Below are 112,826 nucleotides of genomic sequence, written 5' to 3'. Positions count from 1 at the left end.
GCAGGCCGTCGAAATCACCCTGGCGGCCGGCCACGGTGGCGGAGGTCAGCCAGCTGTCGTCAGCCGAGCTGTAGCCGGTCTTCAGGCGCGCACCCACGTCCTTGCCTGGCTTGATGATGTCTTCCGGGTCGAGGGTGAAGTAGCTCACCGCGCCGCCGATGGCGTTGCTGCCGTACAGCACCGAGGCCGGGCCGCGGAGGATTTCCACGCGCTTGACGATCTCGGGGTCGACGTAGTTGCGCTGGGTTTGGGCGTAGGGGCCATAGAAGAAGCTGTCGGGAATCGACACGCCATCGATCTGGGTAAGAATACGCTCGCCGTCGATGCCGCGGATGTTGTAGCCGTTCAGGCCGCTGCGCTGGCCAGTGCCGGCTACCGACACGCCGGGTTCGTAGCGTACCAGTTCCTGGATGTTGTTGACGTTCTGCCGGTCCAGTTGCTCGCGGGTCTGTACCGTCACGGTGCTTGGCACCTGGCTGACGTCCTGGGCGCTGCGGGTGGCACTGACGGTCATCTGTTGCAGGGCGATGACGTTGCTCGACGACTGGCGTTCGAGCACCACGTTGCCGTTACCGATCTTGCGGTAACCCAGGCCGGTGCCTTGCAGCAGGCGCTGCAGCGCGGCTTCCGGTGGCAGCGAGCCCTGCACGCCCGGCGAGGCTATGCCATTGGCCAGCTCGGCGCTGAAGCCGACCTGCCAGCCGGTGACCTTGCTGAAGGCGTTGATCGCCTCCACCAGTGGCTGCTGGGCGATGCTGAAGCGGTAGTCGCCCATGCGCGGGCTGCTCGCCTGGGCAGGCTCTGCGGCCAGTGCCGGAAGGCTGCAGGCGCCGCTGGCGAGCAGGGCCAAGGTCAACAGGGACAGTTGCCCTGTACGGCGGGGAAGGGTGGACGGGCGAGATGGACCAGTTGACATCGATAGCGCTCCCTGACGCGCGAACTGTTATAGGTGATGACCGTTCTTGTTTTCAAACAAGAATCAGTTGCATTGGCTATAACGAGACGGGCGGGGTAGCGCGATCGCGTAAAAATAGTTTCAGGTCAGTTGAGAATCACCACCGCCGGGAACTCATGCAGCTGCGCCGAGGTGATGTGGGCCAGGGCGCGCAAGGTTTCCAATGGTTGGTCGAGGCGGTAGTTGCCGGTGACGGCCATGTCGCCAAGCGCGCTGTTGCGGTTGATGATCCAGCCTGGGTAATAGCGCCGCACTTCGGCCAGCACCTGGCTCAGCGGGCAGTTTTCGAACACCAGGCGGCCATCGACCCAGGCCAGGTCCTTGCGCAGGTCGGCGCGCTGGCGCTGGCCGAAACCCTGGGGGCCGACGCTGATGCTGTCACCGGCGCTGAGGCGGATGCGCTGGTCACTGGCGGCCTGCAGGTCGACGTCGCCGCGTTGCACGCGCACCTGGGCCTGGCCATCGAGGTAGCGCACGGCGAAGTCGGTGTCGCGCACCTGGGCACGCAAGGGCCCAGCCTGCACTTCAAGCGGTGGTTGGGCGCCGCCGGGCACCTGGAAGTACGCCTCGCCCTGCAGCAGGCGCGCCACCTGGCGGCCGCCCTGCAGGTCGCTGGCAAAGGCCGAGTTGGTGTTGAGCAGTACCTTGGCGCCGTCGTCCAGTTGCAGGCGCTGGCGCTCGCCGACCACGGTCAGGTGATCGGCCTGCAGGCGCACCGGCAGGTTGCCGAAGGTCACTAGGCCGACCAGCAGCATGGCGGCGGTGGCCAGGGGTTTCCAATGGCTGCGCAGGCGCCCGCGCAGTGAACGCCGACGGCCCTGGTGCATGTGCGTGGCGGCCTGGCGCAGCGGCGTGCCGTTCCACAGGGCTTCGGCCTCGACATAGGCCTCGGCGTTTTCCGGCGCGGCGCTGAGCCACTGCTCGAAGGCCTGGGTGTCCGCGTCGCTGGCGCATTGCAGGCGCACCAGCCAGTCCAGCGCCTCGTCCAGCGCGCGGGCGCGGGCGTCGGCCCCGGCAGCGGACGGGCGGTGGGCAGGGCGGTCGGTCACGGTGGGTCCTTGAAATGGTTTTTCCGAATGATCATGGCTAAGGCGCCGCCTGGCAAGGCCCAGGCCGCAATCAGGCCGCCAACGGTCGGCTCACTTGAGGCGATCGGCCACGCCCATGCAGATTGCCATGATCAGTTTCAGTTCCTTCTGAACCGTGCTGGCCGAGACGTTCAACTGCTCGGCGATTTCCAGGTAGCTGGCGCCGTGCAGGCGGCTGAGGATGAAGATGCGCTGCTGGCGCTCGGTGAGCTGGTTGAGGCTGACGCTCAGGTGCTTGAGCAGTTGTTCGGCATGGGCGGCGTCTTCGCTGCTGCCGGCGGGCGCGGCGATGTTGTGCAGCACTTCGTCGGGCACATCGTCGACCAGCATGCGCGCCTGTACCCGGCGCGTGCGCAGGTGGTCCAGGGCGAGGTTGCGTGCGGTTTGGAAGACGAACGGCTCAAGGTGTTCGATGGGCCGCTCGCCCAGCGCACGGGACACCCGCAGGTAGGTTTCCTGCAACAGGTCTTCGGCCGTGCTGGGGTTGCCCACCATGCGCTGCAGGGTACGCAGCAGGGAAAGGCGCTGAACGAGGAAGACGGAGTTGAACCGGGACTGACTCACGGGGAAACCTGGCCGATGAAGGGTGAATGATAATGCTTATCATCTGTTTGCCAGGTCAAGCTTGGATTTGTTAAGAAAAGGTAAAGTTTGGGGGATGCGGTGTGTATGCCTTGGCATTTGCGGTGCCAATGAGATCGCGTGCCGCCCGTGCGGTCCTTTGTAGGAGCAGGCTTGCCTGCGATGCGCCGCGCAGGCGGCGCTCGATCTCACAGGCGCTGAAAATCCCCCGTCAAACGCCAACAACCCTCAACGCGCACTGGCCAACGCCAGGCAATTGTCCAACATCCGGTTGGAGAACCCCCATTCGTTGTCATACCACGCCATCACCTTGAGCATGCGCCCATTGGCGCGGGTATGGTTGGCGTCGAAGATCGACGACAGCGGGTTATGGTTGAAGTCGCACGACACCAGCGGCAACGCGTTGTAACCCAACACCCTGGAGTGCTGGCTGGCTTCGAGGAACAACTGGTTGACCTGCTCCGCCGTAGCCTCGCGGCGCAGGTTGACGGTGAGGTCGACCAGCGACACGTTGATCACCGGTACCCGCACCGCCATGCCCGTCAGCTTGCCAGCCAGCTCCGGCAGCACCAGGCCCACGGCCTCGGCGGCGCCGGTTTTGCTTGGGATCATCGACTGGGTGGCCGAGCGGGCGCGGTAGGGGTCGCTGTGGTAGACGTCGGTCAGCACCTGGTCGTTGGTGTAGGCATGGATGGTGGTCATCAGCCCCTGCTCGATGCCGAACTCGCGGTGCAGCACCTGGGCCACCGGGGCCAGGCAGTTGGTGGTGCACGAGGCATTGGAAATAACCTGGTGCGAGGCCCGCAGGCTGTCGTGGTTGACCCCGTACACCACCGTGGCATCAACCCCCTTGCCCGGCGCCGAGACAATCACCTTGCCCGCCCCGGCAGCCAGGTGCGCGGCGGCCTTGGCGCGGTCGGTGAACAGCCCGGTGCATTCGAACACCACGTCGATCGCCTCGGCCTTCCAGGGCAGCTCGGCCGGGTTGCGAATGGCGCTTACCGCGATGCGGTCACCGTTGACCGTGAGGCTTTCATGGTCGGCCTCCACCACGGCATCGAAGGTGCCGTGCACGCTGTCGTACTTGAGCAGGTGGGCGTTCATCGCGCTGTCGCCCAGGTCGTTGATGGCGACGACCTGCAGGTCCTGGCGGTAGCCTTGGGTATACAGTGCGCGCAGGACGTTGCGCCCGATGCGGCCGAATCCGTTGATGGCGATGCGAAGGGTCATGGCAGTACCTCTGGCAGTCCGAGTGAAAGCTGTGGCACAAAGAAGCTTCACTGAAACGGTTTTGTTGTTGGAATTACAAGATTATTCACTGGCAGATAGAAAACAAGCCTTTTTAGTGGCAGAATTTTGTTTAAACATACAACGAGTGGTTGGGCGCAGTGCCTCCCGGTTGCCGCCGGCTCCCTTTCCTTGAGCCTAGGCCGCAATCGTTTGGAGGGGAAATGCCCGGCAAACCGCCCTTACAATTAGCCTGGAGTCCAGTTCATGCACCCGCGCATCCTTGAGGTCACCCAACGGCTGGTCGAACGCAGCCGTGCCACCCGCGAACGCTACTTGCAGTTGATTCGCGGCGCGGCCAGTGAAGGGCCCATGCGCGCCAGCCTGCAGTGCGCCAACTTCGCCCACGGCGTGGCCGGTTGCGCCAGCGAAGACAAGCAGACCCTGCGCCTGATGAACGCGGCCAACGTTGCCATCGTCTCGGCCTACAACGACATGCTCTCGGCGCACCAGCCGTACCTGCACTTCCCCGAGCAGATCAAACAGGCCCTGCGCGAGGTCGGCTCGGTCGGCCAGTTCGCCGGCGGCGTGCCGGCCATGTGCGATGGCGTTACCCAGGGCGAGCCAGGCATGGAGCTGGCCATCGCCAGCCGCGAGGTGATCGCCATGTCCACGGCGGTGGCGCTGTCGCACAACATGTTCGATGCCGCGCTGATGTTGGGCATCTGCGACAAGATCGTCCCCGGCTTGATGATGGGTGCGCTGCGGTTCGGCCACCTGCCCACCGTGTTCGTCCCCGGCGGGCCAATGGTTTCGGGTATTTCCAACAAGCAGAAGGCCGACGTGCGCCAGCGCTTTGCCGAAGGCAAGGCCAGCCGCGAGGAACTGCTGGAGTCGGAGATGAAGTCCTACCACAGCCCCGGCACCTGCACCTTCTACGGCACCGCCAACACCAACCAGCTGGTGATGGAAGTGATGGGCCTGCACCTGCCGGGGGCCTCGTTCGTCAACCCCTACACCCCGCTGCGCGAGGCGCTGACGGCCGAAGCTGCGCAGCAGGTGACGCGCATGACCAAGGCCAGCGGCAACTTCATGCCGCTGGGTGAAATCGTCGACGAAAAGGCGCTGGTCAACTCGATCGTGGCCTTGCACGCCACCGGCGGCTCGACCAACCACACCCTGCACATCCCGGCGATCGCCCAGGCTGCCGGCATCCAGCTCACCTGGCAGGACATGGCCGACCTCTCCGAGGTGGTGCCGACCCTGTCCCACGTCTACCCCAACGGCAAGGCCGACATCAACCACTTCCAGGCCGCTGGCGGCATGGCCTTCCTGATTCGCGAACTGCTCGACGCCGGGCTCCTGCACGAAGACGTCAACACCGTGGCCGGCCACGGCCTGCGCCGCTACACCCAGGAGCCGTTCCTCGATGACGGCAAGCTGGTGTGGCGCGACGGCCCGCTGCAGAGCCTGGACGAAAGCATCCTGCGCCCGGTGGCGCGGCCGTTCTCCGCCGAAGGTGGCCTGCGGGTGATGGAAGGCAACCTCGGCCGTGGCGTGATGAAAGTCTCTGCGGTGGCTGTCGAGCACCAGGTGGTGGAGGCCCCGGCGCGGGTGTTCCACGACCAGCAGTCGTTGGCCGATGCCTTCAAGGCCGGTGAGCTGGAGCGCGATTTCGTTGCCGTGGTGCGCTTCCAGGGCCCGCGCTGCAACGGCATGCCCGAGCTGCACAAGCTGACGCCGTTCCTCGGCGTGCTGCAGGACCGCGGCTTCAAGGTGGCGCTGGTGACCGACGGGCGCATGTCGGGTGCATCAGGCAAGATCCCGGCAGCGATCCATGTGTGCCCCGAGGCTTATGACGGTGGCCCGCTGGCAAGGGTGCGCGATGGTGATATGGTGCGGGTCGATGGTGTCGAAGGCACGCTGCGGGTGATGGTGTCGGCCGAAGAACTGGCCAGCCGCCCACTGCCTGCTGCGCCCCTGGGCAACGACCTGGGTTGCGGGCGCGAGCTGTTCGGCTTCATGCGCATGGCGTTCAGCCCCGCCGAACAGGGCGCGAGCGCCTTCACTTCGGCCCTGGAGAACATCAAATGAAGGACCTGCTGGTTGGCGACATCGGTGGCACCAATGCCCGTTTTGCGTTGTGGCGTGACAACCAGCTGTACCAGGTGAAGGTTTTCGCCACGGCGGACTACACCAGCCCGGAGCAGGCCATCGAGGCCTACCTGCATGGCCACGGCATTGCCCGTGGCGGCCTGGCGGCCGTGTGCCTGGCCGTGGCCGGGCCGGTCGATGGCGATGAGTTTCGCTTCACCAACAACCATTGGCGGCTCAGCCACAAGGCCTTCTGCCAGACCTTGCAGGTCGAGCGGCTGCTGCTGATCAACGACTTTTCCGCCCAGGCCCTGGGCATGACCCGCCTGCAACCGGGTGAGTACCGCGAGGTGTGCCCCGGCCAGGCCGACCCGTCGCGGCCGGCGCTGGTGATTGGCCCGGGCACCGGCCTTGGCGTCGGCAGCCTGCTGCGCCTGGGCGAGCAGCACTGGCAGGCGCTGCCGGGTGAGGGCGGGCATGTCGACCTGCCGGTGGGCAATGCCCGCGAGGCGGCGATTCAACAGCAGATCCATGCACAGATCGGCCATGTCAGCGCCGAAACCGTGCTCAGTGGCGGTGGCCTGGTGCGGTTGTACCAGGCTATCTGCGCGCTCGATGGCGACACGCCGCGACACACGTCCCCGGCACAGATCACCGATGCAGCGCTGGGCGGCGAGCCGCGGGCGCTGGCGGTGGTCGAGCAGTTCTGCCGGTTCCTCGGCCGGGTGGCCGGTAACAATGTCCTGACCCTGGGTGCACGGGGTGGGGTTTATATTGTCGGCGGCGTGATCCCGCGCTTTGCCGAACTGTTCCTGCGCAGCGGCTTTGCCCACAGCTTTGCCGACAAGGGCTGCATGAGTGGCTACTTCGCCGGTGTGCCGGTGTGGCTGGTGACCGCGGAATTCTCTGGACTGTTGGGCGCAGGGGTGGCATTACAGCAAACGCTGGATCACTGATGGGGTTGCTGCGCGGCCCCCATGGAAAACAGGCAGAAAAGACCTGTGACACACAAGAGGGCGGGACACCTTGAGCACTGCCGGCAAATCGATCCTGATGGTCGACGACGACCAGGAAATCCGTGAACTGCTACAAACCTACCTCAGCCGCTGCGGCCTGCAGGTGCATGCCGAAGCCGACGGCCAAGGCTTTCGCCAGGCGCTGGAAACCACCCCCTGCGACCTGGTGATTCTCGACGTCATGCTGCCTGACGAAGACGGCTTCAGCCTGTGCCGCTGGGTACGCCAGCACCCGCGCCAGTCGCGGGTGCCGATCATCATGTTGACTGCCAGCTCCGACGAGGCCGACCGGGTCATTGGCCTGGAACTGGGCGCCGACGACTACCTGGGCAAGCCGTTCAGCCCCCGCGAGCTGCAGGCGCGCATCAAGGCGCTGCTGCGCCGCGCCGAGTTCGGCCAGGCCGCGCCTGCCACCGCCGTGCTGGCCTTCGACGACTGGCGGCTGGACACCGTCAGCCACCGCCTGTTCCACCGCGATGGCGAGGAAGTGATGCTTTCCGGCGCCGACTTCGCCCTGCTCAAGCTGTTTCTCGACCACCCGCAGCAGATTCTTGACCGCGACACCATCGGCAATGCCACCCGTGGCCGAGAACCGATGCCCCTGGACCGCATCGTCGACATGGCCGTCAGCCGCCTGCGCCAGCGCCTGCGCGACACTGGCAAGCCGCCGCGGCTGATCCGCACCGTGCGTGGCAGTGGTTACCTGCTGGCGGCCCATGTCAGCTGCGCTTGACCAGCGGCGTTGGCGCCTGCTGCCGCGCTCGCTGCTGGGGCGCATGCTGCTGCTGACCTTGCTGGTGGTGCTGTTGGCCCAGGGCCTGTCGAGCGTCATCTGGGTGGCGCAATTGCGCGCCAGCCAGCTGCAGGGCCTGCGCGCCAGTGCCAGCAGCCTGGCCCACTCGATGAGCGCCAGCGTCAGCTACTTCCGCTCGTTGCCGGTGGCCTACCGGCCGATGGTGCTCGACCAGTTGCGCAGCATGGGCGGCACGCGCTTTTTCGTGTCGCTCAACGTCAAGCCGCTGGACATGCCGGTGTTGCCGGTCACCCCGCGCAAGCAGGCGGTGATCGACGTGTTCCAGCAGGTGCTGCACGAGCGCCTGGGCGAGCAGATGGAAATTTCTGTCGAGTTCGTCAGCCCCGATGACCTGCGCATCTTCAACAGCGGCCTGAAACTCGACGAACTGCCGCGCTCGTGGGCGCATTACTCGCTGACCCTGGAACCCCTCAATCCGCCGGTGCTGGTCACGCAGATCCGCCTGGGCGAGGGCGAATGGCTGTACATCGCCTCGTTGCTGCCTGAGCCCTACACCAGCCTTGAAGCCGAGCGCCTGCCACGCCAGCAGATCGGTTTCATCGTGCTGACCACCGCCTTGCTGTTGTTGTTCATCGGCTTGCTGGTGCATTGGCAGAGCTGGCCGCTCAAGCGCCTGGCCCGCGCTGCGCGGGAGCTGTCGCTGGGCGCTGACGTGGCGCCGGTGGCCGAGGGCGGTGGCAGTGAAGTGGTTGAGGTTGGGCGGGCGTTCAACAGCATGCGTGAGCGCATCAGCCGTTACCTGACCGAGCGCTCGCAGCTGTTCAGCGCCATTTCCCATGACCTGCGCACACCGATCACCCGTTTGCGCCTGCGGGTGGAGCTGTTGGAGGACGAGCGCCTGCAGGCCAAGTTCAGCCAGGACCTGGACGAGCTGGAATTGCTGGTCAAGGGCGCGCTGCAGTGCGTGAAGGACACCGACATTCACGAGAACATCGAGCCGGTCGACCTCAACCAGGTGCTGGAGATCCTGGCCGAGCCGTATCTGGGCGATGGCCGCATCACCCTCCAGGGGCAGGCCATGGCGCCATACCCTGGCAAGCCGTTGGCGTTGCGCCGCTGCATTGGCAACCTGATCGACAACGCCATCAAGTATGGCGAGCGGGCGCGCCTGCGCATCATCGACAACGCCGAGGCGTTCGTGCTGCAGGTGGATGACCAAGGGCCGGGAGTGCCGCAGCAGCAATTGGAGCAGGTGTTCGAGCCGCATTTTCGCCTGGCCGGCAAACAGCAGGGGTATGGGCTGGGGCTGGGGATTGCACGCAACATTGCCCATAGCCATGGGGGCGAGGTGAGTTTGCTCAATTTGCGCGAAGGAGGGTTGCGGGTGACATTGTGCCTGCCTCGGGGCTTGGATTGAGTTCATGGGTGCCAGGGCTGGCCTTTTCGCGGGGCAAGCCCGCCCTCATGAAACAAATCGCAAATAGCTGATTTAACAGAAAATCCTGTAGGAGCGGGCTTGTCCCGCGAAGCAAGCACCGCTGTGTATGGCACCGGCTGCGCCGGTGTTCGCGGGGCAAGCCCGCTCCTACAGGCTCAGATGAGGCCTCTATTGGCCACCGAAATGTCACAAACCAGTGACACAACAGCAAGCGTTCGTGACACCCCAGCCTGGACGGCTGGCTACTATTCGCATACGACTGGCAAGGAACGAGCTGGCCCATGGATAACCTAGAACTCCCCCCCGGCAGCTGGCTAAACGCCCCGGTACATGCCGCCTGGCTCCAGGCCGAGGGGCTGCGCCTGCTGGCCTTCGCCAAGGCCTCGCCGCTGCCAGACGGCTTCACCGCCCTGGATGCCCAGGGCCAACTGCCCCCTGGGGCCGTTGCCCAAACCCTGCACACTACCCGCATGACCCACAGCTTCGCCCTGGCCCACCTGCAAGGTGTGCCCGGTTGCCTGCCGCTGGTCGAGCACGGCGTCAATGCCTTGCGCGGGCCGCTGCAAGACGCCCGTGACGGCGGCTGGTTCGCCCAGCCCCGCGGCTTGGGTGACAACAGCAAGGCCGCCTACCTGCATGCGTTCGTCGCCCTGGCCGCAAGCTCTGCCCTGGTGGCCGGCGCCGTGGGCGCGCAAGGCTTGCTGGTGGACGCCATCCGCCTCCTCGAAGCGCGTTTCTGGAGCGAAGAACAGGGCGCCCTGCGCGAGTCGTTTTCCCGCGACTGGCAGCAGAGCGAAGCCTATCGCGGTGCCAACAGCAACATGCACGCCACCGAGGCCTTCCTGGCCCTGGCCGATGTCACCGGCGACACGGTGTGGCTGGAGCGTGCCCTGCGCATCGCCCAGCGCATCATCCACACCCACGCGGCGGCCAACGACTACCGTGTGGTCGAGCATTTCGACGTGCACTGGCAAGCGCAACCCCAGTACAACCACGACAAACCGGCCGACCAGTTCCGGCCCTACGGCACCACGCCCGGCCACGCCTTCGAGTGGGCACGGCTGCTGCTGCACCTGGAAGCCGCGCGCAAGCTGGCCGGGCTGGAGGCCCCGGGGTGGCTGCTGGGCTGTGCCCGTGGCCTGTTCGACAGTGCCTGCCGCGACGCCTGGCAGGCCGATGGCAACCGGGGCTTGGTCTACACCTTGGACTGGGACAACCAGCCGGTGGTGCGCCAACGCCTGCACTGGGTGCATGCCGAAGCCTGCGCAGCTGCCGCAGCGCTGTTGCGGCGCACCGGCGAGGCCCAGTACGAGCGTTGGTACCGCTGCTTCTGGGACTTCATCGACGGCCACTTCATCGACCTGCAGGCGGGCAGTTGGCACCACGAACTCGGCCCTGACAACCGGCCCGCGGCCACCCTCTGGCCCGGCAAGCCGGACCTCTACCACGCCTACCAGGCCGTGCTGCTGCCCAAGGCGCCGCTGGCGCCGAGCCTGGCGACAGCGTTGGGCGGCGAATGTAACCAAACGCTGACATTCGCGCATCGCTTCGTTACCTGACGCGGCGGGCGGCCTGTTTAGACTCCATGTCATGCAAACGGTCGGCGCGCCCGGCCCGTTTTGCCCGGCATAAAAACAAGAACCGAAAAGGGTATACCCATGAACTCCACGCTCCGTCTCGCTGCCGCGATCTCCCTCGCTTCGTTCCTGCCGCTCAGTGCCTCTGCCGCCGACTCCAAAGGCAGCGTCGAGGTGGTGCACTGGTGGACCTCTGGCGGTGAAAAAGCCGCAGTCGACGTGCTCAAGGCCCAGGTCGAGAAAGACGGTTTCACCTGGAAGGACGGTGCGGTTGCCGGGGGTGGCGGTGCCACTGCCATGACCGTGCTCAAAAGCCGCGCCGTGGCTGGCAACCCACCGGGCGTCGCCCAGATCAAGGGCCCGGACATCCAGGACTGGGCCGCGACCGGCCTGCTCGACACCGAGGTGCTCAAGGACGTCGCCAAGGAAGAAAAGTGGGACAGCCTGCTCGACAAGAAGGTCGCCGACACCGTGAAGTACGAGGGTGACTACGTGGCCGTGCCGGTGAACATCCACCGCATCAACTGGCTGTGGATCAACCCGGAGGTGTTCAAGAAAGCCGGCATCGACAAGGCGCCGACCACCCTCGACGAATTCTACGCCGCCGCCGACAAGCTCAAGGCAGCCGGCTTCATCCCGCTCGCCCATGGCGGCCAGCCGTGGCAGGACAGCACCGTGTTCGAAAGCGTGGTGATGGCGGTAATGGGGCCTGAAGGCTACAAGAAGGCCATGGTGGAGCTGGACGAGTCGGCACTGACCGGCCCCGAGATGGTCAAGGCGCTCACCGAGCTGAAGAAGGTCGCCACCTACATGGACCCTGACGGCAAGGGCCAGGACTGGAACCTGGAAGCGGCCAAGGTCATCAACGGCAAGGCCGGCATGCAGATCATGGGCGACTGGGCCAAGAGCGAGTGGACCCTGGCCAAGAAAACCGCCGGCAAGGACTACCAGTGCGTGCCGTTCCCGGGCACCGAAAAAGCCTTCCTGTACAACATCGACTCGCTGGTGGTGTTCAAGCAGAAGGACAAGGGCACCGCTGCCGGCCAGCAGGATATCGCCCGGAAGGTGCTGGGTGAGGACTTCCAGAAGGTCTTCAGCATCAACAAAGGGTCGATCCCGGTGCGTAACGACATGCTCGCCGACATGGGCAAGTTCGGTTTCGATGCCTGCGCGCAAACCTCGGCCAAGGACTTCCTGGCCGACGCCAAGACCGGCGGCCTGCAGCCGAGCATGGCGCACAACATGGCCACCACGCTGGCCGTGCAGGGCGCGTTCTTCGATGTGGTGACCAACTACATCAACGACCCCAAGGCGGACCCTGCCGATGCGGCGAAGAAGCTGGCGGCGGCGATCAAGGCGGCCAAGTAACCCCCTTCGCGGGCAATCCCGCTCCCACAGGTTCGGTGTGATGCCCGCGATCTGTGGTGAGCAGGGCTTTTGTGGGAGCGGGCTTGCCCGCGAAGCGGTGCGCAGCACCGCCCGTACCTTGAGATCCACAACATGACAACCACAACCGCCCAACTGCGGGCCTCACCCCTGGACGCGCTTCAGCGCTGGCTGCCGAAACTGGTGCTGGCGCCGAGCATGTTCATTGTCCTGGTGGGCTTCTACGGCTACATCCTGTGGACCTTCGTCCTCTCGTTCACCACCTCGACCTTCCTGCCGACCTACAAGTGGGCAGGGCTTGCCCAATACGCGCGGTTGTTCGACAACGACCGCTGGTGGGTGGCGAGCAAGAACCTGCTGGTGTTCGGCGGCCTGTTCATCGCCATCAGCCTGGCCATCGGCGTGCTGCTGGCGGTGCTGCTGGATCAGCGCATCCGCCGCGAAGGCTTCATCCGCACCATCTATCTCTACCCCATGGCGCTGTCGATGATCGTCACCGGCACCGCCTGGAAGTGGCTGCTCAACCCCGGCATGGGCCTGGACAAACTGCTGCGCGACTGGGGTTGGGAAGGCTTTCGCCTCGACTGGCTGATCGACCCCGACCGCGTGGTCTACTGCCTGGTGATCGCCGCCGTGTGGCAGGCCTCGGGCTTCATCATGGCGATGTTCCTCGCCGGCTTGCGCGGGGTTGACCAGTCGATCATCCGCGCGGCTCAGATCGACGGCGCCAGCCTGCCGCGCATCTACTGGACCGTGGTGCTGCCCAGCCTGCGTCCGGTGTTCTTCAGCGCGCTGATGATTCTTTCGCACATCGCCATCAAGAGCTTCGACCTGGTGGCGGCGATGACCGCTGGCGGCCCTGGCTATTCCTCCGACTTGCCGGCGATGTTCATGTACTCGTTCACCTTCAGCCGCGGCCAGATGGGCATGGGCTCGGCCAGCGCCATTCTGATGCTGGGGGCGATCCTGGCGATTCTGGTGCCTTACCTGTACTCGGAACTGCGGAGCAAACGCCATGCATAGCCCTACTGGCAAGCCGGCGCTGAGCCTGAGCCGCATCGTCATTCACGCCGTGCTGCTGGCGGCGGTACTGCTGTACCTGGTGCCGCTGGTGGTGATGCTGCTGACCAGTTTCAAGAGCCCCGAAGACATCAGCACCGGCAACCTGCTCAGCTGGCCGGCAGTGGTCACCGGGATTGGCTGGGCCAAGGCCTGGGCGACGGTCAGTGGCTACTTCTGGAACTCGATCCTGATCACCGTGCCGGCGGTGTTGATCTCTACCGCCATCGGTGCGCTGAACGGCTACGTGCTGTCGATGTGGCGCTTTCGGGGTTCGCAGCTGTTCTTCGGCCTGTTGCTGTTCGGGTGCTTCCTGCCGTTCCAGACCGTGCTGCTGCCGGCCTCGTTCACCCTCGGCAAGCTCGGGTTGGCCAGCACCACCACGGGCCTGGTGCTGGTGCACGTGGTGTATGGCCTGGCCTTCACCACGCTGTTCTTTCGCAACTTCTACGTGAGCATCCCCGATGCCCTGGTCAAGGCCGCGCGCCTGGACGGTGCCGGGTTCTTCACCATTTTCCGCCGCATCATCCTGCCGATGTCGACGCCGATCATCATGGTTTGCCTGATTTGGCAGTTCACCCAGATCTGGAACGATTTTCTGTTCGGCGTGGTGTTTTCCAGTGGCGATTCGCAACCGATCACCGTGGCCCTGAACAACCTGGTCAACACCAGCACCGGGGCCAAGGAATACAACGTCGACATGGCGGCGGCGATGATTGCCGGGCTGCCAACCCTGCTGGTCTATGTGGTGGCAGGCAAGTATTTCGTCCGCGGGCTGACGGCCGGCGCGGTTAAGGGGTAAGTCATGGCAACGCTTGAACTTCGCAATGTGAACAAGACCTACGGCAGCGGCCTGCCGGACACCCTCAAGGACATCCAGCTGTCGATTCGCGACGGTGAGTTCCTGATCCTGGTCGGGCCCTCGGGGTGTGGCAAGTCGACCTTGATGAACTGCATCGCCGGGCTTGAAAGCATCACCGGCGGCGCGATTCTCATCGACGAGCAGGACGTCAGCGGCATGAGCCCCAAGGACCGTGACATCGCCATGGTGTTCCAGTCCTACGCGCTGTACCCGACCATGAGCGTGCGGCAGAACATCGAGTTCGGCCTGAAGATCCGCAAGATGCCCCAGGCCGCCATCGACGAAGAGGTGGCGCGGGTGGCCAAGCTGCTGCAGATCGAGCACTTGCTGGCACGCAAGCCGGCGCAGCTTTCCGGTGGCCAGCAGCAGCGCGTGGCCATGGGCCGGGCGCTGGCGCGGCGGCCGAAGATCTACCTGTTCGACGAGCCGCTGTCCAACCTCGACGCCAAGTTGCGGGTGGAGATGCGCACCGAAATGAAGCTGATGCACCAGCGCCTGAAAACCACCACGGTGTACGTCACCCACGACCAGATCGAGGCCATGACCCTGGGTGACAAGGTGGCGGTGATGAAGGACGGCATCATCCAGCAGTTCGGCACCCCGCAGCAGATCTACAACGACCCGGCCAACCAGTTCGTCGCCAGCTTCATCGGCTCGCCACCGATGAATTTCGTGCCGGTGCGCCTGGCCCGGCAGGACGGCCAGCTGCTGGCCGTGCTCGACAGCGGGCAGGCCCGTTGCGAGCTGCCGCTGGGCCCGGCCAGCGAGGGCCTGGAGGGGCGCGAGATCATCCTTGGCATCCGCCCCGAGCAGATCGCCCTGGCCACGGGGGAGGGCAGTGGCCTGCCGGGCATTCGTGCCGAGGTGCAGGTGACCGAACCCACCGGGCCAGACCTGCTGGTGTTCGTCACCCTCAACCAGACCAAGGTCTGCTGCCGCCTGGCCCCGGATGTGGCCTGCCGGGTCGGCGACAGCCTGAACCTGCAACTGGACCCGGCGCGGGTCCTGCTGTTCGACGCGCACAGCGGCGAACGCCTGCACCTGAACAGTAGCAATGCCGTAAAGGACAACGTGGCTCACTTCAAGGGCCGCTGATTCGTCTACAACCCCAATAAGAAAAAAGAGGACGCAAAGGGATGGAACAGCGCAATCGCATCAAGACGTTGGGCTCATTGGCCCTGCTTGCCGCCGTTGGCAGCAGTGGCGCACAAGCTGCCGAGGCCTTTTCCAGCGAGTCGAAATGGATGACCGGTGACTGGGGAGGCACCCGCACCGAGCTGCTGGAAAAAGGCTACGACTTCACCCTCGACTACGTCGGCGAGGTGGCCGGCAACCTGCACGGCGGCTACAACGACGACAAGACCGCACGCTACAGCGACCAGTTCGCTCTCGGCGCACACCTGGACCTGCAGAAGATCCTGGGCTGGCACGATGCCGAGTTCAAGTTGGCGATCACCGAGCGCAGCGGCCGCAACCTGTCCAACGACCGCATCAGCGACCCACGCGCCGGGCAGTTCAGCTCGGTGCAGGAAGTGTGGGGCCGTGGCCAGACCTGGCGGCTGACGCAGATGTGGGTCAAGCAGAAGTACTTCGACGGCGCCCTGGACATCAAGGTTGGCCGCTTCGGCGAAGGCGAAGACTTCAACAGCTTCCCCTGTGACTTCCAGAACCTGGCGTTCTGTGGCTCCCAGGTGGGCAACTGGGTGGGGGGCATCTGGTACAACTGGCCGGTGAGCCAGTGGGCATTGCGGGTCAAGTACAACATCACCCCCGAGTTCTTCGTGCAGGTTGGCGCCTACGAGCAAAACCCGTCGAACCTGGAAACCGGCAACGGCTTCAAGCTCAGCGGCAGCGGCACCAAGGGCGCGATCCTGCCGGTGGAAATGGTCTGGTCGCCCAAGGTCAATGGCCTGCCGGGCGAGTACCGCCTGGGTTACTACTACAGCACCGCCAAGGCCGACGACGTGTTCGAGGACGTCAACGGCAACCCGCAGGCGATCACCGGTGCCGACTTCAAGTCCCATTCCAGCAAGCATGGCTGGTGGGTGGTGGCGCAGCAGCAGGTGACGGCCCATGCCGGGGACGTCAACCGTGGCCTGAGCCTGTTCGCCAACTTCACCGTGCACGACAAGGCCACCAACGTGGTCGACAACTACCAGCAGGTGGGCCTGGTCTACAAGGGCGCCTTCGATTCGCGGCCCAAGGACGACATCGGCTTTGGCGTGGCACGCATTCATGTGAATGACGACGTGAAGAAACGCGCCGAACTGCTCAATGCCCAGAGCGGCATCGACGATTACGACAACCCAGGCTTCGTGCCGCTGCAGCGTACCGAGTACAACGCCGAGCTCTACTACGGCTTCCACGTCACCAACTGGCTGACCGTGCGGCCCAACCTTCAGTACATCAAGAGCCCTGGCGCGGTCGACGAAGTGGACAATGCGCTGGTCGCGGGCATCAAGATTCAGTCGTCTTTCTAAGCACAATTGTTGTAAATTTACGCCAATCCAAATCGGCTCCCGGCACCCACTGGCTTGCAGTGGTTGTCGGGAACAGGCCGAGACAGCGCTACCTCAAACAACAAGAGCTTGGAACCATGCCCGAACATCCGCTACATCGCTTCTTTTCCTCGCAGCGGCCCCGGCCGACATTCGAGTGGGAGCGTTACCAGCAGCGCGATGTGCTGATTATCGATCATCCCCGTTGCCAGGCAGTGTTCAGCCGCCAGGGCGCCCAGTTGCTGCACTTTCAACCGGCCGGCGAGCGGCCGTGGCTGTGGTGCGCCGAGCAATGGCCACAGGTGGGCGCGATCCGCGGTGGTGTGCCGGTGTGCTGGCCCTGGTATGGCCGCCACCCCAGCGAGGACCTGTGGCCCGCCCATGGCTGGGCGCGGTTGCTGGACTGGAAGCTGGTGGACAGCCGCGAGGACGCGCAGGGCGTGGCCCTGAAGTGGCGCCTGGACCTGTGCGACTGGCAGGTCGACCTGCACGCCCGCCTGGGCAACCGCATGGAATTGAGCCTGAGCACCGAGCACCAGGACAGCGAACCTTGCCAACTGAGCCATGCGCTGCTGGCCTACTGGCGTATCAGTGACGTGTCCGAGATAGCGCTGTCTGGGCTTGAAGATATCGAAGGCTACGACCGCCTCAACCGCCAGGCCTGCCGCGAAGAGGGCGCGCTGAAGCTCAAGGGCGGCTGCCAGAAGGTCTACCCGGGTACGCCCCGGGTGCAACTGCAGGACCCGGCCTGGCAACGCGAGCTGTGCATCGACACCGGCGACAGCGACGACACCGTGGTCTGGCACCCCGGTAACCGGCCATTGATGGGCGTGAGCGGGCGCGAATGCCAGGGTTTCGTCTGCGTCGAGGCGGCCAGTGGCAGTGGCGAAAGCCTGAGCCTGGCGCCAGGCCAGCGTGCCCACCTGCGCCTGCAGGCACACCGGCTCAGTTGAGTTCGTCGTCCTCGATCGGGTAGCGGCTGGCGTTGAGGCTTTCCTTGATCTTGCGCAGGTGTGGCTGGAAGTCGACGCCGCGGCGCAGGGTCATGCCGGTGGCCAGCACATCGAGCACGGTGAGCTGGATGATGCGCGAGGTCATCGGCATGTAGATGTCGGTATCCTCTGGCAGCGGAATGTGCAGGCTCAGGCTGCAGGCCTGGGCCAAGGGCGAGCCGGCGGCGGTCAGGCCGAGCACCGAAGCCCCGTTTTCCCGGGCCAGGCGCGCTACTTCGACCAGTTCGCGGGTACGCCCGGTGTAGGAAATGATCACGAACAGGTCGCCGGTGTGGGCCACCGAGGCCAGCATGCGTTGCATCAGCACGTCGGCATGGGCCGACACCGCCAGGTTGAAGCGGAAGAACTTGTGCTGGGCGTCGAGGGCCACCGGGGCCGAGGCGCCCAGGCCGAAAAAGTGGATTTGCCGGGCCTGGATCATCATGTCCACGGCGCGGCTGACCTGCTGTGGGTCCAGCTGCTGGCAGGCGCTGTCGAGCGATGCGATGGCGCTGCCGAAAATCTTCTGGGTGTAGGCGGCAGGGTCGTCGTCGGCTTCCACCGCGCGGCTCACGTAGGCCGCGCCGCTGGCCAGGCTCTGCGCCAGCTGCAGCTTGAGCTCGGGGTAGCCGCTGACACCGAACGAGCGGCAGAAGCGGTTGACGGTGGGTTCGCTGACCTTGGCCGCCTGGGCCAGTGCAGCGATGCTGAAACGGGTGGCTTGTTGCGGGTTGAGCAGGATGACTTCGGCGACTTTGCGTTCGGCCTTGTTCAGCTCGTCGAGGCGTCCCTGGATCTGTTCCAGGAGGTTTCGCACGCGGTCCATGGGTGTGTCCTTGGGTCGGGAAGACAGCCGGCTGTGGGAGCAGCAGGCTTTTTGCACGGTGGTCTATCGTACTGTCGGTGCGGTTGACGCACCACTTGTCTGTAACGCTTATCTGTAATGTTGTGGTTTTTACTACATTATCCCTTGAAAACCGTGTGTGAAAGCGGTATTCCTAGGCCAACTTTAGGAAAGAACCAACATCATGGCTGCAATCAGTGTCGAACCTTGCACCTTTGCCCTGTTTGGCGCCCTTGGCGACCTGGCCTTGCGCAAGCTGTTTCCTGCGCTCTACCAGCTCGACCGTGCCAACCTCCTGCACCCGGACACGCGCCTGCTGGCGCTGGCCCGCGAGCCCGGCAGCGCCCAGGATCACCTGAACACCATTGAGGCCCACCTGCGCCGGCACGTGCCGGACGCCGATATCGAGCCGGCGGCACTGGGCCGGTTCCTGGCTCGGTTGGGCTATCAGCACCTGGATTTCCTGCAGCCCGAGGGTTACCTGGCGCTGGCCGAGCAACTGCCGGGCGAGGAGCCGTTGATCGCCTATTTCGCCACCGCCGCAGCGGTGTACGGCGCGATCTGCGAAAACCTCGACAAGGCCGGCCTGGCCCCACGCACCCGGGTGGTGCTGGAAAAGCCCATCGGCCACGACCTGGAGTCGTCACGCCGGGTCAACGATGCCGTGGCGCGGTTCTTCCCGGAAAACCGGGTGTACCGCATCGACCACTACCTGGGCAAGGAAACGGTACAGAACCTGATTGCCCTGCGCTTTGCCAACAGCCTGTTCGAAACCCAGTGGAACCAGAACTCCATCTCCCACGTGGAAATCACCGTGGCCGAGAAGGTCGGTATCGAAGGCCGCTGGGGCTACTTCGACAAGGCCGGGCAGCTGCGTGACATGATCCAGAACCACCTGCTGCAGCTGCTGTGCCTGATCGCCATGGACCCGCCCAGTGAGCTCTCCGCCGACAGCATCCGCGACGAGAAGGTGAAGGTGCTCAAGGCCCTGGCACCGATCACCGGCGAGGGCCTGAGCACCCATGTGGTGCGTGGCCAGTACATTGCCGGCTACAGCGACGGCAAGCCGGTGCCGGGCTACCTGGAAGAAGACAACGCCAACGCCCAGAGCGACACTGAAACCTTCGTTGCCCTGCGCGCCGACATTCGCAACTGGCGCTGGTCGGGCGTGCCGTTCTACCTGCGCACTGGCAAGCGCATGCCGCAGAAGCTGTCGCAGATCGTTATCCACTTCAAGGAAACACCGCACTACATCTTCGCCCCGGAACAGCGCTTGCAGATCGGCAACAAGCTGATCATTCGCCTGCAGCCGGATGAAGGTATCTCGTTGCGGGTGATGACCAAGGAGCAGGGCCTGGACAAGGGCATGCAACTGCGCAGCGGCCCGCTGCAACTGAATTTTTCCGACACCTGGCGCAGCGCAAGGATTCCGGATGCCTACGAGCGGCTGTTGCTCGAAGTGATGCGGGGCAACCAGAACCTGTTCGTGCGCAAGGACGAAATCGAGTACGCCTGGAAGTGGTGCGACCAACTGATCGCCGGCTGGCGTAATGCGGGCGATGCGCCCAAGCCTTATGCCGCCGGTTCCTGGGGGCCGATGAGCTCGATAGCATTGATCACACGTGATGGGAGGGCCTGGTATGGCGATATCTGAACTGCAACTGCCAGCCGCCGTGAAGGCGCATTCGCTGGCTGACGGCAAGGCACTGGCTGCAACCCTGGCCGCTGATGTGGCCGCGCGCCTGCGTGCGGCCATCGCCGCCAAGGGCCGGGCCTGCGTGGTGTTGTCCGGCGGGCGCAGCCCGGTGCCGTTTCTGGAGAAGCTGGCAGGCGAGGCGCTGGACTGGCCAAAGGTCACCGTCAGCCTGGCCGATGAGCGCTGGGTGCCGGTGGAGCATGCCGACAGCAACGCCGGCTTGCTGGCCCGCCACCTGTTCAAGGGGCCGGCGGCCAAGGCCCGCTTCATTGGCCTGTACCAGCAGGCGGAAAACCTGGAGGCCGCCGCCGCCCAGGCCGACCAGGTGCTGGCCGACCTGCCGCCGATCGATGTGCTGGTGCTGGGCATGGGTGACGATGGCCATACCGCCTCGCTGTTCCCCAACAGCCCGAACCTGGACGAAGGGCTGGCCCTGGGCAACCCGCGCCGCTGCCTGGCGATGCTGGCCCCGACGGTGCCGCACCAGCGCCTGTCGCTGACCCGTGCGCTGCTGGCCAGTGCCGCCTCCATCGCCTTGGCCGTGCAAGGCCCGGGCAAACTCGCTACCCTGCGCGCCGCGCTGGCGGGCAACGACCTTTCGGAAATGCCGATTCGCGCCTTTCTTCACGACCCCCTGGACATCTACTGGTGCCCATGAGCCAAGGATCCACTGTCATGACCACCCTTGAACGCCCACAGCCAAAGCTCTCGATGGCCGAGAAAGCCGCCCGGATCGATGCCATCTGCGACAAGGCGCGCATTCTGCCGGTAATCACCATCGCCCGTGAGCAAGACATCCTGCCCTTGGCTGATGCCCTGGCGGCCGGCGGCATTCGCACGCTGGAAGTGACCCTGCGCTCGCAACATGGGCTGAAGGCCATTCAGGTGCTGCGCGAGCAGCGCCCGGAATTGTGCGTGGGTGCCGGCACCGTGCTCGACCGCAGCATGTTCGCGGCGGTCGAAGCCGCTGGCGCGCAGTTCGTGGTGACGCCGGGCATCACCCAGGCCATTCTCGAAGCCGGCGTGGACAGCGAAATCCCGCTGTTGCCTGGGATCAGCACACCGTCGGAAATCATGATGGGTTATGCCCTGGGATACCGCCGCTTCAAGCTGTTTCCTGCGGAGATCAGTGGTGGCGTGGCGGCGATCAAGGCGTTCGCCGGCCCGTTCGGGGATATCCGTTTCTGCCCGACCGGTGGCGTGAACCCAGCCAACGTGCGCAACTACATGGCGCTGCCTAACGTGATGTGCGTGGGTGGCACCTGGATGCTCGACAGCAGCTGGATCAAGAACGGTGACTGGGCGCGGATCGAGGCGTGCAGCGCCGAGGCCATGGCATTGCTCGACGCCAACTGACATTTGTTGTGTGCTTTACGGCTTATGGGGCGCTTGGTCGGCGCCCCTTTTTTTTGGGGTGTGAAAAGGCGCCGCTGGCGCGGCGCATCGCGAGCTTTGCTCGCTCCTACCGGAGATTGAACTGCGCCCCAGATGTTGGACACCCGTCCATCACCTGGGGCGCAGTTCAGATTTGCATTGGCCTGGTAGGAGCGAGCGCAGCTCGCGATGCGCCGCGCCAGCGGCGCCCATCGCATCAGGCTGCTTTGGCCTGTTCCTGGCTCAGCGAGCGGTTCAGCGCGCTGAACAGTGCCTTGAAGCTGGCAGTGGTGATGTTTTCATCGATACCCACACCGTGTACCGGGCGGCCGCCGGCCACGCGCAGTTCGATGTAGGCCGCTGCCTTGGCATTGGTGCCGGCGCCGATGGCGTGCTCGTTGTAGTCCATGATCTCCACGGCAACCGGCAGGCCGGCGACCAGGGCTTCCAGGGCGCCGTTGCCCTTGCCGCGCCAGTGCAGGGTGGTTTCGCCTTCGCCGGCCACTTCCACTTCCACGGCGCTGTGGCCGTTTTCTTCCTGCAGGCGGTGGCTGACCAGCGCGTACGGGGCATTGGCCTGGAGGTATTCCTTGTGCAGCAGGGTGTAGATCTGCTGGGCGGTCATTTCCAGGCCCAGGCGGTCGGTTTCACCCTGCACCACCTGGCTGAACTCGATCTGCATGCGGCGTGGCAGGCTGATGCCATATTCCTGTTCGAGCAGGTAGGTGATGCCACCTTTGCCCGACTGGCTGTTGACGCGGATCACCGCCTCGTAGCTGCGGCCGATGTCGGCCGGGTCGATCGGCAGGTACGGCACTTCCCACAGCTCGCCTTCCTGCTGCTTGGCAAAGCCCTTGCGGATGGCGTCCTGGTGCGAGCCGGAGAACGCGGTGTGAACCAGGTCGCCGACGTAGGGGTGACGTGGGTGCACCGGCAGCTGGTTGCACTCTTCAACCACCTTGCGCACGCCATCGATGTCGGAGAAGTCCAGCAGCGGGTCGATGCCCTGGGTGTAGAGGTTCAGCGCCAGGGTCACCAGGTCGACGTTGCCGGTGCGCTCGCCGTTGCCGAACAGGCAGCCTTCGGCGCGGTCGGCGCCGGCCATCAGGCCCAGCTCGGTGGCGGCGATGCCGGTGCCACGGTCGTTGTGGCAGTGCAGGCTGATGATCACGCTGTCGCGGCGGCTGACGTTACGGCAGAACCACTCGATCTGATCGGCGTAGATGTTCGGCGTGGACACTTCCACGGTGGCCGGCAGGTTGAGGATGACCTTGTGCTCAGGCGTCGGGTTCCACACCTCGATCACCGCATCGCAGACTTCCTTGGCGAACTCAAGCTCGGTGGCGCTGAAGGTTTCCGGCGAGTACTGGAAGGTCCACTGGGTTTCCGGCTGCTGGGCGGCGTACTTGACGAACAGCTTGGCCGCGTTCACCGCGATGTCCTTCACGCCCTGCTTGTCCTGGTTGAAGACGATGCGGCGGAACGACGGGCTGGTGGCGTTGTACAGGTGGACAATGGCCTTCTTGGCGCCGCGCAGGGATTCGAAGGTGCGGGCGATCAGGTCTTCACGGGCCTGGGTGAGCACCTGGATGGTGGTGTCGTCCGGGATGTGGCCGTCTTCGATCAGCGTGCGCACGAAGTCGAAATCGGTCTGCGAGGCCGATGGGAACGAGGCTTCGATTTCTTTCACGCCAACCTGCACCAGGGTCTTCCAGAAGCGCAGCTTCTTCTCCGAGTCCATCGGCTCGATCAGCGACTGGTTGCCATCACGCAGGTCGGAGCTGCACCAGATCGGCGCTTGGGTGATGGTCTTCGACGGCCAGGTACGGTCAGGCAGATCGATGGTCGGGAAGGCGCGGTACTTCTTCGAAGGGTCTTTGAGCATGGACATGAAAGCAATCCTTTTGTGTGCGGCCGAGATCGGGCCTGCCGAGCGATAACGAGATGAAGAGGCGAGGCGACGCGAATCAGCCTGGTAGTCGGGCGCTGACCAGGCAGAGGCTGCGATGTTGTCGGAGCAGGATGAGGGTGCTGAAGGTTTTCATGCCTTCAACCCTAACCAGTGGGGTGGGGGATGGCAAGCGCTTGGAAAAAATTGATAGGAATGCTTAAAAAAAGCGAAATGGCGAGATTTTATGGCTGATATCTGTTTAAGGGTTCTTGAATGTTGCGCAGTATTTTTCGATGGCGCAACACAGGGGAAGTGATGTCGAGGGTGCCGGCCTCTTCGCGGGGCAAGCCCGCTCCTACAGCCGCGAAGCAGGCGCCGCCGATGTCAGGGTTGGAACGCGCCAATGAAGATCGCCGGGTCCACCCGCGCATCGTTCAGGCTGACGTTCCAGTGCATGTGCGGCCCGGTGGCGCGGCCAGTGGAGCCCACGCGCCCCACCACATCGCCGCGGCGCAGCTGCTGGCCCACCTGCACGTCGATCTTGGACATGTGGCAGAACATGCTGATGAAGCCCTGCCCATGGTCGACGAACACCGTGCGGCCATTGAAGAAGTAGTCGCCCACCAGAATCACCTGGCCGTTGGCCGGGGTTTTGATCGGGGTGCCGGCCGGTACTGCGAAATCCAGGCCAGCATGGGGGTTGCGCTCCTCGCCGTTGAAGAAGCGGCGCACGCCGAACTTGCTCGACAGTGGCCCGTTGACCGGTTTGTCCAGCACCAGGTTGCTGGGCAGGCCGGGGCTGAAGCTGCGGTAGGCCTTGATCTGCTCGGCCAGTTCACGGTCGATGCGCTTGAGGTCGGCCGGGTTCGGGTTGACCTGGCGGGTGTTCTTCAGGGTGATGTGCTGCTCGGGGTATTTTTTGCTGCCCACGGTAAAAGCCAGGCTCCGCCCGCCCTGGGTCAGTACTGCCGCGCCGGGCTTCTGGGTCAGCGGGATGCCGACGATGGCCAGCCAGTTGTCCTGCTCGCGCACCACCAGCACCGGCTTGCCCTCGAAGCGCGCACTCGGCGCCGTGGCCGCCGGGCCCAGGTCGACAACGGCCACGCCACCGGGCACCGGCTTGTTCAGGGTGCGGGTGATGTAGCTGGCCTGGGCGCCTGCGGCCAGCAGCAGGAGGGAAAGGGCAAGCAGGGGCGCGAGGAGGCGGGGCATGTGTCAGTCCAGTAGCGAGAGGGTGACCGGAGTCAGGTGATTGTCTTCCACGCGCACCTGCAGCTCGCCTTCGTTCAGGCGGGCGGTCAGGCGCTGGCCGTTGCGGGTCTGCCCGGCGCTGCGGATGGCCTGGCCCTGTTCGTCGAGCAGGATGCTGTAGCCGCGCGCCAGGGTTGCCAGCGGGCTCACCACCTGCAGCGTTTGCAACTGGGCCTGGAAGCGCTGGCGGCGGTCCTTGAGCACTTCGCGCATGGCCCGCGGCAGGCGCTCGGCCAGGCTGTCCAGGCGCTGGCCGAGCAGCTTCAGGGTGCGCCCCGGGTGCTGGGCGGCCAGCCGGGTGTCCAGGCGTGCCAGGCGCTCGCGGCGCTGGTTGAGGTTGAGCATGAACGCACGGCGCAGGCGCATGTCCAGGTCGTCCAGGCGCTGGGCCTGCTGGCGCAGGCGCTCACCGGGGTGGCGCAGGCGCCGGGTCAGCGAGTCCAGGCGCAGGCGGTCGTGGCTCAGGCGGTTTTGCATGCGCAGCAGCAGGCGCCGGTGCAGGCCGTCCAGCCGTTGCTGCAGGCCGCTGTTGTCGGGGGCGAGCAGTTCGGCGGCGGCCGAGGGCGTGGGGGCGCGCACGTCGGCGACGAAATCGCTGATCGACACGTCGGTTTCGTGGCCCACGGCGCTGACGATTGGTGTGACGCAGGCGGCCACGGCGCGCGCCACGGCTTCTTCGTTGAAGCACCAGAGGTCTTCCAGCGAGCCGCCACCGCGCGCCAGGATCAGCGCATCGAAGCCGAGCCGGTCGGCCTGCTGCAGCGCCCGCACGATCTGGCCGATAGCCTCGCGGCCCTGCACTGCGGTAGGGATCAGGTTCAGCTCGACCTGCGGTGCGCGGCGGCCGAACACGCTGATGATGTCGCGAATCACGGCGCCGGTGGGCGAGGTGATGATGCCGATGCGCCGGGGGTGAGCCGGCAGTGGCTTCTTGCGTTCGGCGCTGAACAGGCCCTCGCTGCCGAGCTTTTCCTTCAGCGCCTCGAAGGCCAGGCGCAGCGCGCCATCGCCGGCAGGCTCCACGGTATCGAGGATCAGCTGGTAGTCGCCACGCCCCTCGAACAGCGACACCTTGCCGCGCACCCGCACGGCCAGGCCATCGCGCAGGGCCTGGCGCACGCGCGTGGCGTTCTGGCGGAACAAGGCGCAGCGCACCTGGGCACCGCTGTCCTTGAGGGTGAAGTACATGTGGCCGGAGGCCGGGCGGGCGAGGTTGGATATCTCGCCTTCCACCCAGACGCTGCGGAACACATCTTCCAGCAACACCCGGGCGCGGCCGTTGAGCTGGCTGACGGTGAGGACCTCGCGGTCCAGGCCGAGTCGTTCGAAAGGGTCTTTGATCATGGGGGCATGATAAGGGGGCGGGCGAGTGCCTGTCTTGGGTTTTGTAGCGCCGGTGAAGTCGAGCGCCGCCCGCGCGGCGCTTCGCGAGCTTTGCTCGCTCCTACGTTTGTTTCGGGCCAATATAGCCTGTGTCAGGCGTGCGCGACCGCCTTGTTGGCATGACGCGGCAACGTGCCAAGCGCCAAGGCGTTCGCGCGCAAATCCCGCAGGAAACATTGGCCCGAAACAAACGTAGGAGCGAGCAAAGCTCGCGAAGCGCCGCGCGGGCGGCGCTCGATCTCAAAGGCGCCACAAATCCCAAGGCATGCACCTGCCAGCCACACCTCCAACGAACACCCCAAGGACAACCAGGACCCCAGCACGATGCTCACCCAACTCTCCCTCACACCCTACGAATGGCTCCCCATCCTCCTGGCCATCGCCGCCGCCTACATCGTCTTCGGCATCGCCGGCTTCGGCACGGCGCTGGTGGCCGGCCCGGTGCTGATCCATTTCATGCCCCTGTCACGCATCATCCCGCTGCTGGTGCTGCTGGATTTCGTTGCCGCCTTCGGCAACCTGCTGCCGTCGCGCCGCGACGTGGTGCGCGGCGAGCTGTTGCGGCTGCTGCCATGCATGGCCGTGGGCTGCACCCTGGGCGTGGTGTTCCTGCTGCATTTGAAGTCCGACCTGCTGTTGCTGCTGATGGGCCTGTTCGTCACGGCCTACGCCATCTACGGCTTGGCGGTAAAGGTTCGGCCGGCAAAGCTTTCCGGCCTCTGGGCGGTCCCGATGGGCACGGTGGGCGGGCTGTTCGGTGCACTGTTCGGCAGTGGTGGCTTCCTCTATGCGATCTACCTCAGCGCACGCCTGGAAGTGAAAGAGCAGGTGCGCGCCACCCAGAGCGCCTTGATCAGTTGCAGCACCATCGTGCGCCTGTCGCTGTTCCTGATCGCCGGTGTCTATGCCGATACCAGCCTGCTGCTGCTGGCCGCCTGCCTGCTGCCGGTGATGTTCGTCGGCCTCTGGCTCGGCCGCCGGCTGACCCTGAGGCTTTCCCGCGAGGCTTTCGTGCGCCTGGTTACCTGGCTGGTGCTGGCCAGCGGCCTGGCACTGATCGGTCGCTACCTGAGCGCCTGAGCAGGCGGTAGAATTGCCCCATTACCGCAGTTTTCAGGCTTGCCCCGTTCATGAACACCCAGAGCATCATCGTTCCCAAACTGTCTACCGTGCCGGTGCACGAAGCCCGCGCACGGGCCATCCTGCGCTGGCTGGTGCGCGAGAAAATCGTCGAGGAGGCGCTGAGCACCTGCGGGCGTACCGGCAACCGCATGGGCCATGCGTTGGCCGAGGGTGCGCGCAAGGTCGCCCTGCACCCCGAGAAGCTGCCCTTGGGCGAACAGGTCAATGGCCTGGAGGTCATGCTCAAGCGCTGCATCTATACCCCGACCGAAGGCTTTCTCGAAGAAGCCGGTTGCCCGGAGTGCCGCCGCGAGGTCGGTGAGCCGCTGTTCGAGAGCCTGGAAGAATGGATGCCGGCGGTGAGCGACAACTTCACCTGCCCGCTGTGCGGCCATGAAGACGACATCAACGGCTTCATTTTCCTGCAGCCATGTGCCTTTTCCAACCTCGGGTTCATCTTCAACAACTGGGGCGAGGCCGGGTTCACCCAGGCCTTTCTCGACAGCTTCGCCGACTGGCTCGACCAGCCCGTGGCGGTGGTGCAGGTAAAACTGCCATCACGCTGACCGAAGGCCCTTATTTTGCATTGAGCGGCGCGCCGTGGATGAGTATAATGGCGCGCTTCCATTTTTCCCGCCCGGGAGCCCCCGCGATGCTGCGTATCAGCCAAGAAGCCCTGACCTTCGACGATATCCTCCTTGTACCTGGCTACTCCGAGGTACTGCCCAATGAAGTCAGTCTCAAGACCCGTTTGACCCGTGGCATCGAGCTGAACATTCCGCTGGTTTCAGCCGCCATGGATACCGTGACCGAAGCGCGCCTGGCCATTGCCATGGCCCAGGAAGGCGGTATCGGCATCATCCACAAGAACATGACCATCGAACAGCAGGCCGGCGAAGTGCGCAAGGTCAAGAAGTTCGAGGCTGGCGTGGTCAAGGACCCGATCACCATCGAGGCCGACGCCACCGTGCGCGACCTGTTCGAACTGACCCGCCTGAACAACATCTCGGGTGTTCCGGTTCTGGCCAACGGTGACCTGGTCGGTATCGTCACTTCCCGTGACGTGCGCTTCGAAACCCGCCTGGACGCCAAGGTCCGCGACGTGATGACGCCCAAAGAGCGCCTGGTCACGGTCCGCGAAGGCGCCGACAAGAACGAAGTCCGCGAGCTGCTGCACAAGCACCGCCTGGAAAAAGTCCTGATCGTCGACGGCAACTTCGCCCTCAAGGGCATGATGACCGTCAAGGACATCGAGAAGGCCAAGGCCTACCCGCTGGCCAGCAAGGACGACCAGGGTCGCCTGCGCGTTGGCGCAGCGGTCGGCACCGGCAAGGACACCGGCGAGCGCGTTGCCGCCCTGGTTGCCGCCGGCGTTGACGTGGTGGTGGTCGACACCGCCCACGGCCACTCCAAAGGCGTGATCGACCGCGTTCGCTGGGTCAAGGAAAACTACCCGCAGGTGCAGGTGATCGGCGGCAACATCGCCACCGGCGCCGCCGCCAAGGCCCTGGCTGAAGCCGGCGCCGACGCGGTCAAGGTCGGTATCGGCCCAGGCTCGATCTGCACCACCCGCATCGTCGCCGGTGTCGGCGTGCCGCAAATCAGCGCCATCGCCAACGTTGCCGCTGCCCTGGAAGGCACGGGCGTGCCACTGATCGCCGACGGCGGCATCCGTTTCTCGGGTGACCTGTCCAAGGCCATCGTCGCCGGTGCTTCCTGCGTGATGATGGGTTCGATGTTCGCCGGTACCGAAGAAGCGCCGGGCGAAGTCGAGCTGTTCCAGGGCCGTTCCTACAAGGCCTACCGTGGCATGGGTTCGCTGGGTGCCATGGCTCAGGCGCAAGGCTCCTCCGACCGTTACTTCCAGGACTCCTCGGCCGGTGCCGAGAAACTGGTGCCGGAAGGTATCGAAGGCCGCGTTCCCTACAAGGGCGCCCTGGCCGCGATCATCCACCAGCTGATGGGCGGCCTGCGTTCGTCCATGGGCTACACCGGCAGCGCCACCATCGAAGAAATGCGCACCAAGCCTGAGTTCGTACGCATCACCGGTGCCGGCATGGCCGAGTCCCACGTGCATGACGTGCAGATCACCAAAGAAGCCCCTAACTACCGCGTAGGCTAAGGCTTCCAGCTACAACACAAAGCGGGGCTGTCACGACAGCCCCGCGTCGTTTCCGATTTCCACTGACGAGATTGAGTCATGGCCCTCGACATTCACGCTCACCGCATCCTGATCCTCGATTTCGGTTCCCAGTACACCCAGCTGATCGCCCGCCGCGTGCGCGAAATCGGCGTGTACTGCGAGCTGCACCCATTCGACATGGACGATGAAGCGATCCGCGAATTCAACCCGCGCGGCATCATCCTCGCCGGCGGCCCCGAGTCGGTCCACGAAGCCAACAGCCCGCGTGCCCCACAGGCCGTATTCGACCTGAACGTGCCGGTACTGGGCATTTGCTACGGCATGCAGACCATGGCCGAGCAGATGGGCGGCAAGGTCGAAGGTTCCGAGCTGCGTGAGTTCGGCTACGCCCGTGTCGACGTGGTTGGCAAGAGCCGCCTGCTCGACGGCATCGAAGACCACGTCGACGATGACGGCGTACTGGGCCTGGACGTGTGGATGAGCCACGGCGACAAGGTCACCCAGATGCCAGGCAACTTCCACGTGCTGGCCAGCACTCCCAGCTGCCCGATCGCCGGCATGTTCGACGACAGCCGCGGCTACTACGGCGTGCAGTTCCACCCGGAAGTGACCCACACCAAGCAGGGCGGTCGCATCCTGTCGCGCTTCGTGCAGGACATCTGCGGCTGCGAAGCCCTGTGGACCCCGTCCAACATCGTCGAAGACGCCATCGCCCAGGTGCGTGAGCAAGTCGGTTCGGCCAACGTCCTGCTGGGCCTGTCCGGCGGCGTCGACAGCTCGGTGGTTGCTGCGCTGCTGCACCGCGCCATTGGCGACCAGCTGACCTGCGTATTCGTCGACAACGGCCTGCTGCGCCTGCACGAGGGTGACCAGGTGATGGCCATGTTCAAGGAGAACATGGGCGTCAAGGTAATCCGCGCCGACGCTGAAAAGCAGTTCCTCGACAACCTGGAAGGCGAAGCGGACCCGGAGAAGAAGCGCAAGATCATCGGCCGCACCTTCATCGACATCTTCGATGCCGAAGCCAGCAAGCTGGAGAACATCCAGTTCCTCGCCCAGGGCACCATCTACCCGGACGTGATCGAGTCCGCTGGTGCCAAGAGCGGCAAGGCCCACGTGATCAAGTCGCACCACAACGTCGGTGGCCTGCCTGAGGAAATGAACCTCAAGCTGGTCGAGCCGCTGCGCGAGCTGTTCAAGGACGAAGTCCGCAAGATCGGCCTGGAGCTGGGCCTGCCGTACGACATGGTCTACCGCCACCCGTTCCCAGGCCCGGGCCTGGGCGTGCGTATCCTGGGTGAAGTGAAGAAGGAATACGCCGACATCCTGCGCCGCGCCGACCATATCTTCATCGAAGAACTGCGCAAGGCCGACTGGTACCACAAGACCAGCCAGGCCTTCGTGGTGTTCCAGCCGGTGAAATCGGTGGGTGTGGTAGGCGATGGCCGCCGCTACGCCTGGGTCGTGGCCCTGCGTGCCGTCGAAACCGTGGACTTCATGACCGCGCGCTGGGCGCACCTGCCGTACGAGCTGCTGGAAACCGTCAGCGGCCGTATCATCAACGAAATCGAAGGCATCTCGCGCGTTACCTACGACGTGTCGAGCAAGCCGCCGGCCACTATCGAGTGGGAATGAGTTGAGCCACAAGGGCGCCGCAAGGCGCCCTTGTTGTATCTGCCCTCAGCACAGGAGAAACAATACTTCACTTAATATTTCCCATTTGCAGGTGTATCGTATTCGCCCTTCACCGCCAGCCCTGCTGGCAGCTTGATTGCACCGCTCACGAGGTACCCGCACCGATGTCCTTCACCCGTCGACAAATGCTCAAGGGCCTCACCGGCCTGGTTGTGGTTGGCCTGGGCGCCGGTGGCGCGGCGCGTTACTGGCTCGGCAAGGTCGAGGACGACAACGCCGGGCATGACTACGAGCTGATCGCCGCCCCCCTGGACGTCGAGCTGGTGCCGGGCTTCAAGACCGAGGCCTGGGCCTTCGGCCCGTCGGCGCCAGGCACTGAGTTGCGGGTGCGCCAGGGCACCTGGCTGCGGGTGCGCTTCATCAACCACCTGCCGGTGGAAACCACCATCCACTGGCACGGCATTCGCCTGCCGCTGGAAATGGACGGCGTGCCCTACGTCTCGCAGTTGCCGGTCAAGCCGGGTGAGTACTTCGACTACAAGTTCCGCGTGCCGGACGCCGGCAGCTACTGGTACCACCCCCACGTCGACAGTTCCGAGGAGCTGGGGCGCGGCCTGGTCGGCCCGTTGATCGTCGAGGAGCGCGAGCCGACCGGCTTCCAACATGAGCGCACGCTGAGCCTGAAGAACTGGCACGTGGACGAGCAGGGCGCCTGGCTGCCCTTCAGCATCCCGCGCGAGGCAGCGCGCAACGGCACCGCGGGACGGTTGATTACCATCAATGGCCAGGCTGACTCGGTCACGGAACTGCCAGCTGGCCAGGTGGTGCGGGTGCGCCTGCTGAACTTGGACAACACCTGGACCTACCGCCTCAACCTCAAGGGCAACTGCGAGGCGAAGATCTATGCCCTGGACGGCAACCCGGTGACCCCTCGGGCACTGGACGACGAATACTGGCTCGGCCCCGGCATGCGCATCTGCCTGGCCATCCGCATTCCCGAGGTGGGCGAGGAAGTTTCCCTGCGCGACGGTTTTGTGCGCCTGGGCACCCTGCGTTCAGTGGCCAGCAACGCGGCGCCGGGCGATTGGCCCAAGGCCTTGCCGGCGAACCCGATTGCCGAGCCGGACCTGGAGAATGCCGAAAAGCTCAACTTCAATTTCGAATGGGCGGCCAGCGTTTCGGTCGACGCCAACCCAGACAAGCCGTCGAGCATGTGGCAGATCAACGGCCAGGCCTGGGACATCACCGACAAGACCTGCGCCGACCGGCCAATCGCCACGCTGAAGAAGGGCAAGAGCTACATCTTCGAGCTGAAGAACATGACCCAGTATCAGCACCCGATTCACCTGCATGGCATGAGTTTCAAGGTGATCGGTTCCAATCGCCGCCAGATCCCCGAGCCTTACTTCACCGACACCTACCTGCTGGGCAAGAACGAACGTGCCCAGGTGGCCCTGGTGGCCGATAACCCCGGCACCTGGATGTTCCATTGCCACGTGATCGACCACATGGAAACCGGCCTGATGGCCGCGATCGCGGTGGTGTGATGCGCCCGCAGATCATCGATCGCAGCCGCGATCAGGAATTCATGCGCCTGGCCCTGGCCCTGGCCGCCGAGGGTGCGGCCATGGGCGAGGTGCCGGTGGGGGCGGTGCTGGTGCAGCATGGCCAGGTGCTCGGCCAGGGCTTCAACCGGCCGATCATCGACAGCGACCCCAGCGCCCATGCCGAGATGGTGGCCATTCGTGCGGCGGCCCAGGCGGCCAGCAACTACCGGCTGCCAGGCAGCACCCTGTACGTGACCTTGGAGCCCTGCAGCATGTGTGCGGGGCTGATCGTGCATTCGCGGGTGGCGCGGGTGGTGTTCGGCGCGCTGGAGCCCAAGGCAGGCATCGTGCAGAGCCAGGGGCAGTTCTTCGCGCAGGGCTTTCTCAACCATCGGGTGATGGTGGAGGGCGGGGTGCTGGCCGAGGAGTGTGGGCAGATCCTGAGTGAGTTCTTCAAGGCCCGCCGCGCCAAGGCATGACCTGCCCTGAAAGCCTGCGCTGACCGGGTAGGAGCGAGCGTAGCTCGCGATGGGGCGCGCAGCGGCCCCGGTTTTGCAGCTCCGCGGCACGAATGCCGGGGCTGCTTTGCAGCCCATCGCGAGCTGCGCTCGCTCCTACCAGGGCCACCGTCAACGGGTGAGATCGGTTTTACATCGGCGGCGACTGGTCCGCAGGTTTGTCCTTGTTCACCCCTGGCACATGCAGCGCACCCTCGGCCACCTGGCCTTCGAGCTGTGGCTGGGTCACCCAGGTGAGAATGTCGTAGTAGCGCCGGATGTTGGCCACGAAGTGCACCGGTTCACCGCCACGGGCATAGCCGTACTTGGTCTGCCGGTACCACTGCTTCTGCGAAAGGCGCGGCAGCATTTTCTTCACGTCCAGCCACTTGTTCGGGTTCAGCTTCTCGCGCTTGGCCAGGGTGCGGGCGTCGTCCAGGTGGCCGGTGCCGACGTTGTAGGCGGCCAGGGCGAACCAGGTGCGGTCCGGCTCCTTGATGCTGTCGTCGAGCTCTTCCTTGATCTTCATGAAGTACTTGGCGCCGCCCTGGATACTCTGCTTGGGGTCCAGGCGGTTGGACACGCCCATGGCCTGTGCGGTGCGTTGGGTCAGCATCATCAGGCCGCGCACGCCGGTCTTGGAGGTGACCTCAGGCTGCCACATCGACTCCTGGTAGCCGATCGCTGCCAGCAGGCGCCAATCGACCTGCTCGACCTTGGCGTAGCTCTTGAAGTGCTTCTCGTACTTGGGCAGGCGCTGCTGCAGGTGCTGGGCGAAGGTGTAGGCACCCACATAGCCGAGCACGTCGACATGGCCGTAGTAGCGGTCTTTCAGGCGCTGCAGGGTGCCGTTCTTCTGGGCCTTGTCGAGGTATTCGTTGATTTCGTTGAGCAGGCTGTTGTCTTCGCCGGCGGCCACCGCCCAGCGCTGGTCGCGGGTGTCGCCCAGGTCGAAGGCCACCCGCACGTTGGGGAAGTACACTTGGTTCATCGCCAGTTCGTTGGAGTCGACCAGGGTCAGGTCGATCTGCCCTTCGTCGACCATGCGCAGCAGGTCGACCACTTCGACGGCGTCGGACTCTTCGTACTGCAGGCCTGGGTACTGCTTCTTCAGCTCGGCCAATTGGTCGGCGTGGCTGCTGCCCTTGAGCACCATGATCTTCTTGCCGACCAAACCCTTGGCGTCGGTGGGGCGAGGGCGGCCGTTGCGGTAGATGACCTGCGGCGTCACTTCCAGGTAGGGGTGCGAGTACTTGACCTGGGCCTGGCGCCGTTCGCTGCTGACCAGGCCGGCTGCCGCCAGCACAGGGCCTGAGGGCTTGCCCAGGGCGCCATAGAGTTCATCGAGGTTGTCGGCGGTTTCAATCTGCAGCTTGACGCCCAGGTCATCGGCAAAGTGCTTGACCAGCTCGTACTCGAAGCCGGTTTCGCCGTTGCGGTCCTGGAAGTAGGTGGCCGGGCTGTTGCGGGTTATCACGCGCAGCACGCCGTCCTCCTTCACGCGCTCGAGGGTGCTGGGTTTTTCAACGCAGGCACCGAGCAGTAGAAAGAGTCCGGTTGCAATCAGCCATTTGGCGCAACGCTGGCGCAAAGCAGTGTGGGCGAACATAGGTTGCAGTATACGCAAAGGACCGGCCCAACCATATCTCGACAACGGTTAGCTTGTCTGGTAGCGCGTTGTGTGGTTGGGCCTGCCATTGGAGGAGCGGCGCTCGATCTCCCCGGCGCAGAATCACCCAAGGCAAACCCCCTCTGAAATTTGACCCCAAAGTCCGGTTCCACCGCCCGGCAGCCACGGCGTAGAGCGGGTGCCGCAAGCCATCGAATTAGGCTAGAATGCACGGCCTCTAAGCACACCCCTTCCTGAGGCTGTCCCGACGATGTTGATCCTGCGCGGCGCTCCTGCCCTTTCTGCCTTTCGCCACGGTAAATTACTCGAGCAACTGAGCCAGAAAGTCCCCGCTGTTACTGGTTTGTATGCCGAATTCGCCCACTTCGCCGACGTTGACGGCGAGCTGACCGCCGACCAGCAGCAGGTGCTGGGCCGTCTGCTCAAATACGGCCCGAGCGTGCCGGTACAGGAGCCGACCGGCCGCCTGTTCCTGGTCGTGCCGCGCCTGGGCACCATCTCGCCATGGGCCAGCAAGGCCAGCGACATCGCCCACAACTGCGGCCTGCAGTCGATCCAGCGCCTGGAGCGCGGCATCGCCTACTACGTTGCCGGCAACCTCAGCGACGCCGATGCACAACTCATCGCCGCCGAACTGCACGACCGCATGACCCAGCGCGTGCTGGCCCAGCTGGAGCAGGCGTCGGACCTGTTCAGCCACGCCCAGCCCAAGCCGATGACCTCGGTGGATATCCTCTCCGGTGGCCGCGCCGCCCTGGCCCAGGCCAACCTCGACCTGGGCCTGGCCCTGGCCGAAGACGAGATCGACTACCTGGTCAACGCCTTCCAGGGCCTCAAGCGCAACCCGAACGACATCGAACTGATGATGTTCGCCCAGGCCAACTCCGAGCACTGCCGCCACAAGATCTTCAACGCCAGTTGGGACATCGACGGCCAGGCTCAGGAAAAGAGCCTGTTCGGCATGATCAAGAACACCTACCAGATGCACAACGAAGGCGTGCTGTCGGCCTACAAGGACAACGCCTCGGTCATCGTCGGCAACGTTGCCGGGCGCTTCTTCCCGAACCCTGAAACCCGCCAGTACGGCGCGGTGCAGGAGCCGGTGCACATCCTGATGAAGGTCGAGACGCACAACCACCCGACCGCCATCGCCCCGTTCTCCGGCGCCTCCACCGGCTCCGGCGGCGAAATCCGCGACGAAGGCGCGACCGGCCGTGGCGCCAAGCCCAAGGCCGGCCTGACCGGCTTTACCGTGTCCAACCTGCGCATTCCGGGCTTCGAGCAGCCGTGGGAGCAGGCCTACGGCAAGCCTGAGCGCATCGTCGATGCCCTCGACATCATGATCGAAGGCCCACTGGGCGGCGCTGCGTTCAACAACGAATTCGGCCGCCCAGCCCTGACCGGCTACTTCCGTACCTTCGAGCAAGCCATCGACACCCCGCACGGTGAAGAAGTGCGCGGCTACCACAAGCCGATCATGCTCGCTGGCGGCATGGGCAACATCCGTGAAGACCACGTGCAGAAGGGCGAGATCACCGTTGGCGCCAAGCTGATCGTGCTCGGCGGCCCGGCCATGCTCATTGGCCTGGGCGGCGGCGCCGCGTCGTCGGTGGCCACCGGTGCCAGCTCGGCCGACCTGGACTTCGCCTCGGTACAGCGCGAAAACCCTGAAATGGAACGCCGTTGCCAGGAAGTCATCGACCGCTGCTGGCAGCTGGGCGACGCCAACCCGATCGCCTTCATCCACGACGTCGGTGCCGGCGGCATTTCCAACGCCTTCCCGGAACTGGTCAACGACGGCGGCCGTGGTGGCCGCTTCGAGCTGCGCAACGTGCCCAACGACGAGCCGGGCATGGCCCCGCACGAAATCTGGAGCAACGAATCGCAGGAACGCTACGTGCTGGCCGTCAGCGCCGAGGACTTCGAGCGCTTCCAGGCGATTTGCGAACGCGAGCGTTGCCCGTTCGCAGTGGTCGGTGAGGCCACCGAAGAGCAGCACCTGACCGTTACCGACAGCCACTTCGACAACACCCCGGTCGACATGCCGCTCGACGTGCTGCTGGGCAAGCCGCCGCGCATGCACCGTTCGGTTACCCGCGAAGCCGAGCTGGGCGATGATTTCGACCCAAGCCAGCTGGACCTGGACGCCGCCGTGCAGCGCGTGCTGAGCCACCCGGCCGTGGCCAGCAAGAGCTTCCTGATCACCATCGGTGACCGCACCATCACCGGCCTGGTCGCCCGCGACCAGATGGTCGGCCCGTGGCAGGTTCCGGTGGCCGACTGCGCCGTCACCGCCACCAGCTTCGACGTCTACACCGGTGAAGCCATGGCCATGGGCGAGCGTACCCCGCTGGCTCTGCTCGATGCCCCGGCGTCCGGGCGCATGGCGATTGGCGAAACCATCACCAACCTGGCCGCCTCGCGCATCGAAAAACTGTCCGACATCAAACTGTCGGCCAACTGGATGTCCGCCGCCGGCCACCCGGGTGAAGACGCGCGCCTGTACGATACCGTCAAGGCCGTGGGCATGGAGCTGTGCCCGGAGCTGGGCATCACCATCCCGGTCGGCAAAGACTCCATGTCGATGAAGACCAAGTGGAGCGAAGAGGGCGTCGAGAAGAGCGTCACCTCGCCGATGTCGCTGATCATCACCGGCTTCGCCCCGGTCACCGACATCCGCCAGACCCTCACCCCGCAACTGCGCATGGACAAGGGCGAGACTGACCTGATCCTGATCGACCTGGGCCGCGGCAAGAACCGCATGGGCGCCTCGATCCTGGCCCAGACCTACGGCAAGATCGCGGCCCAGGCACCGGACGTCGACGACGCCGAAGACCTCAAGGCCTTCTTCGCCGTGATCCAGGGCCTGAACGCCGACGGCCACCTGCTGGCCTACCACGACCGTTCCGACGGCGGCCTGCTGACCACCGTGCTGGAAATGGCCTTTGCCGGCCACTGCGGCCTCGACCTGCACCTCGACCCGCTGACCGACAGCAAGGGCGACGTGCCGGCCATTCTGTTCAACGAAGAGCTGGGCGCGGTCATCCAGGTTCGCCAGGATGCCACCCCGGACGTACTGGCACAGTTCAGCGCCGCTGGCCTGGGCGAAGAGTGCGTGGCGGTGATCGGCAAGCCGATCAACAACGGCGAAGTGTCCATCAGCCTCAACGGCGAAGTGCTGTTCGACGACGACCGTCGCATGCTGCAGCGCCAGTGGGCCGAAACCAGCTACCAGATCCAGCGCCTGCGCGACAACGCCGACTGCGCCGACCAGGAATTCGACCTGCTGCTCGAAGAAGACAACCCAGGCCTGTCGGTCAAGGTTGGCTACGACGTCAACGACGACATCGCCGCGCCGTACATCAAGAAGGGCGTGCGCCCGCAAGTGGCGATCCTGCGCGAGCAGGGCGTCAACGGCCAGGTGGAGATGGCGGCGGCCTTCGACCGCGCAGGCTTTGCCGCCATCGACGTGCACATGAGCGACATCCTGTCTGGCCGCATGGACTTCGAAGCCTTCAAGGGCCTGGTCGCCTGCGGTGGCTTCTCCTACGGTGACGTGCTCGGTGCCGGTGAAGGCTGGGCCAAGTCGGCGCTGTTCAACAGCCGCGCCCGCGACGCCTTCCAGGCCTTCTTCGAGCGCACCGACAGCTTCGCCCTGGGCGTGTGCAACGGTTGCCAGATGATGTCCAACCTGCACGAGCTGATTCCGGGCACCGAATACTGGCCGCACTTCGTGCGCAACCGTTCGGAGCAGTTCGAGGCGCGCGTGGCCATGGTCGAGGTGCAGAAGTCCAACTCGATCTTCCTGCAGGGCATGGCCGGTTCGCGCATGCCAATCGCCATCGCCCACGGTGAAGGCCATGCCGAGTTCGCCAGCGAAGACGCACTGCTCGAAGCCGACCTGTCCGGTTGCGTGGCCCTGCGCTACGTCGACAACCACGGCAAGGTCACCGAAGCCTACCCGGCCAACCCGAACGGCTCGCCGCGGGGTATCACCGGCCTCACTAGCCGCGACGGCCGCGTGACCATCATGATGCCGCACCCTGAGCGTATGTTCCGCGCCGTGCAGAACTCCTGGCGCCCGGATGAGTGGCAGGAAGACGCCGCGCTGATGCGTATGTTCCGCAACGCCCGCGTCTGGGTGAACTAAGGCGGTGCACAAGCTCGCCTTCTTCGTCCCGGCCAGCCATGTGCAAGTGGTCAAGGCCGCCGTGTTCGCCGCCGGAGGCGGGCGCATCGGCGACTACGACCACTGCGCCTGGCAAACCCTGGGCCAAGGCCAGTTTCGCCCCCTGGACGGCAGCCAGCCGTTCCTTGGGCAAACCGGCCAGGTCGAGGTGGTGGAGGAGTGGAAGATAGAGCTGGTGGTGGCTGACGACCTGGTCGCCCAGGTCGTTGCCGCATTGCGCCAGAGCCATCCGTATGAAACGCCAGCCTATGAGGTCTGGCGTTTGCTCGATTACTGACCTGGCGGCCTACCGGCTCCAGGGGGCAGGCCCGGTATCGGGCAGATTGACGACGTCCCAGTAGCTGGTATCGGTTATCTCCTCGATTTCTTCGATATGCTTCACGGCCTCGTCCAGGCGGCTCTTGATCGCATTAAACGCGCTCTCCAGCTCGTCGCGTTGCAACTGCCGAAGCGTTTCCAGCGATTTGCCCTGCTCGACTTTTTCAGGGTTCTCCCTGGCCCATTTGTCGACTGTCTGCTCGAACCACTCAGCGTCGTTGGGGTGGACTATGAAGCGTTCGGCTACCTCCCGTGGGTCGCCTGCCTCCGTTCCCGTCGATGTCCAGTGCTGGTACATGGCGCGTCCGACATCCCGCACGGCCAGTGCCGCCAGCAGCACAGCCAGGCCATGGAACGGATGGGTGTCGTGGTCTTTGGCCAGCTGTGAGTGGGTGGCCATGATGCTGGCGTCCTGGTTGGGGTCGCCTCCCAGGTGGTGTTGCAAGGTCGCGATATGGTCGCCAGCCCATTTCAGCAGGGGCTTCTTGATAAGGTTGCTGGCATAGTCGACGGCTTTGCTTGGCACTTCGGCGATCTGTATCACTCCCTGTAGCCATTCATACGCCGCGCTACCCCTGATGCCATCGCGTGCGTTGAGGTACAGCTCATACGCCTTGACCAGAAACGGGTCCTCGTCCTTGAGCAAGATCAGCATGACATTGTCGAAGTCGCTGCGCTCACCGGCCTTCGGAGGTGGGGCGTCGTTGTCTGTATACAGCAGGTTGGCCAGTGGGTCGCTGACGCTGCCGACGATATCCAGCGCACCGAACATGCCCGTGATGACAGGAATGTCATGGCGGCTTTCTGCCCTCGATTCGATACGGGGCGTCCACACCAGCACTTCACCGTGCCCCAGCTTGCGCAAGCTGAGCTCGATGAAGTTGGAATGGGCGAAATAGTCTTCCAGCACATGCAGGGCCTCACCGAACAGGCGCATGCCTGTTGCTGTCATGCCTTCCTTCTTGGCCGCCTCCAGTTGCTTGACCATATAGGCGAGCGGCCGGCGGATGTAGCGCTTCATCGAGCGCTTGGGCAGTACCTTGTTGGCGACATGTTCAGGCAACACCAGGGCGGTGAATTCAGGGTCGATGCTGCGTGGGTCGAATGCCTCCCGGTCCAGCGTGGTGGGGTTGTCGATATGCTCGTGGGCGCGGTAGACACCCAGCATTTTCGGGGTTACCCGGTAGTTTTCACGCCCTTCTGGCGTTTGCTGCAAGGCCTGGAATGCCTTGAGGCCGAACAGGTCGACGATGGCGGTCAGCTTTTCCCGGGAAACCCTTGGCAGATTGCCTGAAATGATGGCTTGAAGAATCTGTGCGGTGTCGACGCCGGCATTTTCCTGTGGCTGAACGATCTTGGGGTCGATCAGCTGCGAGTAATCACGCAGCCAGTTACCAAAATAGATGGCTTGGCGTTGCGCCTCGTCAAAACCTACGGCTTCCAAGCCGTCTTCGATGGACTGGTGGCCGTAGGAGTGACGGGCGTTTTTGTCACCGCGCCCCGCGGAAAAGCGGTTTACCCGGTACTGGCTGCTGTCCGGGATGCTGAGCGTCAATTGATGTTCGGTGCCTGCCTCGGTAACGGTGGCGATCGTGCCGCCAGAGGTGAGCGGCTTGGTGTAGAACAACAGGGTGCGCACGAAGTCAGCCTTGACTGCTTCGGCCCCAGGCGTCTCAACCTCTGGCAGGCCAAGCGCGGTGGAGCCTCGCAGCAATAGGTGCTGCACGTGCAGCGCGAATGCACCTAGCAACGCGATCATGAGCGGGGCGGTGGCGGCGGGCTCGTCAATGGCACGGGCGACTGCATCGTGCTGCACCTGTATCAGGCCCGTTTGGCTGTCGTACGTGCAGGCCAGGTCGCTGTCCTGGCTGATCTGGCACGGCGGGTTGCTGAAGGCCTTGGCAATCAGCTCCTTGTGCAGGTGCATGAACAAGGCAGGGGGCAGGCGGCTGCCAAACACCGGCCTGAACAAGTGCGTGAACATCTGCACGTCCATGCTGGATGCCAGTTCGGCAAAGTGATCGAGGGCGAACGTGCTGTTGAATGAAGAAAGGTCGGGATGCTGGTCGTTCATCGTAACTACCTGATTCGAATGAACGGCCAGCATGTGCAAGCGGTGGCCTGAAATGCAGGCGGTAGTGCTACCGGTACAGGCCCCTAGTGCCCTGCAACTTCACGGCTGCCAGGCGATGGCTCACGCACCAGGGTGCACGCCACCAGCCCCAGTTCGAACAGCATCCACATCGGCACCGCCAGCATGGTCTGCGAGAACACATCCGGCGGCGTGAGGATCATCCCCACCACGAAGCAGCCAACGATCACGTAAGGCCGGCTGCGCCGCAGCGTTGGCACATCGGCCACGCCCACCCACACCACGATGAACGTTGCCACCGGGATTTCGAAGGCCAGGCCGAATGCCAGGAACAACGCCAGGATGAAGTCCAGGTACTGGCTGATGTCGGTCATCATCGCCACGCCGTCCGGGGTCGCGCTGGCGAAGAAGCCGAACATCATCGGGAACACCAGGAAGAACGCGAAGGCCATGCCGGCATAGAACAACAGGATGCTCGACACCAGCAACGGCAGGGCAATGCGCCGTTCACGGCGGTACAGGCCCGGCGCCAGAAACCCCCAGGCCTGGTGCAGCAACAACGGCATGGCAACGAACACGGCGCACATCGCGGTGAGCTTGAACGGTGTCAGGAACGGTGAGGTGACGCTGGTGGCGATCATGCTGGCGCCTTCCGGCAAAAACCGCCGTAGCGGCTCGGAAACCAGCGTGTACAAGGCCTGGGCAAACGGGAACAGGCCGGCAAACACCAGCGCCAGCAGCGCCAGGCAGCGCACCAGGCGTTTGCGCAGGTCGCGCAGGTGCTCGGTCAGCGGCATGCTGGCCGCTGGGTCCATGGCACGCTTCATAAGGTGTTTTCCTTGGGCGTCGGGGCCGTAGCTCCATCATTGGCCGGCTCCGCGTTCAGGCTGATGCCCTGGCGGATTTCCTGCTCCAGGCGCTGCAGTGGGGCGCTGTCGAACGCAGGCATGTCGATTTCACGCTCCATCTGCGTGCGCAGGCCCTGCATGGCCCGGCGCGCCTGGCCGAGTATGCGGCCCAGGGTTCGCGCCGCCACCGGCAGGCGTTCCGGGCCGAGCACCAGCAGCGCGACGACGCCCACCAACAGCAGTTCGCTGAAGCCGATCTCGAACATCAGCCCTGGCGATCCGCTTGCGGCTGCTGGGCGGCCTGCTGGGTCACGGGCGGCTGCTGCTGAACGTGGGGCGCGCCTGGCGCCTCATCGCCGCCCATGGACTTGCGAAAGCCTTGGATCGCTTCGCCAACGTCGCTGCCCAGGCCTTTGAGGCGCTTGGTGCCAAACAGCAGGAACACGATCAGCAGTACGATCACCAGTTGCCAGATTCCGATGCCACCCATTGCCACTACTCCTGTAAGGTCATGAAAACGAAGGCCAATCCTGCCTTGTGCGGATGACGCCAACATGACTGCAAGCCCGCTGCAATGTCCTTGCAACAACCCAGGTGAAGACTTGCGTTTTGATTCGCGCAAAGGGCGGTTGCACGATGGCGGGCAAGCAACAGCAGGGCGCGGCACTGCTGATGGTGATGGTGGTGTTGGCCATGCTGGCGGCAGGCATGGCCTGGCTGGTGGAGGATGGCCGGCGCCAGGTCGATGACGTGCAGTTGCTGCGCCAGCGGGTGCAGGTGCGGGCCATGGAGCAAGCGGGCCTGGCCTATGCCAGCCAGGCCCTGCGCGACCCGGCCTGGCGCCTTAGCCCGCTGTTCTGGCAAGCCCTGCGCGGGCAACCGCTGGCCTACGATTTTGGCACTGGCCACGCGCAGTTGCGGGTGCGCGACCAGCACACCTGCTTCAACGTCAATGCCTTGTTGGGGGCAGAGGGTGAGCGCGCCGAGCGCCAGTTGCGCCAGGTGCTGGGCGATGACATGGCCGCCGCGCAGCTGGTCGATGCCTTGGCCGACTGGCTCGACAGCGACAGCGACGCCCGCCTGCAGGGCGCCGAGAGCGCCCAGTACCTGCGCCAGCAGCCTCCCCGGCTGGCGGCCAACCAGCCGATGCTCGACACCAGCGAGCTGAACCTTTTGCTTGAACCCGACGCTACTCGCCAACGGCGTTACCCGATGTTGTGCGCCCTGCCGCAAACCACGGGTTGGCGCCTGAATGCCAATGCGCTGGGCGTGGAGCACTTGCCGTTGCTCGATGCGTTGTACGAGGGGCGTTACCCGCGTTCGTTGCTTAGCCGCATCATCACTGGGCGCCCGGCCTCGGGGTACGAGGATGCCTCGGCGCTGCGCCAGGCACTGGGCGCGGTGGACGATGAAACCTTCGAGCGCTTGAGCGAGGGGTTGCTGCTCAACAGCGGGTACTACCGGCTGCAGCTGTCGTTCGAGGAGCAGGGCAGGGTGATGCGCAGCGAATACGAGGTAGAGGCACTGGGGGTGGTGCAATGGCACGCCCGGGTGCCGGCGCAACAGGTGCGCGTGCGTAGCCGCGAGCCGATGATCTGGTGAACCCACAGGAGATCGCGTTTTCACCTGTTGACGGTGGGCCTGGTAGGAGCGAGCGCAGCTCGCGATGGGCTGCAAAGCAGCCCTGGCATTTTGAGCCGCGAAGCTGAAAAACTGGGGCCGCTGCGCGCCCCATCGCGAGCTGCGCTCGCTCCTACCCGGTCGGCGCCAACCCTGTGGCCCCCGGCCCGGGATCAGACGGTGCCGATCTCCCCGCCATCATTACGCTGGATTACCACCGTCGACGAGCGTGGCCGTACCGCGAGCCGATGATCTGGTAAAGCCACAGGAGATCGCGTTTTCACCTGTTGACGGTGGGCCTGGTAGGAGCGAGCGCAGCTCGCGATGGGCTGCAAAGCAGCCCTGGCATTTTGAGCCGCGAAGCTGAAAAACTGGGGCCGCTGCGCGCCCCATCGCGAGCTGCGCTCGCTCCTACCCGGTCGGCGCCAACCCTGTGGCCCCCGGCCGGGGATCAGACGGTGCCGATCTCCCCGCCATCATTACGCTGGATCACCACCGTCGACGAGCGTGGCCGTACCGCGAGCCGATGATCTGGTAAAGCCACAGGAGATCGCGTTTTCACCTGTTGACGGTGGGCCTGGTAGGAGCGAGCGCAGCTCGCGATGGGCTGCAAAGCAGCCCTGGCATTTTGAGCCGCGAAGCTGAAAAACTGGGGCCGCTGCGCGCCCCATCGCGAGCTGCGCTCGCTCCTACCCGGTCGGCGCCAACCCTGTGGCCCCCGGCCCGGGATCAGACGGTGCCGATCTCCCCGCCATCATTACGCTGGATCACCACCGTCGACGAGCGTGGCCGTACTGTGGCGCCCGCAGGGGTCGCATCGGTGGCCTTGTCGGTGTTGGGCCAGTTGTCCGGGTGCTGGATGTTGATGAACAAGGTCTTGTTGTCCGGGGTAAAGGTGATGCCCGTCACCTCGCAACCGTTCGGCCCGACGAAGAAGCGGCGCAGGTCCACCTGGTTCTGGGCATTGATCGGCACCTGCTTGCCGCTGGCATCGACCAGGTCGGTGGGAATCACCGCCAGCAACTGGTCGTTGGTGTAGTCGGTCACCGTGGTTTCGCCGTTGTCGGTTTCGAACCACAGCACCCCACGGCTATCGAAGCTCATGCCGTCGGGGCTGGCGAACTGGTTCAGCTCGGTCAGGCCCGAGCGGTTGATGTCGGCGGTGCCGGCGGCGTTGGCACCAAACACGAAGATGTCCCAGGTGAAGCTCAACTGGTCGTCGCTGTCGTGCCAGCGGATGATGTGGCCATGGCGGTTCGGCCCACGTGGGTTGGCGGCATCGACCTTGGCCGCGGTGCGCGCGCTGTTGTTGGTCAGGGTCAGGTAGACATCGCCATTGAGCGGGTTGACCGCGGTCCACTCCGGGCGGTCCATCGGTGTTGCGCCCAGCGCATCGGCGGCGCCGCGGGTGTTGAGGATGATGCCCGGCAAGTCACCGTACAGCGCACCCAGGGTGCTGCCGGCGGTGGTGGCACTGGCGACGTCGAGCAACAGCCACACCCCGCTGCCATCGGCGTTGAAGCGCGCCACATAGAGTTTGCCCTGGTCCAGGTACTTGGCACCGGTGGCCAGGCGGTCGGCCGGGTTGGCATCGGCGGCGTCCCACACGGCAGTGGACACCCACTTGTACAGGTACTCGTTGTTGGAGTCGTCACCCATGTACCACACCAGCGGCTTGCCGGCCACCGGCAGGCCCGGGCAGCAGCCTTCGTGGCGGAAGCGGCCCAGGGCCGTGCGCTTGGTGGCCAGGGTGCTGCTGTTGTACGGGTCGATCTCGACGATGTAGCCGTAGGTGCTGGCCTCGTTGCGGTAGTCGTCGGTGGCGCTGGCGCCCTTGATGGTCACGTCGAAGCGGGCGAACTCATCGTTTACCTCGCTGCTGTCGCCGGCGGCGGTTTCCCACTTGTACTGGCCGCTGGAGGTGCCCACGCCGATGCGGCGCTGGTCTTCGGGGCGGGTGCCCTTGTTGACGAAGATGCCCGGCCAGTTCTCCTCGCAGGTCAGGTAGGTGCCCCACGGGGTGTAGCCGTTGCCGCAGTTGTTGTTGGTGCCACGGCAATGGGTGCCGGCGCTGGAGTACTTGGTCTTGACGTGGTCGGTGCCACGCAGGGGGCCTGTCAGTTCCATGCGCGAGGCGGTGGTGAAGCGGCGGTTGAGCGGGTCGTTGTCAATCACCTGCCAGCGGCCATTGACCTTCTGCAGGCGCACCACGCCGGCGCCGTGGGCGTTGATTTCCTTGCGCACTTCCTCGGCCGGGCGGTTGCCGCTGGTGTCGCTGGTCGGGCCGTTGGGGTGCAGCGCGGCCGTGTCGATGTACTCGAAGTTGATGGCCAGCAGGCCGTCGTCGGAGCTGCCGTTGATGGGGAAGAAGTGCATGCCGTCATGGTGCATGCCCATGGCGTTGGCCTGGTCGGTGGAGGTGTTGCTGCCGTCCGATTTCCAGGGGTTGCCGTTGCTGTTGATCGGCGTGCCCCAAGGCGCCAGCACATAGGCGCTGTAGCCGGCGGCGATGACGCAGGCGTCGGTGCGCGAGCCAGGGATGGACTGGAAGCCCAGGGCCATCTTCGGCGTTTCCGGCTCCGGTTCGGTGACAGGTGGCGTGGTCACCGGCGGCTCGGTGACCGGGTCGTCGTCGGAGCCGCCGCCGCTGTCGAAGCAGCCGCTCAGGCCGGTACCGGCGATCATCGCGATGGCGGCGCCCAGGCTGCCGCGCATCACGCTGCGGCGGCTCAGGTAGGCGTCCATGACAGTGGCCATCGGCAGGTTGCCGCTGGTGTTGCGGTCCAGGTTATCGCCGGATTCTCGACTCATCAGGTGTCCTTATAGTGGCTGAGTGGGAGGAAACCGCGACTTTAGGGAGCGACTGTGATGATTCATTGGCAAAAATATTAATGGGTTTTTAAAACTGTAAGTTCTTATTACAAGATCACACAGATCGATTCGGAATGGCTGTCGGATTTCTGCCATTAAACTGTCATGCCTACGCCGCAACATCCGGGGCCCTACACGAACGCGGATAAGGATGGCGGGGGCGATGGCAAGCAGAGTGCACAGGCGCGAAGTGATCAGCTGGATGGGCGTGGGTGCACTCGCGCCGCTGCTCGGCGCCTGCTCCGCATTGCCCGGCCAGGGCGGTGGCAGCGCCCGCGTCGACCTGCTGTACGTCGCCGATACCCTCGATGCGCGCCTGCCTGGCCTGCCGGTGGTGCCCGCCACCCGCCTGGGCCCGGTCAGCCACCTGGGGCGCGCACCCTGGATGACCGGCCCCAGTGCCAGCCTTGCGCACCCTCAACTGGCGGCCTTGCTCGACGCCAGCCAGGCGGGCGACACCCACCTGGGCGGCTATGCGGTACTGGCCGCCTTGCTTGAACAACTGCGGGCCGAGGCCGGTAGTGCTGCCAGCCTGACCCTGGAAAACGGCCAAGGCTGGAACGGCAGCGGCCTGGCCTACCTGACCCAGGGTGAAAGCGGTGTGCAGGGTAGCCAGCTGCTGGGCAGCGAGGTGCGGGTGAGCAGCGATGAGCGCGTGCTCTGGCCCGCACGCAGCGCCGCGTTGTACCGCCAGTCCAGCGCCGTGACCTTGGGTGGCGGCCTGGCCGATGACCAGCGCAACGCCCTGGGCCTGGCGCCATTGAAAGTGTTCGAGCGCGGCGGTGCGCGCATCGCCGTGGTTGGCGTCACCGACCCCTATGCGCAGGACCAGAAAGCCTCGCTCAAGCAGTGGTACCAAGCATTGCAGCCGGTCTTCGAACAGGCTCGCCGCGAGGCGGACCTGGTGGTGGCGTTGGCCGATGTCGGCACCGGGCCGGGCCTGTGGCTGGCCGAGCGGGTGGGCGAAATCGACGTGCTGCTGTGTGCCCGCGGCCAGGACCTGTGGCCCGCGCCGGTACAGGTGACCCAAGCCAGCGGCCGGCGTGTGCCGGTGCTGTTCGCCGGTTGCCGCGGCAGTGGCGCCATGCGCCTGCGCTGTCAGCAAGTGGCCGGGCAATGGCAGTTCGAGGGGCGCTTCTTCCCAGCCTTTGCCCAGCAACTTGGCCCCGCCGCGCAACTGCGCGCCAACCAACTGCAGGGTGAGCTGCGCCAGCAACGCGCCGGCCACGCGGCCTGGCTCGATCAGCCGCTGGCCCGCGCACCTGAAAGCCTGTGGCGCCGCGATACCCGTGGCGGTAGCTGGGACCGCCTGCTGCACCAGGCCTTGGCCGATGACAGCAGCATGCCGGTGCTGCTGCCGGGCCTGCGCTACGACTACCCCCTGGCCGCGGGCGAGGCCATTACCCGTGAGCACCTGATCAGCCTGACCGGCGGCTACTCGGCGCCGGTGGTCGAGGCGCCGGCGCGGCAGGTCGAGCAGGTGTTGGAAAACGCCGCCGAGCAGTTGTTCGGCGACCCGCTGCTGCTGGACAACAGCCAGGACCTGCCGCGCTGGCAGGGCCATGCCTGGCGCGTCAGCTACAGCCCCCAGGGCAAGCGCGTGGCCGGGTTGGAGCCGGTGCAGGGGCTGTGCCGCACCTTCGGCCTGCAGTTCGATGCCCAGGCCGGCGAGCCGCTGTGGCAGCGGGTCGAGGGCTGGCTGGCGCGCCAGCGCCCGGGTTGGCAACTGGCGGCCTTGCAGCTGCCGCAGGTGCAATACGTACAGGGCCACCCTGGCTGGCATCCCCGCCAGGTGACGGCATGAACCTCGGTGCCCGCGCCGTCACCGGCGGCTTGCTCACCCTGGCCGGCTGGCTGGCGGCCCAATGCGTGCTGCAACTGGGCCGCCAGCCGCAACCCCTGCTGCCCACCCAGCCGCCGAGCACGCCGCTGCCGGGCCTGCTGGTCGGCCATTGGCAGCCAGCGGCCGATGACGGCGCCATCCGCCTCACGCGCCTGCCGCTGCAGTACCTGGGCGGGCTCAAGGCGCAGCCGCTGTCGGCCAGCATCGTGGTGCTGCGTTATGGGCAGCAGGTCCGCACCCTCGGCCGTGGCCAGCGCCTGGCGCCGGGGATCGTGCTGCAGGACATCGACGCCGATGGCCTGATTTTCGACAACCAGGGGCGGCGCGAGCGCCTGCCCTGGCCGCCACGCCCCGCCGTGACCGGCTTCAAGCGCCAAGGATGAACGATGCCTGTCCGCTACTGTGTGGCCGCTGCCCTGAGCCTGGCCCTGTCGCTCGCCTGGGCCGAGGAGCCGGAAACCTTCGGTGACGATGGCACGCCGCTGTACGAGGTGAACTTCGTCGACACTGAACTGGGCGAGTTCATCGACAGCGTGTCGCGTATCACCGGCACCACCTTCATCGTCGACCCGCGGGTCAAGGGCAAGGTTACCGTGCGCACGGTCGACCGCCATGACGCCGATGCCATCTACGACATCTTCCTGGCCCAGCTGCGCGCCCAAGGCTATGCCGCCGTCGACCTGCCCAACGGCAGCGTGAAGATCGTGCCCGACCAGGCCGCGCGCCTGGAGCCGGTGCCGGTCGAGCCCGCCGGCAAGAAGGGCGAGGGCAGCGATGGCGTGGCTACGCGGGTGTTCAACGTGCGCAATGCTGCCAGCGAACAGATGCTGGGCATTCTCAAGCCGCTGATCGACCCGCGCGTTGGCGTGATCACGCCGTACCCGGCCGCCAACCTGCTGGTGGTCACCGACTGGCGCAGCAACCTCGAACGCATCGACAGCCTGCTGCGCCAGCTCGACCAGGTCAGCGACGAACCGCTGCAGGTCATGCCGTTGCGCCACGCCAGCGCCGCCGACACCGCGCAACTGCTGACCCGCTTGCTGGCGCGCGAACAGGGCGCCGACGCCACCCAGGTGGTGGCCGACCCGCGCCGCAACGCCTTGCTGGTGCGTGGCAGTACCGACCGGGTCAGGGCACTGTTGGCCCAGCTCGACCGCCCCAGTGACAACCTGCACAGCACCAATACCCAAGTGATGTACCTGCGCCATGCCAATGCTGGCGAGGTGGTGAAGGTGCTGCGCGGCCTCAGCCAGGAAGGCGCCGCGCCCAGCCAAGGCAGCGGCGAAGGCGAGGGCAAGGACAAGCCGGTGATGGCCACCGCCACCGACTCGGGCATTCGCCTTGAGTACGAGGAGGGCACCAACGCCGTGGTCATGGTTGGCCCCGACAGCGAGCTGGCCGCCTACCGCTCGATCGTCGAGCAGCTGGATATCCGCCGTGCTCAGGTGGTGGTGGAAGCGATCATCGCCGAGGTGTCCGACAGCCGCGCCCAGGAGCTGGGCGTGCAGTGGCTGTTCGCCGATGAAAAGTTCGGCGCCGGCATCGTCAACTTCGGCAGCAACGGGGTGAACATCGCCAATATCGCCGGCGCTGCTGCCAGCGGTGACAACCAGGCCCTTGGCAACCTGCTCTCGGCCACCACCGGCGCCACCGCTGGCATTGGCCATTTCGGCGGCGGCTTCAATTTCGCCATGCTGGTCAATGCGCTCAAGGGCAAGAGCGGCTTCAACCTGTTGTCCACGCCCACCCTGCTGACCCTGGACAACGCCGAGGCGTCGATCCTGGTGGGCCAGGAAGTGCCGTTCGTGACCGGCTCCGTCACCCAGAACAACGCCAACCCCTACCAGACCATCGAGCGCAAGGAAGTTGGGGTAAAGCTGCGCATCAAGCCACAGATCAACATCGACAACAGCGTGCGCCTGGACATCGTGCAGGAAGTCTCGTCGATCGCCGACTCCAGCGCCGCCAGCGATGTGATCACCAACAAGCGCGAGATCAAGACCAAGGTCATGGTCGAGGACAACGGCCTGGTGATTCTCGGCGGGCTGATCAGTGACGAACTGAGCACCAGCGACCAGCGCGTGCCCTTGCTCGGCGACATTCCCGGGCTGGGCCGGCTGTTCCGCTCCGACGCCAGCAAGAACACCAAGCAGAACCTGATGGTATTCATTCGCCCGCGCATCCTGCGCGACGGGCCGAGCCTGGCCGGTTTGAGCGAAGACAAGTACCGCACCCTGCAGCAGACCACGCCACTGAAGCTACCGGCGCTGGCAGAGGATTCATCCCTGCTGCAGGCATTTCCGTCCAGCCGCGCCCGCCTTGAAGGCGGCAACTGGTGATGCTGCCCTACCGCCTGGCGCGCCAGGCTGGCCTGGCCATGGCGCCGGCCGGGCAGGGCTGGCAGCTGTGGCTGCGGCGCGATGCCGACAGCGCCCAGCTGCAAGAAGTGCTGCGCGTGCACGGTTGCCCGGCGAGCCTTGAATACCTGGAGCCCAGCACGTTCGACGAGCGCCTTGGCCAGCTTTACCAGGCCGGCGCCGGCACCACCGAAGCCCTGATCGAAGGCATTGGCGAGCAGGTCGACCTGGACAGCCTGATGAGCGAAATGCCGCGCATCGAAGACCTGCTGGAAAGCGACGACGAAGCCCCGGTGATCCGCCTGATCAACGGCCTGTTCGGCCAGGCCCTGCGCCTGCGCGCCTCGGATATCCATATTGAAACCTTCGAGCAGAGCCTGGTGGTGCGCCTGCGCGTCGACGGCCACCTGCGCGAAGTGCTGCGCCCGCCACGGGCGCTGTCGGCGATGCTGGTGTCGCGCATCAAGGTTATGGCGCGCCTGGACATCGCCGAGAAACGCCAGCCACAGGACGGGCGCATCACCCTGCGTGCGGCGGGGCGAGAGGTGGACGTGCGCGTCTCGACCCTGCCCGGCATTCATGGCGAACGGGTGGTGATGCGCGTGCTCGACAAACAGGCCAGCCTGCTGGCGCTGGCCAACCTGGGCATGCCGGCCGCCGCTTTAAGCGGCCTGCGCAGTTGCCTGGCACGGCCCAACGGTATCGTGCTGTCCACCGGCCCCACCGGCTCGGGCAAGACCACCACGCTGTACGCCAGCCTCAACAGCCTCAATGACGGCAGCCGCAATATCCTCACCGTCGAAGACCCGGTCGAATACGCCATCGCCGGCATCGGCCAGACCGCCATCAACCCACGTGCCGGGCTGACCTTCGCCAGCGGCCTGCGCGCCATCCTGCGCCAGGACCCGGACGTGATCATGCTCGGTGAGATCCGCGACCAGGAAACCGCGCAGATCGCCGTGCAGGCCAGCCTCACCGGCCACCTGGTGCTGTCGACTTTGCACACCAACAGTGCGGTGGGGGCGGTCACGCGCCTGCGCGACATGGGCATCGAGCCGTTCCTGATTGCCTCGTGCCTGCGCGGCGTGCTGGCCCAGCGCCTGGTGCGCCGGCTGTGCAGCTGCGCACAGGCCCAGCCACTGCAGCCGGCCGAGCGGGCGCTGTGGCCGGAGTTGGCAGCGCTTGCCAGCAGCTACCACGCGGTGGGGTGCGAGCATTGCCAGGGCAGTGGCTATGTTGGGCGCCTAGGGCTGTATGAATTCATTGAACTGGACGCAGGCCTGGTTGGCTTGCTCTACGACGGTGCCAGCGAACTGGCGATGCAGGATTACCTGGCCGGGCGCCGCCAGAGCCTGGTGGCGATGGCCAGCGATTGCCTGGCCCGCGGCGAAACCAGCCTGGCCGAAGTGCTGCGGGTGGTGCAGGGCTGACCGATGCCGACCTTTCGTTACCAGGCCGTCGACCTCGCCGGCAAAACCCACAAGGCCAGCCTGCAAGCCGACAGCGAGCGCCATGCCCGGCAGCTGTTGCGCGAGCAGGGCCTGTTCCCGCGCCAGCTGCAGCGCCACGAGGCCGGCGGCCGCACGCCACGGCGCCAGCGCCTGAGCCGTGCCCAGCTGTGCGAACTGACCCGGCAACTGGCGACCTTGACCGGCGCCGGCATCCCGTTGGTCGACGCCCTGGCCACCCTTGAACGGCAGTTGCGCGAGCCGGCCCTGCACGGGGTGCTGGTGGCCCTGCGTGGCTCGCTTGCCGAAGGCCTTGGCCTGGCCCGCAGCCTGGCCCGCCAGGGCGCGCCGTTCACCGGCCTGTACTGCGCGCTGGTGGAAGCCGGCGAGCGCTCCGGGCGCCTGGCCCAGGTGCTGACCCGCCTGGCCGACCACCTGGAGCAGGTGCAGCGCCAGCAGCACAAGGCACGTACCGCGCTGATCTACCCCAGCGTGCTGATGGGCGTGTCGCTGGCGGTGGTGGTGGGCCTGATGACCTTCGTCGTGCCCAAGCTCACCGAGCAATTCGCCCATGCCGGGCAGAGCCTGCCGTTCATCACTTCGGTATTGATCGGCCTGAGCCAGGGTTTGGTACAGGCCGGCCCCTGGCTGCTGGGGCTGGCGCTGGTCGCCTGCGTGGGCGGCACCTGGCTGTTGCGCAAACCGCATTGGTGCCTGCGCCGCGACCGCCTGCTGCTGCGCCTGCCGCGCATCGGCAGCTTGCTGCAGGTGCTGGAAAGCGCACGCCTGGCGCGCAGCCTGGCGATTCTCAGCGGCAGCGGGGTGGCCCTGCTCGAAGCCCTGCAGGTGGCCACCGAAACCGTTGGCAACCGGCGCATCCGCCAGGCCATGGAGCAAGTGCGCCTGCAGGTGCAGGGCGGCACCAGCCTGCACCGTGCGCTGGACGCCAGCCAGCAGTTCCCGCCGTTGCTGGTGAACATGGTCGGCAGCGGCGAGGCCAGCGGCACCCTGGCCGACATGCTCGAACGGGTCGCCGACGACCAGGAGCGTGGCTTCGCCCGCCAGGTGGACACCGCGATGGCCCTGTTCGAACCCCTGATGATCCTGGTGATGGGCGCCGTGGTGCTGTTCATCGTGCTGGCGGTGCTGCTGCCGATCATGCAACTCAACCAGGGCCTGCAACTGTAGATGACAAGGAGTATTCCCATGCAGCATCGACGCAACCGCCAGCGCGGCTTCACCCTCATGGAAATCATGGTGGTGATCTTCATCATCGGCCTGTTGATCGCCGTGGTCGCCCCCAGCGTGCTGGGCAACCAGGACAAGGCCATGAAGCAGAAGGTCATGGCCGACCTTGCCACCCTTGAGCAGGCCCTGGACATGTATCGCCTGGACAACCTGCGCTTCCCCAGCAACGAGCAGGGCCTGGCCGCGCTGGTGAGCAAGCCGACCCAGGCGCCGCTGCCTCGCGCCTGGCGCAGCGATGGCTACGTGCGCCGCCTGCCGCAAGACCCGTGGGGCACGCCGTACCAGTACCGCATGCCCGGCGAGCATGGCCGGGTGGATGTGTACTCGCTCGGCGCCGACGGCGTGCCGGGGGGCGAGGGTCAGGATGCCGACCTGGGCAACTGGGCGCTGTGACCGGTGCGCAGCCAGGCGGGCTTCAGCCTGCTCGAACTGCTGGTGGTGCTGGCCATTGCCGGGCTCATGACCGGGTTGGCGGTGGCCTGGGTCGACAGCGGCGCGGCCCGCGTCGACCAGGCGCTGCAGCGCCTGGCGGTGGAAACCCGTGCCCAGGCGGCGTTGGCGCGGCATGCCGGGCAGTTGCGTGGGTTGCGCTGGAACGGCCTGCGGCCGGAATTCGTGCGCCGTGAGGGCGATGGCTGGGTGGTCGAAACGGTCGCCCTGGGTGAGTGGCCCAAAGGCCTGCGCCCGGACTGGCCGGCCAGCACCCGGCCGCGCCTGCTGTTCACCCCGCAGGGGTGGGCGCAGCCTGGCACTGTGCGCTGGCGCTGGGCCGAGGGCAGCCAGCGTTGGGATTGGGAACGCGATGGCCGCTTGCGCGTGGCGAGCACGCCATGAACCGCCAGCGAGGCTTCACCCTGCTGGAGGTGACGGTGGCCTTGGCGATTGCCGCCGTACTGGCCGTCATTACCAGCCAGGTGTTGCGCCAGCGCCTGGCCGTGCAGCACAACCTGCAGCAGCATCGCCTGGGTGTGCTGTGTGCGCGCGAGCTGCAGGCGCGCTTCAGCGTGGAGCAGTTCTGGCCGCCTGGCAATCAGGCCGATGGCGTGCTCGACCAAGGCGGCCAGGCCTGCCACTGGCAACTGCAGTTGCGCCGTACCGGCGTGCGCGACCTGCGCCGCGGCGAGCTGCTGCTGTTCGCCGACCGCGACCAGCGCCTGCCCCTGGGCCAGTACACCCTGTTCCTGGAGCGCCCATGACCCCAACCTCCCACGATCCTTGTAGGAGCGGGCTTGCCCCGCGAACACCGGCGAAGCCGGTGCCATGCAGCGCGGCGCCTGCTTCGCGGGGCAAGCCCGCTCCTACAGGGGCCTTTGTTAGCGGATCAACCATGAAACGCCAGCAAAGCGGCTTGACCCTGATCGAACTGCTGGTCGCCATGGCCCTGACCGCCCTGCTCGGCGTGATGCTCGCCGCCCTGGTCAACGGCTGGCTCAAGGTACGAGAGCGGCTGCAAAGCCCGGCCCAGGAAACGGATGTGCTGGAGTTCTGCCTGGCCCTGGAGCGGCGTTTCGACAGCCCGCTGCTACGCCGGGTGTACGAACAGCGCCTGCCACTTGCCAGCCACTGGCTTGACTGGCAAGCCGGGCAACAGCAGTTGCAGTGGGTGGCCGCCAGCGCCGTGCCCGAGGCCGAAGGCGGTTCACGCCTGCAGCGCCAACGCCTGCGCTTCGAGCCCCGCGAGCAGCGCCTGGTGCTGGAAAGCTCCGCCGACCTGTACGCCGCCCAGGCCCCGCGCTGGGTGCTGCGCGAGCAACTGAGCCAAGTCAGCGCGTTCAGCGTGCTTTACCACCAAGGTGGCCGCTGGCTGCCTTGGCCTGCCGACCAACCCGCGCACCCCGGCCGTGGCGTGCGCGTGCAATTGCAGCGTGATGGAGCGCCTTATGTCTGCACCTTCGTTCTTCCCTGGGGGCGCTCATGAAACGTGATTGGCGCCGGCGTGCAGCGGCCCGGCCCTGGTTGCTGCTGCGCCCTGGCCAGCCCTGGGACTGGCTGTTGCTCGAAGCCGGCTGCCCGCCACGCGCAGGCCAGGGGCGGCCGCCGGAAAACCTGCAGGCACGGGTGGCGCTGATCCTGCCCGGTGAGGCCTGCAGCCTGTTCCAGGTGGCGGCGCCGCCCGGGCTCAAGCGTGAGGAATGGCCCCTGCTGCTGGAAGACCGCTTGCTGCAGCCGGCGGATGAAGTGATCTGCGCCTGCCTGTCGCGCGAGGCCCGGCAGCTTCGCCTGCTGGCGGTGGCCCGTGGGCACGTCGAGCCATGGCTCGCCCAGTTGGCCGAATGGGGGCTGCAGGCCGAGCGCTGCTGGGCCGAGTTCCAGTTGCTGGCGATGCCGGAGCCGGGCATGGCCTGTACCTGGCAACGAACCGAGCAGGCAACCCTGCGCCGGGGCCTCGATGCCCAAGGCCAGGAGCACTGGCTGTATTGGCCACACGCCCTGGGTGATGTCCCGCAGCAGCCCTGGGCCGGTTTGCGCGAGGTGGCGCAGCGCGGCGCCTGGCCAAGCCCGCTGGCGCCGCTCGACCCTTTGCCAAGCCTGTTCGACCGCCCCCGTCAGCGCCTGGCATTGCCGGTGCTGTCGCAACAGCAGCAGCGCCTGGCCGTGGCTTGCCTGGTGCTGGCCTGCGCCTGGGGCGGGCTGTGGTTGCACCAGCAGTGGCGGCAGGTTCATGCCTGGCGAGCTCAGGTGCTGGCCGTCACTGGCGAGCAGGCCGGCCCACGCCAGGCGGCCCAGGCACTCAAGCGCTTGCGTGCCGGGGAGCAGCAACGGCTGTTGCGCGAGCGTCAGCTCGAAGCCCTGCAAGCACGGCTTCAGGCATGGCTGGGCGAGCACCCGGGCTGGCGCCTGCAGGCGGTGCGCTTTGACGGCCAACGCTGGCACCTGCGTCTGAGTGGCGACGGTGCCGCGCCGCCCTGGGGCGAGATGGCCAGCGCGGTGGGGGCCAGCGTGCAGGAGCAAGCGGGCCAGGTGGTATTCGACCTGGGGGCTGAGGCATGAGCGGGGAATGGATACAGCGGCATCGGCTGCTGTTGGCGTGGTGCCTGGTTGGCCTGTTGCTGGCCTGGCTGGGCGTGCGCGAGGGGGCGGTGCAATGGCGCGAGCTTGGCCAATGGCGTGCATTGGCCGAGCAGGCCGCGCAATTGCAGGGTGGCCCTGTCGTGAGCCTGGAGCGTTTGCGTCAGTCGGCCCAGGCCCGGCACATCGAGCTGAGCGAGGTGGACACCGAGGGCCAGGGCTGGCAGTTGCGTGGCCAGGTGGCCAATGAACGGGTGTTGCAGGATTGGCTACAGAGCCTGCGTGCGGAGGGGGTGAAGCCGCTGCAGTGGGGGCTGGAGCAAAGCGCGGCGGCGCTGCGTTTCGAGTTGGTGGTGCAGCGATGAGCCGTGGTGGCTGGCTGTGGTGCGCGCTGGTGTTTGCGGTGACCTTGCTGGTGCAGCTGCCGGCGGCTTGGGTGGCGCGGGCTGTTGGCCTGCCGCTGGTCGATGCCAGTGGCAGCGTCTGGCAGGGCCAGGCGAGGCAGTTGGGGCCGGTGGGGCCGCTGCACTGGAGCGTCCAGCCTTGGCGCTTGGCGGCTGAAGCCCGGCTCGGTTTCCAGGGCCAGGGCTGGCGGCTGAATGCCCAGGGCTGGCCGTGGCGTTGGCGTTTGCAGGCGCAAGCGTTGGGTGCGCAGGCAGCGTTGCCCACGGCATATCGCCTGGCTGGGCAGTGGCAGGGGGCGTTGCAGTTGCAGGGGGCGGGAAGCCGCTGCACGGGCAGTGACGGGCGTATCACGGTCACCGACCTTGCGTTGAGCGAGCCTTGGGCGCTGGGCCTGGGGCAGGGCTGGCTGGCGCTGGAGTGCCATGAAGGCTGGCGGGTGAACGGGCAGCTGGAGCAGCAGGGCCAGCATGTGGTGCAGGTGCAGGCGGACCTGATAAGGCGAAAGGCGCAGGTGGTGTTCGAGGTGCAGCAGGAGGCTGCATTGCTGCCGTTGTTGCGAGGGGCGCAGTGGCTGGGGCCACAGGCGTTGGCGGGGCGCCGGGAGCTGGGGTGGTAGGCGCCGCTTGCTATCTGATTCAACAGAGAATCCTTGTAGGAGCGGGCTTGCCCCGCGAAGCAGGCGCCGCGGTGCGTGGCACCGGCTTCGCCGGTGTTCGCGGGGCAAGCCCGCTCCTACAGGGGATCGCGGCGCTCGGTCACCTTATTCGCGCTTGCCCTGCACGCTTGAGGTCCACTGTTCGCTGCGGTTGTGCCCACTGGTGCGGAGCAGCCCCAGGTCCAGCGCATTCTCACCCTCCGCCGCGCCTTTGCCTTTGCTCAACTCGGCCACTGCCGTGCCCAGGTCGACCGGCGCGTTGGAAAAGTCGACCGACACATCCCGGCGGTAATCGCTGCCGTTCAAGGTCTCCCGGCTCACCGACCCTGCGCTGAGCGCCACCTGGCCGGCCGCCGATTGCAGCCGCGCACCCACCAGCCTGGCATCGCCCCCGACTTTCAGGTCGATGCCGTCACTGGCCTTGAGCACGGCCTGGTGTGCCACGGTGTCACGCTTGGCCTGCGACACTTCGAAGGCCACCGTCGGCGAGAGGCCGGGGTCGACCTTGCTCAAGGTATCCGCGGCCTTCTCCTTGACCTTGCCGCCCAGCGGCCCGGCCATCGAGGTGGCGGCGTTGACGTAGCCCTGCGGGTTCTTTTCCTGGCTCAGGCGCGCATCGCCTTTCACCGTCAGGCTATCGACGCTGTCCTTGCGGCTGGCCACCAGCAGGTCGCCACCAATGCTGCCGTCAATGCGCCCGGCCTCCAGGCTGGCGCCTTCGATGCGGCTGTCGCCACGGCTGTGCACGTTGATAGTGTCGCCACGCAGGGTGCTGGCGTTCCAGGTCAGATTGTCGCGCTTGTCCAGTTCCACCTTGGCACGGCCATGCAGGCTACGGGTATCGGTAGCGCCTGTGGCGATGTTGAAGCCGGCGCCAGCGGTGATGTCCAGGTTGTTGCGGCGTTCCTGATTGGCAGAGGCCTCAAGCAGCATGCCACCGTTGGCCGCCTTCAGCTCGATGGCTGCCGCCGACGCTTGCAGGCCTTGCATGTGCAGGGCGAGGTCTTCGCGGGCCTGGCTGGCCAAGGTCAGTTTGCCGCTGCTGGCAAATTGCGCATCGACCGCCTGGCGTGCCTGTTCTTCCTGCTTGCCATGGCTGAAGTGGCCGCCAATGCCGCCACCCGTGCTGCTGCCCTGGGTAGCTGCCAGTTCCAAACCGCCGCCGAGGGTGCCACCGCTGGCCTCTTGGGTGTTGCTGGCGGCCTTGACCTGCAAGGTGCCGCCACTGTCGAGCCGGATGTCGCCCACCTTGGCTTCGCGGCTGCCGATGCGCGTGCCTTCAAGCAGCAGGTCGCCGCCACTGCTCAGGCGCACCTCGCCCTTGGCGTCGACCTGCGCCACCTGCGCGGTGGCCTGCTGGGTGTGCTTCTGGGTGTGGTCAAGGTAGCCACGGGCATCGCCACCGGTGCTGCCCGGGCGGTTGCCGAGCTTGGCCCAGGCATTGCCATCAAGCTGGCGGGTCAACTGCTCGGTGCGGTCGGTGGCCTGGGTCAGTGCCAGGTTGCCGGCACTGTGGATCATTACATCGCCGTCACCGCCCTGCAGGCGGGCGCCTTCATACAGGCCATCGCTGCCCAACTGCACCTGAATGCCCTGTTGCCCATAGAGGCTGCCCGGCACGGCGGTGCTGGCAGTGGCTTGCTTGGCCAGCGAGCCGCCCTTGCCGGCGGCGCGCCCGTTCAGGTCGCTGCCGGTGCTGGTATCGACACGCAGGTCGCCGCTGACAGCCAGGCGCTGAGTGTTGTCTTCCTGGGTATTTTCCGCGGCACCCAGGGTGTGTTGCTGCGCGTCGATCTGCAGCTGGCCGGCATTGGCGCGCCAGGCAGTGCCCTGGTCGTTGATGGTGTCGGCTTTCACCTCGACCTGCGCGCCCGCCAGCTCGCTCACCTGGGCAATGCCCCGGCGCTGGTTTTCCAGTTGCTTGAGGTGTTCGACGGTCATATCGGCGCCAGCGCTGGGCGCGGTCATGGCGTCCTCGGGCGAGGCCTGCTGGAAGCGCGCGGCTTCTTCGCCCAGCACCACGCGCTCGATCGGCCGGGTCAGGTCGCGGTATTCGACACTGGCGCCGAGGCTTGCGGACCAATCCGTGCGTTCTTGCTTGCGCTCGTGGGTATCCTGCACCGCACGGTTGTCGATGTGCCGGGCGTCGACCTTGAGGGTATTGCCGGCGGTGACGCGGGCGCTTTCGCTCACCAGCGTGTCGGCGGCCAGCTTCAGGTTGCCGCTGGCCTGCAGCTCGCTGCGTTGGGCCTTGCTGTCGCGCTCGGTCACCACCGTGCGCTGGTCATGGCCCTCGAACTGGCTGCCGAGGCGGTCGATGCCGCCGGTGACCGTCAAGCCGCCGCCGCTCTGGCGGGTGCTGGTGGTCGATTCATGGGTGTTACGGGTGGCGCCCAGCGTTACCTGCTGGGCCTTGACGTCGAGGTCGCCGGCACTGGCCTGAACCTTGGCGCCATTCACGTGCAGGCGCGCGTCGCTGGCCAGGGCCACCGTGGCCCCTTTCAGCTCACTGGCCAGCTGCGTGGTGTCGCGGGTCTTTTGCCCACGGGTGGTCACTTGGTAGGCCACGCCCGCCGTATACTGGCGCGAACCTGGTTTGTCGCCTTCGGCTTGCTGGGTCTGCCGGGCGCTGGCGGTCAGGCCCCGTTGCTGGTCACGGGTTTCGCTTTCGTTCAACGCCTGGGCACTGGCGACCAGCACGTCGCCCTTGGCCTCGACCTGCAGGTGCTGGCCGGCCTGTACCTTGGCCCCCTGGATGCGCAGCTCTTCGGCGCTGGCCAGGCGCAGGTTGCTGTCGGAGCCGATATCACTGACCAGCACCTGGTCCTGGCGGGTGGTTTGCCCGCGATCGCTGGCGAACAGGCCGAACAGCTTGCTGTCGCGGTTGCGCTCGGTCGAGGTGGTGCGGGCATGGTCCTCCTCGATCACCAGGGCACCGCGGGTGCTGTACAGCACGGCATCCTCCTTGCCGCGCACGGTGCTGCCCTTGATCGCGGCCTGTTCGGCGCCGACGTTCAACTTGCCGTCCGCGGTGATGCTGCTACCGGCCATGGCCTGGCCCTGGCTGTCGGTGCCCTGGCGTTTGCCGAAGAAAGCACCGGACACCAGGTCGCCACGGTAGCCGTCCTGGTTGTTGCGCTGCGCCAGGGCCGTGGTGCCCACGTGGACTTGGCGGGCCTGCAGGTCGAGGCTGCCGCGGCTGTGCATGGTGCTGCCCTGTAGGTTGAGGGTATCGGTGGCCTTCACCTGCATGCGCGCTGCATTCAGGCTGCTGGCGTGGGCGCTTTCACTGTACTGGTCGGTGTCCCGGTCGCCGCGCCACAAGTGCTTGCGGTGGCGCACCTGTTCTTCGACCCGCTGGCTGTTGGTGCCGGCGACAATGTCGAGGTTGGCGCCGCTGTCCAGGGTCATTTCAACTCCGGCGTCCAGTGTGGCGGCAGCCAAGCGCATGTCCTTGCCCGATTGCAACCCCAGGCTGTCGCCGGCTTGCAGCTGCGTGCCGCGCAGGTGCTCGGCGGTGGTCGTGCGGGTGCGGTCGTAGGTTTCGTAGGTGACGAACCAGGCTTTGTTCTTCCAGTTTTCACGTTCGCGGTCGACCTGGGCCTGGCTTTTACTGTCGAGGGTGAGTTTCTTGCCCGCCTTGGCGGTGATCTGCTCGGCGCGGCCTTCCACGGCACGCAGGGTCAGGTCGTGCTCGGCGCCCAGGGCCAGTGCGCCCTGTTCGCTGTGCAACTGGGCGGCGGCGTCAGCTTGGCCTTCGATCAGCAGGTCGCCGGCTGAACGGATGTCGATGCCGTGCTTGGCATGCACCTGCACCGGCCCCATGTGCACCCCTGCTCCCTCGGCGGTGCTGACCATGCGAATGCGCCCGGCGCGCAGGGCGCCGAACAGCTTCGCGTCGATGCTCGACGGGGTGCCGGGCAGGTGCTCGATGACCTGGCCGCTGGCGCTGTCGAGGCGGTTGCGGCCCACGGTGATGCCGAGGTTATCCCTGGCCGTGAGCGGGCCTGTGCTGTCCAGCCGTGGCGCGATCAGGTCGAGTGCGCCCTCGGCGTTGCTCTGCCCACCGCCCAGCACCTGCAGGGTGGCGCTGCTGTTCAAGGTGTTGAAGTAGCGCAGCTGTTCGTCCTGCAGCTCCGGCGTGCCGACCACGAAGCCGGCGCGGGTGGTGTTGATGAAGCTGCCGCCGTTGAGGGTGATGCCGTTGGGGTTGGCGAGGATGTAGTCGGCCGGGCGGCCGAAGATTTCTTGCGGGCCTTCGATCAGCGAGGCATTGCGGCTGATCACCTCGTTGAGGATGGTCGATGCCGCCTGCCCCTGGAACTGCGGGTTGGCCGCCAGCGCCCCGGCCAGCTGCGATTGGCCATCCTGCAGGGCGTTGTTCAGCACCACACCTGGCTTGGCCACGTTGTAGTCAAGGAACTGGTTGTGCGACAGGCCGCTGGCATTGGGTGGCACGATCTCGATCACCGGCACGCCGTGACCGTTGTCGATGATCGGTGTACCGCCTGGCCCGCTGGCGGCCTCCAGGCCGTTCTGGGCGAGGGCGCCATTGGAGCCGAGCAAGGCCAGGAAGATGGCCCAGCGCAGGGCATCGGGGCGGGGCGGGGTTAAGGGCGCGCGCTTGTGCATGAGGGTTCTCTCTTTATTGTTGTGGGTGAATCAAAGGTTCAGTGACCATTCCACGACCCAGAAGCCGGGCTCTAGGTGGGCGCGGGGGGTATCGCTGGCGTGCAGGGCGCGCTGGTAGTCAAGGCGCAGGCGGCTGTGCGGGGCGGTTAACTCGACACCAGCGGCAACCCCGCTCAGGCGCTGCGACGGTGCGCCCCGGGTCAATTGGCTCCAACCCTGGTCCAGGGCGATGTAGGGGCGCACCCCGAAGGGGGCGGTCCACTGCCCAGGCAGGGCCTGGCTGAAGGTGTTGCGCCACACAGCAGCGTTGGCCCCGGCATAGGTTCGCTGGCGAAAACCGCGTACCGCCGTATCGCTGCCAAGCTGGAACTGCTCCACGGCGGCCAGCGGCGTGTTGCTGTATTGCAGGGCCAGCTCGCTTTGCCAGCGCCAGGGCCACTGGGCCGGCCCCTGGCGCAGGTGCAGCAGGCTGGCGCGGTACTTGCGAAAGTCTGGGCGCGGGGCGTCGTTGCCATCTGCTGGCCGGTCAGCACCCAGCCACGGGGTGCCCTGGGCGATGCCAAGGGAGGCGTGCCATAGGCCCTGTTCCAGCCACAGCAGGTTGAGGCCGGCCTCGACCGTGGTCAGCGTCGGGCTCTGCAGGGCAATTACCTGGTCGCCGTGGCGGTTGACCAACTGTTTGCGGTCCAGCCGGGCGGTGGCGCTGAGCATGCCTTGCGGGCCGCGCCAAAGTACCCGCTCGGCACTGGCCCCCTGTTGCTGGCTGCTGCCGCTGCTGCGCCGCTGGCTGCTGGGCGTGGGCGCGTCATAGCGCTGCTGGCTGGCGTTGAGGGCGAAGGTCCACGGGCCATAGGGCAGGCTGTAGTACAGGGACAGCCCCTGGCTGCTGCCTCGGGCAGCGAAGGCCAGGGTGTTGAACGACAGCCGCAGGTCATCGTTCAGGCCCAGCGGGCTGTCCACGCCGGTGCCCAGGGTCAGGCGGTGGCGGCCGGTCAGCGCGCTGCCGCGGTTGTCCAGTTGGCTGTCCAGGTGCCAGCGCGGGGCAACTTGCCGGGCCTGCAGGGCAACCCGGGTGGCGCCTTGCTGTTCGCCCGGCAGCAGGTCGGCGCTCAGCTCGAAGGCGCGCAGGCGGTTGAGCTGGTCCAGCCCCTGTTCCAGGGCTGGCAGGTACAGGGGCTGGCCGAGCTGGCCGGGAAAGGCGCTGGCCAGTGAAAGCGGCAGGTCGGCATCGAGCTCGATCGCTTCGACGAAGCCCTCGTCGATCAAGATATCCAGCGGCGCGCCATGCCGAGGCGCTTGGCGCAGGTAGGGGCGGCTGGTGGGGTAACCGGCTTGCACGTAGTGCTGGGTGATGGCCCTGAGCAGCCGGTTGATCGCGTCGATGCCCATGCACGGTTGCATCAGGGGTTGAACCGCCGGCTCCAGGGCCTGACGGGCCAGGCGCTGGTTGCCGGCCAGGCGCAGCCCGCTCACCCGCCAGCAGGCGTTGTCACCGGTGATGGGGGCCGGTGCCGCCTCGCGCCGTGGCGCCGCAGGCTCACGTTGCCAACGTTGCAGGCGCTGCCGCTGTTCCAGTTGCTGCAGGCTTTGCTGCTGGTCGCGCAACTGCTGGCTGGCCGGGTCGTCGGCCAGCGCCAGCGGCGCACCCAGCAGCCCTGGCAGCAACCAGGCGAGCAACGGGCGGGCACAGGGGGGCAGGCGAAACGGCATGGGGCATCCTCGCAAGGGGTGTACGCATGGCGTACTCGTTTGCGTGGATGCTAGGAATTAATGCATTCGTATGGATGTCAGCTGCGCGCTACCTAGGTTGTAAGGCGCGTGAGCAAATGAGGTAAGAATGTTCCTACGCCCCGGTTTTGGACCGGGGCGTCATCACGGCCGGATTTCGATCAGCGTGCCGTCGCGCACCAGCTCCCAGACCTCGCGCATGTCCGAGTTGCGCATGGCGATGCAGCCGTCGGTCCAGTCCAGGGTGTGGAAATACCACTCGGGGTAGTGCTCGTCGATTGGCGTGCCGTGGATCATGATCATGCTGCCGGCACTCACGCCTTCGCGGGTGGCGCGTGCGGCGTCGGTGATGTTCGGGTAGGTGATGTGCATGGCCAGGTTGAAGCGGTCGCTTTGCTTGCGCCAGTCGAGCCAGTACAACCCCTCGGGGGTCTTCTTGTCGCCCTCGCGCTCCTTGGCCCCCTTGGGTTGCTTGCCCAGGGAGATGCGGTAGGTTTTCAACGGCTCGCCACGGCTGATCAGTTGCAGGCGGCGTTCGGACTTGATCACCAGCACCTTGTCGATCAGCGGCTGCATGGCGGCCTGGGAGGGCGACTGAACCGGCGCCGGCGGTTGTGGCTTGCGGATGATGACTTCGGTGAACGCCGCCTGGGACACCGAGGCAATGCAAAGGCAGAAAAGGGCAAACAACCAGCGCATGAAGCAGCACCTGCGAACTTAAGGGGTGGGCGATACGTTCATCGGCGGCAGGTATTCATGGCCTATGGGGTAGTGCTGCCCGATGCGGTCGCGATAATAGCATTCTAGTGTGCGGGTGACGGTGCGGAAAGCCAGCTCCGCCCACGGAATCTCGTGCTCCTCGAACAGGCGCACCTCCAGGCTTTCGACGCCGATGGCGAAGTCCTGGTCGGCAAGCTCGGCGCGGAAGAACACATGCACCTGGTTGATGTGCGGCAGGTCGAACAGTTGGTAGAGGGCCATGTCGCCGACCCGGGCGCAGGCTTCCTCGACGGTTTCGCGGCGGGCCGCCTGGTCGAGGGTTTCACCGTTCTCCATGAAGCCGGCGGGCAGGGTCCAGAAACCGCGGCGCGGCTCGATGGCGCGGCGGCACAGCAGCACCTGGCTGCCCCAGGTGGGCAGTATCCCGGCGACGATGTTGGGGTTCTGGTAGTGGATGGTCTGGCAATGGTCGCAGACATACCGCGGGCGGCTGTCGCCCTCGGGGATCCGCTGAATGACCGGCTGGCCGCACGCGCTGCAGAATTTCATGCTTTCATTCCCTGTTGACCGGGTTATCTTGACGCGCCCGGCGGGGCCGCCGCAAGCGGATGGGGCTTGGGTGCCTCGGCGCTTTTGGTGCATGATGCAGGGCAGGCTTTGGAAACGAGAGTGCGCAATGCTGGACGAGCTACTTCGCCGTATGAGCAACCACCAACCCGCTTCACTGGAAACCGACCGCCGGTTCCCCGAGGCGGCGGTACTTTTGCCCATCACCCGCAGCGAAGCGCCCGAGCTGGTTTTGACCCTGCGCGCCCAGGGGCTGTCGACCCACGGCGGTGAGGTGGCCTTCCCCGGCGGGCGGCGCGACCCGGAAGACCCGGACCTGGTGTTCACCGCCCTGCGCGAAGCCGAAGAAGAAATCGGCCTGCCACCGGGCCTGGTGGAGGTGGTCGGCCCGCTCAGCCCGCTGATCTCCCTGCATGGCCTGAAAGTAACGCCGTTCGTCGGCCTGATCCCGGATTTCGTCGAATACCGCGCCAACGATGCCGAAATCGCGGCAGTCTTCAGCGTGCCGCTGGAATTCTTCCGCCAGGACCCGCGCGACCACACCCACCGTATCGACTACCAGGGCCGCAGCTGGTACGTGCCCAGCTACCGCTATGGCGAATACAAGATCTGGGGGCTGTCGGCGATCATGATCGTCGAGCTGGTCAACCTGCTGTATGACGCCGGCATCAGCCTGCACCAGCCCCCTGAGCGCTACATCGAAAACTGAGCGGGGCACACCCCGCCGTCTGCGTGAACCCTGAGGAAGCGAACATGAAATACCGCCTGGGCGACCACCGGGTCGACTGCCATCCCACCAGCTGGGCTGCCCCCAACGCCACCCTGATCGGCAAGGTGCGCCTGCAGGCGCGCGCCAACGTGTGGTTCGGCGCGGTGCTGCGTGGTGACAACGAGCTGATCGACATCGGCGAGGACAGCAATGTCCAGGACGGCACCGTGATGCACACCGACATGGGTTCGCCGCTGACCCTGGGCAAGGGCGTGACCGTCGGTCACAACGCCATGCTGCATGGCTGCACGGTGGGCGACTACAGCCTGGTCGGCATCAATGCGGTGATCCTCAACGGCGCGCGTATCGGCAAGCATTGCATCATCGGCGCCAATGCGCTGATCCCGGAGGGCAAGGAGATTCCCGACGGTTCGCTGGTGATGGGCTCGCCGGGCAAGGTGGTGCGGGAGCTGAGCGAGCAGCAGATGCGCATGCTCGAAGCCAGCGCCGCGCACTATGTGCATAATGCCCAGCGTTATGCACGGGAGCTGGTGGTCGACGATGAGTGAAGTGGCGGTAGAACGGCCGGTGGCCTCCCCGTGCGTGAGTATTTGCGCGCTGGACGAGCAGGATGTTTGCACCGGCTGCCAACGCACCGTGGCCGAGATCGGCCGCTGGGGGCGGATGGACAACAGCGAACGGCGTGCGGTGCTCAAGCTGTGCCATGAGCGGGCGCTGGCGGCCGGGTTGATTATTGGCGGGTGATGCTGCGCTGGCTGCTTCGCGGGGCAAGCCCGCTCCTACAAGGGCATCATTTTCCCGAGGGCGGAGCGGTACCTTTAGGCGCGGGCTTGTCCCGCGAAGGTGCCACCGCTAATCTGTCCGGCTTGCCCACAGACAAACTGCCCATGTTCTATCTCATTGCCTACATCAGCAGCGTAGTGCTGATCAACTACGCCTTCTCCAGCGCCCCGCACCTGGACATCATCTGGTCCTGCTGGGGCGGTTTGGTGTTCATCCTGCGCGACATGGTGCAGACCCGCTTCGGCCATGGTGCGCTGGTGGCCATGCTGCTGGCCCTGGTGCTGTCCTACGTCACCTCGGAACCGGCCATCGCCCTGGCCAGCGCCACCGCGTTCTTCATTTCCGAGCTGATCGACTGGCTGGTGTTCAGCATCACCCGCCGGCCATTGCGCGACCGCCTGTGGCTGAGTTCGGCGCTGAGCATTCCGGTGGACACCTTCATCTTCTTCGGCATGATCGGCGCGCTTACCCCGGTGGTGATCGGCACCGCCATGGCGTCCAAGTTCGCCGGCGTCACCGCGGTGTGGCTGGCCATGGCATTTCGCGCGCGGCGGGCCGCCGTGGCCGGCTGATGGTGTAGAATACCGGTCCTTTTTCAGCGGGCCATGCCACGCCTGGCGCGGCCCCCGGACGCCTTCGAGGACCTGAAATGACCCGTATCGGAACCCCATTGTCGCCAACCGCGACCCGTGTACTGCTCTGCGGCTGTGGCGAGCTGGGCAAGGAAGTGGTGATCGAGCTGCAGCGCCTGGGCGTCGAAGTGATCGCCGTGGACCGCTACGCCAATGCCCCGGCGATGCAGGTGGCGCACCGCAGCCATGTGGTCAACATGCTCGACGGCGTTGCCCTGCGGGCCATCATCGAGGCGGAAAAACCGCACTACATCGTGCCTGAAATCGAGGCCATCGCCACGGCCACCCTGGTGGAACTGGAAAGCGAAGGCTTCAACGTGGTGCCGACCGCCCGTGCCACCCAGCTGACCATGAACCGCGAAGGCATCCGCCGCCTGGCCGCCGAAGAGCTGGACCTGCCGACCTCGCCGTACCACTTCGCCGACACCTACGAAGACTACGCCAAGGCCGTCGCCGACCTGGGCTACCCATGCGTGGTGAAGCCGGTGATGAGTTCCTCGGGCAAGGGCCAGAGCCTGCTGCGCAGCGATGCCGACCTGCAGAAATCGTGGGACTACGCCCAGGAAGGCGGCCGCGCCGGCAAGGGCCGGGTAATCATCGAGGGCTTTATCGACTTCGACTACGAAATCACCCTGCTGACCGTGCGCCATGTGGGCGGCACCACCTACCTGGAACCGGTCGGCCACCGTCAGGAAAAGGGCGACTACCAGGAGTCCTGGCAGCCCCAGGCCATGAGCCCCAAGGCCCTGGCCGAGTCGCAGCGGGTGGCCAAGGCGGTCACCGATGCCCTGGGCGGGCGTGGCCTGTTCGGTGTGGAGCTGTTCGTCAAGGGCGACCAGGTGTGGTTCAGCGAAGTGTCGCCGCGCCCGCACGACACCGGCCTGGTAACGCTGATCTCCCAGGACCTGTCGCAGTTCGCCCTGCACGCCCGCGCCATTCTCGGCCTGCCGATCCCGGTGGTGCGCCAGTTCGGGCCGTCGGCCTCGGCGGTGATCCTGCCTGAAGGCCAGTCGCAGCAGACCAGCTTCGCCAACCTGGGTGCTGCCCTGAGCGAGCCGGACACGGCCATTCGCCTGTTCGGCAAGCCGGAAATCAATGGCACGCGGCGCATGGGCGTTTGCCTGGCGCGGGATGAGTCGATCGAGGCTGCGCGGGCCAAGGCGACCCGTGCATCGCAGGCGGTCAAGGTCGAGTTCTGATCCGGCACCGTGCGGGGCCGCTTTGCGGCCCTATCGCGACCTTGGGTCGCTCCTACCAGGCGCGAATGGGGCTTTGGCCGCTCCTACCGTAGGAGCGACCAAAGGTCGCGATAGGGCCGCAAGGCGGCCCCAATACCTTACAGCTCGGTGTGTCGGGTTTCTTTAAGGCACAACACAGCAATCAGGCTGAGCACAGCCGCCGCCGACACATAGCCTCCCACCCAGCTCAAGCCCCCCATGCTCACCAGCTTCTGGGCAAAGAACGGCGCCGCCGAGGCGCCGACGATGCCGCCCAGGTTGTAGGCTGCCGACGCGCCGGTATAGCGCACGTGGGTGGGGAACAGCTCAGGCAGCAATGCCCCCATCGGGGCGAAAGTCACCCCCATCAGGAACAGCTCGATGGCCAGGAACAGCGCCACGCCCGTGGTCGACCCCGAGGTCAGCAGCGGCTCCATGGTAAAGCCCGATGCCACCGCCAGCAGGCCGCCGACGATCAGCACCGGTTTGCGCCCATAGCGGTCGCTGAGCCAGGCCGACAGCGGTGTGGCCAGGGCCATGAAGACCACTGCGAAGCACAGCAGGCCCAGGAAGGTTTCACGGCTGTAGCCCAGCGTGGTCACGCCATAGCTCAGCGAGAACACCGTCGAGATATAGAACAGCGCGTAGCACACCACCATGGCCGCTGCACCCAGCAGGGTTGGCACCCAGTACTTGGCGAACAGGTCGACCACCGGCAGCTTCACCCGCTCATGGCGTGCCACGGCCTTGGCGAACACCGGGCTTTCTTCCAGCTTCAGGCGCACGTACAGGCCCACCATCACCAGCGCGGCACTGAGCAGGAACGGAATGCGCCAGCCCCAGGCACGGAACTGCTCGTCACTGAGCAGCAGGGCCAGGGTCAGGAACAGGCCGTTGGCGGCGAGGAAGCCGATCGAGGGGCCCAGTTGCGGGAACATGCCGAACCAGGCGCGCTTGCCTTGCGGGGCGTTCTCGGTGGCCAGCAACGCCGCGCCGCCCCATTCACCGCCAAGGCCCAGGCCCTGGCCGAAGCGCAGCAGGCAGAGCAGGATCGGCGCCCACATGCCGATGCTGTCATAGCCGGGCAGCACGCCAATCAAGGTGGTGGACACGCCCATCAGCAGCAGCGAGGCGACCAGCGTCGACTTGCGCCCGATGCGGTCGCCGAAATGGCCGAACAGCGCCGAGCCCAGTGGGCGGGCCAGGAAGGCGATGCCGAAGGTGAGGAACGCCGCGAGCATCTGCGCCGTGCCCGAGCCGGACGGGAAGAACACCGGGCCGATCACCAGGGCGGCGGCGGTGGCGTACACGTAGAAATCGTAGAACTCGATGGCAGTGCCGATGAAGCTGGCAGTCGCCACCCGGGCTGGCGAGTTGACCGGCGCGGCAGGCGCCTGGGCATAGGTGCTGCTGGTTGTCATTAAGTAGGTCCCTAACAGTCTGGTTCGCGCCATGGGCAGGCCCGCGACGGTGTGCGCCTGAATGCAGGCAGGCACGGGCGCGCGGGCGCCGGAGCGTTTTGTTGTTGTGTTCGCCCGACTGACGATAGCCCAAGGGGGGTAGGGGCGAAGCGGGCACTGTTCGGGGTAGTGAAGCAGGACCGCGGGGCGTGTCAGTGGAGCGGACTGGCCGTGGGGCGCCGGGTGCGGGTAGCAGGCGGGACGGCGGGGCTGGGTAAGCGTGACCCGAGTATAGCTAGCGGGTCACGGTCCACACCAGTACCTTGCTGGCGCAATTGTCCTCGGTTTCGAGGATTTCCAGGCGATAACGGCCGATCTTCACGCATACGGCGCTTTCCGGAATGCTTTCCAGCGCCTCGGTGACCAGCCCGTTGAGGGTTTTCGGCCCGCCGTCGCAGGGCAGGTGCCAGCCCAGGGTGCGGTTGATCTCGCGCAGCGAGGCGGTGCCTTCGATGACGAAGGTGCCATCGGGCTGGGGGTGTACATGGGGGTTGTCCAGGCTCTGTTCGTCCTCGAACTCGCCGACGATTTCTTCGAGGATGTCTTCGAGGGTGACGATGCCCAGCACCTCGCCATACTCGTCCACCACCACCCCAAGCCGGCGCTGTTGCTTGTGGAAGTTCAGCAATTGCAGCTGCAGCGGCGTGCTTTCCGGCACGAAATAGGGCTCGTAGCAGGCGCCCTTGAGGTGTTCCAGGGTCAGCTCGGCCCTGGGCAGCAAGTGGCTGATCAACTTGGTGTTGAGGATCGCCTCAACCTGGTTGATGTCGCTGTGGTACACCGGCAGGCGCGTGTGGCGGCTGACGATCAGCTGCTCGATGATGCGCTCCATGGGGTCGTCGAGGTTGATGCCGTCCACTTCGTTGCGCGGCACCAGGATGTCGTTGACGGTGATCTTGTCCAGCGATTGCAGGCCATCGAGCAGGCCATGGCGCGGGGCTTCGAGTTCGTCGTCGTCGAAGTCGTCGTCTTCCTCGGGGTGCAGGGCCACGGCCGTGGGCTGCACGCGAAACGGCCGCAGGATCAGCTTGGCGGTACCGTCGAACAGGCAGGCCAGGGGCTGCAGCAGGGCGAGGGGGAACGGGTGCAGGCTGGCGCCGAGGCTGATGAAGGCCAGCGGGTTGCGCCGGGCCAGGCGCCGCGGCAGGTATTCGGCGAACACCAGCAGGGCCGCCACCGCGCCCAAGCCGGCCAGCCAGAAACCGTGTTCACCGCTTTGGCGCTGGCCGATCAGGCAGGCCAGGCCAAGTACCAGCAACTTGCCCAGGCTTGCGCACAGCACCAGGGCCTGGGCCGGCAGTTGCGGCTGGCCGTCATCGCCGTTGCGCAGCGAGCCGTTGAGCTGCAGGCGCGCGGTGTCCACCGCAGTGAACAGCGCCGACCACAGCAGGGCCAGTGCGAGGATGCCGAGAAGCGGGGCGTACGGCAGGGTATCCATGGGCGGCCGTCAGATGTGCAGGATGAATTCGCGGACCAGCTTGCTGCCGAAATAGGCCAGCATCAGCAGGCAGAAACCGGCCAGGGTCCAGCGGATCGCCTTGTGCCCGCGCCAGCCCAGGCGGGTGCGGCCCCACAGCAGCACGCTGAACACCACCCAGGCCACGCAGGCGAGCAGGGTCTTGTGCACCAGGTGCTGGGCGAACAGGTTGTCGAGGAACAGCCAGCCCGAGATCAGCGACAGCGACAGCAGGCACCAACCGGCCCAGAGGAAACCGAACAGCAGGCTTTCCATGGTTTGCAGCGGTGGGAAGTTGCGAATCAGCCCGGAGGGGTGCTTGTTCTTCAGTTGGCGGTCCTGCAGCAGCAACAGCAACGATTGGAACACCGCGATGGTGAACAGGCCGTAGGCCAGGATCGACAGCAGGATGTGCGCGAGGATGCCCGGCTCTTCGTTGATCAGCGGCACCGTGCCCGGCGGCGCGAACTGCGCCAGCAGCGCGGTGACCGCGCCCATGGGGAACAGCAGTACCAGCAGGTTTTCCACCGGGATGCGCATGCAGGCCAGCAAGGTCAGGCCGATGACCGCCACGGCGATCAGGCTGGCTGCGCTGAAGAAGTCCAGGCTCAGGCCCAGCGGGGTAATCAGCTGGAAGAACAGCGCACCGCCCTGGGCGACGACAGCGAGGGTGCCGAGCAGGCCAAGCAGGCGCTTGTCGGCTTTGCGGCCCTGGGTGAGGTAAGCGCCCTGGTAGATGGCCGCTGCTATATAAAGGCCGGCGGCGATCACGTTGGGGATGAGGCTGGGTGAGGAGACCATAAGTCCTGGGTGCAGAGCCTTAAAGAGACGGAGTTTGGCACAGTTTTCGTTGCTCTAGGAAGACTGGTGGTTTGTCTCGGGGCCTTCGTGGGCAAGCCCGCTGCCACAGGTACAACACAGGCTTTGCATGCAGTGGAGAACCTGTGGCAGCGGGCTTGCCCATGAAGAGGCCATTGCAGGCACCGAATGTCTCCCAAGGTGTGCGCCGCCGCCGCACTTCGCTATAATCGCCGCCTTGCTGTGCCTGGCGGGTGTGCATTTCCTCGCGGGCGCCTGACAAACCTCGGCTTTTACTGGGCCTGAAAGGATCACCATGTTCGAAAACCTGACCGACCGCCTGTCACAGACGCTGCGCCATGTCACCGGCAAGGCCAAGCTGACCGAAGACAACATCAAGGACACGCTGCGCGAAGTGCGCATGGCCCTGCTTGAGGCCGACGTTGCCCTGCCGGTGGTCAAGGATTTCGTCAACAGCGTCAAGGAACGTGCGGTCGGCACCGAAGTGTCGCGCAGCCTGACCCCAGGCCAGGCGTTCGTGAAGATCGTCCAGGCCGAGCTGGAAAGCCTGATGGGCGCGGCCAACGAAGACCTCGCGCTGAACGCCGCGCCGCCTGCCGTGGTGCTGATGGCCGGCCTGCAGGGCGCGGGCAAGACCACCACCGCCGGCAAGCTGGCGCGCTTCCTTAAAGAGCGCAAGAAGAAGAGCGTGATGGTGGTTTCCGCCGACGTCTACCGCCCGGCGGCGATCAAACAGTTGGAAACCCTGGCCAACGACATCGGCGTGACCTTCTTCCCGTCCGATATTAGCCAGAAGCCGGTGGCCATCGCCGAAGCGGCGATTCGCGAAGCCAAGCTCAAGTTCATCGACGTGGTCATCGTCGACACCGCCGGCCGTCTGCACATCGACGCCGACATGATGGACGAGATCAAGGCCCTGCACGCCGCGGTCAAGCCGATCGAAACCCTGTTCGTGGTCGACGCCATGACCGGCCAGGACGCCGCCAACACCGCCAAGGCCTTTGGCGAGGCCCTGCCGCTGACCGGCGTGGTGCTGACCAAGGTCGACGGTGATGCCCGTGGCGGTGCTGCGCTGTCGGTACGTGCCATCACCGGCAAGCCGATCAAGTTCATTGGTATGGGCGAGAAGACCGAAGCCCTCGAGCCGTTCCACCCAGACCGCGTCGCCTCGCGCATCCTCGGCATGGGCGACGTGCTCAGCCTGATCGAGCAGGCCGAGCAGACCATCGACAAGGCCAAGGCCGACAAGCTGGCCAAGAAGCTGAAGAAGGGCAAGGGCTTCGACCTCGAAGACTTCCGCGACCAGCTGCAGCAGATGAAGAACATGGGCGGCCTCGGCGGCCTGATGGACAAGCTGCCGAGCATCGGCGGGGTCAACCTGTCGCAGATGGGCAACGCCCAGGGCGCGGCCGAGAAGCAGTTCAAGCAGATGGAAGCGATCATCAACTCGATGACCCCCGCCGAGCGTCGCGACCCTGACCTGATCAGCGGTTCGCGCAAGCGCCGCATCGCCCTCGGCTCCGGCACCCAGGTGCAGGACATCGGCCGGCTGATCAAGCAGCACAAGCAGATGCAGAAAATGATGAAGAAATTCTCCGCCAAGGGCGGCATGGCCAAGATGATGCGTGGCCTGGGCGGCATGCTGCCGGGCGGCGGCATGCCGAAGCTGTAACCCCTGTTCTTGGGCGCTTGCCTGCATTAAGGCGGGCGCCCGGAAACCCCGCTACGGCGGGATGACGGCCACGAAATGCGTGGCTTAACCGGCAGATCTGAACGGTAAGGCAGGGCCTTGCCGAAAAAGGCATTTGCAAATGTCCGTGTATTCCCCGAGAATATGCGGCCTTTTGGGCACCCGTGTGCCTATTTGGCATTCAGATTTGCAGTACCAGCTGCTGTATCAACTGCAGCACCGACTATAGGAACGATGTTCACATGGTAACCATTCGTCTGGCCCGTGGCGGCTCGAAAAAGCGCCCATTCTACCACCTGACCGTGACCAACTCGCGTAACGCCCGTGACGGCCGTTTCGTTGAGCGCGTAGGTTTCTTCAACCCAATCGCCGCTGGCGCCGAAGTTAAACTGTCGGTCAACCAAGAGCGCGTCACCTACTGGCTGAGCCAGGGTGCACAGCCGTCTGAGCGCGTTGCTCAGCTGCTGAAGGAAGCTGCCAAGGCTGCTGCCTAAGAAATATGAACGCGACGCCAGAAAAGGCTGACGACCTCATCGTCGTTGGCAAGATTTTTTCGGTTCACGGCGTTCGCGGCGAGGTGAAGGTGTATTCCTTTACCGATCCGATTGAAAACCTGTTGGATTATCCGCGCTGGACGCTTCGGCACGAAGGCAAGGTAAAGCAGGTCGAGCTGGTCAACGGTCGTGGCTCCCAGAAGGGCCTGGTCGTGAAACTGAAAGGCCTCGACGATCGTGATGAAGCCCGTCTTCTGAGCGGTTACGAAATCTGCATCCCGCGGAGCCTTTTGCCCAACCTGGCCGCTGACGAGTACTACTGGTACCAGTTGGTGGGTCTGAAGGTCATCAACCAGGACGAACAGCTGTTCGGCAAGGTCGATCACCTGTTGGAGACCGGTGCGAACGATGTAATGGTGGTCAAGCCCTGCGCAGGCAGCCTGGATGATCGCGAGCGTCTGTTGCCCTATACGGCGCAATGCGTGCTCGGTATCGACCTGGAAGCAGGCGTGATGCGGGTTGAATGGGACGCGGACTTCTAAACGATGGGTAACCTTCGCGTAGACGTCATCACGTTGTTCCCCGAGATGTTCTCGGCCATCACGGAGTACGGCATTACCAGCCGCGCGGTGAAACAGGGGTTGCTTCAGGTAACCTGCTGGAACCCGCGGGACTACACCACAGATCGTCACCACACGGTGGATGATCGGCCGTTTGGCGGTGGTCCGGGCATGGTGATGAAGATCAAGCCTCTGGAAGACGCCCTGGTTAGCGCCAGGCAGGCAACTGGAGCATCGGCGAAGGTCATCTACCTCTCGCCACAAGGCCGCAAGCTGACTCAGCAGGCGGTCAAAGGCCTGGCCGAACAGGAATCGTTGATCCTGATCGCCGGTCGTTATGAAGGCATCGACGAGCGCTTTATCGAGGCTCATGTCGATGAGGAGTGGTCGATTGGGGACTATGTGCTTTCCGGTGGCGAGCTGCCGGCCATGGTACTGATCGATGCGGTTACGCGGCTGCTGCCCGGAGCTTTAGGGCATGTGGACTCGGCGGAAGAAGATTCCTTCACCGACGGTCTGCTGGATTGCCCGCACTACACCCGACCTGAGGTGTATGCGGATCAGCGTGTTCCCGACGTGTTGCTAAGTGGCAACCATGCACATATCCGGCGTTGGCGGATGAAGCAGTCCCTTGGTAGGACCTTCGAACGACGCGCCGATCTTCTGGAAAGTCGCTCGCTTTCTGGAGAAGAGAAGAAGCTGCTCGAGGAATACCTCCGCGAGCGGGACGATAGTTAAACGTATCGATGGTGGATCACGTATCCATCTTAGGAGCACAGCATGACCAACAAGATCATCCAGCAGCTCGAAGCCGAGCAGATGAGCAAGGAAATCCCAACCTTCGCACCAGGCGACACCATCGTCGTTCAGGTTAAAGTGAAGGAAGGTGATCGTTCCCGTCTGCAGGCGTTCGAAGGCGTTGTCATCGCCAAGCGTAACCGCGGCCTGAACAGCGCTTTCACCGTGCGCAAGATCTCCAGCGGCGTAGGCGTTGAGCGTACCTTCCAGACCTACAGCCCGCAGATCGACAGCCTGGCCGTGAAACGTCGTGGTGACGTGCGTAAAGCCAAGCTGTACTACCTGCGCGACCTGTCCGGCAAAGCCGCTCGCATCAAGGAAAAACTGTCCTGAGTACAGTTTGCCTGGCGGCCTGAGGCCCCTTGCGAGAAAAAAGCAGCCTTCGGGCTGCTTTTTTGCGTTCTGAAACCTGTGAAAAGTGACGGATATGACCAGCCGAGACGAGGAAATCCAGCGCCGCACCGAGCTGTCGGTGACCCGCGTGACCAAGGCGGTGTTCCCCAACACCACCAACCACCACAACACCCTGTTCGGCGGCACTGCCCTGGCCTGGATGGACGAAGTGTCGTTCATCGCTGCCACGCGCTTCTGCCGCCTGCCGTTGGTGACCGTGTCCACCGACCGCATTGATTTCAAGCACCCGATTCCGGCCGGCTCGATCGTCGAACTGGTGGGCTCGGTGGTCAAGGTGGGCAATACCAGCCTGCAAGTGCAGGTGGATGTGTTCGTCGAGAACATGTACCTGGACGGGCGCGAGCGGGCGATTCATGGGGTGTTCAGCTTTGTTGCCATCGACGAGGACAAGCGGCCGGTGCCCGTTTTGCCCTAGGGCCGGGGTTTCCTGTGGCGGCCTCTTCGCGGGGCGAGCCCGCTCCTACAAGGATGCGCACTCCTTTGTAGGAGCGGGCTTGCCCCGCGAAGAGGCCAGTACAGACACCAAAGCCCCTGCTGTGAAACACTAGCCCCAATTTCAACACCCAGCAGCCCCGCATGCCCGCCCTAGACCACCCCCTGATCGACCAGTTCCTCGACGCCCTGTGGCTTGAAAAAGGCCTGTCCGACAACACCCGCGTTTCCTACCGCAGCGACCTGGCCCTGTTCAACGGCTGGCTCCAGGAACATTCGGTGGCCCTGCCCGATGCCGGCCGCGAGCTGATCCTCGACCACCTGGCCTGGCGCCTGGACCAAGGCTACAAACCGCGCTCCACTGCGCGCTTTCTCTCTGGCCTGCGCGGCTTCTTCCGCTACCTGCTGCGCGAGAAGCTGGTGGCCGTCGACCCGACCCTGCAAGTGGACATGCCGCAACTGGGCCGGCCCTTGCCCAAGTCGCTGTCCGAAGCCGACGTCGAAGCCTTGCTGCAAGCCCCCGACCTGGGCGAGGCCATCGGCCAGCGCGACCGTGCCATGCTCGAAGTGCTGTACGCCTGCGGCTTGCGTGTGACCGAGCTGGTCAGCCTGACCCTCGACCAGGTCAACCTGCGCCAGGGTGTGCTGCGGGTGATGGGCAAGGGCAGCAAGGAGCGCCTGGTGCCGATGGGCGAGGAAGCGGTGCTGTGGCTGGAGCGTTACCTGCGCGATGGCCGCGGCGAGCTGCTCAATGGCCGCCCCAGCGACGTCTTGTTCCCCAGCCTGCGCGGCGAGCAGATGACCCGCCAGACCTTCTGGCACCGCATCAAGCACCAGGCGCGGGTGGCGGGCATCGACAAGGCGCTGTCGCCGCACACCCTGCGCCACGCCTTCGCCACGCACCTGCTCAACCACGGCGCCGACCTGCGCGTGGTGCAGATGTTGCTGGGCCACAGCGACCTGTCGACCACGCAGATCTACACCCACGTGGCCAAGGCCAGGCTGCAGCAGCTGCACGCCCAGCACCATCCACGTGGATGAATGTTATTCATGTTCCGCTGACCGGTCCTTGCAGGCCCCTTCATCGGCAGCGTGATGTGTTAGGCTTGGGCGGTTTGCATCAAGGGCCGCACGGTTGCCGCATATTTTCCGCAGGCAACGCCCTCCGGCCCCTGTCCGCCCTCAGGAGTTTCCCATGCGCGTGACCCAGTTGTTCGCCGCCGCCGCGATGGCGCTGGCCAGTACCTTTGCCGTTGCCGCGGCAACCGACAGCAATGCCGGTGCCGAGCAGGCCATCCGTAAGTCGTTGCAGAACCTTGAACTCGATGTGCCGGTGGAAAGCGTTGGCAGCAGCCCGCTCAACGGCCTGTATGAAGTCAAGCTGCAGGGGGGGCGCGTGCTCTACGCCAGCGCCGACGGCCAGTACGTGATGCAGGGCTATCTTTACCAGTTGCAGGGCGGCAAGCCGGTGAACCTCACCGAGAAAACCGAACGCCAGGGCGTGGCCAAGCTGATCAATGCCATTCCTGCTGGCGAAACCGTGGTTTATCCTGCCAAGGGCGAAACCAAGTCGCACATCACCGTGTTTACCGACACCACCTGCCCGTACTGCCACAAGCTGCACGCCGAAGTGCCTGAGCTGAACCGCCGCGGTATCGAAGTGCGCTACGTCGCCTTCCCGCGCCAGGGCCTTGGCTCGCCGGGTGACCAGCAATTGCAGGCGGTATGGTGCTCCAGTGATCGCCGCGCGGCCATGGACAACATGGTCGAAGGCAAGGAAATCAAGGCAGCCAAGTGCGCCAACCCGGTCGGCAAGCAGTTCCAGCTGGGCCAGCAGATCGGCGTCAACGGCACGCCAGCCATCGTGCTCGAAGACGGCCATGTGATTCCGGGCTACCAGCCGGCAGCACAAGTGGCCAAGCTGGCCCTGGCCGGCCAGCAGCAGGCTGCCAAGTAATCAATTCAATACGCCGTCGTCATGGGGTGACGGCATGTTTCACGGGTGGCGAAGGCGCCGCCCGTTCAATGGGGAGTTCACAGTGAAACCGGTCAAAGTAGGCATCTGTGGGTTGGGGACCGTCGGTGGCGGAACCTTCAATGTACTTCAGCGCAACGCCGAGGAGATTGCCCGCCGTGCCGGGCGCGGTATTGAAGTGGCACAGATCGCCATGCGCTCGCAGAACCCGAACTGCCAGATTACCGGTACCCCCATTACCGCTGATGTGTTCGACGTTGCGAGCAACCCGGAGATCGACATTGTCATCGAGCTGATCGGTGGCTACACCGTCGCCCGCGACCTGGTGCTCAAGGCCATTGAAAACGGCAAGCATGTGGTCACCGCCAACAAGGCGCTGATCGCCGTGCACGGCAACGAGATCTTCGCCAAGGCCCGCGAGAAGGGCGTTATCGTTGCCTTCGAAGCCGCGGTGGCCGGTGGCATTCCGGTGATCAAGGCGATCCGTGAAGGCCTTTCGGCCAACCGCATCAACTGGCTGGCCGGCATCATCAACGGCACCGGCAACTTCATCCTCACCGAAATGCGCGAGAAGGGCCGTGCCTTCCCGGACGTGCTGGCCGAGGCCCAGGCACTGGGCTATGCCGAAGCCGACCCGACCTTCGACGTCGAAGGCATCGACGCTGCGCACAAGCTGACCATCCTGGCGTCCATCGCCTTCGGCATTCCGCTGCAGTTCGACAAGGCCTACACCGAAGGCATCACCCAGCTGACCACCGCTGACGTGAACTACGCCGAGGCCCTGGGCTACCGCATCAAGCACCTGGGTGTGGCGCGCCGCACCGAAGAAGGCATCGAGCTGCGCGTACACCCGACGCTGATCCCGGCCGACCGCCTGATCGCCAACGTCAACGGCGTGATGAACGCTGTCATGGTCAACGGCGACGCTGCCGGTTCCACCCTGTACTACGGTGCTGGCGCTGGCATGGAGCCGACCGCCTCGTCGGTGGTGGCCGACCTGGTCGACGTGGTGCGTGCAATGACTTCCGACCCGGAAAACCGCGTGCCGCACCTGGCCTTCCAGCCAGATTCGCTGTCGGCCCACCCGATCCTGCCGATCGAAGCCTGCCAAAGCGCCTACTACCTGCGCATTCAGGCCAAGGACCACCCAGGCGTGCTGGCCCAGGTGGCGAGCATCCTGTCGGAGCGCGGCATCAACATCGAGTCGATCATGCAGAAGGAAGCCGAGGAACAGGACGGCCTGGTGCCGATGATCCTGCTGACCCACGGTGTGGTCGAGCAGCGCATCGACGATGCCATCGTCGCCCTGGAAGCCCTGCAGGACGTGGTTGGCAAGGTTGTGCGCATTCGCGTGGAACAGCTCAATTAATTTCGCTGCGGGCCGCCAGTGCGGCCCGGGCCCCCAGTATCGAAGGTTTGCACCATGCGCTATATCAGTACCCGCGGCCAGGCTCCGGCCCTGAATTTCGAAGACGTGCTGCTGGCTGGCCTGGCCAGCGACGGCGGCCTGTACGTGCCTGAGAACCTGCCACGTTTCACCCAGGAAGAAATCGCTTCCTGGGCCGGCCTGCCGTACCACGAACTGGCCTTCCGGGTGATGCGCCCGTTCGTCGAAGGCAGCATCGCCGACGCCGATTTCAAGAAGATCCTCGAAGAAACCTACGGTGAGTTCGCCCACGCCGCGGTCGCCCCGCTGCGCCAGCTCAACAGCAACGAATGGGTGCTGGAGCTGTTCCACGGCCCGACCCTGGCGTTCAAGGACTTCGCCCTGCAACTGCTCGGTCGCCTGCTCGACCACGTGCTGGCCAAGCGCAACGAGCGCGTGGTGATCATCGGCGCCACCAGCGGTGACACCGGTTCCGCCGCCATCGAAGGCTGCCGCAGCTGCGAGAACGTCGACATCTTCATCCTGCACCCGCACAAGCGCGTGTCGGAAGTGCAGCGTCGCCAGATGACCACCCTGTTCGGCGACAACGTGCACAACATCGCCATCGAAGGCAACTTCGACGACTGCCAGGAAATGGTCAAGGCCAGCTTCGCCGACCAGTCGTTCCTCAAGGGCACCCGCCTGGTCGCGGTCAACTCGATCAACTGGGCGCGGATCATGGCCCAGATCGTCTACTACTTCCACGCAGCCCTGCAGCTCGGTGGCCCGGCCCGTTCCGTGGCGTTCTCGGTGCCAACCGGCAACTTCGGCGACATCTTCGCCGGTTACCTGGCGCGCAACATGGGCCTGCCGGTCAGCCAACTGATCGTCGCCACCAACCGCAACGACATCCTGCACCGCTTCATGAGTGGCAACCAGTACGTCAAGGAAACCCTGCACGCGACCCTGTCGCCGTCCATGGACATCATGGTGTCGTCCAACTTCGAGCGCCTGCTGTTCGACCTGCACGGGCGCAATGGCGCTGCGCTGGCCGAGCTTATGGCAAGCTTCAAGCAGGGCGGCGGTTTCAGCGTCGAGCAAGACCGCTGGACCGAAGCGCGCAAGCTGTTCGACTCGCTGGCGGTCAGCGACGAGCAGACCTGCGAAACCATCGCTGAAGTGTTCGCCGCCACCGGTGAAGTGCTCGACCCGCACACGGCCATTGGCGTCAAGGCTGCCCGCGAGTGCCGCCGCAGCCTGGACACGCCGATGGTGGTGCTGGGCACCGCGCACCCGGTCAAGTTCCCTGAGGCGGTGGAGAAGGCCGGCGTTGGCAAGGCGCTGGAGCTGCCGGCGCACCTGAGCGACCTGTTCAGCCGTGAGGAGCGTTGCACGGTGCTGGCCAATGATCTGAAGACCGTTCAGGCGTTCGTCAGCCAGCATGGCAACCGCGGCAAGCCGCTGTAATCGAGGCCCCATCGCGACCTGCGGTCGCTCCTACCGAAAACAACCCCCCCGGTAGGAGCGACCGCAGGTCGCGATAAGGCTGCAACGCAGCCTCAGTCTTTTCCTTAATCATTCGCAGAATTGTCCTATATAAGGCCGCAAAGGCCTTGCCTAGAGTGTCCGGTCCTTGCACAAGGAGCGGCACATGCAACAGCCCTACGTGTTGATCCACCAGGCACGCCCATCCCACCAGATCCTCCTGCACCAGGCCTGCAATGCCCTGGGCCTGTTCAACGTGCGCGTCACCCACGACCAGGCCGACCTGTACACCTGCCTGGCCCGCCGGCAGCGCGTCGACCTGCTGATTCTCGACCATGCGCAAGGCCCAGCCTTGCTCGAACGGGCAGCCAGTTGCCGCGCCGTGCTGTTCGTCGGCCACGCCAACCCAGGCCGCGCCAGCCTCGCCCATGAGGCCCGCCGCCTTGGCCTGTGGGTGCTCGCCGACCTGCCGTGGCCGCTGCCACTACCACGCTGGCAGCGGGCCCTGCGCCGTATTCAAACGGTCACATCGCCCACGCATGCTCACTGAACCCACCTGGCACCGCGAACTTTGCGCTGCGTTTGTGGGTCAGTTTCTCCATGTCCCCTACACAGCGAGTGATCCGGATGGAAAGAATCTGCAGACTGCTCAACGATGCCCTGACTCCTTACCAGGCCCAGCTCGGTGCCATGGACGCCAGTGGCAACCGCCAATTGACCGTGTACGACAACCTCGGTGGTACCGCGTTGCGACGCACGGTCAGCCCGCGCCAGTTGCAGGAACAAAGCCTGTTGATCGACCTGGTGGACGGCCTGCACCGTGACCTGCAGATTGTTGAAGGGCGTTTGCAGCCCTGCGTGATCGCTGCCCTGCAGCAGCGTGCCCAGCCGCCCCAGGGAACCTTTGCCTGAACGGCCCATCAGAACAGCAAGGGCAGCCTGCCGGCGCACAGCTGCGGCGTCGCTAGGTTGCCACGGGAAGCCCATGAGGGCTTTCGCTTGGCCCCGGGCGTGCTCCCCAGCGCCCGGGGTTTCTTTTGCCCGCCGTTCGCTAGTGGCCTTCGAAGAAGCTGCGGCTCTGCTCCAGGTAGTGCTGTTGCATCTCGGGGTCGAGCCAGCGTGCATAAAGGCCTGGCAAGGTGTCGCGGCGCAGGGCTGGCAGCAGTTGGTCGATATGGGCGATGGCGGCGCGGCCCAGCGCTGTGTCCGAGCAGCCCACGTGCAGGAACTGGTAACGGTTCACGCCCTGGATGGGGTGAAACTCATAATCTGCCAGCGAGCCGCCCTGTTGCTGGATCAGGTAACGCACTTCCGGCCAGTAGCCGAGCACCAGTTGCAGGCGCCCGAGTTGTTGCATCTGCAACAGGCTGGCGGTGGCCTCGTTGCCGTAGTGGCGGTTGAAGGCCTGCTCGGGCAGCTGCTGCAGCAGTTGGTCGACCTGGGCGCTGTAGCTGCGCTCGGCAACGACGCCAAGCTTGAGCGAGGTCTGGCTCAGCAACGCCTTGAGGTCCACCTGCTGGCCGTCGAGGAACGGCGCGAGCACGGCCTGGGACTGCTTGCGCACCACCAGGCCGCTGCTCAGCACGCCCAGCATCGGTTGGGAAAAGTGCACGAACTTCTCCCGCTCCGGGGTCCACAGCAGGGTAGGGTCGCAGGTGAAGGTGGTTGGGTCCTGCAGCATCTGGATACTGCGCGCCCGGTTCACCCGCACCACACTGTGGTCGTACTCGGGCATCTGCGCGATCAACAACGGCAGCAGTTGGTCGACCACGCCCTGGCCCTTGTCGGCCCCCTCGAATACCGTGAACGGCGGCAGGTCGCGCAGCAGCCACAGCAGGCGTTCCTTGGCCAGCGCGCAGGGCATCGCCAAGGCCAGCAGCAGGCCGCAAAGCCCGCTCAGCAGGCGTGGCCGCCGCAGTGTGCGCGGGCGCCTCAGACAGTACCTGCCTGACGCAGGCTGGCAATTGCCGCTGCGTCATAACCCAGCCCGGCCAGCACGGCCTGGGTGTGCTCACCCAGGGCAGGGCCTACCCATTCGGTGGAGCCCGGGGTTTCCGACAGCTTGGGCACGATGCCGGGCATCTTGAACGGCTTGCCGTCGGGCAGGCGCGCTTGCAGGAACATTTCCCGGGCCAGGTACTGTGGGTCGTTGAACATGTCTTCGGCCGAATAGATACGGCTGGCCGGCACCTCGGCGGCATTGAGCGCCTGCATCACCTGCTCCAGCGGCAGGCTGTTGGCCCAGCGGTCGATGACGCCATACAGCTCGTCGCGCCGCGCGTCGCGGCCATCGTTGCTGGCCAGCAGCGGGTCGTCGGCAAGGTCGTGACGGTCGATGGCTTGCATGAAGCGCTTGAAGATCGCATCGCCGTTGGCGCCGATCTGCACGTGCTTGCCATCGGCCGTGGTGTGAATGGAAGAGGGGGTGATGCCGGGCATGATGTTGCCGGTACGCTCGCGGATAAAGCCGAACACGTCGAATTCCGGGACCATGCTTTCCATCATGGCGAAGATCGCCTCGTACAGCGCCACGTCCACCACCTGGCCCTGGCCGCCGTTGACCTCACGGTGACGCAGCGCCATCAGCGCACCGATCACGCCCCACAGGGCGGCAATCGAGTCGCCGATGGAAATGCCGGTGCGCACCGGTGGGCGGTCGTCGAAACCGGTGATGTAGCGCAGGCCGCCCATCGACTCGCCGACCGCGCCGAAGCCCGGTTGGTCCTTCATCGGCCCGGTTTGGCCAAAGCCTGACAGGCGCACCATCACCAGGCGCGGGTTCAGGGCATGCAGCACGTCCCAGCCCAGGCCGAGTTTTTCCAGCACGCCGGGGCGGAAGTTCTCGATCAGGATGTCGGCCTCGGCCAACAGGCGCTTGAGCACCTCGCGGCCCTCGGGGTGCTTGAGGTTGAGGGTCAGCGACTGCTTGTTGCGTGCCTGCACGAACCACCACAGCGACGTGCCCTCGTACAGCTTGCGCCATTTGCGCAGCGGGTCGCCGCCATCGGGCGACTCGACCTTGATCACCTCGGCGCCGAACTCGGCGCAGATGCGCGAGGCGAACGGCCCGGCGATCAGCGTGCCGAGTTCGATGACTTTGAGGCCGGCGAGGGGTTTGCTGGGCGTAGACATGAGGCATCCGTGGCGACTGGTCAGAGCCGTGGTTTTATCATAGGTGCGCAGCGGCAGATACTGCTCCGGCGCAAGGCCGGGCAGGATCGGTTAGACTAGGCGACTTTTCTTTGCCCACGAAGCCCATTCGACCATGGCCCAGCCGTCTACCACCTACAAATTCGAACTGAACCTGACCGATCTTGACCGCGGCGTGTATGAAAGCGTTCGCCAGACCATCGCTCGCCATCCGTCGGAAACCGAAGAGCGCATGGCCGTGCGGTTGCTGGCGTTCGCCCTGTGGTACAACGAGAACCTGACGTTTGGCCGTGGCCTGTCCGATGTGGACGAGGCGGCGCTGTGGGAAAAGAGCCTGGACGACCGCATCCTGCACTGGATCGAAGTGGGCCAGCCTGACGCCGACCGCCTGACCTGGTGCTCGCGCCGTACCGAGCGCACCAGCCTGCTGGCCTATGGCAGCCTGCGGGTGTGGGAAGGCAAGGTGGTGAGCGCGGTCAAGGGCCTGAAGAACCTCAGCATCGCCGCGGTGCCCCAGGAGGTGCTGGAAGTGCTGGCCACCGACATGCCGCGCACCATCAAGTGGGATGTGATGATCAGCGAAGGCACGGTGTTCGTCACCGACGACCGCGGCCAGCACGAAGTGCAGCTGCAGTGGCTGCTCGGCGAGCGTGGCTGAGCCCACAGAATAACGGATTGCCCAAGACCCCATGCGTATCGAACCCCGCCCGCTGCCGCCAACCCTGCCATTGCTGGGTAACCTGCCACCCTTGCTGACCCGCCTGTACGCCGCCCGCGGCGTGCAGACCGAAGCCGAGCTGGACAAGAGCCTGGCGCGGCTGTTGCCTTACCAGCAGCTCAAGGGCATCGACGCGGCGGTCGACCTGCTGGTCGACGCCCTCGACCAGCGCCAGCGCATTCTCATCGTCGGCGACTTCGACGCCGACGGCGCCACTGCCAGTACCGTCGGCATGCTGGGCCTGCGCCTGTTGGGCGCGGCCCACGTCGACTACCTGGTGCCCAACCGTTTCGAGTACGGCTACGGCCTGACCCCGGAAATCGTCCAGGTGGCGCTGGAGCGCCAGCCGCAGTTGCTGGTCACCGTCGACAACGGCATTTCCAGTGTCGACGGTGTGGCGGCGGCCAAGGCGGCGGGGCTCAAGGTGCTGGTCACCGACCACCACTTGCCGGGCCAGCAGTTGCCCGATGCCGACGCCATCGTCAACCCGAACCAGCCGGGGTGCGATTTCCCCAGCAAGGCGTTGGCCGGGGTCGGGGTGATTTTCTATGTGTTGATGGCCCTGCGTGCCCGCCTGCGCAGCCTGGGGCGCTATGAAACCCAGCCCCAGCCGAACATCGGCGAGTTGCTGGACCTGGTGGCCCTGGGCAGCGTTGCCGACGTGGTGCCGCTGGACGCCAACAACCGCATCCTCGTGCACCAGGGCCTGGAGCGCATTCGCGCTGGCCGTGCGCGGCCGGGCCTGAAGGCGATTCTGGAAGTGGCGCGCCGCGATCATCGGCGCATCACTTCCACCGACCTCGGCTTCATCCTTGGCCCACGGCTCAACGCCGCCGGGCGCCTGGATGACATGAGCCTGGGCATCGAATGCCTGCTGTGCGAGGATCAGGCGTCGGCCCAGGACATGGCCCAGCAGCTCGATGGCCTGAACCAGGACCGCAAATCGATCGAGCAGGGCATGCAGCGTGAGGCCTTGGCCCAGCTCAAGGACTTGCCGGTGGAGTCGATGCCCTATGGCTTGTGCCTGTTCGATGCGGACTGGCACCAAGGCGTGATCGGGATTCTCGCCTCGCGCCTGAAGGAGCGCTACCACCGCCCGACCATCGCTTTCGCCGACGCCGGCGACGGCATGCTCAAAGGTTCGGCGCGGTCGGTGCCGGGCTTCCACATTCGCGACGCGCTGGATGCCGTGGCCGCACGCCACCCGCAACTGATCAGCAAGTTCGGCGGGCACGCCATGGCGGCGGGCCTGTCTTTGCCCGAGGGCAACTTCCCGGCGTTCGCCGAAGCATTCGACGAGGAAGTCCGCCGCCAGCTGCGCGAGGAAGACCTCACCGGCCGCCTGCTGTCGGATGGCAGCCTGGCGGTGGAAGAGTTCCACCTGGACCTGGCCAAGGCCCTGCGCAATGCCGGGCCGTGGGGGCAGCACTTCCCGGAGCCGCTGTTCCACGGTGTGTTCCAGTTGGTGGAGCAGCGCGTGGTGGGCGAGCGGCACTTGAAGGTGGTGCTCAAGAGTGAATGCGGCTCGGTGCGCCTGGATGGCATTGCCTTTGGCATCGACCGCGACGTGTGGCCGAACCCGACGGTGCGCTGGGTGGAGTTGGCGTACAAGTTGGATGTGAACGAGTTTCGTGGGAATGAGAGTGTGCAATTGATGATTGCACATATGGAGCCGCGCTAAGCCAGGGGCGCTTGCGCGAGCTGCTCAGGTTTTCAGCTTCGCGGCATATCGTGCCGGGGCTGCATAGCAGCCCATCGCGAGCTGCGCTCGCTCCTACAGGTGCAGCGTCTGCGCTTGAAAACGCGATCCGCGAACACCGGCGAAGCCAGTGCCATCCAACGCGTTGGTGCACCGAAAGCCCAGCCTATCTGCGGCCTGGTAGGAGCGAGCAAAGCTCGCGATGCGCCGCCCAAGCGGCGCTCGATCTCCCAGGCGCTGAAAATCCTGTGACAAGCGCACCGCGGATAAACCGGAACCTAGCTTTAACGCCGGGTGAGGAACTGATGCCCATTCCCTCTCACAGGTTTGGGTGGCAGCTGCACGCGAGGTGAGAGACCGGTGATCTAGGAAACCAGCCAGGAAGAATCCTGCCCGCGCACAGCTACCGCTGAGGTTGCAGCTAGATCAACACGAGCTCTCACACCCGGCCGCCGAATTTGGCGACACAGGGAAATTAGCCCTGATGGTCATGACCTACAACAGAGAAACGGCAGCGCAAGGAGTAGGATAATTCCCAAGTGCAGTTGAACTGAAGCAGTTGGTTTGAGATTGGGTGAGGGCCAGCATGTGTTCGCCATGGGAAGTTCAGTGCCCCCGTATTCTTAGCTCGCAGTAAATAACCGCTGCCCCAATCAACAGGCCAATACCGGCACCTGTAAAAATGATGACGGCACGTGCAGTTTCCCTGTTTCTTACATTGGTTACATATGCCGCCAGCGCCGGGTCGTACAGAACCATGCCATTCGGCGCGATCAACCGTTCGGCTATTGAGCCTTTTTCTGTGTTTGCTATATCGACAAGAAGCGGCGTGCTGCGCTCTAGGTTTGCTGCCTCAAAGCGAGCTTTCTGCGCGTAAAGGTAGGTTTTAGCGTGCACTCCATCTGCGCTTTGGAATTTGATGCCGAAAGTGTAAAGAGATTTATCACTTTTCCATATTTCGGGTTGCGAAGTGAGAGAGGCCGACACTCGCGACCAGGATGCCTCATCGGAAGTTTCGTGCACGTCCTGCATGAGTATGAAGTTGCTGCCCAAGCTGAGAAGAAGAATTCCAGTCAGAAGCAAGGTTTTTGCTTGTTTTTGAGGTGGGAGTTCGCGTAGGAGTTTCAGTGAATATTGTGTGATATTCATGCCTAGGTTTCATCAGCTTTCAGTAATTTAATTGATTGGTTAGTGATGCTGGTCCTGTTGTGCAGCGCCGCCTCGGTAGGAGCGAGCGTAGCTCGCGATGCCGCGCGCAGCGGCCCCAGTTTTCAGCTTCGCGGCTTTATAGTGCCGGGGCTGCAAGCAGCCCATCGCGAGCTGCGCTCGCTCCTACAGGTGCAGCGGCTACGCTTGAATGGCGCAATTCACAAACGCCGGGGAAATCGGTGCCATCCAACGGGTTGGGGCACCGCAAGCCCAGCCTAACCGCTGCTTGGTAGGAGCGAGCAAAGCTCGCGATGCGCCGCCCAAGCGGCGCTCGATCTCCCAGGCGTTATCAATCTTCAGTCAAAGACCTGCCCTCATTCCCAATTCAGCATCATCCATCAATGCTTTGGCCATCGCACTGAGGTAGTGCGATGCCCAGATCATCATAGGCTTCTCATCCATCAAACCGACGATGGTCAACTCCCTCACATAGCCCATCAATTCAGAGGCCTGTTCGCGGGCATCTCTACAGGGAATCCCAGGCTCAATTCGAAACAGCGGGTAGCTCTGGTTCTCGCCCTGGAAGAAAGTCGTTTTGCCAACAGTGAATTTCATGTTGTCTGTGGTCACTTGTGTCTCTCCTGACATGTCTCGAACGCCGGTCCAGGCCGCTTCTCGGGTTTACCCGCGAAGAGGCCAGCAAATCCAACCTCAATGGTTATAGGCAATGATCAACTGGGACAAAGCGCTTGTTGATGCCGCAGGCGACGGTGTGATCTGAAGGAAAATCGAAATGATGGGCGGATCTGGGACTGTCTTTTTCATATCAACGACTCGTATGGCTACTGAATTCGCCGACCTCCGATTCCACACGGAAGGGCGGCAGTTGTACGCGGAGTGGAATCCAGGCTACGAGTAAACCCGGTAGGCCTTGCGGCCTCCCGCGCACAACTGCCATGACGACAGCCACTCAGTAATTGATCGGGATTCCACCCCCGGACGCCGCATGTTGGCGACCAACAAAGGCTAAAGAACGAGGACCCCAGGAACAATCAGACGTGAGCCGACAGGACTTGTAGGGTATTTCTTCACCCTGGGCTTCACCAGCGCTAGGGGGTAGGAACTGTCTGAAACCTTCGCCAGAATTGAGCGCATCAGCGCTTTCACCGGTTTCGCCGTCCAGCGCGGGCGCATGGCTGTTGAACTATCCCCCCCACCAATCTGGTCTAGTCTGGTTAATGACCGGCACCGGGCCAGGGATGTGCACTTGAGTGTCCGGGCCGGATCACCATTGGAGTCCTTGGGAGGTGCCCTCATGAGCTTGCTGCTTGAGCCTTACACCCTGCGTCAGCTGACCCTGCCCAATCGCATCGCCGTATCGCCGATGTGCCAGTATTCCGCCGTCGATGGCCTGGCCAACGACTGGCATCTCGTTCACCTTGGCAGCCGCGCCGTTGGCGGTGCGGGCCTGGTGATCAGTGAAGCGGTCGCCGTCTCCGCCGATGGCCGTATCACCGCCGAAGACCTCGGCCTGTGGGACGACGCGCAGATCGCCCCGCTGCAACGCATCACCCGCTTCATCACCGCCCAAGGCGCCGTGCCGGGTATCCAGCTGGCCCATGCCGGGCGCAAGGCCAGCACCTACAGGCCGTGGCTGGGCAAACCGGGCAGCGTCAAGCTTGAGGACGGTGGCTGGCAGCCGGTGGGCCCGTCGAAGATTGCCTTCGACCCACAACATACCCCGCCGCGTGAATTGAGCCAGGACGAGATAAAGAACGTGATCGCCGCGTTCGTCGCGGCCACCGAGCGTGCCCTGCAGGCTGGCTTCAAGGTGGTGGAAATCCACGCGGCCCATGGCTACCTGCTGCACCAGTTCCTCTCGCCGCTGAGCAACCAGCGCCGCGACGAATACGGCAGCTGTTTCGAAAACCGCATTCGCCTGACCCTGCAGGTGGTGGAGGCAGTGCGCCAGGTGTGGCCTGCCGAATTGCCGCTGTTCGTGCGAGTGTCGGCCACTGACTGGGTGGAGGATGGCTGGAACCCCGATGAAACCGTCGAACTGGCCCGTCGCCTGCGGGTATTGGGCGTCGACCTGATCGATGTGTCGTCTGGCGGCACCTCGGTCAACGCGGAGATTCCTACCGGCCCTGGCTACCAGACCCGCTTCGCCGAGCGCGTGCGCAAGGAGGCGGAGATCGCCACCGGCACCGTGGGCATGATTACCGAGCCGGCCCAGGCCGAGCACATTCTGCGTACCGGCCAGGCCGATGTGATTTTCCTGGCCCGTGAACTGCTGCGCGACCCGTACTGGCCACTGCACGCCGATGATGACCTGGGCGGCAACAAGGCCACTTGGCCTGCGCAGTACCAGCGCGCAACCAGCCGGGCGAACCCGATTCATGAGTCGGATTTGCGCGATTGACCGTTCGCTTCAGCTGTAAGCGGCTTGGCTGAGGATGTCGCTCACCCACTGATTGATGCTCACCTGCGCCAGCTCAGCCTTGGCTGCCACACTGGCGTGGAGGGCTGGCTCCAGGCGCAGGCTCAGCTTTCCAGAGTATGCTTTCTGGGGCGCCCGCCCGAGTTTCTCGCATGTTTCGAGGTAGTCATCCACAGCCTCTTCGAACGCCTGGCGCAGCTCATTGATTGACTCGCCATGAAAGCCGATCACATCTCGTATGCCTGCAACATGGCCGATGAGCAGCTGGTCTTCGTCACTGTATTCGATACGCGCTTCGTACCCACGGTAGGTCATGACATTCATGGTATTACTCCTGCCTGTTCCAAGAACTGGCGTGCACTTCGCACCTGGTAGGATTTGGCGTCCTTGTCGGGGTGAGGCCGATGGAACGTGGCAATTACGCCGTTGAGCTCGAAACGCACGCGCGATCCGCGACCTTCGATCATCGAGGCGCCCATCGAGATCAGAAATGATTCCAGGCGTACCCACTCCAGTGACTTGGGCACCGGCTTCCTGAAAATGGCTTCAAGGGTCGATCGTTGGTGATTATTCATGGTATCAGAATATGATACCAGTCGATCGTTAATCTGTAGGACAATGAGTCATTGCTTGAGTGAATGGTCTTGGCAGGACGGGCAGCGCGCCGACCGTGGGCATGACACACGGCCAGCACACGGCTTTCATCAGTGCTTGATCATCACATGCCGCACACAGGTGTAATCCTCCAGCCCATACATCGACATGTCCTTGCCATACCCCGAATGCTTCTGCCCGCCGTGGGGCATTTCGCTGACCAGCATGAAATGGGTGTTCACCCAGGTGCAGCCGTACTGCAGCCGCGCCGCCAGGCGATGGGCGCGGCCGGTGTCGCGGGTCCATACCGAAGAGGCCAGGCCGTAGTCGGAATCGTTGGCCCATTCCAGGGCCTGGTCCTCGTTGCTGAAGCGGGTCACCGACACCACCGGGCCGAACACCTCGTTGCGCACGATCTCGTCATCCTGCAGCGCATCGGCCAGCACGGTCGGCTCGAAGAAGAAACCCTCGCCCGCAATGGCCTTGCCACCGGTCACCAGGCGGATATGCGGCTGGGCGATGGCGCGCTGCACCAGGCCGGCCACCTTGTCGCGGTGCTGGGCGCTGATCAGGGGGCCAAGCTCGGTGTCCTCGGCATCTTGCAGGCCAGGCTTGAGGCTGGACACCGCCTTGCCCAGGCGCTCGACGAAGCGCTCGTAGATGCCGTTCTGCACGTACAGGCGGCAGGCGGCGGTGCAGTCCTGGCCTGCATTGTAGAAACCGAAGGTGCGGATGCCGTCGATGGCCGCGTCGATGTCGGCATCGTCGAACACCAGCACCGGCGCCTTGCCACCCAACTCCATGTGCATGCGCTTCACGCTGGCGGCAGTGCTGCCGATGATGTGCGCGCCGGTGGGAATCGAGCCGGTCAGCGACACCATGCGCACCTTAGGGTGGGTGACCAGCGGATTGCCGACCGTCTGGCCGCGGCCGAAAAGAATGTTGAGCACCCCCGGCGGCAGCAGGTCCTTGGCCAGCTCACCCAGGCGCAGGGCCGTCAGCGGGGTCAGCTCGGACGGCTTGATCACCACGGTGTTGCCGGCCGCCAGGGCCGGGGCGATCTTCCATGCCAGCATCATCAGCGGGTAGTTCCAGGGGGCGATGGAGGCGATCACCCCCAGCGGGTCGCGGCGAATCATCGAGGTGTGGCCCTGCAGGTACTCCCCGGCCGCCGAGCCGCCCAGGCAGCGGGCGGCGCCGGCGAAGTAGCGGAACACGTCGGCGATGGCCGGAATTTCATCGTTCAGCGCCGCGGAGAACGGCTTGCCGCAGTTCTGCGACTCCAGCCGGGCCAGTTCGTCGCCATGGCCCTCGATCAGGTCGGCCAACGCCAGCAGGGCCAGCGAACGCTCCTTGGGGCTGGTTTGCGACCAACTGTCGAAAGCCAGGTCGGCGGCGCGCACGGCGGTGTCTACCTGGGCCTCGCTGGCCTCGTTGATCTGCGCCAGGGCGCTGCCCTCGGCCGGGTTGAGCACGGTCCAGGTGGGGCCGTCGCCGGCAACCAGGCGACCGTTGATCAGCATGTGCGTTTGCATGAAGGGCTCCTTGAAGGTCATTTGCCGCTGCCTGCGACGCTTTCACCGCCGCGGGTCAGGTAGTAGGCGCCGAGAATCGGCAGCATGGTCACCAGCATCACCAGCATGGCGACCACGTTGGTCACCGGCACGTCGCGCGGGCGGCTGAGCTGGTTGAGCAGCCAGATCGGCAGTGTGCGCTCGTGGCCGGCGGTGAAGGTGGTGACGATGATCTCGTCGAACGACAGGGCGAAGGCCAGCATGCCACCGGCCAGCAGCGCCGAGCCGAGGTTGGGCAGGATGATGTAGCGAAATGTCTGCCAGCCGTCGGCGCCCAGGTCCATCGACGCCTCGATCAAGCTCTGCGAGGTCCGCCGCAGGCGGGCGATGACGTTGTTGTAGACGATCACCACGCAGAACGTGGCGTGGCCCACCACGATGGTGAACACCCCAGGCTCGATGCCCAGGGTCTTGAACGCCGACAGCAGGGCGATACCGGTGATGATGCCGGGCAGGGCGATGGGCAATATCAGCATCAGTGAAATGTTTTCCTTGCCAAAGAAATTGCGCCGGTACAGCGCCGCCGAGGCCAGGGTGCCGAGCACCAGGGCAATCAGCGTGGCCAGGCACGCCACCTGCAGCGACAGCTTGATGGCGTCGAGCACATCGGGGCGGGCGAAGGCCACGGCGAACCAGTTCAGGGTAAACCCCTTGGGCGGGAAACTGAATGCGGCGTCTTCGGTGTTGAAGGCATACAGCACGATGATCAGGATCGGGAAGTGCAGGAACACCAACCCGCCCCAGGCGGCCAGGCGCAGGCCGACGGACGCTTGTTCAGAGTGCATCGAAGGCCCCCAGGCGTTTGACGATGGCCAGGTACACGGCGATCAGCACGATCGGCACCAGGGTAAAGGCGGCCGCCATCGGCATGTTGCCGATCGCCCCCTGTTGGGCATAGACCATGCTGCCGATGAAGTAACCCGGCGGGCCGACCAACTGCGGCACGATGAAGTCGCCCAGGGTCAGCGAGAAGGTGAAGATCGAGCCGGCGGCGATGCCCGGGATCGACAGCGGCAGAATCACCTGCACGAAGGTTTGCCCGGGGCGCGCGCCGAGGTCCGCCGAAGCCTGCAGCAACGAGGGCGGCAGGCGCTCCAGGGCGGCCTGGATCGGTAGGATCATGAACGGCAGCCAGATGTACACGAACACCAGGAACCGCCCCAGGTGCGAGGTCGACAGCGTGCTGCCGCCCACCCCCGGCACCGCCAGCACGGCCTGCAGCAGGGGCTCCAGGTGCAGTTGCTGGATGAACCACTGGGCCACACCACCCTTGGCCAGCAGCAGGGTCCAGGCGTAGGTCTTGACGATGTAGCTGGCCCACATCGGCATCATTACCGCGATGTAGAAGAACGCCTTGGTTTTGCCCCGGGTGTAGCGCGCCATGTAGTAGGCGATGGGGAACGCCAGCACTGCGCTGGCCAGCGATACCGCCACGGCCATGGCCAGGGTGCGCAGGATGATGTCGAAGTTGGACGGGTTGAACAGGGCGGCGAAGTTGCCCAGGGTCAGGTCCGGGGTCACCGCCATGGTGAAGTCGTCGAAGGTGTAGAAGCCCTGCCACAGCAGGTTCAGCAGCGAGCCCAGGTAGATCGCGCCGAACCAGGTCAGCGGCGGAATCAGCAGCAGCGCCAGGTACAGGTTGGGGCGCCGGTACAACAGGTTGGCCAGGCCACGCATGTCAGCGGCCCTCGCCCGGCAGGCTTTCCTGCAGCGCCGTCATCGCTTCCCGTGGCCAGTGCAGCTCGACCTGCTGGCCGGTTTGCCAGGGCAGGGGCTGCGCCTGCCAACGGTCGTTGGCGTGGCTTACGGCCAGCAGCTGGCCGCCGGCCAGTTGCACCTCATAACGGGTGGCGCTGCCCTGGTACTGGATGTCGCGCAGCAGGCCGCTGACCTGCACGTCCTGCCCTGGGCTGGCCTGGGCCGCCAGGCGGATATGTTCAGGGCGGATGGAAAACGGCGCACGCTGGCCGCTGAGCTGCTCGGCCAGCTCGCCACGGATCACGTTGGAGGTGCCGACGAACTCGGCAACGAACGTGGTGGCGGGCTGCATGTAGAGGTTGCGCGGCGAGTCGACCTGCTCGATGCGGCCTCGGTTGAACACTGCCACCCGGTCGGACATCGACAGGGCCTCGGTCTGGTCGTGGGTGACGAAGATGAAGGTGATGCCCAGTTGCCGTTGCAGCTTCTTCAGCTCGCCCTGCATCTGCTCGCGCAGCTTCAGGTCCAGTGCGCCCAACGGCTCGTCGAGCAGCAGTACCCGTGGCCGGTTGACCAGGGCGCGGGCCAGGGCCACCCGTTGGCGTTGGCCACCGGACAACTGCACCGGCTTGCGCTCACCGTAGCCGGCCAGGGCGACCATGGCCAGTGCTTCCTCGGCACGCGCCAGGCGCTCGGGCTTGGCCACGCCCTTGACCTTGAGGCCGTAGGCAATGTTGTCGCGCACATTCATGTGCGGGAACAGGGCGTAGTCCTGGAACACGGTATTCACGTCGCGTTGGTAGGGCGGCACGCCGGCCGCCTCCACGCCATGAATGCGAATGGAGCCACTGCTGGGTTGTTCGAAACCGGCGATCAGGCGCAGGCAGGTGGTCTTGCCCGAGCCGGAAGGGCCTAGCATGGAGAAGAACTCGCCATCTTCGATGTCGATGCTGACGTGGTCGACGGCCTTGACCTCGCCGAAGGTGCGGGAAACCTGGGTGAACTGCACGGCTAGGGGCATGTGTGGGCTCCTGGGGACTTCTCTCTCCTGTGCCGGCCTCTTCGCGGGGCAAGCCCGCTCCTACAGGTATCGCATCTCCTTGTAGGAGCGGGCTTGCCCCGCGAAAGGGCCCTACAGGCCTCAACCGACCTCAGCGCCCACCCATGATCGCAATGTAGTCCTGGGTCCAGCGGCTATAGGGCACGAACTTGCCACCCTGGGCCTGCGGGGTTTTCCAGAAGGCGATCTTGTCGAAGTTGTCGAAGCCGTTGGTCTTGCACCCATCGGCCCCCAGCAGCTCGCTGCCGGTGCACGCCGCCGGTACTGCCGGCAGCGAGCCGAACCAGGCCGCCACGTCGCCTTGCACCTTCGGCTGCAGCGACCAGTCCATCCACTTGTAGGCGCAGTTGGGGTGCTTGGCCTCGCTGTGCAGCATGGTGGTGTCGGCCCAGCCGGTCGCGCCTTCCTGTGGAATGGTCGAGGCCACCGGCTGTTTGTCTGCCTTCAAGCCGTTGACCATGTAGCCCCAGGAGCTGGACGCGACCACCCCTTCGTTCTTCACATCGCTCATCTGTACCGTGGCGTCGTGCCAATAGCGGTGCACCAGCGGGTGCTGCTGGCGCAGCAGGTCGAGCACGGCCTTGTACTGGGCTTCGTTCAGCTCGTAGGGGTCCTTGATGCCCAGCTCGGGCTTGGCCGCCTTGAGGTAGAGCGCTGCGTCGGCGATGTAGATCGGCCCGTCGTAGGCCTGCACCCGGCCTTTGTTCGGTTTGCCATCGGGCAGGTTCTGCGGTTCGAACACCACGCCCCAGCTGGTGGGCGCCTGCTTGAAGGTGTCGGTGTTGTACAGCAGCACGTTCGGCCCCCACTGGTACGGGGTGCCATAGACTTGCTTGTCGACCACGTACCAACCCCCGTTCTGCAGGCGCGGGTCGATGTTCTTCCAGTTGGGAATCAGCGCGGTGTTGATCGGCTGCACGCGCTTGCCCACGATCAGGCGCAGCGAGGCGTCGCCGGAGGCGGTCACCAGGTCGTAGCCGCCCTTGCTCATCAGGCTGACCATTTCATCGGACGTGGCGGCCGTCTTGACGCTGACCTTGCAGCCGGTTTCCTTCTCGAAACCGGTCACCCAGTCGTAGGCCTTGTCGCTTTCGCCACGCTCGATGTAGCCGGGCCAGGCAACGATATCCAGCTGGCCTTCGCCGGCGCCGAGCGCCTTGGGCAATTCGGCGGCCTGCAGGCTGGCGCCGGCCAGCAATGCGCCAGTGGCGGCGCCGAGCAATAGGGTCTTGTGCACTGACATGGTGTTCCCTCTTTATTGGAAATCTTGGTCGGGGCAGTCATCCAGCAAGCAGTGGTGCAATCGTTATAAGCGTAGTGCGCAGGTGCAGGGCTTGGCGATTTCGAGTCTAGTCGGCTTTTGCCAGGCCAACGCAACATCCCGAAGCAAATCCCCAGGTGGCTGCAACACCGGCAGGCCTTACGCTGGCCGTTCCCTCTCAACGCTTGGAGACGCGCGCATGAACACCCGGGCCCTGATTGAAGGCGAGTTCACCCGCCTGGACAACGATCGCGAGCTGCAGCACTGGCTGCACGATGAACTCAACAAGCCGCTGGACCCGGCCGAGGTCGCCCGCGCCGCGCAAACGCCGGAGATGGCCGCCGAGATGTACCTGGCCAGCGTGATGATGGTCGATCAGGAAAACTTCATGGAGCGCGCCTACCTGGACGAATTGGCCCGCCAGTTGCGCCTGGAGCCGGCCCTGCGCCAGGAATTGGAGGCCCAGGTACGGCTCGCTGCAGGCCAGTGAAGTGGCAAATGGCCTGTTTTCTCGGAAATCAGGCCAGATTACCTCGCATTTCAGCCGCAAAAGCGTAGGAAGCCTGGGCTATACTTCGGCGATTTTTCCCGCTCGTTGTGAATTCCTGAGGGCTGAATGTGAAAAACTGGACGTTGCGCCAACGGATCCTGGCAAGTTTCGCCGTGATCATCGCCATCATGCTGCTGATGATCGTGGCGGCCTACTCGCGATTGGTGACGATCGAAAGCGCTGAGGAAGCGGTAGGCACCGACAGCATTCCAGGGGTCTACTACAGCTCGATGATCCGCAGCGCCTGGGTCGACAGCTACGTCACCAGCCAGCAGCTGGTAGGGCTGTCCAGCCACCGCGAGATCACCTCGGCCGACATGGAGCTGTTCAAAAGCTTCGACGACCGCCTCAAGCAGCACATGGCGAGCTACCAGGCCACCATCCAGTCCAGCGATGACCAGGCCAGCTTCGACACCTTCGTCAAACTTGAGGAAAACTACCTCAGGCTGGTGGGCGAAGTGCTTCAGGCCTACCGGCAACGCCAGTACGCCGAGGCCGAGCGGTTGATTACCGCAGAGCTGACGCCGGCTTGGGTCGAGGGCCGCAAGCACCTGAACACGGTGATCGAGCGCAACCGCGAATCTGCCGACGCTGCTACCCACGAGATCGTCAGCGCCGTCAGCACTGCCAAGGGCAGCATGATGGTGTCGTTGCTGCTGGCCATCGTTGCCGCCGGCATCTGCGGCCTGTTGCTGATGCGCGCCATCACCGCGCCGGTTCAGCGGGTGGTGCATGCCCTGGATAAACTGCGTTCGGGCGACCTGAGCATGCGCCTGAGCCTGGACCGCAAGGACGAATTCGGCGCCATCGAAAGCGGCTTCAACGAAATGGCCGAGGCCCTGGCCAACCTGGTGGCCCAGGCCCAGCGCTCGTCGGTGCAGGTGACCACCTCGGTGACCGAAATTGCCGCCACCTCCAAGCAGCAGCAGGCCACCGCCACCGAAACCGCCGCCACCACCACCGAGATTGGCGCCACCTCGCGGGAAATCGCCGCCACCTCGCGTGACCTGGTGCGCACCATGACCGAGGTCACCAGTGCAGCGGACCAGGCGTCGAGCCTGGCCGGCTCCGGCCAGCAAGGCCTGGCGCGCATGGAAGAAACCATGCACCAGGTCATGGGCGCCGCCGACCTGGTCAATGCCAAGCTGGGCATCCTCAACGAGAAAGCCAGCAACATCACGCAAATGGTGGTGACCATCGTCAAGGTGGCCGACCAGACCAACCTGCTGTCGCTCAATGCGGCCATCGAAGCGGAAAAGGCCGGTGAATATGGCCGCGGCTTTGCCGTGGTCGCCACCGAGGTGCGTCGCCTGGCCGACCAGACCGCCGTGGCCACCTACGACATCGAGCAGATGGTGCGCGAGATTCAGTCGGCGGTGTCGGCTGGGGTGATGGGCATGGACAAGTTCTCCGAAGAGGTGCGCCGCGGCATGTTCGAGGTGCAGCAGGTGGGCGAGCAACTGAGCCAGATCATTCACCAGGTGCAGGCACTGGCGCCGCGCGTGTTGATGGTCAACGAAGGCATGCAGGCCCAGGCCACCGGTGCCGAGCAGATCAACCAGGCCTTGGCCCAGCTCAGCGATGCCAGCACCCAGACGGTAGAATCGCTGCGCCAGGCCAGCTTCGCCATCGACGAGCTGAGCCAGGTGGCTGCAGGCTTGCGCGGTGGTGTATCGCGGTTCAAGGTCTGACCGCCCGCCATGGACCTGCACCTGCATTCCCATGCGCCCGAGGCGGCCAGCGCCAAGGGTACGCTGTACCTGCAGTTTCGCCTGGGCGGCCAGCGCTTCGCCCTGGATGTTCACGAAGTGATCGAAGTGCTGCCGCGTCGCCCGCTCAAGCCGATTGCCCAGGCGCCGGCCTGGGTGGCCGGTATTCTCGCCCACCGCGGCGCGCTGGTGCCGGTGGTCGACCTGTGCGCGTTGAGCTTCGCCCAGCCGGCCGCCGAGCGCACCAGCACCCGCCTGGTACTGGTGCGTTACTGCCAGCAGCAGGTGCTGGGCCTGATCCTGGAGCAGGCCACCGATACCCTGCGCTGCGCCCCCGAGGAGTTCCAGCCGTATGGCCTGGACAATGGCCAGGCACCCTATTTGGGCCCGGTTCGCCAGGATGCCCAGGGCCTGCTGCAGCGCATCGAGGTGAATGACCTGCTGCCCGAGGCCGTGCGCGAGCTGCTGTTTCCCGCCGAGCCCGGCCAGGTGACGGCATGAACGAGCAACGTTTCTTCCGTTACCTGCAAGAGCGTATTGGCCTGGATGTCGAATCGGTGGGGGTGCCGATGGTCGAGCGCGCCTTGCGTCAGCGCTGCGCGGCCCTGGCGGCTGCCGACCTCGACGACTACTGGTTGCGCCTGCAGCAGTCGGCGGATGAGCAACTGGCGCTGATCGAGGCGGTGATCGTTCCGGAAACCTGGTTCTTCCGTTATCCCGAGTCGTTCACCGCCCTGGTTGGCCTGGCCCACAAGCGCCTGGCTGAACTGGCGGGCGAACGCCCGTTGCGCTTGCTCAGCCTGCCAAGCTCCACTGGCGAGGAACCTTATTCCCTGGCCATGGCCCTGCTCGATGCGGGCATCAGCCCAGGGGCGTTCCACATCGACGGCATCGACATCAGCCCCAGTTCCGTGGCCAAAGGCGTGCAAGCCGAATACGGGCGCAACTCGTTCCGCGGCACCGACCTTGCGTTTCGTGACCGGCACTTCCAGGTGTTCGCGGACAACCACGTGCTCGACGAGCGGGTGCGCCGGCAAGTGAGCCTGCAGGTGGGCAACGTGCTCGACCCGGCACTGGCCAGCCGCAATGGCCAGTACGATTTCGTGTTCTGCCGCAACCTGCTGATCTATTTCGACGTGCCAACCCAGCAACGGGTATTCGAAGTGCTCAAGGGGCTGGCCAACGCCCACGGCGTGCTGTTCATCGGCCCGGCCGAAGGCAGCCTGCTGGCGCGTTTGGGCATGCGGCCCCTGGGCATCGCCCAGTCCTTCGCCTACGTGCGCCAGGCCGAGGCAACGCCAGCTGCGCCCGTGCGGCCCCTGGCCAGCCGGCCAGCCCCGGCGGCGCCGGGTAGGCCCGTGCCAGCGCTGCCTGCGCGACCGATGCCGGCCCCGGTGGCCGTTGCCCCGCCGAGGGGGCAAGGCGAAAGCGAAAGCCAGTTGCTCGCCGACATCGCCCGCCAGGCCAATGCTGGCGACAGTGCCCAGGCCCGCGCCAGTTGCCAGCGCTATTTGCAACAGTTCCCGCCCAAGGCGCAGGTGTATTACTGGCTGGGGCTGCTCAGCGATACCGAAGGCGATGCGCAACAGGCGCTCACCCATTACCGCAAGGCCTTGTACCTGGAGCCTCAGCACCCCGAGGCCCTGCTGCACCTGGCCACCTTGCTGGCGGCCCAGGGCGACGAGGCCGGCGCCCGGCGCCTGCAGGCGCGTGCGGCGCGTGCTGGCCGGGGGGCTGAATGATGAATGTCGAAAGCACCATCGAACTGCTCGCCGAGGACAGTGAGCGCATCGACGATTGCTGGAACCGCATTGGCGTGCATGGCAACAAGCAGTGCCCGCTGCTGGAACGGCACATTCATTGCCGTAACTGCGAAGTGCAGGCCGCAGCGGCCACCCGCTTGCTCGACCGCTATGCCCTGGTCGAGGACGACCAGGCACCTGCCCCGGCGCCGGAGCAAACCGCCAGCGGCCGTTCGCTGCTGTTGTTCCGCCTGGGTGAAGAGTGGCTGGCGCTGGCCACCGCCTGCCTGGCCGAGATCGCCCCGCTGCAGCCGGTGCACTCCCTGCCACACCAGCGCTCGCGGGTGCTGCAAGGGGTGGCCAACGTCCGCGGCGCATTGGTGCCGTGCCTGTCGTTGGGCGACCTGCTCGGCGTTGAGCGCTTGCCCGAGCAGGCCCGCAGCGGCCGGGCGATGCCGCGCATGCTGATTCTCGCCGCGGCGGGTGGGCCGGTGGTGATGGCGGTGGACGAGATCGACGGCATCCACCGCCTGGCACCCGAACGGCTGGGCGCTGCCGAAGAGGCCGCACCCTTCACGGCGGCCGTGCTGCAGTGGCGCGGGCGCAGCGTGCGCGTGCTGGACGACCATTACTTACTGTCTGCCGTGCAACGGAGCCTGTCATGACCCCGGAGCAAATGCGCGACGCCTCGCTGCTCGAACTGTTCAGCCTGGAGGCCGAGGCACAGACCCAGGTGCTCAGCACTGGCCTGATGGCACTGGAACGCGACCCGACCCTGGCCGACCAGCTGGAAGCGTGCATGCGCGCGGCCCACTCGCTCAAGGGCGCGGCGCGCATCGTCGGCATCGATGCCGGGGTCAGCGTCGCCCATGTGATGGAAGACTGCCTGGTCGCCGCCCAGGAAGGCCGCCTGCGGCTGCGTACCGAGCACATCGATGCCTTGTTGCGCGGCACCGACCTGCTGCTGCACATTGCTACGCCGGGCGACCCGAATGGCGAGGCGGCCGTGCCAGGCTTCCTGGTGCATATGGCCAGCCTGCTGGACCCAGCTGCCGCCCCTGTCGCCCCTGCTGCGCCCATTGCCCATGTCGAGGCGCCGAAGCCTGCGCCTTTGCCGCCAGTTATGCCGGTTACCCCGGAACCCGAGCTGGCGCTGGAACCTGAGCCCACGGCGTCAACCGCGCCCGTGGCGCCCCACAAGCCGGGCAAACGGGGCGGCGAAGGTGGCGAGCGGGTGTTGCGAGTGACCGCCGACCGCCTCAACAGCCTGCTCGACCTGTCGAGCAAGTCGCTGGTCGAAACCCAGCGGCTCAAGCCTTACCTGGCCACCCTGCAGCGCCTCAAGCGCATGCACGGCCAGGGCATGCGTGCCCTCGACGGCCTGAAGGCGCAGCTGGAGAGCAGCGGCCAGAGCCTGGAGGTGCTCGAGGCACTGGCCCAGACCCAACGGCTGCTGGCCGAAACCCAACAGACCCTGCAGCAGCAGGCTGCCGACCTCGATGCCTTCGGCTGGCAGGCCAGCCAGCGTGCACAGTTGCTGTACGACACCGCATTGGCCTGCCGCATGCGCCCGTTCGCCGATGTGCTGGCCGGCCAGAGCCGCATGGTGCGCGACTTGGGCCGCTCGCTGGGCAAGCAAGTACGGCTGCAAATCGAGGGCGACAAGACCCAGGTTGACCGCGATGTGCTGGAAAAGCTTGAGGCGCCGCTGACCCACCTGCTGCGCAATGCCGTCGACCACGGCATCGAACAGCCCGAACAGCGCCTGCTGGCTGGCAAGGTGGAGGAGGGCACCATCCGCCTGCGCGCCTCGCACCAGGCTGGCATGCTGATCCTTGAGCTGATCGATGACGGCGCCGGCATCGACCTGGCGCGCCTGCAGCGCAGCATTGTCGAGCGCGGCCTGTCGCCGGCCGAGACGGTGGCGCAGATGAGCGAGGCCGAGCTGCTGACCTTCCTGTTCCTGCCGGGTTTCAGCCTGCGCGACCGGGTCACCGAGGTGTCCGGGCGTGGCGTGGGGCTGGATGCGGTGCAGCACATGGTCCGCGACCTGCGCGGCGCCATCGTGCTGAGCCAGGTTGCCGGCCAGGGCTGCCGCTTCCACCTGGAAGTCCCGCTGACGCTGTCGGTGGTGCGTAGCCTGGTGGTGGAGGTGGGAGGCGAAGCGTATGCCTTCCCGCTGGCGCATATCGAGCGCACCCTGGAGGTGGCCGCCGACGACATCGTGCAGATCGAGGGCCGCCAGCACTTCTGGCACGAGGGCCGGCATATCGGCCTGGTAGCTGCCAGCCAGTTGCTCAACCGCCCGGCCGGGCATGGCGAGGCCAGCAGCCTGCGGGTGGTGGTGATTCGTGAGCGTGAGCAGCTGTACGGGGTGGCAGTGGAGCGCCTGGTCGGTGAGCGGGTGCTGGTGGTGATGCCCCTGGACCCGCGCCTGGGCAAGGTCCAGGACATCTCCTCCGGCGCCTTGCTCGACGACGGCTCGGTGGTGTTGATCATCGACGTCGAAGACCTCCTGCGCTCGGTGGAGAAGTTGCTCAGCACCGGCCGCCTGGAGCGCATCGAGCGTGGCGGCCAAGGTGCCCGCGGGGTCAGCCGCAAGCGCGTGCTGGTGGTCGACGACTCACTCACCGTGCGCGAACTGCAGCGCAAGCTGCTGAGCAACCGCGGCTACGACGTGGCCGTGGCGGTGGATGGCATGGACGGCTGGAATGCCCTGCGCGGCGAAGATTTCGACCTGTTGATCACCGACATCGACATGCCGCGCATGGACGGTATCGAGCTGGTCACCCTGGTGCGCCGCGACCAGCGCCTGCAAGCCTTGCCGGTGATGGTGGTGTCGTACAAGGACCGTGAAGAAGACCGCCGGCGTGGCCTGGATGCCGGGGCCGACTACTATTTGGCAAAAGCCAGCTTCCATGATGATGCGCTGCTGGACGCCGTGGTCGAACTGATCGGAGGGGCGCAGGGATGAAGGTCGCCATCGTCAACGATATGCCCATGGCGGTAGAGGCACTGCGCCGGGCGCTGGCGTTCGAGCCGGCGCACCAGGTGGTCTGGGTGGCCAGCAATGGCGCTGAGGCGGTACGCAAGTGCGCCGAGCACACCCCCGACCTGATTCTCATGGACCTGATCATGCCGGTGATGGATGGCATCGAGGCCACCCGGCGGATCATGGCCGAAAGCCCCTGCGCCATCGTCATCGTCACCGTCGACCGCAAGCAGAACGTGCACCGGGTATTCGAGGCCATGGGCCATGGCGCCCTGGATGTGGTCGACACGCCGGCCCTGGGCGCAGGCGATGCCCGCGAGGCGGCGGCGCCGCTGCTGCGCAAGATCCTCAACATCAGCTGGCTGATCGGCCAGCAGCGCCCCAGCGCCAGCAAAACCGTGGCCACGCCCCTGCGCGAGGCGTCGCAGCGCAGCGGCCTGGTGGCCATCGGCTCCTCGGCGGGCGGCCCGGCAGCCCTGGAAGTGCTGCTCAAGGGGCTGCCACGGGGCTTTGCGGCTTCGATCGTACTGGTTCAGCATGTCGACCAGGTGTTCGCCGCCGGCATGGCCGAATGGCTGGCCAGTGCCAGCGGCATGCCCGTGCGCCTGGCCCGCGAGGGCGAGCCGCCGCAGCCGGGGCAGGTGCTGCTGGCCGGCACCAACCACCATATCCGCCTGCTGCAGAACGGCCAGTTGGCCTACACTGCCGAACCTGTCAACGAAATCTACCGGCCCTCGATCGATGTGTTCTTCGAGAGCGTGGCGCGCTACTGGACCGGCGAGGCGGTGGGCGTGCTGCTCACCGGCATGGGCCGCGATGGTGCCCAGGGCCTGAAACTGATGCGCCAGCAAGGCTTTCTGACCATCGCTCAGGACCAGCAGAGCAGCGCTGTCTACGGCATGCCCAAGGCCGCCGCCGCGATTGACGCGGCGGTGGAAATCCGTCCGCTGGAGCGAATCGCCGGGCGCTTGATGGAACTCTTCGCAAAATGACGATATGTATTGAATCGCGCCGCATGGGCGGCTGTGATCAGGTGAATTCGAATGACTGATCTACCGGTAGAAGGCTTTGCCACCCCCAACGAAAACTCGGCCATGGTGCTACTGATCGACGATCAGGCCATGATCGGCGAGGCGGTGCGGCGAGGCCTGGCGCACGAAGAGAACATCGACTTCCACTTCTGCGCCGACCCCCACCAGGCCGTGGCCCAGGCCATGCGCATCAAGCCCACGGTGATTCTCCAGGACCTGATCATGCCCGGCCTCGATGGCCTGACCCTGGTGCGCGAATACCGCAACAACCCGGCCACCCAGGACATCCCGATCATCGTCCTGTCGACCAAGGAAGACCCGTTGGTCAAGAGCGCCGCCTTCGCCGCCGGGGCCAACGACTACCTGGTGAAACTGCCGGACACCATCGAGCTGGTGGCGCGCATTCGCTACCACTCGCGCTCCTACCTGACCCTGCTGCAGCGTGACGAGGCCTACCGCGCCCTGCGCGTGAGCCAGCAGCAGCTGCTCGACACCAACCTGATGCTGCAGCGGCTGATGAACTCCGATGGCCTGACCGGGCTGTCCAACCGCCGCCATTTCGACGAGTACCTGGAGCTGGAATGGCGCCGGGCCATGCGCGAGCAGCAGCAGATTTCCCTGCTGATGATCGATGTCGACTACTTCAAGGTGTACAACGACAGCTTCGGCCACCTGGCTGGCGATGAAGCCCTGCGCCAGGTCGCCGAAGCCATTCGCGGCTCGTGCGCGCGGCCAACCGACCTGCCGGCGCGCTACGGTGGCGAGGAATTCGCCCTGGTGCTGCCCAACACCTCGCCGGGCGGTGCGCGGCTGGTGGCCGAGAAGCTGCGCCAGACCATTCTCGGCCTGAAGATTCCGCATTCAGCGCCCCAGGCCGACTCGTTGCTGACCGTGAGCATCGGCCTGGCGACCCAGACGCCGGCCATCGGCAGCCATTGCCGGCAGTTGATTTCGGCGGCGGACAAGGGCCTGTACCTGGCCAAGAACAGCGGCCGCAACCAGGTTGGGATTGCCTGAGGGTTGTGGCGCCTGGCCGCCCGAGCGCCGCGTGCGGCGCATCGTGCGCGGCGCTGCTGTGCAAGTTGCCCAGGCCCTGCCCAACGGGCTGCCGCCGGGCCCTGGATCGGTTATACTCGCGGGCTTTTCACCGAATTCGCACGAGAGCCAGCTGCCCATGGAAATCCAACCGATCCTGAACACCATCAAGGACCTCACCGAGCGTTCCCTGTCCATTCGGGGGTATCTTTGACTACGATCACAAGCATGACCGCCTGATCGAAGTCAACCGCGAGCTCGAAGACGCCTCCGTCTGGAACAAGCCCGAGTACGCCCAGGCCCTGGGCCGCGAGCGCGCCATGCTGGCCCAGGTGGTCGAGACGTTGGACAAGATGGCCAACGGCCTGTCCGACTGCAAGGACCTGCTCGACATGGCCGTCGAGGAAGGTGACGAAGGCGCTGTCAGCGATGTCGAGACCGAGTTGCAGGCCCTGGAAGAATCCCTGGCCCAGCTTGAGTTCCGTCGCATGTTCAGCGGCGAGATGGACATGAACAACGCCTACCTGGACATCCAGGCCGGCTCCGGCGGCACCGAGGCCCAGGACTGGGCCAACATCCTGTTGCGCATGTACCTGCGCTGGGCCGACAAGCGTGGCTTCGACGCCACCATCATCGAACTGTCCGAAGGCGAAGTGGCCGGCATCAAGGGTGCCACCGTGCACATCAAGGGCGAGTACGCCTTTGGTTGGCTGCGCACCGAAATCGGCGTGCACCGCCTGGTGCGCAAGAGCCCGTTCGACTCCGGCGCCCGTCGCCACACCTCGTTCTCGGCGGTGTTCGTGTCCCCCGAGATCGACGACAAGGTCGAGATCGAGATCAACCCGTCGGACCTGCGCATCGACACCTACCGCTCCTCCGGTGCCGGTGGCCAGCACGTGAACACCACCGACTCCGCCGTGCGGATCACCCACGTGCCGACCAACACCGTGGTGGCTTGCCAGAACGAACGTTCCCAGCACGCCAACAAGGACACCGCCATGAAAATGCTGCGGGCCAAGTTGTACGAGCTGGAAATGCAGAAACGCAACGCCGCGTCCCAGGCGCTGGAAGACAGCAAGTCGGATATCGGCTGGGGCCACCAGATCCGCTCCTACGTGCTCGACGACTCGCGCATCAAGGACCTGCGTACCGGCGTCGAGCGCAGCGACTGCCAGAAGGTGCTGGACGGCGACCTCGACCAGTACCTGGAAGCGAGCCTCAAGCAGGGCCTGTAAGCCGCACACCACCGCCGCGATACCTGGCCAGCCGCCGGTATCGCGTGCCCTGCCCGGAAAGGGCAACGAATACCTGATGGAAACAAAGACGACATGAGCGACCTCAAGACCGAATCGCAAGACCTGCAACAGGAAGAAAACGCCCTGATCGCCCTGCGCAAGGAAAAACTTGCCGCCGAGCGTGCCAAGGGCAATGCCTTCCCCAACGACTTCCGTCGCGACAGCTACTGCAACGACCTGCAGAAACAGTACGCGGACAAGACCAAGGAAGAGCTGGAAGCAGCCGCGATCCCGGTCAAGGTTGCCGGTCGCATCATGCTCAACCGTGGCTCGTTCATGGTGATCCAGGACATGACCGGCCGTATCCAGGTCTACGTCAACCGCAAGACCCTACCGGAAGAAACCCTGGCGGCCGTGAAAACCTGGGACCTGGGCGACATCATCAGCGCCGAAGGCACCCTGGCCCGTTCCGGCAAGGGCGACCTGTACGTGGAAATGACCAACGTGCGCCTGCTGACCAAGTCGCTGCGCCCGCTGCCAGACAAACACCACGGCCTGACCGACACCGAGCAGCGCTACCGCCAGCGCTACGTCGACCTGATGGTCAACGAAGAAACCCGCCACACCTTCCGTGTGCGTTCGCAGGTGATCTCGCACATCCGCAAATTCCTCATCGAGCGCGACTTCCTCGAAGTCGAAACGCCGATGCTGCAAACCATCCCGGGCGGTGCAGCGGCCAAGCCGTTCGAAACCCACCACAACGCCCTGGACATGGCCATGTTCCTGCGCATTGCGCCGGAGCTGTACCTCAAGCGCCTGGTGGTCGGTGGTTTCGAGAAAGTGTTCGAGATCAACCGCAACTTCCGTAACGAAGGCGTGTCGACCCGTCACAACCCAGAATTCACCATGCTTGAGTTCTACCAGGCCTACGCCGACTACCGCGACAACATGGACCTCACCGAGGAACTGTTCCGCGAGCTTGCGCAGCTGGTACTGGGCAGCACCGACGTGCCATACGGCGACAAGGTGTTCCACTTCGGCGAGCCGTTCGTGCGCCTGTCGGTGTTCGACTCGATCCTCAAGTACAACCCAGAGCTGACGGCTGCTGACCTGCAGGACGTCGACCGCGCCCGTGACATCGCCAAGAAGGCCGGTGCCAAGGTGCTGGGCCACGAGGGCCTGGGCAAGCTGCAGGTGATGATTTTCGAAGAGCTGGTCGAGCACAAGCTGGAGCAGCCGCACTTCATCACCGAATACCCGTTCGAAGTGTCGCCACTGGCCCGTCGCAACGACGACAACCCGGCCGTGACCGACCGCTTCGAGCTGTTCATCGGTGGCCGCGAGATCGCCAACGCCTACTCCGAGCTCAACGATGCCGAGGACCAGGCCGAGCGCTTCCTGGCCCAGGTGGCCGAGAAGGATGCCGGTGACGACGAAGCCATGCACTACGATGCCGACTTCGTTCGCGCCTTGGAATACGGCATGCCGCCGACAGCCGGTGAAGGCATCGGCATCGACCGCCTGGTGATGCTGCTGACCAACTCGCCGTCGATTCGCGACGTGATCCTGTTCCCGCACATGCGTCCGCAGGCCTGAGTGATGTGAACAAGCCGCCTTTCGGGGCGGCTTTTTCTTGCCTGAAGCTTTATGTTGTCAGGGCCGGCCCTTTCGCGGGGCAAGCCCGCTGCTGTAGGAGCGGGCTTGCCCCGCGAAGAGGCCCGTACAGGCAACCCACTGTCCACGAGGTAACCACCGTGACCCCCGCAATGCCCCACCAAGGCGCTGCCGGCATCGCCACCGCCGTCGCCGAAAGCGTGCAATACCAGGGCCGCAAGACCGCCCGTCAAGGCAGCGAGCAGCGTCGCCAGCTGATTCTCGACGCCGCCATGCGCATCATCGTGCGCGATGGCGTGCGCGGCGTGCGCCATCGCGCGGTGGCTGCCGAGGCCGGTGTGCCGCTGTCGGCCACCACCTACTATTTCAAGGACATCGAAGACCTGCTCACCGACACCTTCGCCCAGTATGTCGAGCGCAGCGCCGCCTACATGGCCAAGCTCTGGGCCAACACCGAGGTGGTGCTGCGCGAACTGCTGGCCAAGGATGACGGCAGCGTCGCCTCGCGCGCGCGCCTGGCCGATGCAATCGCCCACATCGTGGCCGACTACGTTTCTCGCCAGTTGCTCACCCGCCGTGACTTCATCATGGCCGAGCAGGCCTTCCGCCAGGAGGCGCTGCTGTGCCCGCGCCTGGCGGAACTGGTGCAGGCCCACGAGCAGATTCTGCTGCACGGCGCACGCCACCTGCTGCAGGTGGTCGGCTCGCGGCAGCCAGAGCAGGACGCCCAGATGTTGACGGCGATTATCGTGCAGATGGAATATCAGGGCCTGCTCAAGGACGCCGATGCGCAAGCCGATGGGCAGATGCTCGCTATGCTTACCCGTTACCTGCACCTGGTGTTGGCATCGGCCTAAGCGGCGACCGAACCTTCAAGGAGAACCGGATGAAAGCCTGGCGTGTGGTGTTGTTGACGTTGTCATTCCTGCTGCTGGGCGGATGTCTGGTGACCTTCCACGAGCCGCTGCCGAGCAACCAGGCAGCGCCCAAGGCCCTGCTCGGCAAGTGGAGCAGCAAGGACGCCTGGGGCGAACCGCTCAAGCTGACCATCAGCCGTAGCGGCGGCGATGCCTACAAGGCCGTGGCCACGGCCAAGGGCAAGGCGCCTGAAGAATATGTGTTCACCGTGTCGCGCCACGGCAACCGCTGGTACCTGTCGGCCGGCGTGCCCAAGCGCCTGGGCGGCAACTTCATGATCGGCGGTTTCGATATCGTCGATGGCAAGGAACTGGTGCTCTACAACCTTGATGTCGAGCAGGTGCAGCAGGCTGTGGAGCACAAGGAACTGACCGGGCGCAGTACCCAGGTGGCCCAGGAGAACGGCGAAGGCGTGCTGATCGACAGCCCTTCGGCGCGGGTGCTGGCGTATTTGGATGACCCGGCCAACTCGGACCTTTTCGTCGAGGTGGCACGCTTCCAGCGGGCTGGCAAATGACCCTGTTTGCCTCTTCACGGGGCAAGCCCGCTCCTACAGATGATGTAGGAGCGGGCTTGCCCCGCGAAAGGGCCGGCCCAGGTATCTTGTTCTAGAAAGGAGTCCCAGGTGGACGAATACCAGCAAACCATCCGTGCCCTGTCTGACCGCATCGTCGCGGCGCAGACCCCGATCCGCGTGCTGGATGCGGTGAAATGGGACGATAACATCCGCCAGGGCTTCCTCAAGGCCAAGGGCAAGGAGCCACCTGCCGTCGACCGTGCCTATTACCAGGGCCGCCCGCTGGGCTTCGATTCCAGCGCCGTCAAGGCCGAGTTCCAGGGCATCGAGCGCGACATCATCCGCCAGCTTGGCCAGTTCAACCCGGTCGGGCAGATCATGAAGCGCATGTGCCGCGAATACCGCATGGTGGTGCGTATGCTCGAAGCGCGCGGCACCGAGGACTTCGGCCTGATCTCCCAGGAGCTCTACGGCGCCGCCTCCGACGCCTTCCACGCCGGTGACCCGACCCTGGCCGACCTGGGCCTGATGCTGTCGGACTACCTGAACAACATCGACGGCCGCGGCGACCTCAAGGACGAACCAAAGAACCTCACCGCCAAGGAGGCCGTGGACATCCTCCAGCGCCGCCTGAACAAGGTGTTCGGCGAGGCCGAGGAAACCATCCGCGTGTTCGAGTCCGACGGCATCGTCGCCGACGCGGCGGCCGGTGCCGACTACATCAAGGTGCGCGCCGACGCCATGTTCAACAGCCGCGACGTGCGCGCCCTGGAGGTGCATGAAGGGTTGGTGCACGTGGGCACCACGCTCAATGGCCTGAACCAGCCGATCTGCACCTTCCTGGCCAAGGGCCCGCCCTCGTCGACCGTGACCCAGGAAGGCCTGGCCATTCTGATGGAAGTGATCGCCTTCGCCTCCTACCCCAGCCGCCTGCGCAAGCTCACCAACCGCACCCGCGCCATCCACATGGTCGAGGAGGGCGCCGACTTCCTCCAGGTGTTCAATTTCTTCCGCGAGCAGGGCTTCGAAATGGCCCAGAGCTACAGCAACGCCAGCCGGGTGTTCCGCGGGTCGGTGCCCAATGGCCTGCCATTTACCAAGGACTTGTCCTACCTCAAGGGTTTCATCATGGTTTACAACTACATTCAGTTGGCCGTGAAGAAGGGCAAGCTTGAGCAGATTCCGCTGCTGTTCTGCGGCAAGACCACCCTGGAAGACATGCGTACCCTGCGCCAGCTGGTCGAAGAGGGGCTGGTCGAGCCGCCCAAGTACCTGCCCGAGCAGTTCCGCGACCTGAACGCCTTGTCGGCCTGGATGTGCTTCTCCAACTTCCTCAACCACCTGAGCCTGGACCGTATTGAAGCCGACTACGCGAACATTCTCTGAGTGGTTGCGCCTGCTGGCCCTGGGCATGTTGCTGCTGGGGCTGGGCGGCTGCAGCAGCCTGCTGTTCTACCCGGAGCCCGGCCAGGCATTCACCCCTGAGCGGGCCAAGGTTGCTTACCGCGACGTCAGCCTGACCACCGCCGACGGCGTGCGCCTGCACGGCTGGTGGTTGCCGGCCAAGGCCGGCGTTGCGCTCAAGGGCACCGTGCTGCACCTGCACGGCAACGGCGGCAACCTGCCGGGCCACCTGGGCGCCACTTATTGGCTGCCGGAACAGGGCTACCAGGTGTTGATGGTCGATTACCGTGGCTATGGCCTGTCCGAAGGCAAGCCGACCCTTCCCGAGGTCTACCAGGACATCGACGCCGCCATGGCCTGGCTTGCCAACGCCCCCGAAGCCAAAGGCAAGCCCCTGGTGTTGCTGGGCCAGAGCCTTGGCGGGGCGATGGCGATTCATTACCTGGCGGCCCATCCCGAGCAGCGTCAGCGCTTCAGCGCACTGGTGTTCGATGGTGTACCGGCCAGTTACCGTGCGGTTGGCCGCTACGCCCTGGGCACGTCGTGGCTGACCTGGCCGTTGCAGGTGCCGTTGTCGTGGCTGGTGCCCGACGGCGACAGTGCGATTCATTCGATCGAGCGCCTGGGCAGCCCGCCGAAGCTGTTCTTCCACAGCATCGACGACGACCTGGTGCCCATGGAGAGCGCCATCCGCCTGTACCAGCACGCGCCACCCCCGCGGGTGCTGCAACTGACCCGTGGCGGCCATGTGCAGACCTTTGCCGACCCCTTGTGGCGCCAGGTGATGCTGCGCTTTCTGGAAGACCCAAGCCATTTCAACGGCCTGCGGCGGCTTGCCGAAGTGCCCAACTACCCTGATGAGAAGAACCCGCAATGAGTGAAGAACGCAACGCCATCCCCCTGATTCTGACTGGCCTTGGCAGCATCATCGTCACGGTGGGGGCCCTCTGGTACTACGGCTATCTGCATTTCGCCAAGCCCGAGGACGCGCTGTTGCTGCAGGAGTACACCATGCTCAAGACTATCCCCGGCGAGGACTACAAGGTGTCGCTGGACCCGGCCGCGCAGGTGGCGCAGTGCGTGGATGGCGTGCTGGTGCTGTTCGATACCGAGCAGAAGGGCCTGACCGGGGTGTTGGTGGACAGCCGCAAGCGCGCGGTGCGCTGCATGGGCGAGGAAACCCCGCAGCAGGTGCAGTGAGCCGAGCTGATCTGGTCAAGTAATTTTGGACACCGATTAAGGTTTATGCCGCCGCTTTGAGCTTTTCCTCCATGGCTACCGGTGTTTCATAGCCGTTGTAGCTGTGGAGGCGCTTGAGGTTGTAGCGCATCAGA

General features: G+C 65.2%; 103 protein-coding genes (1 of these 103 running past the window's edge). 71 read left to right on the top strand and 32 right to left on the bottom strand.

Going from position 1 to position 112,826, the window contains the following annotated elements; genetic code table 11:
* The 4 genes from F3J45_RS08720 to gap all read right to left on the bottom strand — a co-directional run.
* A protein-coding gene (locus F3J45_RS08720; protein WP_167060389.1) for a TonB-dependent receptor crosses the window boundary here: on the bottom strand, positions 1-916 show its 5' end (the start). It extends 1,673 nt beyond the left edge of the window; 916 of the gene's 2,589 nt are visible here — the first part of the coding sequence; the start codon lies at positions 914-916; the stop codon falls past the left edge of the window.
* Positions 917-1,041: 125 nt separating this feature from the next.
* Positions 1,042-2,004 (bottom strand): FecR domain-containing protein, encoded by a 963-nt coding sequence (locus F3J45_RS08715; RefSeq protein WP_167060387.1) that lies wholly within the window; start codon positions 2,002-2,004, stop codon positions 1,042-1,044.
* A gap of 90 nt (positions 2,005-2,094) precedes the next feature.
* Positions 2,095-2,607, bottom strand: a complete 513-nt coding sequence (locus F3J45_RS08710) for a sigma-70 family RNA polymerase sigma factor (protein WP_167060385.1) — start codon at positions 2,605-2,607, stop codon at positions 2,095-2,097.
* Positions 2,608-2,853: 246 nt separating this feature from the next.
* Positions 2,854-3,855: a type I glyceraldehyde-3-phosphate dehydrogenase gene (gene gap, locus F3J45_RS08705; RefSeq protein ID WP_167060383.1), complete on the bottom strand. Its 1,002-nt coding sequence runs from the start codon at positions 3,853-3,855 to the stop codon at positions 2,854-2,856.
* Positions 3,856-4,119: 264 nt separating this feature from the next.
* Between gap and edd the strand changes: the two genes are divergently transcribed.
* From edd to F3J45_RS08650, 11 genes are all read left to right on the top strand, one after another.
* The gene (gene edd, locus F3J45_RS08700) at positions 4,120-5,946 is read left to right on the top strand and encodes a phosphogluconate dehydratase (protein WP_167060380.1); all 1,827 of its coding nucleotides are present in this window, start codon (positions 4,120-4,122) and stop codon (positions 5,944-5,946) included.
* A complete protein-coding gene (locus F3J45_RS08695) occupies positions 5,943-6,902 on the top strand; it encodes a glucokinase (RefSeq protein ID WP_167060377.1) in 960 nt (319 codons plus the stop codon). Before edd ends, F3J45_RS08695 begins: the two co-directional genes overlap by 4 nt.
* Before the next feature lie 70 nt (positions 6,903-6,972).
* The gene (gltR, locus tag F3J45_RS08690) at positions 6,973-7,695 is read left to right on the top strand and encodes a two-component system response regulator GltR (RefSeq protein ID WP_167060374.1); all 723 of its coding nucleotides are present in this window, start codon (positions 6,973-6,975) and stop codon (positions 7,693-7,695) included.
* The gene (locus F3J45_RS08685; RefSeq protein WP_167060370.1) at positions 7,679-9,133 is read left to right on the top strand and encodes an ATP-binding protein; all 1,455 of its coding nucleotides are present in this window, start codon (positions 7,679-7,681) and stop codon (positions 9,131-9,133) included. Before gltR ends, F3J45_RS08685 begins: the two co-directional genes overlap by 17 nt.
* A 302-nt stretch (positions 9,134-9,435) precedes the next feature.
* The gene (locus tag F3J45_RS08680; RefSeq protein WP_167060368.1) at positions 9,436-10,713 is read left to right on the top strand and encodes an AGE family epimerase/isomerase; all 1,278 of its coding nucleotides are present in this window, start codon (positions 9,436-9,438) and stop codon (positions 10,711-10,713) included.
* Positions 10,714-10,812: 99 nt separating this feature from the next.
* On the top strand, positions 10,813-12,099 hold the full coding sequence (locus F3J45_RS08675) for an ABC transporter substrate-binding protein (RefSeq protein WP_167060365.1): 1,287 nt from the start codon (positions 10,813-10,815) through the stop codon (positions 12,097-12,099).
* Between the two features lie 132 nt (positions 12,100-12,231).
* Entirely contained in the window at positions 12,232-13,140 is a 909-nt protein-coding gene (locus F3J45_RS08670) for a carbohydrate ABC transporter permease (RefSeq protein ID WP_110745733.1), read from the top strand.
* Positions 13,133-13,978, top strand: a complete 846-nt coding sequence (locus tag F3J45_RS08665) for a carbohydrate ABC transporter permease (protein ID WP_167060362.1) — start codon at positions 13,133-13,135, stop codon at positions 13,976-13,978. The genes F3J45_RS08670 and F3J45_RS08665 overlap by 8 nt, the downstream gene beginning before the upstream one ends.
* Before the next feature lie 3 nt (positions 13,979-13,981).
* A complete protein-coding gene (locus tag F3J45_RS08660; protein ID WP_167060359.1) occupies positions 13,982-15,133 on the top strand; it encodes an ABC transporter ATP-binding protein in 1,152 nt (383 codons plus the stop codon).
* Positions 15,134-15,174: 41 nt separating this feature from the next.
* A complete protein-coding gene (locus F3J45_RS08655; RefSeq protein ID WP_167060355.1) occupies positions 15,175-16,518 on the top strand; it encodes a carbohydrate porin in 1,344 nt (447 codons plus the stop codon).
* Between the two features lie 116 nt (positions 16,519-16,634).
* Positions 16,635-17,489, top strand: a complete 855-nt coding sequence (locus F3J45_RS08650; protein WP_167060352.1) for a D-hexose-6-phosphate mutarotase — start codon at positions 16,635-16,637, stop codon at positions 17,487-17,489.
* Here F3J45_RS08650 and hexR read toward each other — a convergent pair.
* The gene (gene hexR, locus F3J45_RS08645; RefSeq protein ID WP_027920157.1) at positions 17,482-18,354 is read right to left on the bottom strand and encodes a DNA-binding transcriptional regulator HexR; all 873 of its coding nucleotides are present in this window, start codon (positions 18,352-18,354) and stop codon (positions 17,482-17,484) included. The genes F3J45_RS08650 and hexR overlap by 8 nt on opposite strands.
* A gap of 202 nt (positions 18,355-18,556) precedes the next feature.
* Here hexR and zwf point away from each other — a divergent pair, with 202 nt between their 5' ends.
* From zwf to F3J45_RS08630, 3 genes are read left to right on the top strand one after another with little or no spacing between them, the layout of a single operon-like run.
* A complete protein-coding gene (gene zwf, locus F3J45_RS08640) occupies positions 18,557-20,026 on the top strand; it encodes a glucose-6-phosphate dehydrogenase (protein WP_167060349.1) in 1,470 nt (489 codons plus the stop codon).
* Positions 20,013-20,726 carry a 6-phosphogluconolactonase gene (gene pgl / locus F3J45_RS08635; RefSeq protein WP_167060346.1) on the top strand — a complete coding sequence of 238 codons (714 nt, stop codon included), beginning with the start codon at positions 20,013-20,015 and terminating at the stop codon, positions 20,724-20,726. The genes zwf and pgl overlap by 14 nt, the downstream gene beginning before the upstream one ends.
* 17 nt (positions 20,727-20,743) lie before the next feature.
* Positions 20,744-21,424: a bifunctional 4-hydroxy-2-oxoglutarate aldolase/2-dehydro-3-deoxy-phosphogluconate aldolase gene (locus F3J45_RS08630; protein ID WP_167060343.1), complete on the top strand. Its 681-nt coding sequence runs from the start codon at positions 20,744-20,746 to the stop codon at positions 21,422-21,424.
* A 235-nt stretch (positions 21,425-21,659) separates the two neighbouring features.
* On the opposite strand, the gene leuA is transcribed toward F3J45_RS08630, so the two are convergent.
* The 3 genes from leuA to xseA form a co-directional block, all read right to left on the bottom strand.
* A complete protein-coding gene (leuA, locus tag F3J45_RS08625) occupies positions 21,660-23,327 on the bottom strand; it encodes a 2-isopropylmalate synthase (protein WP_205300453.1) in 1,668 nt (555 codons plus the stop codon).
* A 390-nt stretch (positions 23,328-23,717) separates the two neighbouring features.
* Positions 23,718-24,545, bottom strand: a complete 828-nt coding sequence (locus F3J45_RS08620) for a peptidoglycan DD-metalloendopeptidase family protein (protein WP_167060337.1) — start codon at positions 24,543-24,545, stop codon at positions 23,718-23,720.
* A gap of 3 nt (positions 24,546-24,548) precedes the next feature.
* On the bottom strand, positions 24,549-25,928 hold the full coding sequence (xseA, locus tag F3J45_RS08615) for an exodeoxyribonuclease VII large subunit (protein ID WP_167060334.1): 1,380 nt from the start codon (positions 25,926-25,928) through the stop codon (positions 24,549-24,551).
* A gap of 363 nt (positions 25,929-26,291) precedes the next feature.
* Between xseA and F3J45_RS08610 the strand changes: the two genes are divergently transcribed.
* From F3J45_RS08610 to tadA, 6 genes are all read left to right on the top strand, one after another.
* Entirely contained in the window at positions 26,292-27,047 is a 756-nt protein-coding gene (locus tag F3J45_RS08610) for a sulfite exporter TauE/SafE family protein (RefSeq protein WP_167060330.1), read from the top strand.
* A 50-nt stretch (positions 27,048-27,097) separates the two neighbouring features.
* The gene (locus F3J45_RS08605) at positions 27,098-27,655 is read left to right on the top strand and encodes a sugar ABC transporter ATPase (RefSeq protein ID WP_167060327.1); all 558 of its coding nucleotides are present in this window, start codon (positions 27,098-27,100) and stop codon (positions 27,653-27,655) included.
* Between the two features lie 86 nt (positions 27,656-27,741).
* On the top strand, positions 27,742-29,211 hold the full coding sequence (gene guaB, locus F3J45_RS08600) for an IMP dehydrogenase (RefSeq protein ID WP_167060324.1): 1,470 nt from the start codon (positions 27,742-27,744) through the stop codon (positions 29,209-29,211).
* A gap of 78 nt (positions 29,212-29,289) precedes the next feature.
* Complete coding sequence (guaA, locus tag F3J45_RS08595; RefSeq protein WP_167060321.1) at positions 29,290-30,867, top strand: glutamine-hydrolyzing GMP synthase; 1,578 nt, start codon at positions 29,290-29,292, stop codon at positions 30,865-30,867.
* A gap of 164 nt (positions 30,868-31,031) precedes the next feature.
* Positions 31,032-32,414: a multicopper oxidase family protein gene (locus tag F3J45_RS08590; protein WP_167060318.1), complete on the top strand. Its 1,383-nt coding sequence runs from the start codon at positions 31,032-31,034 to the stop codon at positions 32,412-32,414.
* A complete protein-coding gene (gene tadA / locus F3J45_RS08585; protein WP_370526362.1) occupies positions 32,411-32,893 on the top strand; it encodes a tRNA adenosine(34) deaminase TadA in 483 nt (160 codons plus the stop codon). The genes F3J45_RS08590 and tadA overlap by 4 nt, the downstream gene beginning before the upstream one ends.
* 169 nt (positions 32,894-33,062) lie before the next feature.
* Here the strand turns inward: tadA and mltF are convergent, their stop codons facing one another.
* Positions 33,063-34,520 carry a membrane-bound lytic murein transglycosylase MltF gene (mltF, locus tag F3J45_RS08580; RefSeq protein WP_167060311.1) on the bottom strand — a complete coding sequence of 486 codons (1,458 nt, stop codon included), beginning with the start codon at positions 34,518-34,520 and terminating at the stop codon, positions 33,063-33,065.
* A gap of 271 nt (positions 34,521-34,791) precedes the next feature.
* On the opposite strand from mltF, the gene purL reads away from it, so the two are divergent.
* The gene (gene purL / locus F3J45_RS08575) at positions 34,792-38,691 is read left to right on the top strand and encodes a phosphoribosylformylglycinamidine synthase (protein ID WP_167060308.1); all 3,900 of its coding nucleotides are present in this window, start codon (positions 34,792-34,794) and stop codon (positions 38,689-38,691) included.
* Positions 38,692-38,695: 4 nt separating this feature from the next.
* Positions 38,696-39,007 (top strand): YqfO family protein, encoded by a 312-nt coding sequence (locus F3J45_RS08570; RefSeq protein WP_167060305.1) that lies wholly within the window; start codon positions 38,696-38,698, stop codon positions 39,005-39,007.
* Positions 39,008-39,016: 9 nt separating this feature from the next.
* Here the strand turns inward: F3J45_RS08570 and F3J45_RS08565 are convergent, their stop codons facing one another.
* The 4 genes from F3J45_RS08565 to tatA form a co-directional block, all read right to left on the bottom strand.
* A complete protein-coding gene (locus F3J45_RS08565) occupies positions 39,017-41,122 on the bottom strand; it encodes an HET-C-related protein (protein WP_167060302.1) in 2,106 nt (701 codons plus the stop codon).
* An 83-nt stretch (positions 41,123-41,205) separates the two neighbouring features.
* The gene (gene tatC / locus F3J45_RS08560) at positions 41,206-41,967 is read right to left on the bottom strand and encodes a twin-arginine translocase subunit TatC (RefSeq protein ID WP_167060299.1); all 762 of its coding nucleotides are present in this window, start codon (positions 41,965-41,967) and stop codon (positions 41,206-41,208) included.
* Positions 41,964-42,254 (bottom strand): Sec-independent protein translocase protein TatB, encoded by a 291-nt coding sequence (gene tatB / locus F3J45_RS08555; RefSeq protein WP_167060295.1) that lies wholly within the window; start codon positions 42,252-42,254, stop codon positions 41,964-41,966. The genes tatC and tatB overlap by 4 nt, the downstream gene beginning before the upstream one ends.
* Positions 42,254-42,478 carry a twin-arginine translocase TatA/TatE family subunit gene (tatA, locus tag F3J45_RS08550; protein ID WP_205300254.1) on the bottom strand — a complete coding sequence of 75 codons (225 nt, stop codon included), beginning with the start codon at positions 42,476-42,478 and terminating at the stop codon, positions 42,254-42,256. Before tatA ends, tatB begins: the two co-directional genes overlap by 1 nt.
* A gap of 146 nt (positions 42,479-42,624) precedes the next feature.
* On the opposite strand from tatA, the gene gspK reads away from it, so the two are divergent.
* The gene (gene gspK, locus F3J45_RS08545; RefSeq protein ID WP_167060292.1) at positions 42,625-43,590 is read left to right on the top strand and encodes a type II secretion system minor pseudopilin GspK; all 966 of its coding nucleotides are present in this window, start codon (positions 42,625-42,627) and stop codon (positions 43,588-43,590) included.
* A 747-nt stretch (positions 43,591-44,337) separates the two neighbouring features.
* On the opposite strand, the gene F3J45_RS08540 is transcribed toward gspK, so the two are convergent.
* Positions 44,338-46,419, bottom strand: coding sequence for a PhoX family phosphatase (locus tag F3J45_RS08540; RefSeq protein ID WP_167060289.1), 2,082 nt, complete (start codon positions 46,417-46,419; stop codon positions 44,338-44,340).
* Positions 46,420-46,642: 223 nt separating this feature from the next.
* Here F3J45_RS08540 and F3J45_RS08535 point away from each other — a divergent pair, with 223 nt between their 5' ends.
* From F3J45_RS08535 to F3J45_RS08480, 12 genes are all read left to right on the top strand, one after another.
* Positions 46,643-48,283, top strand: a complete 1,641-nt coding sequence (locus F3J45_RS08535; RefSeq protein WP_167060286.1) for a lipoprotein UxpA — start codon at positions 46,643-46,645, stop codon at positions 48,281-48,283.
* Positions 48,280-48,705 carry a general secretion pathway protein GspB gene (locus F3J45_RS08530; protein WP_167060283.1) on the top strand — a complete coding sequence of 142 codons (426 nt, stop codon included), beginning with the start codon at positions 48,280-48,282 and terminating at the stop codon, positions 48,703-48,705. Before F3J45_RS08535 ends, F3J45_RS08530 begins: the two co-directional genes overlap by 4 nt.
* Positions 48,706-48,708: 3 nt before the next feature.
* Positions 48,709-50,661 carry a type II secretion system secretin GspD gene (gene gspD, locus F3J45_RS08525; protein WP_167060280.1) on the top strand — a complete coding sequence of 651 codons (1,953 nt, stop codon included), beginning with the start codon at positions 48,709-48,711 and terminating at the stop codon, positions 50,659-50,661.
* Positions 50,661-52,109, top strand: a complete 1,449-nt coding sequence (locus F3J45_RS08520) for a GspE/PulE family protein (RefSeq protein ID WP_167060743.1) — start codon at positions 50,661-50,663, stop codon at positions 52,107-52,109. Before gspD ends, F3J45_RS08520 begins: the two co-directional genes overlap by 1 nt.
* Before the next feature lie 3 nt (positions 52,110-52,112).
* Complete coding sequence (gspF, locus tag F3J45_RS08515) at positions 52,113-53,315, top strand: type II secretion system inner membrane protein GspF (RefSeq protein ID WP_167060277.1); 1,203 nt, start codon at positions 52,113-52,115, stop codon at positions 53,313-53,315.
* Positions 53,316-53,333: 18 nt separating this feature from the next.
* Positions 53,334-53,768: a type II secretion system major pseudopilin GspG gene (gene gspG, locus F3J45_RS08510; protein WP_167060274.1), complete on the top strand. Its 435-nt coding sequence runs from the start codon at positions 53,334-53,336 to the stop codon at positions 53,766-53,768.
* Between the two features lie 3 nt (positions 53,769-53,771).
* Positions 53,772-54,209 carry a type II secretion system minor pseudopilin GspH gene (gene gspH, locus F3J45_RS08505; protein WP_167060271.1) on the top strand — a complete coding sequence of 146 codons (438 nt, stop codon included), beginning with the start codon at positions 53,772-53,774 and terminating at the stop codon, positions 54,207-54,209.
* Entirely contained in the window at positions 54,206-54,571 is a 366-nt protein-coding gene (locus F3J45_RS08500; RefSeq protein ID WP_167060268.1) for a type II secretion system protein GspI, read from the top strand. Before gspH ends, F3J45_RS08500 begins: the two co-directional genes overlap by 4 nt.
* A 131-nt stretch (positions 54,572-54,702) precedes the next feature.
* A complete protein-coding gene (locus F3J45_RS08495) occupies positions 54,703-55,293 on the top strand; it encodes a type II secretion system protein J (protein WP_167060264.1) in 591 nt (196 codons plus the stop codon).
* Positions 55,290-56,366 carry a type II secretion system protein GspL gene (locus F3J45_RS08490; protein ID WP_167060261.1) on the top strand — a complete coding sequence of 359 codons (1,077 nt, stop codon included), beginning with the start codon at positions 55,290-55,292 and terminating at the stop codon, positions 56,364-56,366. The genes F3J45_RS08495 and F3J45_RS08490 overlap by 4 nt, the downstream gene beginning before the upstream one ends.
* The gene (gspM, locus tag F3J45_RS08485; protein WP_167060258.1) at positions 56,363-56,749 is read left to right on the top strand and encodes a type II secretion system protein GspM; all 387 of its coding nucleotides are present in this window, start codon (positions 56,363-56,365) and stop codon (positions 56,747-56,749) included. The genes F3J45_RS08490 and gspM overlap by 4 nt, the downstream gene beginning before the upstream one ends.
* Positions 56,746-57,405, top strand: a complete 660-nt coding sequence (locus F3J45_RS08480; protein WP_167060255.1) for a type II secretion system protein N — start codon at positions 56,746-56,748, stop codon at positions 57,403-57,405. Before gspM ends, F3J45_RS08480 begins: the two co-directional genes overlap by 4 nt.
* A 144-nt stretch (positions 57,406-57,549) precedes the next feature.
* Here F3J45_RS08480 and F3J45_RS08475 read toward each other — a convergent pair whose 3' ends face one another.
* The 4 genes from F3J45_RS08475 to F3J45_RS08460 all read right to left on the bottom strand — a co-directional run bounded on the left by F3J45_RS08475 (position 57,550) and on the right by F3J45_RS08460 (position 65,073).
* Positions 57,550-62,076 carry a hemagglutinin repeat-containing protein gene (locus F3J45_RS08475; RefSeq protein ID WP_167060252.1) on the bottom strand — a complete coding sequence of 1,509 codons (4,527 nt, stop codon included), beginning with the start codon at positions 62,074-62,076 and terminating at the stop codon, positions 57,550-57,552.
* A 30-nt stretch (positions 62,077-62,106) separates the two neighbouring features.
* Positions 62,107-63,786 carry a ShlB/FhaC/HecB family hemolysin secretion/activation protein gene (locus tag F3J45_RS08470; protein WP_167060249.1) on the bottom strand — a complete coding sequence of 560 codons (1,680 nt, stop codon included), beginning with the start codon at positions 63,784-63,786 and terminating at the stop codon, positions 62,107-62,109.
* 162 nt (positions 63,787-63,948) lie between these two features.
* Positions 63,949-64,503 (bottom strand): murein L,D-transpeptidase family protein, encoded by a 555-nt coding sequence (locus F3J45_RS08465; protein ID WP_167060246.1) that lies wholly within the window; start codon positions 64,501-64,503, stop codon positions 63,949-63,951.
* Positions 64,504-64,521: 18 nt separating this feature from the next.
* On the bottom strand, positions 64,522-65,073 hold the full coding sequence (locus tag F3J45_RS08460; RefSeq protein WP_167060243.1) for an NUDIX hydrolase: 552 nt from the start codon (positions 65,071-65,073) through the stop codon (positions 64,522-64,524).
* Here F3J45_RS08460 and F3J45_RS08455 point away from each other — a divergent pair.
* The 5 genes from F3J45_RS08455 to purT all read left to right on the top strand — a co-directional run bounded on the left by F3J45_RS08455 (position 65,039) and on the right by purT (position 68,435).
* Positions 65,039-65,800, top strand: coding sequence for a CoA pyrophosphatase (locus F3J45_RS08455; protein ID WP_370526361.1), 762 nt, complete (start codon positions 65,039-65,041; stop codon positions 65,798-65,800). The genes F3J45_RS08460 and F3J45_RS08455 overlap by 35 nt on opposite strands.
* A gap of 44 nt (positions 65,801-65,844) precedes the next feature.
* The gene (locus F3J45_RS08450) at positions 65,845-66,369 is read left to right on the top strand and encodes a gamma carbonic anhydrase family protein (protein WP_167060237.1); all 525 of its coding nucleotides are present in this window, start codon (positions 65,845-65,847) and stop codon (positions 66,367-66,369) included.
* Positions 66,362-66,565, top strand: a complete 204-nt coding sequence (locus F3J45_RS08445; protein WP_167060234.1) for a DUF1289 domain-containing protein — start codon at positions 66,362-66,364, stop codon at positions 66,563-66,565. The genes F3J45_RS08450 and F3J45_RS08445 overlap by 8 nt, the downstream gene beginning before the upstream one ends.
* Positions 66,566-66,708: 143 nt before the next feature.
* Positions 66,709-67,176, top strand: a complete 468-nt coding sequence (locus tag F3J45_RS08440; protein WP_167060231.1) for a VUT family protein — start codon at positions 66,709-66,711, stop codon at positions 67,174-67,176.
* Positions 67,177-67,253: 77 nt separating this feature from the next.
* Positions 67,254-68,435 (top strand): formate-dependent phosphoribosylglycinamide formyltransferase, encoded by a 1,182-nt coding sequence (gene purT, locus F3J45_RS08435; protein ID WP_167060228.1) that lies wholly within the window; start codon positions 67,254-67,256, stop codon positions 68,433-68,435.
* 137 nt (positions 68,436-68,572) lie between these two features.
* Here the strand turns inward: purT and F3J45_RS08430 are convergent, their stop codons facing one another.
* The 3 genes from F3J45_RS08430 to F3J45_RS08420 all read right to left on the bottom strand — a co-directional run bounded on the left by F3J45_RS08430 (position 68,573) and on the right by F3J45_RS08420 (position 72,170).
* A complete protein-coding gene (locus F3J45_RS08430) occupies positions 68,573-69,874 on the bottom strand; it encodes an MFS transporter (RefSeq protein WP_167060225.1) in 1,302 nt (433 codons plus the stop codon).
* Between the two features lie 274 nt (positions 69,875-70,148).
* Positions 70,149-71,351 carry a transporter associated domain-containing protein gene (locus tag F3J45_RS08425; RefSeq protein ID WP_167060222.1) on the bottom strand — a complete coding sequence of 401 codons (1,203 nt, stop codon included), beginning with the start codon at positions 71,349-71,351 and terminating at the stop codon, positions 70,149-70,151.
* 9 nt (positions 71,352-71,360) lie between these two features.
* A complete protein-coding gene (locus F3J45_RS08420) occupies positions 71,361-72,170 on the bottom strand; it encodes an inner membrane protein YpjD (protein WP_167060219.1) in 810 nt (269 codons plus the stop codon).
* A 313-nt stretch (positions 72,171-72,483) separates the two neighbouring features.
* Here F3J45_RS08420 and ffh point away from each other — a divergent pair, with 313 nt between their 5' ends.
* From ffh to F3J45_RS08360, 12 genes are all read left to right on the top strand, one after another.
* On the top strand, positions 72,484-73,860 hold the full coding sequence (gene ffh / locus F3J45_RS08415) for a signal recognition particle protein (protein WP_012270758.1): 1,377 nt from the start codon (positions 72,484-72,486) through the stop codon (positions 73,858-73,860).
* Between the two features lie 260 nt (positions 73,861-74,120).
* A complete protein-coding gene (gene rpsP, locus F3J45_RS08410; protein WP_003252142.1) occupies positions 74,121-74,372 on the top strand; it encodes a 30S ribosomal protein S16 in 252 nt (83 codons plus the stop codon).
* Positions 74,373-74,377: 5 nt separating this feature from the next.
* On the top strand, positions 74,378-74,914 hold the full coding sequence (gene rimM, locus F3J45_RS08405; RefSeq protein WP_167060216.1) for a ribosome maturation factor RimM: 537 nt from the start codon (positions 74,378-74,380) through the stop codon (positions 74,912-74,914).
* Between the two features lie 3 nt (positions 74,915-74,917).
* Positions 74,918-75,670 (top strand): tRNA (guanosine(37)-N1)-methyltransferase TrmD, encoded by a 753-nt coding sequence (gene trmD / locus F3J45_RS08400; protein WP_008094486.1) that lies wholly within the window; start codon positions 74,918-74,920, stop codon positions 75,668-75,670.
* A gap of 42 nt (positions 75,671-75,712) precedes the next feature.
* On the top strand, positions 75,713-76,063 hold the full coding sequence (gene rplS / locus F3J45_RS08395) for a 50S ribosomal protein L19 (RefSeq protein WP_023629812.1): 351 nt from the start codon (positions 75,713-75,715) through the stop codon (positions 76,061-76,063).
* Positions 76,064-76,157: 94 nt separating this feature from the next.
* On the top strand, positions 76,158-76,559 hold the full coding sequence (locus F3J45_RS08390) for an acyl-CoA thioesterase (RefSeq protein WP_167060213.1): 402 nt from the start codon (positions 76,158-76,160) through the stop codon (positions 76,557-76,559).
* Positions 76,560-76,720: 161 nt separating this feature from the next.
* Positions 76,721-77,617 (top strand): site-specific tyrosine recombinase XerD, encoded by an 897-nt coding sequence (xerD, locus tag F3J45_RS08385; RefSeq protein ID WP_167060210.1) that lies wholly within the window; start codon positions 76,721-76,723, stop codon positions 77,615-77,617.
* Between the two features lie 154 nt (positions 77,618-77,771).
* A complete protein-coding gene (dsbC, locus tag F3J45_RS08380; RefSeq protein WP_167060206.1) occupies positions 77,772-78,533 on the top strand; it encodes a bifunctional protein-disulfide isomerase/oxidoreductase DsbC in 762 nt (253 codons plus the stop codon).
* Between the two features lie 82 nt (positions 78,534-78,615).
* Entirely contained in the window at positions 78,616-79,920 is a 1,305-nt protein-coding gene (locus F3J45_RS08375) for a homoserine dehydrogenase (RefSeq protein WP_167060203.1), read from the top strand.
* 54 nt (positions 79,921-79,974) lie between these two features.
* Positions 79,975-81,384 carry a threonine synthase gene (gene thrC / locus F3J45_RS08370; protein WP_167060200.1) on the top strand — a complete coding sequence of 470 codons (1,410 nt, stop codon included), beginning with the start codon at positions 79,975-79,977 and terminating at the stop codon, positions 81,382-81,384.
* 184 nt (positions 81,385-81,568) lie between these two features.
* Entirely contained in the window at positions 81,569-81,952 is a 384-nt protein-coding gene (locus F3J45_RS08365) for a histidine kinase (RefSeq protein ID WP_167060197.1), read from the top strand.
* Between the two features lie 77 nt (positions 81,953-82,029).
* The gene (locus F3J45_RS08360) at positions 82,030-82,314 is read left to right on the top strand and encodes a DUF3509 domain-containing protein (protein ID WP_167060194.1); all 285 of its coding nucleotides are present in this window, start codon (positions 82,030-82,032) and stop codon (positions 82,312-82,314) included.
* Positions 82,315-82,453: 139 nt separating this feature from the next.
* Here the strand turns inward: F3J45_RS08360 and F3J45_RS08355 are convergent, their stop codons facing one another.
* Positions 82,454-83,272 carry a TIGR02285 family protein gene (locus tag F3J45_RS08355; RefSeq protein WP_255432001.1) on the bottom strand — a complete coding sequence of 273 codons (819 nt, stop codon included), beginning with the start codon at positions 83,270-83,272 and terminating at the stop codon, positions 82,454-82,456.
* A gap of 62 nt (positions 83,273-83,334) precedes the next feature.
* Positions 83,335-84,534 (bottom strand): CaiB/BaiF CoA-transferase family protein, encoded by a 1,200-nt coding sequence (locus F3J45_RS08350; RefSeq protein WP_167060188.1) that lies wholly within the window; start codon positions 84,532-84,534, stop codon positions 83,335-83,337.
* 133 nt (positions 84,535-84,667) lie between these two features.
* On the opposite strand from F3J45_RS08350, the gene F3J45_RS08345 reads away from it, so the two are divergent.
* Both F3J45_RS08345 and recJ read left to right on the top strand, forming a co-directional pair.
* Positions 84,668-85,210 carry a YaeQ family protein gene (locus tag F3J45_RS08345; RefSeq protein WP_167060185.1) on the top strand — a complete coding sequence of 181 codons (543 nt, stop codon included), beginning with the start codon at positions 84,668-84,670 and terminating at the stop codon, positions 85,208-85,210.
* A gap of 31 nt (positions 85,211-85,241) precedes the next feature.
* Positions 85,242-86,951 (top strand): single-stranded-DNA-specific exonuclease RecJ, encoded by a 1,710-nt coding sequence (recJ, locus tag F3J45_RS08340; protein ID WP_167060180.1) that lies wholly within the window; start codon positions 85,242-85,244, stop codon positions 86,949-86,951.
* Positions 86,952-87,575: 624 nt separating this feature from the next.
* On the opposite strand, the gene F3J45_RS08335 is transcribed toward recJ, so the two are convergent.
* Positions 87,576-88,118: a hypothetical protein gene (locus F3J45_RS08335; RefSeq protein WP_167060177.1), complete on the bottom strand. Its 543-nt coding sequence runs from the start codon at positions 88,116-88,118 to the stop codon at positions 87,576-87,578.
* A gap of 360 nt (positions 88,119-88,478) precedes the next feature.
* Entirely contained in the window at positions 88,479-88,748 is a 270-nt protein-coding gene (locus F3J45_RS08330; RefSeq protein WP_167060174.1) for a DUF3077 domain-containing protein, read from the bottom strand.
* Between the two features lie 685 nt (positions 88,749-89,433).
* On the opposite strand from F3J45_RS08330, the gene F3J45_RS08325 reads away from it, so the two are divergent.
* The gene (locus tag F3J45_RS08325) at positions 89,434-90,540 is read left to right on the top strand and encodes an NADH:flavin oxidoreductase/NADH oxidase (RefSeq protein ID WP_167060171.1); all 1,107 of its coding nucleotides are present in this window, start codon (positions 89,434-89,436) and stop codon (positions 90,538-90,540) included.
* A 9-nt stretch (positions 90,541-90,549) separates the two neighbouring features.
* Here F3J45_RS08325 and F3J45_RS08320 read toward each other — a convergent pair whose 3' ends face one another.
* The 7 genes from F3J45_RS08320 to ydcS form a co-directional block, all read right to left on the bottom strand.
* Positions 90,550-90,882 (bottom strand): type II toxin-antitoxin system HicB family antitoxin, encoded by a 333-nt coding sequence (locus F3J45_RS08320; RefSeq protein WP_167060168.1) that lies wholly within the window; start codon positions 90,880-90,882, stop codon positions 90,550-90,552.
* Entirely contained in the window at positions 90,879-91,085 is a 207-nt protein-coding gene (locus F3J45_RS30300; protein ID WP_370526360.1) for a type II toxin-antitoxin system HicA family toxin, read from the bottom strand. Before F3J45_RS30300 ends, F3J45_RS08320 begins: the two co-directional genes overlap by 4 nt.
* Positions 91,086-91,262: 177 nt before the next feature.
* Positions 91,263-92,687 carry a gamma-aminobutyraldehyde dehydrogenase gene (locus tag F3J45_RS08310; RefSeq protein WP_167060162.1) on the bottom strand — a complete coding sequence of 475 codons (1,425 nt, stop codon included), beginning with the start codon at positions 92,685-92,687 and terminating at the stop codon, positions 91,263-91,265.
* Positions 92,688-92,704: 17 nt separating this feature from the next.
* Positions 92,705-93,511, bottom strand: a complete 807-nt coding sequence (locus F3J45_RS08305) for an ABC transporter permease (protein WP_167060159.1) — start codon at positions 93,509-93,511, stop codon at positions 92,705-92,707.
* On the bottom strand, positions 93,501-94,403 hold the full coding sequence (locus F3J45_RS08300) for an ABC transporter permease (RefSeq protein WP_167060156.1): 903 nt from the start codon (positions 94,401-94,403) through the stop codon (positions 93,501-93,503). The genes F3J45_RS08305 and F3J45_RS08300 overlap by 11 nt, the downstream gene beginning before the upstream one ends.
* Before the next feature lies 1 nt (position 94,404).
* Entirely contained in the window at positions 94,405-95,445 is a 1,041-nt protein-coding gene (locus F3J45_RS08295; RefSeq protein ID WP_167060153.1) for an ABC transporter ATP-binding protein, read from the bottom strand.
* Between the two features lie 130 nt (positions 95,446-95,575).
* Positions 95,576-96,727 carry a putative ABC transporter substrate-binding protein YdcS gene (gene ydcS / locus F3J45_RS08290; RefSeq protein ID WP_167060150.1) on the bottom strand — a complete coding sequence of 384 codons (1,152 nt, stop codon included), beginning with the start codon at positions 96,725-96,727 and terminating at the stop codon, positions 95,576-95,578.
* A gap of 217 nt (positions 96,728-96,944) precedes the next feature.
* Here ydcS and F3J45_RS08285 point away from each other — a divergent pair, with 217 nt between their 5' ends.
* From F3J45_RS08285 to F3J45_RS08210, 16 genes are all read left to right on the top strand, one after another.
* Positions 96,945-97,235 (top strand): tellurite resistance TerB family protein, encoded by a 291-nt coding sequence (locus F3J45_RS08285; RefSeq protein WP_205300447.1) that lies wholly within the window; start codon positions 96,945-96,947, stop codon positions 97,233-97,235.
* A 128-nt stretch (positions 97,236-97,363) separates the two neighbouring features.
* Positions 97,364-98,986, top strand: a complete 1,623-nt coding sequence (locus F3J45_RS08280) for a methyl-accepting chemotaxis protein (protein ID WP_167060146.1) — start codon at positions 97,364-97,366, stop codon at positions 98,984-98,986.
* A 9-nt stretch (positions 98,987-98,995) separates the two neighbouring features.
* Positions 98,996-99,505, top strand: a complete 510-nt coding sequence (locus F3J45_RS08275; protein ID WP_167060143.1) for a chemotaxis protein CheW — start codon at positions 98,996-98,998, stop codon at positions 99,503-99,505.
* Complete coding sequence (locus F3J45_RS08270; RefSeq protein ID WP_167060140.1) at positions 99,502-100,746, top strand: protein-glutamate O-methyltransferase CheR; 1,245 nt, start codon at positions 99,502-99,504, stop codon at positions 100,744-100,746. Before F3J45_RS08275 ends, F3J45_RS08270 begins: the two co-directional genes overlap by 4 nt.
* Positions 100,743-101,411, top strand: a complete 669-nt coding sequence (locus tag F3J45_RS08265) for a chemotaxis protein CheW (protein ID WP_205300174.1) — start codon at positions 100,743-100,745, stop codon at positions 101,409-101,411. Before F3J45_RS08270 ends, F3J45_RS08265 begins: the two co-directional genes overlap by 4 nt.
* Positions 101,408-103,720 (top strand): hybrid sensor histidine kinase/response regulator, encoded by a 2,313-nt coding sequence (locus tag F3J45_RS08260; RefSeq protein WP_167060137.1) that lies wholly within the window; start codon positions 101,408-101,410, stop codon positions 103,718-103,720. Before F3J45_RS08265 ends, F3J45_RS08260 begins: the two co-directional genes overlap by 4 nt.
* Complete coding sequence (locus F3J45_RS08255) at positions 103,717-104,730, top strand: chemotaxis response regulator protein-glutamate methylesterase (protein ID WP_167060134.1); 1,014 nt, start codon at positions 103,717-103,719, stop codon at positions 104,728-104,730. The genes F3J45_RS08260 and F3J45_RS08255 overlap by 4 nt, the downstream gene beginning before the upstream one ends.
* Positions 104,731-104,781: 51 nt before the next feature.
* Positions 104,782-105,786, top strand: a complete 1,005-nt coding sequence (gene wspR, locus F3J45_RS08250; protein ID WP_167060131.1) for a Wsp signal transduction system regulator diguanylate cyclase WspR — start codon at positions 104,782-104,784, stop codon at positions 105,784-105,786.
* A gap of 31 nt (positions 105,787-105,817) precedes the next feature.
* Positions 105,818-106,018, top strand: a complete 201-nt coding sequence (locus F3J45_RS08245) for a hypothetical protein (RefSeq protein WP_167060113.1) — start codon at positions 105,818-105,820, stop codon at positions 106,016-106,018.
* A protein-coding gene (gene prfB, locus F3J45_RS08240) for a peptide chain release factor 2 (RefSeq protein ID WP_167060128.1) occupies positions 105,944-107,039 on the top strand; the annotation gives its coding sequence in 2 pieces (ribosomal slippage) (positions 105,944-106,015 and positions 106,017-107,039; 1,095 coding nt in all). The genes F3J45_RS08245 and prfB overlap by 75 nt, the downstream gene beginning before the upstream one ends.
* Before the next feature lie 93 nt (positions 107,040-107,132).
* Complete coding sequence (lysS, locus tag F3J45_RS08235; RefSeq protein ID WP_012270790.1) at positions 107,133-108,635, top strand: lysine--tRNA ligase; 1,503 nt, start codon at positions 107,133-107,135, stop codon at positions 108,633-108,635.
* Positions 108,636-108,805: 170 nt separating this feature from the next.
* Positions 108,806-109,510 (top strand): TetR/AcrR family transcriptional regulator, encoded by a 705-nt coding sequence (locus F3J45_RS08230; protein WP_167060737.1) that lies wholly within the window; start codon positions 108,806-108,808, stop codon positions 109,508-109,510.
* Positions 109,511-109,539: 29 nt separating this feature from the next.
* Positions 109,540-110,088, top strand: coding sequence for a hypothetical protein (locus tag F3J45_RS08225; protein WP_167060125.1), 549 nt, complete (start codon positions 109,540-109,542; stop codon positions 110,086-110,088).
* Between the two features lie 108 nt (positions 110,089-110,196).
* Positions 110,197-111,474, top strand: a complete 1,278-nt coding sequence (locus F3J45_RS08220) for a flavohemoglobin expression-modulating QEGLA motif protein (RefSeq protein WP_167060122.1) — start codon at positions 110,197-110,199, stop codon at positions 111,472-111,474.
* A complete protein-coding gene (locus F3J45_RS08215; protein WP_167060119.1) occupies positions 111,446-112,369 on the top strand; it encodes an alpha/beta hydrolase in 924 nt (307 codons plus the stop codon). Before F3J45_RS08220 ends, F3J45_RS08215 begins: the two co-directional genes overlap by 29 nt.
* Complete coding sequence (locus tag F3J45_RS08210) at positions 112,366-112,692, top strand: hypothetical protein (RefSeq protein ID WP_167060116.1); 327 nt, start codon at positions 112,366-112,368, stop codon at positions 112,690-112,692. The genes F3J45_RS08215 and F3J45_RS08210 overlap by 4 nt, the downstream gene beginning before the upstream one ends.
* Positions 112,693-112,826 lie beyond the last annotated feature (134 nt).

The organism is Pantoea sp. Ap-967 (assembly GCF_011752565.1).
GTDB lineage: Bacteria > Pseudomonadota > Gammaproteobacteria > Pseudomonadales > Pseudomonadaceae > Aquipseudomonas.
This window is presented reverse-complemented; position numbering and strand designations above follow the sequence as displayed.

Excerpts from the sequence above, each read along its gene's own strand:
- lysS (WP_012270790.1), top strand. The coding sequence starts at position 107,133 with ATGAGCGACCTCAAGACCGAATCGCAAGACCTGCAACAGGAAGAAAAC.
- F3J45_RS08265 (WP_205300174.1), top strand. The coding sequence starts at position 100,743 with ATGATGAATGTCGAAAGCACCATCGAACTGCTCGCCGAGGACAGTGAG.
- F3J45_RS08655 (WP_167060355.1), top strand. The coding sequence starts at position 15,175 with ATGGAACAGCGCAATCGCATCAAGACGTTGGGCTCATTGGCCCTGCTT.
- dsbC (WP_167060206.1), top strand. The coding sequence starts at position 77,772 with ATGCGCGTGACCCAGTTGTTCGCCGCCGCCGCGATGGCGCTGGCCAGT.
- F3J45_RS08390 (WP_167060213.1), top strand. The coding sequence starts at position 76,158 with ATGACCAGCCGAGACGAGGAAATCCAGCGCCGCACCGAGCTGTCGGTG.
- F3J45_RS08660 (WP_167060359.1), top strand. The coding sequence starts at position 13,982 with ATGGCAACGCTTGAACTTCGCAATGTGAACAAGACCTACGGCAGCGGC.
- tatA (WP_205300254.1), bottom strand. The coding sequence starts at position 42,478 with ATGGGTGGCATCGGAATCTGGCAACTGGTGATCGTACTGCTGATCGTG.
- guaA (WP_167060321.1), top strand. The coding sequence starts at position 29,290 with ATGGCCCTCGACATTCACGCTCACCGCATCCTGATCCTCGATTTCGGT.
- F3J45_RS08535 (WP_167060286.1), top strand. The coding sequence starts at position 46,643 with ATGGCAAGCAGAGTGCACAGGCGCGAAGTGATCAGCTGGATGGGCGTG.
- F3J45_RS08300 (WP_167060156.1), bottom strand. The coding sequence starts at position 94,403 with ATGCGTGGCCTGGCCAACCTGTTGTACCGGCGCCCCAACCTGTACCTG.
- F3J45_RS08540 (WP_167060289.1), bottom strand. The coding sequence starts at position 46,419 with ATGAGTCGAGAATCCGGCGATAACCTGGACCGCAACACCAGCGGCAAC.
- F3J45_RS08605 (WP_167060327.1), top strand. The coding sequence starts at position 27,098 with ATGAACACCCAGAGCATCATCGTTCCCAAACTGTCTACCGTGCCGGTG.
- F3J45_RS08630 (WP_167060343.1), top strand. The coding sequence starts at position 20,744 with ATGACCACCCTTGAACGCCCACAGCCAAAGCTCTCGATGGCCGAGAAA.
- F3J45_RS08665 (WP_167060362.1), top strand. The coding sequence starts at position 13,133 with ATGCATAGCCCTACTGGCAAGCCGGCGCTGAGCCTGAGCCGCATCGTC.
- F3J45_RS08320 (WP_167060168.1), bottom strand. The coding sequence starts at position 90,882 with ATGAATGTCATGACCTACCGTGGGTACGAAGCGCGTATCGAATACAGT.
- rplS (WP_023629812.1), top strand. The coding sequence starts at position 75,713 with ATGACCAACAAGATCATCCAGCAGCTCGAAGCCGAGCAGATGAGCAAG.
- tatB (WP_167060295.1), bottom strand. The coding sequence starts at position 42,254 with ATGTTCGAGATCGGCTTCAGCGAACTGCTGTTGGTGGGCGTCGTCGCG.
- F3J45_RS08310 (WP_167060162.1), bottom strand. The coding sequence starts at position 92,687 with ATGCAAACGCACATGCTGATCAACGGTCGCCTGGTTGCCGGCGACGGC.
- F3J45_RS08695 (WP_167060377.1), top strand. The coding sequence starts at position 5,943 with ATGAAGGACCTGCTGGTTGGCGACATCGGTGGCACCAATGCCCGTTTT.
- F3J45_RS08670 (WP_110745733.1), top strand. The coding sequence starts at position 12,232 with ATGACAACCACAACCGCCCAACTGCGGGCCTCACCCCTGGACGCGCTT.
- recJ (WP_167060180.1), top strand. The coding sequence starts at position 85,242 with ATGCGTATCGAACCCCGCCCGCTGCCGCCAACCCTGCCATTGCTGGGT.
- F3J45_RS08420 (WP_167060219.1), bottom strand. The coding sequence starts at position 72,170 with ATGGTCTCCTCACCCAGCCTCATCCCCAACGTGATCGCCGCCGGCCTT.
- wspR (WP_167060131.1), top strand. The coding sequence starts at position 104,782 with ATGACTGATCTACCGGTAGAAGGCTTTGCCACCCCCAACGAAAACTCG.
- rpsP (WP_003252142.1), top strand. The coding sequence starts at position 74,121 with ATGGTAACCATTCGTCTGGCCCGTGGCGGCTCGAAAAAGCGCCCATTC.
- F3J45_RS08350 (WP_167060188.1), bottom strand. The coding sequence starts at position 84,534 with ATGTCTACGCCCAGCAAACCCCTCGCCGGCCTCAAAGTCATCGAACTC.
- rimM (WP_167060216.1), top strand. The coding sequence starts at position 74,378 with ATGAACGCGACGCCAGAAAAGGCTGACGACCTCATCGTCGTTGGCAAG.
- F3J45_RS08225 (WP_167060125.1), top strand. The coding sequence starts at position 109,540 with ATGAAAGCCTGGCGTGTGGTGTTGTTGACGTTGTCATTCCTGCTGCTG.
- leuA (WP_205300453.1), bottom strand. The coding sequence starts at position 23,327 with ATGCTCAAAGACCCTTCGAAGAAGTACCGCGCCTTCCCGACCATCGAT.
- pgl (WP_167060346.1), top strand. The coding sequence starts at position 20,013 with ATGGCGATATCTGAACTGCAACTGCCAGCCGCCGTGAAGGCGCATTCG.
- gspF (WP_167060277.1), top strand. The coding sequence starts at position 52,113 with ATGCCGACCTTTCGTTACCAGGCCGTCGACCTCGCCGGCAAAACCCAC.
- F3J45_RS08460 (WP_167060243.1), bottom strand. The coding sequence starts at position 65,073 with ATGAAATTCTGCAGCGCGTGCGGCCAGCCGGTCATTCAGCGGATCCCC.
- gspG (WP_167060274.1), top strand. The coding sequence starts at position 53,334 with ATGCAGCATCGACGCAACCGCCAGCGCGGCTTCACCCTCATGGAAATC.
- edd (WP_167060380.1), top strand. The coding sequence starts at position 4,120 with ATGCACCCGCGCATCCTTGAGGTCACCCAACGGCTGGTCGAACGCAGC.
- gspK (WP_167060292.1), top strand. The coding sequence starts at position 42,625 with ATGGCGGGCAAGCAACAGCAGGGCGCGGCACTGCTGATGGTGATGGTG.
- F3J45_RS08325 (WP_167060171.1), top strand. The coding sequence starts at position 89,434 with ATGAGCTTGCTGCTTGAGCCTTACACCCTGCGTCAGCTGACCCTGCCC.
- mltF (WP_167060311.1), bottom strand. The coding sequence starts at position 34,520 with ATGTTCGCCCACACTGCTTTGCGCCAGCGTTGCGCCAAATGGCTGATT.
- gspM (WP_167060258.1), top strand. The coding sequence starts at position 56,363 with ATGAGCGGGGAATGGATACAGCGGCATCGGCTGCTGTTGGCGTGGTGC.
- xerD (WP_167060210.1), top strand. The coding sequence starts at position 76,721 with ATGCCCGCCCTAGACCACCCCCTGATCGACCAGTTCCTCGACGCCCTG.
- F3J45_RS08450 (WP_167060237.1), top strand. The coding sequence starts at position 65,845 with ATGAAATACCGCCTGGGCGACCACCGGGTCGACTGCCATCCCACCAGC.
- F3J45_RS08270 (WP_167060140.1), top strand. The coding sequence starts at position 99,502 with ATGAACGAGCAACGTTTCTTCCGTTACCTGCAAGAGCGTATTGGCCTG.
- gap (WP_167060383.1), bottom strand. The coding sequence starts at position 3,855 with ATGACCCTTCGCATCGCCATCAACGGATTCGGCCGCATCGGGCGCAAC.
- gspD (WP_167060280.1), top strand. The coding sequence starts at position 48,709 with ATGCCTGTCCGCTACTGTGTGGCCGCTGCCCTGAGCCTGGCCCTGTCG.
- F3J45_RS08295 (WP_167060153.1), bottom strand. The coding sequence starts at position 95,445 with ATGCCCCTAGCCGTGCAGTTCACCCAGGTTTCCCGCACCTTCGGCGAG.
- F3J45_RS08335 (WP_167060177.1), bottom strand. The coding sequence starts at position 88,118 with ATGAATATCACACAATATTCACTGAAACTCCTACGCGAACTCCCACCT.
- hexR (WP_027920157.1), bottom strand. The coding sequence starts at position 18,354 with ATGGACCGCGTGCGAAACCTCCTGGAACAGATCCAGGGACGCCTCGAC.
- zwf (WP_167060349.1), top strand. The coding sequence starts at position 18,557 with ATGGCTGCAATCAGTGTCGAACCTTGCACCTTTGCCCTGTTTGGCGCC.
- F3J45_RS08210 (WP_167060116.1), top strand. The coding sequence starts at position 112,366 with ATGAGTGAAGAACGCAACGCCATCCCCCTGATTCTGACTGGCCTTGGC.
- F3J45_RS08490 (WP_167060261.1), top strand. The coding sequence starts at position 55,290 with ATGAAACGTGATTGGCGCCGGCGTGCAGCGGCCCGGCCCTGGTTGCTG.
- F3J45_RS08470 (WP_167060249.1), bottom strand. The coding sequence starts at position 63,786 with ATGCCGTTTCGCCTGCCCCCCTGTGCCCGCCCGTTGCTCGCCTGGTTG.
- F3J45_RS08495 (WP_167060264.1), top strand. The coding sequence starts at position 54,703 with ATGAAACGCCAGCAAAGCGGCTTGACCCTGATCGAACTGCTGGTCGCC.
- F3J45_RS08650 (WP_167060352.1), top strand. The coding sequence starts at position 16,635 with ATGCCCGAACATCCGCTACATCGCTTCTTTTCCTCGCAGCGGCCCCGG.
- xseA (WP_167060334.1), bottom strand. The coding sequence starts at position 25,928 with ATGATCAAAGACCCTTTCGAACGACTCGGCCTGGACCGCGAGGTCCTC.
- F3J45_RS08565 (WP_167060302.1), bottom strand. The coding sequence starts at position 41,122 with ATGAACGACCAGCATCCCGACCTTTCTTCATTCAACAGCACGTTCGCC.
- F3J45_RS08305 (WP_167060159.1), bottom strand. The coding sequence starts at position 93,511 with ATGCACTCTGAACAAGCGTCCGTCGGCCTGCGCCTGGCCGCCTGGGGC.
- F3J45_RS08500 (WP_167060268.1), top strand. The coding sequence starts at position 54,206 with ATGAACCGCCAGCGAGGCTTCACCCTGCTGGAGGTGACGGTGGCCTTG.
- ffh (WP_012270758.1), top strand. The coding sequence starts at position 72,484 with ATGTTCGAAAACCTGACCGACCGCCTGTCACAGACGCTGCGCCATGTC.
- purL (WP_167060308.1), top strand. The coding sequence starts at position 34,792 with ATGTTGATCCTGCGCGGCGCTCCTGCCCTTTCTGCCTTTCGCCACGGT.
- thrC (WP_167060200.1), top strand. The coding sequence starts at position 79,975 with ATGCGCTATATCAGTACCCGCGGCCAGGCTCCGGCCCTGAATTTCGAA.
- F3J45_RS08430 (WP_167060225.1), bottom strand. The coding sequence starts at position 69,874 with ATGACAACCAGCAGCACCTATGCCCAGGCGCCTGCCGCGCCGGTCAAC.
- F3J45_RS08275 (WP_167060143.1), top strand. The coding sequence starts at position 98,996 with ATGGACCTGCACCTGCATTCCCATGCGCCCGAGGCGGCCAGCGCCAAG.
- trmD (WP_008094486.1), top strand. The coding sequence starts at position 74,918 with ATGGGTAACCTTCGCGTAGACGTCATCACGTTGTTCCCCGAGATGTTC.
- ydcS (WP_167060150.1), bottom strand. The coding sequence starts at position 96,727 with ATGTCAGTGCACAAGACCCTATTGCTCGGCGCCGCCACTGGCGCATTG.
- F3J45_RS08675 (WP_167060365.1), top strand. The coding sequence starts at position 10,813 with ATGAACTCCACGCTCCGTCTCGCTGCCGCGATCTCCCTCGCTTCGTTC.
- F3J45_RS08260 (WP_167060137.1), top strand. The coding sequence starts at position 101,408 with ATGACCCCGGAGCAAATGCGCGACGCCTCGCTGCTCGAACTGTTCAGC.
- F3J45_RS08445 (WP_167060234.1), top strand. The coding sequence starts at position 66,362 with ATGAGTGAAGTGGCGGTAGAACGGCCGGTGGCCTCCCCGTGCGTGAGT.
- F3J45_RS08465 (WP_167060246.1), bottom strand. The coding sequence starts at position 64,503 with ATGCGCTGGTTGTTTGCCCTTTTCTGCCTTTGCATTGCCTCGGTGTCC.
- F3J45_RS08620 (WP_167060337.1), bottom strand. The coding sequence starts at position 24,545 with ATGCCCCGCCTCCTCGCGCCCCTGCTTGCCCTTTCCCTCCTGCTGCTG.
- F3J45_RS08285 (WP_205300447.1), top strand. The coding sequence starts at position 96,945 with ATGAACACCCGGGCCCTGATTGAAGGCGAGTTCACCCGCCTGGACAAC.
- F3J45_RS08475 (WP_167060252.1), bottom strand. The coding sequence starts at position 62,076 with ATGCACAAGCGCGCGCCCTTAACCCCGCCCCGCCCCGATGCCCTGCGC.
- F3J45_RS08685 (WP_167060370.1), top strand. The coding sequence starts at position 7,679 with ATGTCAGCTGCGCTTGACCAGCGGCGTTGGCGCCTGCTGCCGCGCTCG.
- F3J45_RS08520 (WP_167060743.1), top strand. The coding sequence starts at position 50,661 with ATGCTGCCCTACCGCCTGGCGCGCCAGGCTGGCCTGGCCATGGCGCCG.
- F3J45_RS08345 (WP_167060185.1), top strand. The coding sequence starts at position 84,668 with ATGGCCCAGCCGTCTACCACCTACAAATTCGAACTGAACCTGACCGAT.
- F3J45_RS08255 (WP_167060134.1), top strand. The coding sequence starts at position 103,717 with ATGAAGGTCGCCATCGTCAACGATATGCCCATGGCGGTAGAGGCACTG.
- F3J45_RS08590 (WP_167060318.1), top strand. The coding sequence starts at position 31,032 with ATGTCCTTCACCCGTCGACAAATGCTCAAGGGCCTCACCGGCCTGGTT.
- purT (WP_167060228.1), top strand. The coding sequence starts at position 67,254 with ATGACCCGTATCGGAACCCCATTGTCGCCAACCGCGACCCGTGTACTG.
- F3J45_RS08230 (WP_167060737.1), top strand. The coding sequence starts at position 108,806 with ATGCCCCACCAAGGCGCTGCCGGCATCGCCACCGCCGTCGCCGAAAGC.
- tatC (WP_167060299.1), bottom strand. The coding sequence starts at position 41,967 with ATGAAGCGTGCCATGGACCCAGCGGCCAGCATGCCGCTGACCGAGCAC.
- F3J45_RS08455 (WP_370526361.1), top strand. The coding sequence starts at position 65,039 with ATGACCGGCTGGCCGCACGCGCTGCAGAATTTCATGCTTTCATTCCCT.
- guaB (WP_167060324.1), top strand. The coding sequence starts at position 27,742 with ATGCTGCGTATCAGCCAAGAAGCCCTGACCTTCGACGATATCCTCCTT.
- F3J45_RS08480 (WP_167060255.1), top strand. The coding sequence starts at position 56,746 with ATGAGCCGTGGTGGCTGGCTGTGGTGCGCGCTGGTGTTTGCGGTGACC.
- F3J45_RS08440 (WP_167060231.1), top strand. The coding sequence starts at position 66,709 with ATGTTCTATCTCATTGCCTACATCAGCAGCGTAGTGCTGATCAACTAC.
- F3J45_RS08530 (WP_167060283.1), top strand. The coding sequence starts at position 48,280 with ATGAACCTCGGTGCCCGCGCCGTCACCGGCGGCTTGCTCACCCTGGCC.
- F3J45_RS08680 (WP_167060368.1), top strand. The coding sequence starts at position 9,436 with ATGGATAACCTAGAACTCCCCCCCGGCAGCTGGCTAAACGCCCCGGTA.
- F3J45_RS08425 (WP_167060222.1), bottom strand. The coding sequence starts at position 71,351 with ATGGATACCCTGCCGTACGCCCCGCTTCTCGGCATCCTCGCACTGGCC.
- F3J45_RS08365 (WP_167060197.1), top strand. The coding sequence starts at position 81,569 with ATGCAACAGCCCTACGTGTTGATCCACCAGGCACGCCCATCCCACCAG.
- F3J45_RS08610 (WP_167060330.1), top strand. The coding sequence starts at position 26,292 with ATGCTCACCCAACTCTCCCTCACACCCTACGAATGGCTCCCCATCCTC.
- F3J45_RS08360 (WP_167060194.1), top strand. The coding sequence starts at position 82,030 with ATGGAAAGAATCTGCAGACTGCTCAACGATGCCCTGACTCCTTACCAG.